The organism is Noviherbaspirillum humi, assembly GCF_900188095.1.
GTDB classification, from domain to species: Bacteria; Pseudomonadota; Gammaproteobacteria; order Burkholderiales; family Burkholderiaceae_D; genus Noviherbaspirillum; species Noviherbaspirillum humi.
This window is the reverse complement of record NZ_FZOT01000011.1, coordinates 57,672-163,617: the sequence shown is the minus strand read 5'-3', so window position 1 is coordinate 163,617 and position 105,946 is coordinate 57,672. Positions and strand designations below refer to the sequence as shown.

The 105,946-nt window shown below is 65.0% G+C and carries 90 protein-coding genes, 1 tRNA gene and 1 pseudogene (1 of these 92 running past the window's edge); 51 read left to right on the top strand and 41 right to left on the bottom strand.

Annotated features, from left to right (window positions below; genetic code table 11):
- The 3 genes and pseudogenes from CHB88_RS24605 to CHB88_RS15990 all read left to right on the top strand — a co-directional run.
- Positions 1 to 138 (top strand): annotated as a pseudogene (locus CHB88_RS24605) (electron transfer flavoprotein subunit alpha/FixB family protein); the annotation flags it as partial.
- A gap of 147 nt (positions 139 to 285) precedes the next feature.
- Complete coding sequence (locus CHB88_RS15995) at positions 286 to 2,076, top strand: acyl-CoA dehydrogenase (protein WP_089400335.1); 1,791 nt, start codon at positions 286 to 288, stop codon at positions 2,074 to 2,076.
- Positions 2,077 to 2,247: 171 nt separating this feature from the next.
- Entirely contained in the window at positions 2,248 to 2,688 is a 441-nt protein-coding gene (locus CHB88_RS15990; RefSeq protein ID WP_089400334.1) for a DUF4864 domain-containing protein, read from the top strand.
- A gap of 363 nt (positions 2,689 to 3,051) precedes the next feature.
- On the opposite strand, the gene CHB88_RS15980 is transcribed toward CHB88_RS15990, so the two are convergent.
- Positions 3,052 to 3,402 (bottom strand): NINE protein, encoded by a 351-nt coding sequence (locus tag CHB88_RS15980; RefSeq protein WP_089400332.1) that lies wholly within the window; start codon positions 3,400 to 3,402, stop codon positions 3,052 to 3,054.
- Positions 3,403 to 3,579: 177 nt separating this feature from the next.
- On the opposite strand from CHB88_RS15980, the gene rpsP reads away from it, so the two are divergent.
- From rpsP to CHB88_RS15945, 7 genes are all read left to right on the top strand, one after another.
- Positions 3,580 to 3,834 carry a 30S ribosomal protein S16 gene (gene rpsP, locus CHB88_RS15975; RefSeq protein ID WP_089400331.1) on the top strand — a complete coding sequence of 85 codons (255 nt, stop codon included), beginning with the start codon at positions 3,580 to 3,582 and terminating at the stop codon, positions 3,832 to 3,834.
- Position 3,835: 1 nt separating this feature from the next.
- The gene (gene rimM, locus CHB88_RS15970; protein WP_089400330.1) at positions 3,836 to 4,384 is read left to right on the top strand and encodes a ribosome maturation factor RimM; all 549 of its coding nucleotides are present in this window, start codon (positions 3,836 to 3,838) and stop codon (positions 4,382 to 4,384) included.
- A 69-nt stretch (positions 4,385 to 4,453) separates the two neighbouring features.
- Entirely contained in the window at positions 4,454 to 5,215 is a 762-nt protein-coding gene (trmD, locus tag CHB88_RS15965) for a tRNA (guanosine(37)-N1)-methyltransferase TrmD (protein ID WP_089400329.1), read from the top strand.
- 96 nt (positions 5,216 to 5,311) lie between these two features.
- Entirely contained in the window at positions 5,312 to 5,695 is a 384-nt protein-coding gene (rplS, locus tag CHB88_RS15960) for a 50S ribosomal protein L19 (protein ID WP_089400328.1), read from the top strand.
- A gap of 165 nt (positions 5,696 to 5,860) precedes the next feature.
- Positions 5,861 to 6,532: a CoA pyrophosphatase gene (locus CHB88_RS15955; protein ID WP_089400327.1), complete on the top strand. Its 672-nt coding sequence runs from the start codon at positions 5,861 to 5,863 to the stop codon at positions 6,530 to 6,532.
- Between the two features lie 76 nt (positions 6,533 to 6,608).
- Complete coding sequence (locus CHB88_RS15950; protein ID WP_089400326.1) at positions 6,609 to 7,565, top strand: CobD/CbiB family protein; 957 nt, start codon at positions 6,609 to 6,611, stop codon at positions 7,563 to 7,565.
- A gap of 269 nt (positions 7,566 to 7,834) precedes the next feature.
- Positions 7,835 to 8,185 carry a DUF3579 domain-containing protein gene (locus CHB88_RS15945; protein ID WP_245845007.1) on the top strand — a complete coding sequence of 117 codons (351 nt, stop codon included), beginning with the start codon at positions 7,835 to 7,837 and terminating at the stop codon, positions 8,183 to 8,185.
- A gap of 18 nt (positions 8,186 to 8,203) precedes the next feature.
- Here the strand turns inward: CHB88_RS15945 and CHB88_RS15940 are convergent, their stop codons facing one another.
- Positions 8,204 to 8,704: a hypothetical protein gene (locus tag CHB88_RS15940; protein WP_089400325.1), complete on the bottom strand. Its 501-nt coding sequence runs from the start codon at positions 8,702 to 8,704 to the stop codon at positions 8,204 to 8,206.
- A 147-nt stretch (positions 8,705 to 8,851) separates the two neighbouring features.
- Here CHB88_RS15940 and fumC point away from each other — a divergent pair, with 147 nt between their 5' ends.
- Positions 8,852 to 10,246: a class II fumarate hydratase gene (gene fumC, locus CHB88_RS15935; RefSeq protein WP_089400324.1), complete on the top strand. Its 1,395-nt coding sequence runs from the start codon at positions 8,852 to 8,854 to the stop codon at positions 10,244 to 10,246.
- Positions 10,247 to 10,413: 167 nt separating this feature from the next.
- Here fumC and CHB88_RS15930 read toward each other — a convergent pair whose 3' ends face one another.
- From CHB88_RS15930 to CHB88_RS15915, 4 genes are all read right to left on the bottom strand, one after another.
- Complete coding sequence (locus CHB88_RS15930) at positions 10,414 to 10,683, bottom strand: GlsB/YeaQ/YmgE family stress response membrane protein (RefSeq protein ID WP_089400323.1); 270 nt, start codon at positions 10,681 to 10,683, stop codon at positions 10,414 to 10,416.
- A gap of 947 nt (positions 10,684 to 11,630) precedes the next feature.
- Positions 11,631 to 12,644, bottom strand: coding sequence for a cytochrome d ubiquinol oxidase subunit II (gene cydB / locus CHB88_RS15925; protein ID WP_089400322.1), 1,014 nt, complete (start codon positions 12,642 to 12,644; stop codon positions 11,631 to 11,633).
- Positions 12,641 to 14,035 carry a cytochrome ubiquinol oxidase subunit I gene (locus CHB88_RS15920; protein WP_089400321.1) on the bottom strand — a complete coding sequence of 465 codons (1,395 nt, stop codon included), beginning with the start codon at positions 14,033 to 14,035 and terminating at the stop codon, positions 12,641 to 12,643. Before CHB88_RS15920 ends, cydB begins: the two co-directional genes overlap by 4 nt.
- Before the next feature lie 196 nt (positions 14,036 to 14,231).
- On the bottom strand, positions 14,232 to 15,158 hold the full coding sequence (locus CHB88_RS15915; RefSeq protein ID WP_245845005.1) for a universal stress protein: 927 nt from the start codon (positions 15,156 to 15,158) through the stop codon (positions 14,232 to 14,234).
- 10 nt (positions 15,159 to 15,168) lie between these two features.
- On the opposite strand from CHB88_RS15915, the gene CHB88_RS15910 reads away from it, so the two are divergent.
- Both CHB88_RS15910 and CHB88_RS15905 read left to right on the top strand, forming a co-directional pair.
- On the top strand, positions 15,169 to 16,002 hold the full coding sequence (locus tag CHB88_RS15910; protein WP_245845003.1) for a Mut7-C RNAse domain-containing protein: 834 nt from the start codon (positions 15,169 to 15,171) through the stop codon (positions 16,000 to 16,002).
- Between the two features lie 13 nt (positions 16,003 to 16,015).
- Positions 16,016 to 16,609, top strand: coding sequence for a DUF938 domain-containing protein (locus CHB88_RS15905; RefSeq protein ID WP_089400347.1), 594 nt, complete (start codon positions 16,016 to 16,018; stop codon positions 16,607 to 16,609).
- An 8-nt stretch (positions 16,610 to 16,617) separates the two neighbouring features.
- Here the strand turns inward: CHB88_RS15905 and CHB88_RS15900 are convergent, their stop codons facing one another.
- Positions 16,618 to 19,737: a bifunctional diguanylate cyclase/phosphodiesterase gene (locus tag CHB88_RS15900; protein ID WP_089400319.1), complete on the bottom strand. Its 3,120-nt coding sequence runs from the start codon at positions 19,735 to 19,737 to the stop codon at positions 16,618 to 16,620.
- Between the two features lie 318 nt (positions 19,738 to 20,055).
- Between CHB88_RS15900 and CHB88_RS15895 the strand changes: the two genes are divergently transcribed.
- The 10 genes from CHB88_RS15895 to CHB88_RS15850 all read left to right on the top strand — a co-directional run bounded on the left by CHB88_RS15895 (position 20,056) and on the right by CHB88_RS15850 (position 29,713).
- Positions 20,056 to 20,574 (top strand): CinA family protein, encoded by a 519-nt coding sequence (locus CHB88_RS15895; protein WP_089400318.1) that lies wholly within the window; start codon positions 20,056 to 20,058, stop codon positions 20,572 to 20,574.
- A 216-nt stretch (positions 20,575 to 20,790) separates the two neighbouring features.
- A complete protein-coding gene (locus tag CHB88_RS15890) occupies positions 20,791 to 23,007 on the top strand; it encodes a TonB-dependent receptor (RefSeq protein WP_089400346.1) in 2,217 nt (738 codons plus the stop codon).
- An 11-nt stretch (positions 23,008 to 23,018) separates the two neighbouring features.
- Positions 23,019 to 23,705, top strand: coding sequence for a Fe2+-dependent dioxygenase (locus tag CHB88_RS15885; protein WP_089400317.1), 687 nt, complete (start codon positions 23,019 to 23,021; stop codon positions 23,703 to 23,705).
- A complete protein-coding gene (locus tag CHB88_RS25895) occupies positions 23,702 to 24,430 on the top strand; it encodes an energy transducer TonB (RefSeq protein WP_089400316.1) in 729 nt (242 codons plus the stop codon). Before CHB88_RS15885 ends, CHB88_RS25895 begins: the two co-directional genes overlap by 4 nt.
- Before the next feature lie 31 nt (positions 24,431 to 24,461).
- Positions 24,462 to 25,184 (top strand): MotA/TolQ/ExbB proton channel family protein, encoded by a 723-nt coding sequence (locus CHB88_RS15875; protein WP_089400315.1) that lies wholly within the window; start codon positions 24,462 to 24,464, stop codon positions 25,182 to 25,184.
- Positions 25,184 to 25,600 (top strand): ExbD/TolR family protein, encoded by a 417-nt coding sequence (locus CHB88_RS15870; protein WP_089400314.1) that lies wholly within the window; start codon positions 25,184 to 25,186, stop codon positions 25,598 to 25,600. The genes CHB88_RS15875 and CHB88_RS15870 overlap by 1 nt, the downstream gene beginning before the upstream one ends.
- Positions 25,601 to 25,636: 36 nt before the next feature.
- The gene (locus CHB88_RS15865; RefSeq protein WP_089400313.1) at positions 25,637 to 25,996 is read left to right on the top strand and encodes a cupredoxin domain-containing protein; all 360 of its coding nucleotides are present in this window, start codon (positions 25,637 to 25,639) and stop codon (positions 25,994 to 25,996) included.
- A 2-nt stretch (positions 25,997 to 25,998) separates the two neighbouring features.
- Positions 25,999 to 26,835 (top strand): FTR1 family iron permease, encoded by an 837-nt coding sequence (locus CHB88_RS15860; protein WP_089400312.1) that lies wholly within the window; start codon positions 25,999 to 26,001, stop codon positions 26,833 to 26,835.
- A 78-nt stretch (positions 26,836 to 26,913) separates the two neighbouring features.
- A complete protein-coding gene (locus tag CHB88_RS15855) occupies positions 26,914 to 28,152 on the top strand; it encodes an MFS transporter (RefSeq protein ID WP_089400311.1) in 1,239 nt (412 codons plus the stop codon).
- A gap of 19 nt (positions 28,153 to 28,171) precedes the next feature.
- Positions 28,172 to 29,713, top strand: coding sequence for an ATP-binding protein (locus CHB88_RS15850; protein ID WP_176442513.1), 1,542 nt, complete (start codon positions 28,172 to 28,174; stop codon positions 29,711 to 29,713).
- Positions 29,714 to 29,899: 186 nt separating this feature from the next.
- Here CHB88_RS15850 and groL read toward each other — a convergent pair whose 3' ends face one another.
- From groL to CHB88_RS15825, 5 genes are all read right to left on the bottom strand, one after another.
- Complete coding sequence (gene groL, locus CHB88_RS15845) at positions 29,900 to 31,555, bottom strand: chaperonin GroEL (RefSeq protein ID WP_089400309.1); 1,656 nt, start codon at positions 31,553 to 31,555, stop codon at positions 29,900 to 29,902.
- A 44-nt stretch (positions 31,556 to 31,599) separates the two neighbouring features.
- On the bottom strand, positions 31,600 to 31,896 hold the full coding sequence (gene groES, locus CHB88_RS15840; protein ID WP_089400308.1) for a co-chaperone GroES: 297 nt from the start codon (positions 31,894 to 31,896) through the stop codon (positions 31,600 to 31,602).
- A 308-nt stretch (positions 31,897 to 32,204) separates the two neighbouring features.
- On the bottom strand, positions 32,205 to 32,627 hold the full coding sequence (locus tag CHB88_RS15835) for a VOC family protein (protein WP_089400307.1): 423 nt from the start codon (positions 32,625 to 32,627) through the stop codon (positions 32,205 to 32,207).
- An 88-nt stretch (positions 32,628 to 32,715) separates the two neighbouring features.
- A complete protein-coding gene (locus tag CHB88_RS15830; protein WP_089400306.1) occupies positions 32,716 to 33,135 on the bottom strand; it encodes an organic hydroperoxide resistance protein in 420 nt (139 codons plus the stop codon).
- A 170-nt stretch (positions 33,136 to 33,305) separates the two neighbouring features.
- Complete coding sequence (locus CHB88_RS15825; RefSeq protein ID WP_089400305.1) at positions 33,306 to 33,776, bottom strand: MarR family winged helix-turn-helix transcriptional regulator; 471 nt, start codon at positions 33,774 to 33,776, stop codon at positions 33,306 to 33,308.
- Positions 33,777 to 33,886: 110 nt separating this feature from the next.
- Between CHB88_RS15825 and dacB the strand changes: the two genes are divergently transcribed.
- Positions 33,887 to 35,302, top strand: coding sequence for a D-alanyl-D-alanine carboxypeptidase/D-alanyl-D-alanine endopeptidase (dacB, locus tag CHB88_RS15820; protein WP_089400304.1), 1,416 nt, complete (start codon positions 33,887 to 33,889; stop codon positions 35,300 to 35,302).
- Between the two features lie 96 nt (positions 35,303 to 35,398).
- Here the strand turns inward: dacB and CHB88_RS15815 are convergent, their stop codons facing one another.
- Genes CHB88_RS15815 through CHB88_RS15800 form a run of 4 tightly spaced genes read right to left on the bottom strand, consistent with a single transcriptional unit; the run spans position 35,399 to position 38,262 of the window.
- Complete coding sequence (locus CHB88_RS15815) at positions 35,399 to 35,893, bottom strand: TPM domain-containing protein (protein ID WP_089400303.1); 495 nt, start codon at positions 35,891 to 35,893, stop codon at positions 35,399 to 35,401.
- A gap of 11 nt (positions 35,894 to 35,904) precedes the next feature.
- A complete protein-coding gene (locus CHB88_RS15810; RefSeq protein WP_089400302.1) occupies positions 35,905 to 36,714 on the bottom strand; it encodes a TPM domain-containing protein in 810 nt (269 codons plus the stop codon).
- A gap of 23 nt (positions 36,715 to 36,737) precedes the next feature.
- Positions 36,738 to 37,331, bottom strand: a complete 594-nt coding sequence (locus tag CHB88_RS15805) for a LemA family protein (protein ID WP_089400301.1) — start codon at positions 37,329 to 37,331, stop codon at positions 36,738 to 36,740.
- 37 nt (positions 37,332 to 37,368) lie between these two features.
- Positions 37,369 to 38,262, bottom strand: coding sequence for a DMT family transporter (locus CHB88_RS15800; protein ID WP_089400300.1), 894 nt, complete (start codon positions 38,260 to 38,262; stop codon positions 37,369 to 37,371).
- 88 nt (positions 38,263 to 38,350) lie between these two features.
- Here CHB88_RS15800 and pyrF point away from each other — a divergent pair, with 88 nt between their 5' ends.
- Entirely contained in the window at positions 38,351 to 39,178 is an 828-nt protein-coding gene (pyrF, locus tag CHB88_RS15795; RefSeq protein ID WP_089400345.1) for an orotidine-5'-phosphate decarboxylase, read from the top strand.
- A gap of 20 nt (positions 39,179 to 39,198) precedes the next feature.
- Here the strand turns inward: pyrF and CHB88_RS15790 are convergent, their stop codons facing one another.
- The 5 genes from CHB88_RS15790 to thiL form a co-directional block, all read right to left on the bottom strand.
- Positions 39,199 to 39,678, bottom strand: a complete 480-nt coding sequence (locus tag CHB88_RS15790; RefSeq protein WP_143131316.1) for a hypothetical protein — start codon at positions 39,676 to 39,678, stop codon at positions 39,199 to 39,201.
- Between the two features lie 246 nt (positions 39,679 to 39,924).
- Positions 39,925 to 40,812 carry an alpha/beta fold hydrolase gene (locus CHB88_RS15785; protein ID WP_089400344.1) on the bottom strand — a complete coding sequence of 296 codons (888 nt, stop codon included), beginning with the start codon at positions 40,810 to 40,812 and terminating at the stop codon, positions 39,925 to 39,927.
- On the bottom strand, positions 40,812 to 41,300 hold the full coding sequence (locus CHB88_RS15780) for a CinA family protein (RefSeq protein WP_089400298.1): 489 nt from the start codon (positions 41,298 to 41,300) through the stop codon (positions 40,812 to 40,814). Before CHB88_RS15780 ends, CHB88_RS15785 begins: the two co-directional genes overlap by 1 nt.
- Positions 41,301 to 41,357: 57 nt before the next feature.
- Complete coding sequence (locus CHB88_RS15775; protein ID WP_089400297.1) at positions 41,358 to 41,882, bottom strand: phosphatidylglycerophosphatase A family protein; 525 nt, start codon at positions 41,880 to 41,882, stop codon at positions 41,358 to 41,360.
- Complete coding sequence (gene thiL / locus CHB88_RS15770) at positions 41,879 to 42,847, bottom strand: thiamine-phosphate kinase (RefSeq protein WP_089400296.1); 969 nt, start codon at positions 42,845 to 42,847, stop codon at positions 41,879 to 41,881. Before thiL ends, CHB88_RS15775 begins: the two co-directional genes overlap by 4 nt.
- A 256-nt stretch (positions 42,848 to 43,103) precedes the next feature.
- Between thiL and CHB88_RS15765 the strand changes: the two genes are divergently transcribed.
- Complete coding sequence (locus tag CHB88_RS15765) at positions 43,104 to 45,419, top strand: NADP-dependent malic enzyme (RefSeq protein WP_089400295.1); 2,316 nt, start codon at positions 43,104 to 43,106, stop codon at positions 45,417 to 45,419.
- A 69-nt stretch (positions 45,420 to 45,488) separates the two neighbouring features.
- Here CHB88_RS15765 and CHB88_RS15760 read toward each other — a convergent pair whose 3' ends face one another.
- A complete protein-coding gene (locus CHB88_RS15760) occupies positions 45,489 to 46,397 on the bottom strand; it encodes a 5'-nucleotidase (protein ID WP_089400294.1) in 909 nt (302 codons plus the stop codon).
- A gap of 398 nt (positions 46,398 to 46,795) precedes the next feature.
- Positions 46,796 to 46,880 (bottom strand) — tRNA-Leu (locus CHB88_RS15755).
- Between the two features lie 197 nt (positions 46,881 to 47,077).
- Here CHB88_RS15755 and CHB88_RS15750 point away from each other — a divergent pair.
- Positions 47,078 to 49,039 carry an APC family permease gene (locus tag CHB88_RS15750; RefSeq protein ID WP_089400293.1) on the top strand — a complete coding sequence of 654 codons (1,962 nt, stop codon included), beginning with the start codon at positions 47,078 to 47,080 and terminating at the stop codon, positions 49,037 to 49,039.
- A 291-nt stretch (positions 49,040 to 49,330) separates the two neighbouring features.
- Here the strand turns inward: CHB88_RS15750 and CHB88_RS15745 are convergent, their stop codons facing one another.
- Both CHB88_RS15745 and CHB88_RS15740 read right to left on the bottom strand, forming a co-directional pair.
- Entirely contained in the window at positions 49,331 to 49,753 is a 423-nt protein-coding gene (locus CHB88_RS15745; RefSeq protein ID WP_089400292.1) for a DUF3597 domain-containing protein, read from the bottom strand.
- Positions 49,754 to 49,859: 106 nt separating this feature from the next.
- On the bottom strand, positions 49,860 to 50,276 hold the full coding sequence (locus CHB88_RS15740; protein ID WP_281255026.1) for a cupin domain-containing protein: 417 nt from the start codon (positions 50,274 to 50,276) through the stop codon (positions 49,860 to 49,862).
- Positions 50,277 to 50,384: 108 nt separating this feature from the next.
- Between CHB88_RS15740 and CHB88_RS15735 the strand changes: the two genes are divergently transcribed.
- On the top strand, positions 50,385 to 51,296 hold the full coding sequence (locus CHB88_RS15735; protein ID WP_089400290.1) for a LysR family transcriptional regulator: 912 nt from the start codon (positions 50,385 to 50,387) through the stop codon (positions 51,294 to 51,296).
- A gap of 32 nt (positions 51,297 to 51,328) precedes the next feature.
- Here the strand turns inward: CHB88_RS15735 and CHB88_RS15730 are convergent, their stop codons facing one another.
- Genes CHB88_RS15730 through CHB88_RS15720 form a run of 3 tightly spaced genes read right to left on the bottom strand, consistent with a single transcriptional unit; the run spans position 51,329 to position 53,989 of the window.
- Positions 51,329 to 52,300, bottom strand: a complete 972-nt coding sequence (locus tag CHB88_RS15730; RefSeq protein WP_089400289.1) for a Bug family tripartite tricarboxylate transporter substrate binding protein — start codon at positions 52,298 to 52,300, stop codon at positions 51,329 to 51,331.
- A 45-nt stretch (positions 52,301 to 52,345) separates the two neighbouring features.
- Positions 52,346 to 52,654 carry an AtuA-related protein gene (locus CHB88_RS15725; RefSeq protein ID WP_089400288.1) on the bottom strand — a complete coding sequence of 103 codons (309 nt, stop codon included), beginning with the start codon at positions 52,652 to 52,654 and terminating at the stop codon, positions 52,346 to 52,348.
- Positions 52,655 to 53,989 (bottom strand): acyclic terpene utilization AtuA family protein, encoded by a 1,335-nt coding sequence (locus CHB88_RS15720; RefSeq protein ID WP_089400287.1) that lies wholly within the window; start codon positions 53,987 to 53,989, stop codon positions 52,655 to 52,657.
- Between the two features lie 121 nt (positions 53,990 to 54,110).
- On the opposite strand from CHB88_RS15720, the gene CHB88_RS15715 reads away from it, so the two are divergent.
- Together CHB88_RS15715 and CHB88_RS15710 are read left to right on the top strand one after the other, a co-directional pair.
- Positions 54,111 to 55,058, top strand: a complete 948-nt coding sequence (locus CHB88_RS15715) for a LysR family transcriptional regulator (RefSeq protein ID WP_089400286.1) — start codon at positions 54,111 to 54,113, stop codon at positions 55,056 to 55,058.
- Positions 55,059 to 55,259: 201 nt separating this feature from the next.
- Positions 55,260 to 57,866 (top strand): sensor domain-containing phosphodiesterase, encoded by a 2,607-nt coding sequence (locus tag CHB88_RS15710; RefSeq protein ID WP_089400285.1) that lies wholly within the window; start codon positions 55,260 to 55,262, stop codon positions 57,864 to 57,866.
- A gap of 165 nt (positions 57,867 to 58,031) precedes the next feature.
- Here the strand turns inward: CHB88_RS15710 and CHB88_RS15705 are convergent, their stop codons facing one another.
- From CHB88_RS15705 to CHB88_RS15680, 6 genes are all read right to left on the bottom strand, one after another.
- Positions 58,032 to 59,777, bottom strand: a complete 1,746-nt coding sequence (locus tag CHB88_RS15705; RefSeq protein WP_176442512.1) for a tannase/feruloyl esterase family alpha/beta hydrolase — start codon at positions 59,775 to 59,777, stop codon at positions 58,032 to 58,034.
- Between the two features lie 560 nt (positions 59,778 to 60,337).
- Positions 60,338 to 61,432 carry an FUSC family protein gene (locus CHB88_RS15700; protein WP_089400283.1) on the bottom strand — a complete coding sequence of 365 codons (1,095 nt, stop codon included), beginning with the start codon at positions 61,430 to 61,432 and terminating at the stop codon, positions 60,338 to 60,340.
- A gap of 208 nt (positions 61,433 to 61,640) precedes the next feature.
- Positions 61,641 to 62,954: a fumarylacetoacetase gene (fahA, locus tag CHB88_RS15695; RefSeq protein WP_089400282.1), complete on the bottom strand. Its 1,314-nt coding sequence runs from the start codon at positions 62,952 to 62,954 to the stop codon at positions 61,641 to 61,643.
- On the bottom strand, positions 62,951 to 63,496 hold the full coding sequence (locus tag CHB88_RS15690; protein ID WP_089400281.1) for a VOC family protein: 546 nt from the start codon (positions 63,494 to 63,496) through the stop codon (positions 62,951 to 62,953). The genes fahA and CHB88_RS15690 overlap by 4 nt, the downstream gene beginning before the upstream one ends.
- Positions 63,497 to 63,528: 32 nt before the next feature.
- On the bottom strand, positions 63,529 to 65,871 hold the full coding sequence (locus CHB88_RS15685) for a cytochrome P450/oxidoreductase (protein ID WP_089400280.1): 2,343 nt from the start codon (positions 65,869 to 65,871) through the stop codon (positions 63,529 to 63,531).
- Between the two features lie 238 nt (positions 65,872 to 66,109).
- A complete protein-coding gene (locus CHB88_RS15680) occupies positions 66,110 to 66,913 on the bottom strand; it encodes an IclR family transcriptional regulator (protein ID WP_089400279.1) in 804 nt (267 codons plus the stop codon).
- 181 nt (positions 66,914 to 67,094) lie between these two features.
- On the opposite strand from CHB88_RS15680, the gene CHB88_RS15675 reads away from it, so the two are divergent.
- From CHB88_RS15675 to CHB88_RS15645, 7 genes are all read left to right on the top strand, one after another.
- The gene (locus CHB88_RS15675) at positions 67,095 to 68,066 is read left to right on the top strand and encodes a Bug family tripartite tricarboxylate transporter substrate binding protein (protein ID WP_089400278.1); all 972 of its coding nucleotides are present in this window, start codon (positions 67,095 to 67,097) and stop codon (positions 68,064 to 68,066) included.
- Positions 68,067 to 68,372: 306 nt separating this feature from the next.
- A complete protein-coding gene (locus tag CHB88_RS15670; RefSeq protein ID WP_245845002.1) occupies positions 68,373 to 70,070 on the top strand; it encodes a ShlB/FhaC/HecB family hemolysin secretion/activation protein in 1,698 nt (565 codons plus the stop codon).
- A gap of 127 nt (positions 70,071 to 70,197) precedes the next feature.
- Positions 70,198 to 76,257 carry a two-partner secretion domain-containing protein gene (locus CHB88_RS15665; protein ID WP_176442511.1) on the top strand — a complete coding sequence of 2,020 codons (6,060 nt, stop codon included), beginning with the start codon at positions 70,198 to 70,200 and terminating at the stop codon, positions 76,255 to 76,257.
- An 11-nt stretch (positions 76,258 to 76,268) separates the two neighbouring features.
- Positions 76,269 to 76,988 (top strand): FecR family protein, encoded by a 720-nt coding sequence (locus CHB88_RS15660; protein ID WP_245845001.1) that lies wholly within the window; start codon positions 76,269 to 76,271, stop codon positions 76,986 to 76,988.
- 82 nt (positions 76,989 to 77,070) lie between these two features.
- A complete protein-coding gene (locus CHB88_RS15655) occupies positions 77,071 to 77,835 on the top strand; it encodes a 3',5'-cyclic-nucleotide phosphodiesterase (RefSeq protein ID WP_176442510.1) in 765 nt (254 codons plus the stop codon).
- Between the two features lie 61 nt (positions 77,836 to 77,896).
- The gene (locus tag CHB88_RS15650) at positions 77,897 to 79,561 is read left to right on the top strand and encodes an HD domain-containing phosphohydrolase (RefSeq protein ID WP_089400274.1); all 1,665 of its coding nucleotides are present in this window, start codon (positions 77,897 to 77,899) and stop codon (positions 79,559 to 79,561) included.
- Positions 79,562 to 79,606: 45 nt separating this feature from the next.
- Positions 79,607 to 81,829, top strand: a complete 2,223-nt coding sequence (locus CHB88_RS15645) for a CHASE2 domain-containing protein (RefSeq protein ID WP_217900183.1) — start codon at positions 79,607 to 79,609, stop codon at positions 81,827 to 81,829.
- Between the two features lie 310 nt (positions 81,830 to 82,139).
- Here CHB88_RS15645 and CHB88_RS15640 read toward each other — a convergent pair whose 3' ends face one another.
- On the bottom strand, positions 82,140 to 83,153 hold the full coding sequence (locus CHB88_RS15640; RefSeq protein ID WP_089400273.1) for an NAD(P)/FAD-dependent oxidoreductase: 1,014 nt from the start codon (positions 83,151 to 83,153) through the stop codon (positions 82,140 to 82,142).
- Positions 83,154 to 83,192: 39 nt separating this feature from the next.
- A complete protein-coding gene (locus tag CHB88_RS15635; RefSeq protein ID WP_089400272.1) occupies positions 83,193 to 84,200 on the bottom strand; it encodes a MerR family transcriptional regulator in 1,008 nt (335 codons plus the stop codon).
- A 475-nt stretch (positions 84,201 to 84,675) separates the two neighbouring features.
- Here CHB88_RS15635 and CHB88_RS15630 point away from each other — a divergent pair, with 475 nt between their 5' ends.
- The 4 genes from CHB88_RS15630 (at position 84,676) to CHB88_RS15615 (ending at position 90,532) form a co-directional block, all read left to right on the top strand.
- Positions 84,676 to 85,197: a hypothetical protein gene (locus CHB88_RS15630; RefSeq protein ID WP_089400271.1), complete on the top strand. Its 522-nt coding sequence runs from the start codon at positions 84,676 to 84,678 to the stop codon at positions 85,195 to 85,197.
- A 49-nt stretch (positions 85,198 to 85,246) separates the two neighbouring features.
- Entirely contained in the window at positions 85,247 to 85,714 is a 468-nt protein-coding gene (locus CHB88_RS15625) for an AAA family ATPase (RefSeq protein WP_089400270.1), read from the top strand.
- A gap of 591 nt (positions 85,715 to 86,305) precedes the next feature.
- On the top strand, positions 86,306 to 89,080 hold the full coding sequence (locus CHB88_RS15620) for a bifunctional diguanylate cyclase/phosphodiesterase (RefSeq protein ID WP_176442509.1): 2,775 nt from the start codon (positions 86,306 to 86,308) through the stop codon (positions 89,078 to 89,080).
- 153 nt (positions 89,081 to 89,233) lie between these two features.
- Positions 89,234 to 90,532, top strand: coding sequence for a sensor domain-containing protein (locus CHB88_RS15615; protein ID WP_089400268.1), 1,299 nt, complete (start codon positions 89,234 to 89,236; stop codon positions 90,530 to 90,532).
- Between the two features lie 181 nt (positions 90,533 to 90,713).
- On the opposite strand, the gene CHB88_RS24600 is transcribed toward CHB88_RS15615, so the two are convergent.
- The 3 genes from CHB88_RS24600 to CHB88_RS15605 are packed head-to-tail and all read right to left on the bottom strand — an operon-like array spanning position 90,714 to position 94,653.
- Complete coding sequence (locus CHB88_RS24600; protein WP_143131315.1) at positions 90,714 to 91,760, bottom strand: UDP-glucuronic acid decarboxylase family protein; 1,047 nt, start codon at positions 91,758 to 91,760, stop codon at positions 90,714 to 90,716.
- Positions 91,757 to 92,908, bottom strand: coding sequence for a glycosyltransferase family 9 protein (locus tag CHB88_RS15610; protein WP_143131314.1), 1,152 nt, complete (start codon positions 92,906 to 92,908; stop codon positions 91,757 to 91,759). Before CHB88_RS15610 ends, CHB88_RS24600 begins: the two co-directional genes overlap by 4 nt.
- A complete protein-coding gene (locus CHB88_RS15605) occupies positions 92,908 to 94,653 on the bottom strand; it encodes a carbamoyltransferase family protein (RefSeq protein ID WP_089400341.1) in 1,746 nt (581 codons plus the stop codon). Before CHB88_RS15605 ends, CHB88_RS15610 begins: the two co-directional genes overlap by 1 nt.
- A gap of 258 nt (positions 94,654 to 94,911) precedes the next feature.
- On the opposite strand from CHB88_RS15605, the gene CHB88_RS15600 reads away from it, so the two are divergent.
- The 8 genes from CHB88_RS15600 (at position 94,912) to CHB88_RS15565 (ending at position 103,694) form a co-directional block, all read left to right on the top strand.
- The gene (locus CHB88_RS15600; RefSeq protein ID WP_089400267.1) at positions 94,912 to 96,699 is read left to right on the top strand and encodes an ABCB family ABC transporter ATP-binding protein/permease; all 1,788 of its coding nucleotides are present in this window, start codon (positions 94,912 to 94,914) and stop codon (positions 96,697 to 96,699) included.
- Positions 96,700 to 96,781: 82 nt separating this feature from the next.
- Positions 96,782 to 97,909 (top strand): glycosyltransferase family 2 protein, encoded by a 1,128-nt coding sequence (locus CHB88_RS15595; RefSeq protein WP_245845000.1) that lies wholly within the window; start codon positions 96,782 to 96,784, stop codon positions 97,907 to 97,909.
- A gap of 63 nt (positions 97,910 to 97,972) precedes the next feature.
- The gene (locus CHB88_RS15590; protein ID WP_089400266.1) at positions 97,973 to 99,007 is read left to right on the top strand and encodes a glycosyltransferase family 4 protein; all 1,035 of its coding nucleotides are present in this window, start codon (positions 97,973 to 97,975) and stop codon (positions 99,005 to 99,007) included.
- A 40-nt stretch (positions 99,008 to 99,047) separates the two neighbouring features.
- Entirely contained in the window at positions 99,048 to 99,545 is a 498-nt protein-coding gene (locus CHB88_RS15585; protein WP_089400265.1) for a hypothetical protein, read from the top strand.
- Between the two features lie 195 nt (positions 99,546 to 99,740).
- Positions 99,741 to 101,108 (top strand): glycosyltransferase family 4 protein, encoded by a 1,368-nt coding sequence (locus CHB88_RS15580; RefSeq protein ID WP_089400264.1) that lies wholly within the window; start codon positions 99,741 to 99,743, stop codon positions 101,106 to 101,108.
- Between the two features lie 2 nt (positions 101,109 to 101,110).
- Positions 101,111 to 101,842 (top strand): SDR family oxidoreductase, encoded by a 732-nt coding sequence (locus CHB88_RS15575; RefSeq protein WP_089400263.1) that lies wholly within the window; start codon positions 101,111 to 101,113, stop codon positions 101,840 to 101,842.
- A gap of 86 nt (positions 101,843 to 101,928) precedes the next feature.
- Entirely contained in the window at positions 101,929 to 102,510 is a 582-nt protein-coding gene (locus CHB88_RS15570; protein ID WP_089400262.1) for a D-glycero-alpha-D-manno-heptose-1,7-bisphosphate 7-phosphatase, read from the top strand.
- The gene (locus CHB88_RS15565; protein WP_089400261.1) at positions 102,507 to 103,694 is read left to right on the top strand and encodes a glycosyltransferase family 9 protein; all 1,188 of its coding nucleotides are present in this window, start codon (positions 102,507 to 102,509) and stop codon (positions 103,692 to 103,694) included. The genes CHB88_RS15570 and CHB88_RS15565 overlap by 4 nt, the downstream gene beginning before the upstream one ends.
- Positions 103,695 to 103,712: 18 nt before the next feature.
- On the opposite strand, the gene CHB88_RS15560 is transcribed toward CHB88_RS15565, so the two are convergent.
- Positions 103,713 to 104,213, bottom strand: coding sequence for a phosphate-starvation-inducible PsiE family protein (locus CHB88_RS15560; protein ID WP_089400260.1), 501 nt, complete (start codon positions 104,211 to 104,213; stop codon positions 103,713 to 103,715).
- Positions 104,214 to 104,397: 184 nt separating this feature from the next.
- Complete coding sequence (locus tag CHB88_RS15555) at positions 104,398 to 105,303, bottom strand: LysR family transcriptional regulator (RefSeq protein WP_176442508.1); 906 nt, start codon at positions 105,301 to 105,303, stop codon at positions 104,398 to 104,400.
- Positions 105,304 to 105,430: 127 nt separating this feature from the next.
- On the opposite strand from CHB88_RS15555, the gene CHB88_RS15550 reads away from it, so the two are divergent.
- Both CHB88_RS15550 and CHB88_RS15545 read left to right on the top strand, forming a co-directional pair.
- Positions 105,431 to 105,787 (top strand): DUF2917 domain-containing protein, encoded by a 357-nt coding sequence (locus CHB88_RS15550; RefSeq protein WP_176442507.1) that lies wholly within the window; start codon positions 105,431 to 105,433, stop codon positions 105,785 to 105,787.
- Between the two features lie 13 nt (positions 105,788 to 105,800).
- Positions 105,801 to 105,946 carry the 5' portion of a GNAT family N-acetyltransferase gene (locus tag CHB88_RS15545; RefSeq protein ID WP_176442506.1) on the top strand. 493 nt of this gene lie beyond the right edge of the window, so 146 of the gene's 639 nt are visible here — the first part of the coding sequence; its start codon is at positions 105,801 to 105,803; its stop codon lies off the right edge, out of view.

The following is a 105,946-nucleotide window of genomic DNA, read 5'->3' as shown; positions in this document are numbered from 1 at the left end:
CTGGCCGGCATGAAGGATTCCAAGACGATTGTCGCCATCAACAAGGATCCGGAAGCGCCGATCTTCTCGGTGGCCGACTACGGCATCGTCGGCGATTTGTTCCAGATCGTGCCGGAGCTGGTAAAGGAACTCGGCTGAACGCCAATCGCAGTCGAGCAGTAGCGCAGCACGCATAAAAACCAGGCAGGACGTGCCGGTTTGTCGCGGGACTGACAGGTTTGCGAAAGCCTGTCCGCGATAATCCAGCCGGCCTGCCTAATTTTTTGAGATCGCAGGAGACCCCAAATGACCTATGTCGCCCCGCTGAAGGACATGCTGTTCGTCATGAACGAGCTGGCCGGACTGAAGCAGATCAACGCCCTGCCGGGATGCGAGGATGCCACGCCGGAGACGGTGGAAGCCATCCTCGAAGAGAATGCGAAGTTCTGCGGCGAGGTGATCGCGCCGCTCAACTTCCCGGGCGACAGGGAGCCGAGCTTCTGGCATGACGGCCAAGTCACCACGGCCAAGGGCTTCAGGGAAGCATTCAAGGCCTTCGGCGAGGCCGGCTGGCAGGGCGTGCAGCATCCGGTCGAATTCGGCGGCCAGGGCCTGCCCAAGCTGGTGGCCACGCCCTGCATCGAGATGCTGAATGCCGCCAACCTCTCCTTCGCGCTGTGTCCGCTGCTGACCGACGGCGCCATCGAGGCGCTGATGACCGCCGGCAGTGGCGAGCAGAAGCAGACCTATCTCGAAAATCTCATCTCCGGCAAATGGACCGGCACCATGAACCTGACTGAGCCGCAGGCCGGGTCCGATCTCTCGCTGGTGCGCACCCGCGCGGTGCCGCAGGGCGACGGCACCTTCAAGCTGTTCGGCACCAAGATCTACATCACCTACGGCGAGCACGACATGGCGGAAAACATCGTGCACCTGGTGCTGGCGCGCACGCCGAATGCGCCGGAAGGCGTGAAGGGCATCTCGCTGTTCATCGTGCCGAAGTTCCTGATCAATGGCGACGGCTCGCTCGGCGAGCGCAACGACGTGCACTGCGTCTCGATCGAGCACAAGCTCGGCATCAAGGCCAGCCCGACGGCCGTGCTGCAGTTCGGCGACCATGGCGGCGCCATCGGCACGCTGGTCGGCGAGGAGAACCGCGGGCTGGAGTACATGTTCATCATGATGAACGCCGCCCGCTTCGCCGTCGGCATGCAGGGCATCGCGGTGGCCGAGCGCGCCTACCAGAAGGCGGTGCAATATGCGAAGGAACGGGTGCAGTCGCGCGACCTGTCTGGATCTCCCGGCCCGGTAGCCATCATCCACCAGCCGGACGTGCGGCGCATGCTGATGGCGATGCGCGCCCAGACCGAGGCGGCAAGGGCGCTGTCCTACGTGACCGCCGCCGCTTCCGATGCCGCCCACCACCATCCGGACGAGGCGGCGCGCAAGGCCAACCAGGCGTTCTACGAGTACATGGTGCCGATCGTGAAGGGCTGGTCGACCGAGATGTCGATCGATGTCGCTTCGACCGGCGTGCAGGTGCATGGCGGCATGGGCTTCATCGAGGAGACCGGCGCCGCCCAGTACTACCGCGACGCGCGCATCCTGACCATCTATGAAGGCACCACCGCCATCCAGGCCAACGACCTGGTCGGCCGCAAGACGGCGCGCGACGGCGGCGCGGTGGCGAAGGGCATCATCGCCCAGATCCGCCGCACCGAGGAGGAACTGGCCGCCTATTCTTCCGGCGACCTGGCTGCGATCCGCCAGCATCTGTCGGCGGCGTCGAAGGCGCTGGAGCAGGTAGTGGATTTCGTCGTGGCCAACGTCAAGTCCGATGTGAAATCGGTGTTCGCCGGCAGCGTGCCTTATCTGAAGCTGGCCGGCGTGGTATTGGGCGGCTGGCAAATGGCGCGGGCGGCGCTCGTCGCCCGCCAGAAGCTGGACCAGGGCGAAGGCGATGCCGCCTTTTACACCGCGAAGCTGGCGACGGCGCGTTTCTTCGCCGATCATTTCCTATCCACGGCCCCCGGTTGCCGTGCGCTCATCACCGAAGGAAGCGCCGGCGTGCTGGCCTTGTCCGAGGAGCAGTTCTGATAGCAGCTTCGGGCAGGTGCGGAGAAAAAGGCAGCTCAGGCTGCCTTTTGTTTTTGCGCGGCACGATGTTCAGGTTTTGCCCGGAATGAATTTCCGCGACCGAGGAACCCGCATGAAATTTGCTTAGTCGTAGCGAGGGAGCAGGGGGTAATTCTCGATTCGGAGGTACTCATGAAGCGCCTACTAGCGCTGCTGGCCTTGTCCGTCAGTTGTGCCATGCCGTGGCAAGCCAGCGCGGCGGAGCCGGTGGAAAGCCTGACCGATGAAGACCAGGTTGCCATCCAGGCGGTCGTGCAAACCCAGCTGGACGCACTGGCAGACGATGACGCAGCGATCGCCTTCGAGCAGACCACGGACCAGAGCAAGCTGCAGATCGGCAGTCCGGACAATTTCATGCGCATGATCAAGGAGCAGTACAACCCGGTCTATCAGCACCAGCTGGCGCTCTTCTCCGATCCGCGCGTTGTCCATGGCATGGTGCTGCAGGTCGTGAGGCTGACCAGCCGCGACAGCCATGTGTGGCTGGCGCTGTTCCGCATGGAAAGGGATGAAGGCCAGGCGTGGAAGATCGACGGCTGCCAGCTGCTTGAAACCACCAGCCTGTCGATCTAGCGGCGTGCGGTGCGGGTGGCTGACGCAGCTAACGCAGCTGCTGTCGATGCCTTCTTTCGGCCAGAGGCTCCGGCCGGGCTTGTCGGTCTTGGCGCGCTCCATGGTGGCCTGTTCGCCGCGTTGCATGAACAGGCCGTAGCGGTCGAATCAGATTTCCTGTGCGTCAGGGACGCTGGTGCGCGGCCATTGTCTCGCCGCAGTCTCGCCTGCGGCTGCATCGGCAGCGGGAAGGCTTGGCTATCGGGGCCTCGCGCTTCTGCGCTGAGGCGGGCGCCGATCGCGAAATCGATGAAAGCCGAGATGACGGCGGCATAGTCGGCCATCACACCACGCCGGCGGCCTGCGCGCGCCGGCGAACCGGGTTCAGCCGTAAGCGCCGCCGGTATAGAGCAGGTCGAAGATCCGGGCCAAAGTTGCAATCAGGGCAGTCGCGCCGACGCCCAATGTCAACACCAGCAGCACGGCAAGCGGCCAGCCGGAATGCGATTGGCGGCCGGAGTTCGCATTGTGCCGGGCATCCCAGGGTTCGTCCTGGGTGAGGCCGATCACCAGCGCTTCAATGAAGCCGGCGAAAATGGAAAGCGGAAACAGCAGCACATGCAGCCAAGCCCACCTGTCCCGCCGTCCATACAGGTAGAAGCGATGAGCACCGATGCCGCCCAGGATGAAGGCGAGCAGGGTGGCAAATGTCTTGTTCTTGTGGGTGGCTGTCATGACGGGCGGATAACACGGCGAAAGGCGGACGCCAGTGTGCACCAGCCTTGCTTCGCGTGCAACACTAACCGCCCGAAGACCTCTCTTTCACAGAAGGATCGTCAAGTTTGCCAGTATGGGATACGCACGCTATAATTGCAGGCTTTTCCCACGTTCGGTCAATTTTCTGGAAACATTATGGTCGTTATTCGTCTAGCCCGTGCCGGCGCCAAGAAGCGCCCCTTCTACAACATCGTCGCCACCGATTCCCGCAATCGTCGTGACGGCCGCTTCATCGAGCGTATCGGCTTCTACAACCCGGTTTCCGCCGGCAAGGATGAAGGCTTCCGCATCACCCAGGATCGCCTGGCTTACTGGCAAGGCGTCGGCGCCCAGCTGTCCCCGACCGTAGCCCGCCTGGTGAAAGAATCGGCAAAGAAGGCTGCAGTCTGATTTGACCCGCAATACCGCATCGGCAGACGCGCCGGAGGACCTGGTCCTCGTCGGCTACATCTCTGGCGCCTACGGCATCCATGGCTGGGTAAGGATCAGACCCTACTCGGACGACGGCGATGCCCTGCTGCACGCCAAGACATGGTGGCTGGACAAACCCGTGCTGCGCGATGTGGACGTCATGCAGGCCAAGCGTCATGGCGAGGACGTGGTTGCCCAGTTGATGGGCGTTGCCGACCGCAATGCCGCAGAAGCGCTCAAGGGCGCTACCGTGCAAGTCCGGCGCAGCCATTTTCCGGTGCTGGACAAGGACGAGTTTTACTGGATCGATCTGATCGGCCTGGCGGTCGACAACCTGAAGGGCGAACCGCTCGGCACGGTGGCCGACCTGATGGACAACGGCGCTCATCCCATCCTGCGCGTCGCCGCGCCGCTGGAGCCGGGTGCCGACAAGCCGAAGGAGTGGCTGATCCCGTTCGTGGACCAGTTCGTCAAAACCGTCGATCAGGCCTCACGCAAGATCACGGTCGATTGGGAACGGGATTATTGAGCCGCATAGTGCCATAGTGCTTGAAACGCGCGGGTCGCGCGATGGCGGAAAGCGGGAAAGGCGAGCAGCATGCAATTCGATGTCGTAACGCTTTTCCCGGAGATGTTCGCTGCCCTCACGCAGTCGGGCATCACGCGTCGCGCCTTCGAGCAGAAGCGTTGCGAGCTCCAGCTGTGGAACCCCCGCGATTTCACGCAGGACAATTACCGGACGATCGATGATCGCCCTTACGGCGGCGGACCTGGCATGGTGATGCTGGCCAAGCCGCTGGAAGCCGCCATCACCGCCGCCAAGGCACGCCAGGCCGAAGCCGGATTGGCAGCGCCGAAGGTGATTTACTTTTCGCCGCAGGGCAGGGCGCTGACGCATGAACGCGTCATGCGGCTGACGCAGGAACCGGGCGTGGTATTGCTGTGCGGCCGCTACGAAGCCGTCGATCAGCGCCTTCTGGACCGTTGCGTCGACGAGGAGATCAGCCTGGGCGACTTCGTGCTGTCGGGCGGAGAACTGCCGGCGATGGCCTTGATGGATGCGGTGATCCGGCAATTGCCGGGCGTGCTCAACCATGACGCCTCGGCGGTCGAGGACAGCTTCGTCAACGGCCTGCTGGACTGCCCGCACTACACGCGGCCGGAAGTGTACGAAGGCATGGCGGTCCCGGACGTGCTGATGGGCGGCCACCATGCGGAAATCATGAAGTGGCGGCGCGAGAAGGCACTGGAAGCGACGGCGCGAAAGCGTCCTGACCTGATCCAGGCGGCAAGGCAGTCTGGCCGGCTGACGAAGGCCGATGAAGCCTTCCTCAGGAATTTGAATCTGCAACAGCAGTAAACAGCAGTAAAGCGCGGCGGGCTTCGGCCTGTCGATATATGTAACCCCATCCTCTACCGGGCCAAGGCGCCGGCATGATGGTCAATGGAGCTAAAAATGGATCTGATCCAGCAACTCGAACAGGAAGAAATTGCTCGTCTGGGCAAGAACATCCCTGAATTCGCCCCCGGCGACACCGTGGTCGTCAACGTCAACGTCGTCGAAGGCAACCGCAAGCGCGCCCAGGCTTACGAAGGCGTCGTCATCGCCCGCCGCAATCGTGGCCTGAACTCGAACTTCATCGTCCGCAAGATTTCCTCGGGCGAAGGCGTCGAGCGTACCTTCCAGCTGTACTCCCCGCTGATCGCTTCGATCGAAGTCAAGCGTCGCGGCGACGTGCGCCGTTCCAAGCTGTATTACCTGCGTGAGCGTTCGGGCAAGTCCGCGCGCATCAAGGAAAAGCTGCCGAGCCGCCGCACCGTCGAGCAAGCTGCGGAGTAATCTCGCAGTCAGGCATGAAAAGGGCACCGCGGGTGCCCTTTTTACATTCTGCCTCCCTATTGCCCAGAACCAAGTTCCTGGGATGGTATTCCCGCAATACCGGTGTCATCATTTCACCCGTACCCTGGCATTCAGCAGCATTGCATCCACTGACGGAAAGAACCCTTGGCAAAACTGAATTTCGATCCCGAGCATGCACCCTTGCATTCCGTGGCTGGCGAATCCGCCCTGGCCGGCGAACGGCTCACGGCGGACTGGCTGCGCGCCCGCTTCACCGAGCCGCCGGCATGGAATCCGGAGACGACCGACGAGCAGCGCCTGCGCAAGAACATCACCACGCTGATCCCGGCGGCGGTGCTGCTGCCCATCGTCCTGCGCGAGGGCGGCATGACGCTCCTGCTGACCCAGCGCACCGCCCACCTACATGATCATGCCGGCCAAGTCAGCCTGCCGGGAGGACGGGTCGACGACGTCGATGATTCGCCGATCGATACCGCGCTGCGCGAGACCGAGGAAGAAATCGGTCTGGACCGCCGTCATATCGAAGTCCTCGGCCAGCTGCCCGAGTACCGTACCGGTACCGGCTTCCAGATCACGCCGGTGGTCTCTCTGGTACAGCCGCCCTTCGACCTGAAGGCCGACCCGTTCGAAGTGGCGGAAATCTTCGAGGTGCCGCTGTCCTTCCTGATGAATGGCGACAACCACCAGCGGCGGACGGTGGAATTGCCGGACGGCTCCGGCCGCCGCACCTTCTACGCGATGCCTTACGGCCGCTTCTTCATCTGGGGCGCCACTGCCGGCATGCTGCGCAATCTCTTCCACCTGCTACGCGCCTGATCAGGCCGAATCGCCGGTTTGATTCCCCGATTGCAGTGGGGTATCGTAACGCCTGTCGGCAACCCGAAGACTTTCGATGACTTTTCTCTCCATCCTCATTGCCCTGCTGATCGAGCAGGTCAGGCCGCTGCGGGCCGATAATCCGGTCTACAACGCCGTGCATGCGCTGGCCATGCGCATGGAGGGGTGGTTCAACGCCGGACAGGCCAGCCATGGCCGCCTCGCCTGGCTGGCGACGATGCTGCTGCTGGTCGTGCCCACCATGCTGATCTACTGGCTGTGCGTGCGGCTCAGCCCGTTCGCCGCGTTGGCCTGGAACATTCTGATCGTCTACCTCACGCTGGGCTTTCGCCACTACAGCCACTACTTCACCTCCATTCAACTGGCGCTCAACAATGGCGACGAAGCCGGCGCCCGCAGCCTCCTGGCGCAGTGGACCGGCATGGATACCGTCGATCTGGATGTCAGCAACATCTCGCGCATCGCGGTGGAGAATGCGCTCATCACCACCCACCGGAATGTGTTCGGTGTTTTCTTCTGGTTCCTGATGCCGCTCGGTCCGGCCGGCGCCATCCTGTATCGGGTGTCGGAACACCTTGCCAAGGCATGGAATGAACCGGAGCATCTGCGCAATGAGGATTTCGGCCGTTTTGCCGCGCGCGCCTTCCATGCCATCGATTGGCTGCCGGCGCGGCTGACGGCGATCGCCTTCGCCGTGGTCGGCAATTTCGAGGACGCCATCTATGCCTGGCGCAATTTCGCCAGCCGCTGGCAGGATGAAGCCGTCGGAATCATTCTGTCAGCTGGCGGCGGAGCCATGGGATTGCGCCTCGGTACATCCGTCCAGAAGGCGGCCGATGTGGTGCTGGTGGATGCCTATACCATCGAGGCCGCCGGCCTGGAAACCGAGGCGCCGCCGGGGGAGGAAGCCAACACCCGCGCCTTGCAAAGCACTGTCGGCCTGGTCTGGCGTTCACTGCTGCTCTGGATGCTGCTGTTGCTGCTTCTTTCCATTGCCGTCTGGATAGGCTGATTCTTCAGGAACGACAGAGACAGCGCCTTCGACATTTCACAAGGCCGATCCGGTCAAATGGATCGCTTCTTGCATTCTGGCGAAACGTACCTAACTGACTTTTCGGAAGGCGTCTCTAGTGCCTCGTTTCCCGCATATCGGATATTGGATTTCATAATGTGCAACGTTGTTTCACATTAAGTCTTATATAAGATATCATATGCAAGATATTTGAAAGCCTGATGCCACATAATGGCCGCTTGGCAAATCCCAGTGGCACCGCTACAGAAATGAGCCGCAAAATGGCTGACGAAGCTGACAAAAAATCCCCCGCACGCGAGTTTTTCATCCAAGGTCTGACCAGCAAGGGCCGGCAGTTCCGCCCCAGCGATTGGGCGGAAAGGCTTTGCGGCGTCATGTCCTGTTTCCGACCGGAAGGCAGCGGCGGTCCGAACGCGCACCTCCAGTACTCCCCCTATGTGCGCCCGACGGTGCTGGGCGGCGTGAAGTCGGTGGTGGTGAGCGAGGCGCTGCGGGAAGTCGAACCGCTGGCCTATCACTTCGTGATGAATTTCGCCAAGGACAACGATCTGCAAATCGTCGACGCCTGCCCTCTGCCGGAAGAACGCCTCAAATCCTGAACTCAGGCCTTCCTGCCTTCATTTCCTGCCCTCCGCATCGCTTCGCTTGCCGCATAGCCGCGCCGCCGTCACGCCGAAGGCGAGATGCGCCAGCACCGTGATCCAGTCCCGGTTCACTTCGAACCAGGGAAAGATCAGGGTGAAGCCGTGCATGTTGATTGCGTACAGCGCCAGCCCAAATAGCGGACCGATGACGAGCCACCGCCGGTGCGAGCCCGCATGCACGCCGGTGTCCGCTTGCATCAGCCAGTCCACCGTCCAGCCATAAGCTGCCGATAGCAGCAGGTGAACCGCGCTGGCCGCCAGCATCACGTTCACGCTCGCCGCAATCGGCGGCGGCAGCACTGCCGGCCCCAGCAATATGGCAGCGGCCAATTGCGCGTCCCGCAGGAAGATGTCCGGCAGCGGCGCGCCGGTTGCGAACCACAGCAGCAGCTGCAGCACGGTCGCGACGGCCCCTGCGAGCAGGCCGGCCCAGGCACCGCGCAGGATTCGGCGCCGGTACCAGGTGCCAATCATGCCTTTTCCTTTCCTGCCAGGGTCGGCCCCATGGCCAAGGCAGAGCCCCGGGTTGAGCGACCGACGCCGCATAAGGGTTGAGCCGATAATGGAACGATCATCGCCTTCGATGTCGAAGCATCATCCATCAGGGAAACAGGAGCTTCCATGAGCCAGACCAGAACCGAGCGCGATACCTTCGGACCGATAGAAGTGCCGGCCGACAAATTGTGGGGCGCCCAGACGCAGCGATCGCTGCATCACTTCCACATCTCCACCGAGCGCATGCCGGATACCCTGATCCATGCACTCGCCATGGTCAAGCGTGCCTGCGCGGTGGCCAACCGCGACCTCGGCCTGCTCGACCGCGCCAAGGCCGATGCCATCATCCGCGCCGCCGACGAAGTGCTGGCCTCGGCGCATGCGGATGAGTTTCCGCTGTCGGTCTGGCAGACCGGCTCCGGCACCCAAAGCAACATGAACATGAACGAAGTGCTGGCCAATCGCGCTTCCGAACTGCTCGGCGGCCCGCGCGGCGCGGGGCGCCTGGTGCATCCCAACGACGACGTCAACATGGGGCAATCCTCCAACGACATTTTCCCCACCGCCATGCATGTGGCGGTGAGCGTCGACATCGCGCGCCATCTGCTGCCTTCGCTGCAGCGCCTGCGCGCCACGCTGGAGCAGAAGTCGAGCGACTTCGCCGACATCGTGAAGATTGGCCGCACCCATCTGCAGGATGCCACGCCATTGACGCTGGGCCAGGAATTCTCCGGCTATGTCGCTCAGCTGGCGCATGCGCAAACCGTCATCGAGGCGACGCGGCCGGCGGTTGCCGAGCTGGCGGCAGGAGGAACTGCGGTAGGCACCGGGCTGAACACCCACGCGGAATTTGGACAGCGGGTCGCCGCCGAACTGGAACGCATGAGCGGCCTGCCTTTCCGCAGCGCGCCCAACAAGTTCGCCGCGCTGGCCTCGCATGATGCGCTCGTCGCCGCGCATGGCGCGCTGAAGACGCTTGCGGCGGCGCTGATGAAGATCGCCAATGACGTGCGCTGGCTGGCATCGGGACCGCGCTCCGGCCTTGGCGAAATCACCATTCCGGAGAATGAGCCGGGCAGCTCCATCATGCCGGGCAAGGTCAATCCCACCCAATGCGAAGCCATGACCATGCTCTGCTGCCAGGTGTTTGGCAACGATGTCGCCGTCAACATGGGCGGCGCCATGGGCAATTTCGAACTGAATGTCTTCAAGCCGCTGCTGGTGCATAACACGCTGCAGAGCGTGCGCCTGCTGGCCGACGGCATGAACAGCTTCGACGAGCATTGCGCGCGGGGGATCGAAGCGAATCGCGAGCGCATCGGTGAACTGATGGCACGCTCGCTCATGCTGGTTACGGCGCTGGCCCCGCATATCGGCTACGACAAGGCGGCCCAGATTGCCAAGCATGCGCACAAGCAGGGCCAGACGCTGAAGGAAGCGGCGCTCGAGCTCGGCCATGTGACGGCTGAGGATTTCGATCGCTGGGTCCGGCCGGAAGACATGATCCGGCCGCAGCAGTAGCAAACAGGCCGCTGCATGTTTTTTCGGGAAGTCCGAAAGCGCTGAACGGCGCGGGAAGAGGGAAAACAGGAAGCGGAAATGAAACTGCGCGGAAGCCCTGGAGGCGTTCCGCGCAGCTTGTTGCGACAGCAGGCTAATACCTGGATGAAGCTAGATGATTCTCAATATTAGCGCGGCGTGCCACGACGCAGCAGGTTGACGATGGCAAGCAGCACCACCGCACCCAGGAAGGAAACCAGCAGCGAGGAAATGCTGAAGTCATTCTGATTGATGGTGCCGGTGCCGAACAGCGGAGCCAACAGCCAGCCGCCAAGCAGCGCGCCGATGATGCCGACGATCACGTTCAGGAAGATGCCTTGCTGAGCATCGGTCCTCATGACGAGGCTTGCGAGCCAACCCAGAATACCGCCAACTACGATCCAGATAATGAAATTCATGTTAAACCTCCAGATTCATGTTAATAAACTGACTACGTTGATAGACTGGCCACACTAAAAATGGTTCATGCCGCTGATTCCTGATCCAAGCGGAAGGCATTCGACGCGTTTCCTGCCTCATGCCTGCCTCCCGTATCCTCCTGCCGTCCTGCATGGCAAGCGAATCAGGGAAATGCGCCTTTTACTGCAACCTGCCTCATCGATCGTCCTAGCGCCGCAATCCGGCGTCATGCATTCTGCTATCTGTCATCCGCTGCCGACTGGACTCCCTTGGTCAACTCAGCGCAGCAGCGAGGCAGTGATGGGTGCTTCCTTCTTCATGATGCATTTTTTTGCATAGGCATCTCCCTCCTTGAAAGTTGGCAACGTCGCCGCAAGACTCCTGTCGCTGAATCTGCGGCTCCCCGCGTGGCTGCATTCGATAGGTTACGAATGCCTGGCCCGTCGCTATATCCAAATACCGTGCCACCCCGAGTGCTTGCACGCGTCCCTCTCAGTCTGCACACCCCTTCCTCCTTTCACTTGAGTCGGCTCAAGTGAAACGGGAGAACCAACTCATTCTTTGCGTAAAAAGGGTGTCGTGAATGCGGTATTCAAGCGGAGGCACACGGCTTTTCGTTGCCGCTGGTCATGGAATGAAGGTGCGCGGGTTTGTTTCTTGTAAATGTTCCAACCTGCGTTTGAAATCACTACAAGATGAACGGTCCGGGATGCCATGCGAAAACAAGCCGCTCGCCGAAACGATCGGTACGCGCCCGGATTTCATTTGAGAACGCAAGCCGGCGTCGACGTGTAAAACCGCCATGCGACATGGCGAATTTACTTGCGCTGTGAACTGGAAAGATAAAGCGCCGCTTTTGCGGCGCTGATCAATGGCTTAATGGATAAAGCACCGCTGGAAGCGGCCAAGGAGACGAGCGGAATAACGCCGGCAAATAGGGCACGCGCTAGTGATAGCCTTCGCCGGCTTGCAGCTTGCCGCGGAACAGCCAGAACACCACGATGGTGTAGGCGATGATCATCGGGATCAGGATGGATGCGCCCACCAGGAAGAAGACTTGAGAGGGCGGGGAGGCGGCGCCCTCCCAGATGGTGAGCGTGGGCGGGACGATGTAGGGAATGTTGGAGATCGCCAGCCCGACGAAGGCGAGCAGGAAAAGGCCGACGGCCGAAGCGAAGGGCTGGATCGTGCGCCCCTTGCGTATGCTGCGCCAGCACACCCACGCCAGGAGCAGCGTTGCCAGCGGCACCTGCGAGAGGAAATAGAAATTGGGCGTGCTGAACCAGCGCTCGGCGATGCGCGGTATCTGCAGCGGCGTCCAGATGCTGACCACGGCGACGAAGAACAGCAGTGCAAACAACAGCGGTACGCCCAGCTTGCGCGCCTTCTGTTCAACGGTGCCGGTCGCCTTCAGCATCAGCCAGCAGGCGCCGAGCAAGCCATAGCCGACGACCAGGCCGAGCCCGCACATGACATTGAACAAGTTGGCCCAGTCGAGCGGGCCGCCGGCATACTGGCCGTTTCGAATCGGGATCTCCTGCAGCAGGGTGCCGAGGATCAGGCCCTGGGCAAAGGCTGCAAGGATGGAGCCGCCGGCGAAGGCAATATCCCATTTGCGCTCATGCGGCTTGGCCACCCAGCGGAATTCGAAGGCGACGCCGCGGAAGATCAGCGCCAGCAGCATGATTAGCACCGGCAGATAGACCGCCGGCATGATCATCGCAAAGGCGATCGGAAAGCCGACCCAGAGCGCGATGCCGCCCATCACCAGCCAGGTCTCGTTCCCATCCCAGAACGGCGCTACCGAGTTCATCACCATGTCGCGCTCCGCCTCCTCCTTGTAGAAGGGGAAAAGGATGCCGATGCCGAGGTCGAAGCCGTCCAGCACCACGTAAAGCACCACAGCCGTCACCAGCACCAGGAGCAGCAGGACGGGCAGGATGAAGGCAACGTCTTTCATGTCGGGTCTCCCGTGGTTTCCTGGGCGGCCGACAGCGGCCGGTTGGCCAGCGCCTCCTTGTCCTTCTCCGGCTGCTTCGGTCCCTTGCGCAGCATGCGGTACACATAGTAGATGCCGATGCCGAACACGACGAAATAGACGAGCACGAACAGCGCCAGCGAAGTCGCCACCTCAGCTGCGGTAACCGGCGACACCGCATCGGCGGTGCGCAGGATGCCGTAGGCGATCCAGGGCTGGCGTCCGACTTCGGTAGTGATCCAGCCGGCGATGATGGCGATGAAGCCGAGCGGCCACAGATGACCGACCGGCTTGAGGAACCAGGTCGTGGTGAACAGCCGCTTGCGCCACCAGAGGAAGCCGCCGACCACGCCGACGGTCAGCAGCAGCATGCCGATGCCGACCATCACGCGGAAGGCGAAGAACACCGGCTTCACCGGCGGCCGATCCTGCGGCTTGAATTGCTTCAGGCCCGGGAACAGGCCGCCCCGTTCATGCTTGAGGATAACGCTGCCGAGGCCGGGGATGGCGACCTCGGCGAGATTGCGTTCGTTCTTTTCGTCCGGCCAGGCGAACAGCACCAGGTCGGCAGGCTTGGAGCCATCCCAGTGCGCTTCCATGGCGGCGATCTTGGCAGGCTGGTGCTCCAGCGTGTTCAGGCCATGCATGTCGCCGACGAAGATCTGGATCGGCGCCAGCAGCATCACCATGCCCAGGCCCATGCGCATCATGGTGCGCGCCTCGCGCTCGAAGCGCCCGGCCAGCACGTAGCGCGCGCCGGTGGCCAGCACCACCAGCGAGGTGGTGAGGTAGGTGGCGATCATCATGTGGGTGAAGCGGTAAGGGAAGCTGGGATTGAAGATGATGTCGAACCACGACACGGGATAGGTGATGCCGTCCCGCACCTCGACGCCGGCCGGCGTATGCATCCAGCTGTTGGCCGACAGGATCCAGAAGCCGGAGATGGCGGTGCCGAGCGCCACCATGATGGAAGCGAAGGTATGCACCCAGGGCGGCACCCGGTTCCAGCCGAACAGCATCAGGCCGAGGAAGCTTGCCTCGAGGAAGAAGGCGGTCAGCACCTCGTAGCCGAACAGCGGGCCGATGGAATTGCCGACCACCTGCGCGAAGCGCGACCAGCTGGTGCCGAGCTGGTACTCCATGACGATGCCGGACACCACGCCCATGGCGAACGAGACGGCGAAGATCTTGGTCCAGAAGCGGGCCAGGGTGTGGAAATGGGAATCGCCGCTGAGCAGCCAGCGGACTTCGAGCGTCGCGATGAAGGCGCCGAGACCGATAGAAAATGCCGGGAAGATGATGTGGAAGCTGACCGTGAAGGCGAACTGGATCCGAGCGAAGAGCAGGGTGTCTATCCCGGCGATGGTTTCCATGGAATCCTCTGTGCGATGGTGCCGGGCGCTGCCTGGTCGCGCCGGCCTTTTTGGCTGCGGGCATGTTCTGCGCTGTTCGACCTGAACCCGATGCAAGTTGTTCAATGCGCGCGCAGGATTTCCTTTTGCCGGTGCGCGCAAATCGCGACAGGAGTGGGGCGGCCGGCGGTGCGCGAGCGGCAGCCGCGCCGGGCGGTCAGTTCGACATCAGCACCGGCAGCCGCATGGCCTCCAGCACGGTGGCGCTGACGCTGCCCAGCATGATTTCCCGGAAGCGGGTATGGCCATAGAAGCCCATCACCATCAGGTCGCAATTGCCGCTGGTCGCCATGTCGAGCAGCGCATGGCCGACGTCGCCTTCCGCATGCCGCTTTTGCAGGCCGACCTTGATGCCATGCCGCTGCAGGTAACGCGAGATGTCGGCCCCGGCATCCGGGCTTTCCGGCATGGCGCCGTTGCCAGTGGGCGACGGCAGATCGAAGATCGCCACATCCACCTGCTGCGCCCGCCGCAGCAGCGGCAGGGCGCCGCTGATGGCGCGCGCCGCCGCCATGCTGGCATCCCATGCCACCACGACGTGATTGCCGATGGAAGAGAAGGAGCAGGCATGCGGCGTGAGCAGCACCGGCCGGCCGGCGTTCAACACCACGTACTGCGGAAAGTCCGGCATCACGACCGGCGACGGTTCCTTGGGGTCGTTCTGGCCGATCACCACCAGGTCGCAATACCGCGCCTGCAGGCAGATGCCGCCGCCGGCTTCGTCGTCCACCAGGTTGCCTTCGAAGGACGGCAGGCCGAGCGCCTGGGCTATGCCATCGAATTCCTCCAGGCCGCGCCGTGCCCGCTGGCGCAGGAAGTCCAGATGGGTCTGGAAATGCGGATCGAGCTCCGCCAGCATGCGGTTGCGCTGGATGTAGCGCGAGGCGCCGGTGGTGGCGGTGCCGATCAGGTGCGCCTTCTCCGTCATCGCCACCGCCGCCGCCAGGCGTATGCGCTCGCCGGCATGGCGCGATTCATCCACATGAACCAGGATGGTCTTGTAGGACACGTCCTTCTCCTCGGTTTTGCTGTCCGGACCCATGCCCGAAGCAGTTTTCGCACCACCCGAAGGGGGTTCTTTCATGGCGGCATGCATGGATACATTGCCGGCGATTGCTGTCTACTCGTTATCTTCGGGAAAAGGATCGAACGTGGCGGACGCGGCCTTCAGGTTTCACGCGGAATTGAACAATTTCCTGGCGCCGCGCCATCGCGCGCGGCGCTTTTCGCACCCCGTCTCCCAGGACGCCACCCTCAAGCATATGATCGAGGCGCTCGGCGTGCCGCATACCGAGGTGGGCAGCGTGCTGCTCGACAGCGTCGAGGCGCCGCTTTCCCGGCGCCTGCAGGGCGGCGAAAGCATCGACGTCCATCCGCATGCCGACTTGCCGCCGGAAAAATTTTGCGCCGGCGATGAAGCGCCCGTCCCGCGCTTCATCGCTGACGCTCACCTCGGCCAGCTGGCCAAGCAGATGCGCATGCTCGGCTTCGACGTCCTGTACCGGAATGATTTCAGCGATGCCGAAGTGGCCAGCCTGGCCGAGCAGGAGGAGCGGGTCGTGCTGACGCGCGACCGCGATCTGCTGATACGCAAGCAGATCGAACGCGGCTGCTACCTGCATCCGGTAGCAGGCAACGAGCAGCTGCTCCAGGTGATCCGCCGCTTCGGCCTGCCGCACGGCTCGCGCGCGCTGACGCGCTGCCTCAACTGCAACGGCCTGCTGCGCCGCGTTGCCAAGGAAGCGGTGGCGGACAGGGTGCCTACCTACAGCTGGCGCGCCTACAGCCATTTTTTCGAATGCGATGAATGCGAGCAGGTGTATTGGGAAGGCTCGCACGTCGTGCGCATGCGCCAGCGCATCCTGCATCTGCTGGAAACCATCGGCGGCTGCGTACCATCGGCCTTCAAGTCGGAGCCGGCGGGCTGATATGATCCCGGGCATGGAAAAGCCCTTCTATCCCGCCACCGCCCGCAACCAGCAACCCATTCTGGAACGCCTTGCGCCGCTGCTGGCGGACTGCCGCCGCGTGCTCGAGATCGGCAGCGGCAGCGGCCAGCATGCGGTGTATTTCGGTCGCCACCTGCCGCACCTCACCTGGCAGACCAGTGACCTCCCGCCCCAGCATGACGGCATACGCGCCTGGCTGGACGAAGCTCGGCTGCCGAACGTGCTGCCGCCGCTGGCGCTGGATGCCGGCCAGCCCGGCTGGGATGCCGGCCGTTTCGACGCCGTGTTCACCGCCAACACCTGCCACATCATGGCCTGGGAGGAGGTGGAGCGCATGTTCGATGGCATAGGCCGCGTACTGGAGCCGGGCGGATGGTTGTGCATCTACGGGCCGTTCAAGTACGCAGGCGTCTTCACCACGCCGAGCAATGCCGAATTCGATGCTTCGCTGCGTGCCCGCGCAGCGCACATGGGCTTGCGCGACATGGAAGCCGTCGATGCCTTGGCCCGCCGCCAGGGTTTGGCATTGCATGCCGATTACCCGATGCCAGCCAACAACCAGTTTCTGGCCTGGCGCCGGGCCTAGACGGGACCTCAGTGCAGCATGCCGCGCTGTCGGGCCTCCCGGGCCGGCGCGTTGTGAATGGCGACCAGGGCGCCGAACTCCTCGGCGCTGAGTGGCTTGCTGAAGTAATAGCCCTGGATGCTGTCGCAATCGTGGTCGCGCAGGAAGTCCACCTGCTGCTCCGTCTCGGCGCCCTCGGCGATCACGCTGCATTCCAGGCTATGTGCCAGGCTGATGATGGCGCGGGTGATGGCGGAATCGCCGGGGTTTTGCGGCACGCCCTGCACGAAGGAGCGGTCTATCTTTACCGCCCGTATCGGGAATTGCTTGAGGTAGGCCAGCGACGAGTAGCCGATGCCGAAATCGTCGATCGCCACGCTCACGCCCATGTCGCGCAGCGCCTGCAGCACGATAATGGCCTTCTCCGGATTGGACATCACCGCGCCTTCGGTGATTTCCAGTTCGAGATAGCGCGCCTCCAGTCCGGTTTCCTGCAGGATGGCGCGGATGTCGTCGGTGAGGCGGTCGTTGTTGAGCTGGCGCGGCGACAGATTGACCGCCACCAGCAGGCGGTCCTCCGTCGTTTCCTGCCATAGCTTGTTCTGGCGGCAGGCAGTGCGCAGCGCCCACTGCCCGATGGCTTCGATCTGCCCGGTTTCTTCCGCGAGGTTGATGAACTTCTGCGCCGGGATGTCGCCCAGCTGCGGATGGCGCCAGCGCAGCAGGGCTTCCATGCCGGTGATGCGGCCGGACAGCAGGTCCACCTTGGGCTGGTATTCCAGCCACAGCTGGCCGTTGCGCAGCGCCTGGCCGAGCGCATATTCCAGCGCCAGCCTTTCGGTGGTGTGCAGGTTCATCTCCTCGGAGTAGTAGCGGTAGGCGTTGCGCCCGCTCTCCTTGGCGCGGTACATCGCGATGTCGGCCTTCTTCAGCAAGGTATCGGCATCGGCGCCGTCGTTGGGGAAGATGCTGATGCCGATGCTGGTGCGTATGCTGAGCGGGCCCGACTCCGCGATGAAGGGCGGAATGAAGGCGGCCAGAATCTTGTCCGCGATCACCGCGCCGCGCAGCGGCTCGTCGATGTTCTCCACCAGCACCACGAATTCGTCGCCGCCCAGGCGCGCCACCGTGTCGGATTCGCGCATGATGGCCTGCAGCCGGCTGGCGGTCTCCTTCAGCACCCGGTCCCCGACCGCATGGCCGAGCGTGTCGTTAATATTCTTGAAGCGGTCCAGGTCGAGGAACAGGATTTCCACCGACTTGCCCGGCCGCTGCGACAGGTTGAGCGCATGCTCCAGCCGCTGCCGGAACAGCATGCGGTTCGGCAGGCCGGTGAGCGAATCGAAATGGGCGAGGTAAGCCATCTGCTCCGTAGCCCGCTTGAGTTCGGTGATGTCGCGCAGGATGGTCATCACCGAGCGCCGGCCCTGATGCATGAAGGAGCGGGCATGCACGTCGACGTCCACGGTGGCGCCGTTCAGCCTGCGCGCCTTCTGCTCGATGCGCGGCACCTCGATGCCATGGGCGAGGGTTTGCAGGCGCTGCCGCTCCAGCTCATGGAAGCCGGGATCGATGAAGTCGAACACCGGCTTGCCCACCACCTGTTCCGGCCGCTCGGCGCCGAACAGCGCCAGCGCGGCAGGATTGGCGAAACCGATCACGCCATCCTGGTGCATCACGATGGCGTCGGGTGACAGCTCGACCAGCAGGCGATATTTACCCTCGGCCTCGCGCAGCGAGGTTTCGGCGCGCCTGGCCTCGGTGATGTCCTGGGTGGTGCCGAACAGGCGCACCGCCTTGCCGGCGTCGCCGAGCACGACGAAGCCGCGCGACGCCACCCACTTCACCGCGCCCGAGGGCTGGATGATGCGGTGTTCAAGATGGAAAGGTTCGCCGCTGTCGCGGCTGGTCGCCGATGCTCTGATCAGCTGCGGCAGGTCGTCCGGATGCAGCAAGGCGCGGCAGTTTTCGGTGGTCAGTTCGAACGAGGCCGGGTCTACGCCATAGATGCGGTAGAGCTCGTCCGACCAGCTGATCTCCCCCGTCACCAGGTTCCAGTTCCAGCTGCCGAGCTGGGCCAGATACTGCGCCTCGCGCAGCTGGCCTTCGCTCTGCGCCAGCTTCTGCTCGACCTGCTTGCGCTGGTCGATGTCGCGGGTCAGCTCGGCGGTGCGTTCCGCGACGCGGCCCTCCAGCAGGTCCCGTTCCACGGACAGCCGCTCCAGGTCGCGCCGGTGCCGCGCCACCAGGCTCACCAATGCCAGATTGACGATGCTGATCACGATGCCGTAGCTGACGATCAGCAGCAGGGACACATGTCTGTCGGCATGCACGAAGGGTCCCTCGCCGCGTGCCGTGTGCCAGGCGGCGACGGCGCAAATCCACACGCTGATGGCGGTGACGGTTCCGGCATTGAACCGATAGGCCGCCCAGATGATGAAGGGGCCGGTGAGGAAGGCCAGCGGCAGCTTGCCGAACCGTTCGCCGAAAGCCGCCTCCAGCGTCAGGGCCAGCAGCAGGCAGAGCGACGACAATTCCAGCCCAATGTGGCGCGAGCCGCCGAACCCTGCCGGCGGGCGGCCCCGGCTCAATGCCGGCGCCGCCAGCAGCAGCCCGACCATGTTCCCCAGCCACCAGATCACCCAGCTGAAGACGGCTTCCTCCGGCGGCAGGCGCCCGCTCAGCATCAGGGCGGCGTTGCAGATCGTCGCCGCGACCGTGCCGGCGACGGCGGCGATCGCAAGGTTGGCGAACAGCCGCAGCGATTCGCCGCCCGCGCCCTCCCACATCCGCCGCCGCATCAGCGTCACCGCCAGCCACAGCTCCAGCACGTTGCCGGCGGCCATGACCACTGCCAGCTGCCAACCCAGCTGCAGCGTCAGGTAGAAGCTGAGGGCGCCGAGAAACACCCCTGGCGCCAGATGTCTGCCCCAGCGCAGGCAAGCCCAGGTCGCCAGCACCGCCGGCAGCCACAACGGGCTCGACAGGGTGGGGGAGATGCTGAAATGCAGCGATGCCACCGCCGCCAGGAAATAGATGGCGCCCAGCGCCACGCAATGCAACGCCAGGGCGAGCACAGGCCGCACGCCGGCCCTGCCAGCCGGTGCGCCGATGCGCGCGTGCGGACGATCTCTGCTGATCAGGCTCATTGCGGCCCTTCTTGGGCTTGCCGTACGGCCTCGGCGCCGGGCGGCGCGGCCACTGTTGGAGTCCGCCAGGCGGGAAAAGCTTCAAAAATGCCTGCAATCAGGACCATGCAGGACGCAGGCATTATTTCAGGCCGTTGGTCCGGGGAAGCAGCAATGGCAGGAATTCCTGATGCCGCTCAAACCCGTGCCGCATCTGAGCGGGCGGCAACGGCTTTCTCCGTTTGCCGGAACATTGGACTTGTCACTTGATCTACTCAGGTACTCAAAGCAAGCATTCGCCCGGCCTTGAGAGCGCCGGGCGCGCAGACAAGGACATTCATGGACAAGAACCGGCTTCAGAAAATCTCCCGCTATTTCGAAGAACATCAAATCCGGCTGGCCACGGCCGAATCCTGCACCGCAGGACTGATCGCCGGCACGCTCGGCGACCTGCCCGGCTGCGGCGGATGGCTGGAATGTGGCTTCGTCACCTATTCGCCGGAAGCGAAGAACATGGTGCTCGGCGTGAAATTCGACACCATCGAGCGCTACAACCTCACCAGCGAGCAGGTGGCCCGGGAGATGGTGGAGGGGGCGCTGCATGGCAGCCGTGCCAATATCGCCGTCTCCAACACCGGCGTGGCGGGCCCGTCATCGGGCGATGCCCAGGTGCCGGTCGGCACGATCTGCTTCGCCTGGGGATTCGAGTTCAATGGCGCCGTGGTGATCTACTCCGAAACCAAGAAGTTCGACGGCGATCGCAACCAGATCCGCCAGGCCGGCGCCGACTATGCGATAGAGCGCATTCTCTTCTACCACGAGCATCTGCCCGGCGGCGTCATGCCCAGAGCCAATTAACGGTCCGCTTGCGCTCCGTGTTCGGCTTCATGCCGATCGTCTCCCCTTTGATCGTCCTAAGCCGAAACGCGGCGTTCTTCATTAAACGCCGATGCCAGCGGCGTTTACTTTTCGCAACTCGTCGAAGCATGGAAAACTGAAAAGTCTTGCGACATATTGTAAATAATAATGATTCGCATTATGATTGATGCCAACTCAACTTGGCTTCATTCCACCATGCAAGCGAACGAACAAAAATATCTGAATCAGGCGGGGATTTCTTCAAGGACGGCGCGCGGCATCCGGTTGCCGATCAACGGTCTGGCGGCGGCATCCATTGCGCTGTGCGCCTTGCCGGCTACGGCGCAGACGACTGCCCAAGTCACCGCCGAAGCCACTTTGCCGGTGGTGACGGTGAAGGATGAGCGCGACCGCGAAACCGCCGGCTACCAGGGCGAAAAGACACGCATCGGCAAGACGCCGCAGCTGGCCAAGGACATTCCGCAGTCGGTCACCATCATTTCCGAGCAGCTGATCCGCGAACGCAATGCCGACACCTTCAAGGAAGCGCTGCGCAACGTCGCCGGCCTGACCTTCAATGCCGGCGAGGGCGGCCGCATCGGCGACAACATCACCCTGCGCGGCTATTCCGCCGTCGGCGACCTCTTCCTGGACGGCATCCGCGACATCGCCCAGTACAACCGCGATACCTTCAACTACGAGCAGATCGAAGTCCTGCGCGGCTCCGCCTCCATGCTGTTCGGCCGCGGCTCCACCGGCGGGGTGATCAACCAGGTGAGCAAGAAGGCCAAGCCGGTCGATATCAACGAGGCGGCGCTGACCGTCGGCAGCTTCCAGTACAAGCGCCTGGTGGCGGATCTGAACAAGGTCATCAACGACGACCTGTCCTTCCGCCTGAACTTCATGAACACCGATACCGGCACCTTCCGCAACGACGTCAAGCAGCGCCGCTGGGGTGTGGCGCCGACGCTGACCTGGGGCGCCGGGACATCGGATGAAGTGAACCTGTCGTACTTCTACCTCCAGGAAAACAATATCCCCGACTTTGGCGTGCCCTACTTCCAGGGACGCCCGATCAACGTGCCGATCGAGCGCTACTACGGGCTGGCCAACGCCGACTACGAGCGCAACCAGACCGGCATCGCCACCGCGACCTACACCCACCTGTTCAGCAACGACACCGCGCTGCGCACCACGCTGCGCAAGGCCGATTACGACCGGGATCTGCGCGCCACCGCGCCGCGTCTGGCGAATTCGGTCAACGCCGCCACCGGCGCCTGCAATGCCTTCACCGGCACCTCGTTTACCGACGCCACCTTGCTCTGCCGTCAGCGCCAGGCCCGCGGCAGCGCCGAGCATACCTGGACGCTGCAGTCGGACTACAGCACCAAACTGCAGGCTGCCGGCATGAAGCATGAAGTATTGGCCGGCTTCGAGTACCTCAATGAAGATGCCTCCCGATTCACCAACACCAGCGCGCTGGTCAATCCCAGCACCACGGTCGGCAATGTGAACACCATGCCGGTGCTGCCGGCGAACTTCGACGCTTCCTTCCAGCGTACCGCCTACAATTTCTACAAGGCGCACACCGCCAGCCTCTACGGCCAGGACACCATCGAGTTCCTGCCGACCTGGAAGGCGCTGTTCGGCGCCCGCTTCGACAGCATGAAGGCAGACTACGACCGGCCGGCGCCGGCTGGCCCGCTGTCGCGCAACGACAATGTCTGGAGCTGGCGTACCGGCCTGATGCATCAGCCGTCGAAGACCACCACCTACTACGTCTCCTACGGCACCTCGTTCAATCCGTCGGCCGAGCTTTATCAGCTGGACAACCGCACGGCCAACACGCCGCCGGAGAAGAGCCGCAACATCGAAGTCGGCGCCAAGTGGGAGCTGCTGAACGGCGACATGTCGGTGCGCACCGCGCTGTTCCGTTCCGAGAAGACCAACGAACGCAATACCGACGTGGCCTCGCCCGACATCTATCTGCTGTCCGCCAAGCGCCACACCGATGGCATCGAGCTGGAAGGCGTCGGCCGGATCAATGCCAAGTGGGATGTGTTCAGCAACGTCGCCTTCATGAATGCGAAGGTGGACGAGGGCTCCAGCAGCGCCGGCAGCTTCGGCAAGATCCCCATCAATACGCCGAAATACACCTACAGCCTGTGGACCACCTACAAGCCGGCCCCGGGCTGGAAAGTCGGCGGCGGCCTGGAAGGCGTCGGGGCGCGCTGGGCCAACTCGACCAATACCAATGAAGTCCCGTCGTACCAGCGGGTCGATGCCCTGGTCGAGTACGCCGCCAAGAAGTACTCGCTCAAGCTGAACGTCTTCAACCTGCTGAACAAGACTTATTACGAAGGCGTCTATGCCGGCCACGTGCTGCCCGGCACGCCGCGGGCCCTGCAGCTGACCCTGGGCACCAAGTTCTAAAGGATTCATCCATGTTGCTGCATGTGCCAAACGTGCTCGACCCGGCCTCCCTGGCGCGCTGCCGCGCCATCGTGGAGGCCGCCGACTGGAGCGACGGCGGCATCACCGCCGGCACCCAGTCGGTCCAGGTCAAGAACAACCGGCAACTGCCGGAGGGCTCGGAGGCTTCGTTGGCCGCCCGGGCCATCATCGTTGATGCGCTCGCCAGAAGCGCGCTGTTCTTCAGCGCCGCGCTGCCGAAGAAAACCTTCCCGCCGCTGTTCAACCGCTACGACGGCCAAGCCAATACCTTCGGCAATCACATCGACAACGCGGTGCGCACGTCCCTTACCAACGGCGACTGGGTCCGCACCGACCTGTCGGTGACGCTGTTCCTCAGCGAGCCGCACGAGTACGACGGCGGCGACCTGGTGATCGAAGACACCTTCGGCACCCAGCGCGTCAAGCTGCCGGCGGGCGACCTGGTGCTGTATCCCTCGTCCAGCGTGCACCGGGTGGAACCGGTCACGCGCGGCAGCCGCATCGCCTCCTTCTTCTGGATCGAAAGCATGGTGCGGCGCGACGACCAGCGCCGCCTGCTGTTCGACATGGACATGGCCATCATGGCGATGCGCGAGGGCGGCACCGCCGATCCCGAGCACGTGGTCAAGCTCACCGGCTGCTATCACAACCTGATGCGCATGTGGGCCGAGACATGAACGCCGCCCGACTCGACGAATACGGCAGCGACGGCTGGTCGGCCTCGCGCGGCGGCGTGCTGGCCGGCGTGGTCGTCGCCCATGTGGCGCTGCTGGCCGGACTGCAAGCCCTCAACAGCAAGCCGAACGAGGCACCAGTGGAACCGCCGGTGGTGATGGCGCAGCTGCTGCCGGCCGCGCCGCCGCAACCGCAGGTCGTGCCGCAACCCAAGCCGGAACCGAAGCCGCAGCCCAAGCCGGTGGTGAAGCCGGAGCCGGCCAAGCCGGTGAAGCAGACCCCCGCGCCCAAGCCAACGCCCAAGCCCATCCCGACGCCGAACACCACGCCGAGCGAAAAGGCGATCACCACGCCGGTAGCGCCTCCGGCACCGCCAGCGCCACCGGTCGACGCCGCGCCGCCGGCACCGCCTGCGCCGCCTGCTCCACCCGCGCCGCCGGCACCGGTGATCGCGCCGCGCTTCGACGCCGCCTACCTCAACAATCCGGCGCCGGCCTATCCGCCGCTGGCGCGCCGCCTCGGCGAGGAAGGCAAGGTCATGCTGCGCGTGTTCGTCACGCCCGAGGGCACCGCCGGCGAGGTCAAGGTACAGACCAGCAGCGGCTCCCAGCTGCTCGACGATGCCGCGCTGGCCGCCGTGCGCCAGTGGCGTTTCGTGCCCGCCAAGCAGGCCGGCAATCCGGTCGCGGCCTGGGTCCAGGTGCCGCTCGCATTCAAGCTCAACTGATTTACTGCATACGACTTAAAGGAAAAAATTCATGAACAGTCCCTACGGCCTCGCCAACCTTTGGCAGCAAGGCGATTTCGTCACCCGCAGCGTGGCGCTGATCCTCCTCGGCATGTCCATCCTGTCGTGGTTCGTCATCGCCATCAAGGCGCTGCAGCTGATGCGGCTGCGGCGCCAGGCGCTGGTGGCGGGCGACGAGTTCTGGCACAGCAAGAGCCTGGAGCAGGGCATGGCGCTGCTGGCGCCGGACCGCAAGGAAAATCCCTTCCGCGCCCTGGCCGAAGATGGCGCCAACGCTGCCGCGCACCATGCCCACAGCAAGGAAGACCTGCACGGCGCGCTGAATGTCAGCGAGTGGATCACCAGCTGCCTGCGCCGCTCCATCGAAAACATCAGCGGCCGCATGCAGAGCGGCCTGCCGGTGCTGGCCTCGATCGGCAGCACCGCGCCCTTCGTCGGCCTGTTCGGCACGGTGTGGGGCATCTATCACGCGCTGGTAGGCATCGGCGTAGCCGGCCAGGCCAGCATCGACAAGGTGGCCGGTCCGGTGGGCGAGGCGCTGATCATGACCGCCTTCGGCCTGGTGGTGGCGATTCCGGCGGTGCTCGGCTACAACACCCTGGTCCGCAGCAACAAGGCGGTGCTGTCCAAACTGACCAACTTCGCCCACGACCTGCATGCCTACTTCATCACCGGCGGCCGCGTCGGCCAGCCTTCCAACGTTTCGCCGCTGCGCCGCGCCGGAGGTGAGTGATGAGCTTCCATCCCCAAGGCCAGGACGATGAGGTGATGTCCGAGATCAACATGACGCCGCTGGTCGACGTCATGCTGGTGCTGCTCATCATCTTCATCATCACCGTCCCGGTGATCAACAACGCCGTCAAGATCGACCTGCCGCGTGCCGCCGCCCAGCAGAACGACGTCAAGCCGGCGCATGTGGACCTCGCCATCGACGCCGACGGCAGCATGACCTGGAACGGCGCCGCGCTGACCGAAGACGCGCTGAAGGCGCGCGTCGAGGACGCGGCCGCGCAGCAGCCGCAGCCGGAGCTGCATCTGCGCGCCGACCGCAAGACGCCCTACGAGAAAGTGGCCCAGGTGATGGCCGCCGCCCAGGCCGGCGGCCTCGGCAAGATCGGCTTCATCACCGATCCGGGCATGCTGCGCTGACCGCGCCCGTCACTCGCTCAAAAAACAAGGATAACCATGGCAAGCATCAATAAACTTTCCTCCCTGCTCCTGCCGCTGCTGGCGGCGGGCGCATTCTCGGCCGTTGCCGCAACCTCCACCGCCTTCGCCGCCGATCCGGAAGTGCGCATCAGCATCCAGGAACACAAGTTCAGCCCGGCCGAAGTCAAGGTGCCGGCCAACCAGCGCGTCAAGCTGATCGTGCTGAACAAGGACGACACGCCCGAAGAGTTCGAGAGCAGCGTGCTGAGCGTGGAGAAGATCATCCCCGGCGGCAACCGCGCCACCATCTTCATCGGTCCGCTCAAGCCCGGCCGCTACCCCTTCATGGGCGAATTCCACCAGAGCACCGCGCAAGGCGTGGTCGTGGCGGAGTAAGCATGTTCGGCGCCGCACTCATCATCTTCCGCGAGACGGTCGAAGCCGCCCTGTTCGTCAGCATCATGGCCGCCGCCACGCAAGGCTTGCCGGGACGCGGCCGCTGGCTCGGCATCGGCATCGCCGCCGGGGTCATCGGCTCGCTGGTGGTGGCCGCCCTGATGGAGCCGATCGCCGAAATGGCGGAAGGCATCGGCCAGGAATACCTCAATGCCGGCATCCTTGCCACCGCCTTCGTCATGCTCGGCTGGCACGTGATGACGTCGGCCAGACACGGGATGGAAGCGGCCAGCGCCGCCAGGCAGCTCGGCGCGTCGCTGCGCGAGGGCAGCCGCACGCCCTGGGCGCTGGTCATCGCCGTGGCGCTGGCGGTGCTGCGCGAAGGCGCGGAGACGGTGCTGTTCATCGCCGGCTACGCCACCGGCAATGCCTCCAGCCAGGCCAGCATCCTGATCGGCTGCGCGTTCGGCCTGGTGGCCGGCATCGCCCTTGGCGGCGTGCTGTATGCCGGCCTGAAGGCCATCCCGATCCGCAAGCTGTTCACGGTGACCAATACGCTGATCCTGCTGCTCGCCGCCGCCATGGCCAGCCAGCTGGCGCGCACCCTGATCCAGGCCGGCACGCTGCCCAGCCTCATGGCGCCGATCTGGGATACCTCGGCCTTCATCTCCAGCGAGTCGCTGCCCGGCACGCTGCTCAAGGCGCTGATCGGCTACGACGCCCGGCCGTCGGCGATGCAGGCGATCTTCTATGTCGGCGGCATCGTCCTGCTGCTGATCGGCATGCGCCTGATGCGCCCGGCGCCGCGCCTGGGGCAGGCGCGTCCCGTCCGCGGCTGATTCCCCCGGCCTCCCGAGCCGGGTCAAGGCTGCGATCGGGCGTTCACGGTTACAATCGTGATACCCGATCGGAGCTTCATGACTTCCTCCCAGTCCGCCACCCGGCTCATCGCTATCCTGGCCTTCACCCAGATCGCTTCCTGGGGTTCGGCCTACTACGCCTTCGCCATCCTGGCGCCGGTGATGCAGCCCGACCTGGGCATTTCCACCGAAATCATCTTCGGCGCCTTTTCCTGGAGCCTGTTGGTGGCCGGCCTGTGCGCCACGCCGGCCGGCATGCTGATCGACCGCATCGGCGGCCGCCGCGTGATGCCGGCCGGCTCGCTGTGCGCCGCCGCCGGCTTCCTCCTGCTGGGCCTGGCGCATTCGGCCATGATGTACGTGCTGGCGTGGACGCTGATCGGCATGGCCATGGCCGGCACGCTGTACGAGGCGGCGTTTGCCACCATCAATGGCGTCGTCATGCAGAATCCGCGCCGCTGCATTTCCATCCTGACGTTGTTCGGCGGCCTGGCCAGCACCGTGTTCTGGCCGCTGACCCTGGCGCTGATCGACTGGCTCGGCTGGCGCAACGCCTGCCTGGCTTATGCCGGCATGCATTTCCTGCTGTGTCTGCCGCTGCACTTGATGCTGCCGCGGCCGCTGCGGCGCCTGCCGGCGCTGGACGTTGCCGGCAACGATTACACCCTGAAGCAGGCGATCCGTCATCCCGCCTTCTGGCATCTGGCGTTCGCCTTCGCTGCCAACAGCTTCATCTTCTCCGCCATGTCGGTGCACCTGATTCCGCTGCTGCGCGACTTCGGCCATCCGCTGGCGCTGGTGGTTGGGCTGGCGGCGCTGATCGGACCGATGCAGGTGCTGGCGCGCCTGCTGGAAATGGGCGCCGCCCGCCATACCCGGCCGCAGATGGTGGGCATCGTTACCTTCTCGCTGCTACCGGCGGCATTGTTGATGCTGCTGTCGGCCGGCGGCCTGCGCATCGCCGTGGTGGCCTTCTGCATCCTTTACGGCCTCAGCAACGGCATCCTCACCATCGTGCGCGGCACCGTGCCGCAAGCCCTGTTCGGCCGCGAGAACTACGGCGCGATCTCCGGCGCACTGGCGGCGCCGGCCCTCATCGCCAAGGCGGCCGGTCCGCTGGCGGTGGCTCTGGTCGTCCAGGCCACGCAGGGACCGGCGGCTTTGCTCTGGTCGCTGCTGGCCGTGTCGCTGGCTTCGCTCGGCTTCTTTATCGCCGCGATCCGCCCGGGCGGCGCGGATGCCGATATGCTGGCCTCCGGCGAGTCCGCTCGCGGCCCGGCGCAACCCAGCCCATAAATCGAGAGATCAGGCCATCGTGGAAGCTCCCGCCTACCCTGAGAACGAATTGGATCGACTGGCCAACCTGGCGAGCTTCGAAGTGCTCGACACGCCGTTCGAGCCCGTGTTCGACCAAATCGCGTCGCTGGCGCAGATGATATGCGGCACCCCGATTGCCTTGATGTCCCTGATCGACCTGAACCGCCAATGGTTCAAAGCGGCCCGGGGCTTCGACGCCTTGCGGGAAACGCCGCGCGAGATCAGCTTCTGCGGTCACGCCATCCTGCAGGACGAGCTGTTCCAGGTGACGGATGCGCCGCAGGACGTTCGTTTCCATGACAATCCGCTGGTCACCGGCCCGCTCGGCGTGCGCTTCTACGCAGGCATGCCGATCAAGAGCCCGGAAGGCTTCAACCTCGGCACCTTATGCGTGCTGTCGGACCAGCCTAAGCAGCTAAACGAGGAACAAAAGGAAATGATGCGCCAGCTGGCGCAGGTGGTGTCGGCGCTGCTGAAGGCGCGCCGCAGCGAAGCCCGCTATGCGCTGCTCGGCCAGGTGCTGGACCGGCTCGGCGACGAGATCATGCTGGTCGAGGAAGAGAGCGGCCGCTGCCTCTTCGGCAACCATGCCGCCCGCATCGCCCTGTGCTGCACGGGCGACGCCATCACCGCCAGACATTTGCCCGAGCTGCTATCCGACGTGCCGGCGGAGCGGCTGGAGCAAATCATGCAGCCGCTGCGGCAGGGCGAGACCGACGTGGTGCATGTCGAGCACCGGCGCCCGGGCGGGCCTGACGGCAGCCATCCGGTCGAGACCCGCATGCAGCGCTTGACGATGTCCAGCAAGCCGGTGCTGGTATTGATCACCCACGACATTTCCGAGCGCAAGGCGCTGGAGGCAATGAAGCGGGAATTCATCGCCATCATCGGCCATGAACTGCGCACGCCGCTCACGTCCATCAATGGCGCGCTCGGCATGCTCAAGAGCGGCCTCGGCGGCGAAGTCGACGAATCGGCCCAGACCCTGGTGGACATCGCCCAGCGCAATGCCGAAGGGTTGATCCGGCTGATCAGCGATTTCCTCGACATCGAAAAGGTGGAGTTCGGCGCCATGGCCTTCCATCCCGAGCGGCTTTCCGCCGCCATGGTCATGGAGGACGCGCTGCAGGCGGCATCCGGCTTCGCCTCCGCCATGGGCGTGACGCTGGAGAGAGAACCCTGCGACGACCTCGCCGTGACCGCCGACCGCGGGCGGCTGCAGCAGGTGCTGGGCAACCTGATTTCCAACGCCGTCAAGTTTTCACCCAAAGACAAGCCGGTGACGCTGCGCTGCGAACGCGTCGGCGAGATGGTGCGCTTCTCGGTGATCGACCAAGGCCCTGGCGTACCGGCGCAGTTTCAGGCACGTCTCTTCGAGAAGTTCGCACAGGCTGATACTTCCACCGCAAGGGCGAGAGAGGGAACAGGACTAGGGCTGGCGATCGTGAAGAAATTCACGGAGCGGATGAAGGGGAGAGTGGGCTTTGCGTCAATGCCGGGACGGGACACCCGGTTCTTCGTGGACCTTCCTGCGGCCTGAAGAAAACTTCAGCGCTTCGCCTGTCGCCTTCTTTTTGACAAGACCGCTGCAAAGTAAAACGCCCCGACGAATCGGGGCGTTTTGCTTTGGCGGGACGAACCCGCCAGTCGCATCGGCTGGAGGCCAGCATCAGCGGCGGTCCGGCAACGGTGATGAAACAATTGCCGCCGGACCGGGAGCGGCAAATTACATCATGCCGTCCATGCCGCCCATGCCACCCATACCGCCCATGCCACCCATGCCAGCCGAAGCAGCCGGCTTGTCTTCGACCAGCTCGGCAACGGTGCAGTCGGTGGTCAGCATCAGGCCGGCGATCGACGCGGCGTTCTGCAGCGCGGAGCGGGTGACCTTGGCCGGATCCAGCACGCCCATTTCGACCATGTCGCCATAGGTGCCGTTGGCGGCGTTGTAGCCGAAGTTGCCTGAGCCTTCCATCACCTTGTTGACGACGACGGATGCTTCTTCGCCGGCGTTGGTGACGATCATGCGCAGCGGCTCTTCCATGGCGCGCAGCACGATCTTGATGCCGGCGTCCTGATCGGGGTTGTCGCCCTTCAGTGCCTTGATGTTGGCGCGGGCGCGCAGCAGGGCCACGCCGCCGCCAGGAACGATGCCTTCTTCAACGGCGGCACGGGTAGCGTGCAGCGCGTCTTCGACACGGGCCTTCTTCTCCTTCATCTCGACTTCGGTGGCTGCGCCAACCTTGATCACGGCAACGCCGCCGGCCAGCTTGGCCACGCGCTCCTGCAGCTTCTCGCGGTCGTAGTCGGAGGTCGCTTCCTCGATCTGGACGCGGATCTGCTTGACGCGCGCTTCGATCGCGGCAGCCTGGCCGGCGCCGTCGATGAGGGTGGTGTTTTCCTTGCCGATCTCGACGCGCTTGGCCTGGCCGAGGTCGTTCAGGGTGGCTTTCTCGAGGGTCAGGCCGACTTCTTCAGCGATGACCTGGCCGCCGGTCAGGATGGCGATGTCTTCCAGCATGGCCTTGCGACGGTCGCCGAAGCCCGGCGCCTTGACGGCGCAGGTCTTCAGGATGCCGCGGATGTTGTTGACCACCAGGGTCGCCAGCGCTTCGCCTTCGATGTCTTCGGCGATGATCAGCAGCGGACGGCCGGCCTTGGCCACTTGCTCCAGAACCGGCAGCAGGTCGCGGATGTTGGAGATCTTCTTGTCGAACAGCAGGACGAACGGGTTGTCCAGGATGGCAACCTGCTTGTCCGGGTTGTTGATGAAGTACGGGGACAGGTAGCCGCGGTCGAACTGCATGCCTTCGACGATGTCGAGTTCGTCGTTCAGGGACTTGCCGTCTTCAACGGTGATGACGCCTTCCTTGCCGACCTTTTCCATCGCTTCGGCGATGCGCTCGCCGATGGAGGCGTCGGAGTTGGCGGAGATGGAGCCGACCTGGGCGATTTCCTTGGAGGTGGTGCAGGGCTTGGCGATGGTCTTGAGCTGCTCGACGGTGGCCTGGACAGCCTTGTCGATGCCGCGCTTCAGGTCCATCGGGTTCATGCCGGCGGCAACGTACTTCATGCCTTCGCGAACGATGGCCTGGGCCAGCACGGTCGCGGTGGTGGTGCCGTCACCGGCGTTGTCGGAGGTCTTGGAAGCGACTTCCTTGACCATCTGCGCGCCCATGTTCATGAGCTTGTCTTTGAGTTCGATCTCTTTGGCGACCGAGACACCGTCCTTGGTGACGGTCGGGGCGCCGAAGGAGCGCTCGAGCACGACATTGCGGCCTTTCGGGCCGAGGGTGACTTTAACGGCGTTGGCGAGGATGTTGACGCCTTCGACCATCTTGGCGCGGGCGGCATCGCCGAATACTACGTCTTTAGCTGCCATGTGTTACTCCTTGATTAATCCGGTAGGGGGAAACTTGTATGAGATCAGGCGTTGTTTTCGACGACGGCCATGATGTCTTCTTCACGCATCACGAGCAGTTCTTCGCCGTTGACCTTGACGGTCTGGCCGGAGTACTTGCCGAACAGCACGGTGTCGCCCACTTTCAGTTCGAGCGCGCGCAAGCTGCCGTTTTCGAGAATCTTGCCGTTGCCGACAGCGAGAATCTTGCCCTGGTCAGGTTTCTCGGCCGCCGCATCCGGGAGAACGATGCCGGACGCAGTCTTGGTTTCCTGGTCGAGACGCTTGACGATGACGCGATCGTGCAATGGACGAAGTTTCATACAAACTCCTTAAAATCAATGGGTTATAGTTTTACAGCCGGTCGGCTGCAGAGTCTTCCGCTTCAGCAGCCGGGGCAGAAAAAGAAGGCTGGGAGGGTTTTTGTTAGCACTCTACCCTAGCGAGTGCTAATTATAGGGATGCAGTTTGGGTTTTTCAAGCAAGGGATTTATTGGATGCAAACTCGGGATAGCCACGACAAGCGGCCAGCCGCCATCTTGGCGGCGAACGGGGAGAAGGGTTTGCGGGACATCAAACCCAGGCGCAAACCGCGCCTTTTCGACGCCTTTTTCCCCGGATTGCCTGCGGCTTACTTGGCGAACAGCTGGGACAGGTCTTTGAAAGCCTTGATTTCCAGCGCGTTGCTGCTCGGGTCGAGGAAGAACATGGTGGCCTGCTCGCCCGGCTGGCCGGGGAAGCGGATCTGCGGCTTCATGACGAATTCCACGCCGGCCCGTTCCAGGCGCTGCGCCAGCGCCTGCCATGCCTCCATGGGCAGCACCACGCCGAAATGCGGCACCGGCACTTCCTTGCCATCCACATGGCCCTGGCCGGCGGGCTGCGCCGGCTTCTCCACCAGGTGGGTGACGATCTGGTGGCCGTAGAAGTCGAAGTCGATCCAGTGCGGCGAACTGCGTCCTTCCGGGCAGCCGAGGACCTCGCCGTAGAAATGGCGGGCGGTATCGAGGTCGTGGACGGGAAAGGCGAGGTGGAAGGGCGGGATGGCGGCCATGGCTTGCGTGATGGTTTGTGCAGGGTGGCAGCCAGTATAAAGAAAAAGCCCCGGTGCGGCCGGGGCTTGGCATTCGCTTCGACAAGGATCAGGCGAGGTTAAGCCTGACGTCGACGTTGTTGCGGGTGGCGTTGGAGTAGGGGCAGACCTGGTGCGCCTTGTCGATCAGCGCCTGCGCCGCGTCCTTGTCCATGCCCGGCAGGGACACCTTCAAATCCACGTCCAGGCCGAAGCCGCCCTTGTCGTTGGGGCCGATGCCGACGGTGCCGACCACCGCGGTGTCGGCCGGCAGGGTGGCCTTGGTATGCAGGGCGACGAACTTCAGCGCCGACAGGAAGCAGGCCGCATAGCCGGCCGCGAACAGCTGTTCCGGGTTGGTGCCGTCGCCGCCGGCGCCGCCGAGTTCCTTGGGCGTGTTCAGCTTGACGTCGAGATGGCTGTCGCTGGTGACGGCGCGGCCGTCGCGGCCTCCGGTGGCGGTGGCTTCGGCGCGGTAAAGAATCTGCATGTTTTTCTCCTTGTATGGCAATCAGCGGTTGGAATCAATCGAATCAAGCTCGGGCACGGAGCACCCTTCGCGCCGCGTCGGAATAAATATAGCACACAATTAGATTGTGCACTATTTAAAATCAGAAGCGTTGCGGCCGGCTTGACGGCCGGCAACGATCGAGAACAGGCTTAGAGTGTGCCGCTGGCCAAATTGTTTCGGATTTCGCCGAGCTGCCGCTTCAGGTCCTTCAGCAGCTTGGCCGATTGGCCGCTCGCGCACAGGATTCCATGCGGAATGTCCTGCGCCTTCTTCTTCAGCGCGCGGCCTTCGCGGGTGAGCGTGATGCGCACCTGGCGCTCGTCGGCATCGTCGCGGGTGCGATGGATGAGCCCCGAGGCTTCCAGACGCTTGAGCAGGGGCGTGAGGGTGCCGGAATCGAGATGCAGCTTTTCGCCGATCGCCTTCACCAGCAGGTTGTCGCCTTCCCACAGCACCAGCATCACCAGATATTGCGGATAAGTCAGGCCGAGCCGGTCGAGGAAAGGCTTGTAGGCCTTGGTCAGCGCCAGCGACGCGGAGTACAGCGCGAAGCAGAATTGATTGTCCAGCAGCAGGGCATCGTCGGCGTTGGCGGAAGCGGCGGTGGTCTTGGGTGGCATCGGGATGGGGCTGGCGTGGGATAATGAAGCGGGTTTCAAAACGGCAACCCGTGCGGCGGAAATCGTTCGATCGCCCGCTCGTCGGTTGCACACGCATTATTCAACATTCCATGCGATTACACAAAATAATGGCGGCCCTGCTGTTGCCGCTGGCTTTCCTTGCTTCCGCCGGCGCGCAGGAACTGCCGCCACCCGTCGACGAGGCGCTGCGCCGCGCCGAGATTCCGAACTACGCCGTCGGCGCCTATGTGCAGGAGGTGGGCGGCGGCCAGGTGCTGACCGGCACCAACTGGAACGCGCCCTTCAATCCGGCGTCGGTGATGAAGCTGCTCACCACCAATGCCGCGCTGGACCTGCTCGGTCCGACCTTCACCTGGAAAACCCAGGCCTATGCCGACGGCCCGCTGCGCGGCGACGTGCTGCAGGGCGACCTCGTGATCAAGGGCAGCGGCGATCCGAAGCTGGTGATGGAATCCCTGTGGCTGTTCCTGCGTCAGCTGCGGGCGCGGGGCATACGGGAAATCCGCGGCAGCCTGGTGCTGGACCGCAGCGCCTTCGAGGAAGCGGTCTACGATCCGGCGCAGTTCGACAGCGATCCGATCAAGCCCTACAACGCCGGGCCGGATGCGCTGCTGCTGAACTACAAGTCGATCGGCCTGCGCTTCCTGCCGGACGAGGCGGCGCTCAAGGTCAATGTGCTGGTCGATCCGCCGCTGGCCGGCTACCGCGTCGCGCCGCCGAAGTTCGCCCTCGGCGATTGCACCGACTGGCGCAACCGACTGCGGCTCGGGCTGGACACGCCCGGACAGATCCGCTTCGACGGCGCCTATGCCGGCGCCTGCGGCGACCGCACCTGGTACATCCATCCCTTCCAGATGACGCACGTCCAGTATTTCGATGCGGTGTTCCGCCATGTCTGGGGCAGCCTCGGCGGCACGCTGACGGGACCGACACGCAACGGCGCAGTTCCACCCGCCGCTCGCCTCGTGGCGGAGTGGGAATCGGCGCCGCTGGCCGACATCATTCGCGACATCAACAAGTTCAGCAACAACGTGATGGCGCGCCAGCTTCTGCTGACCCTGGCGAACCAGCAGCTCAAGCTGCCGGCCACGCCGGAGCGGGGCGCGGCGGTGATCGATACCTGGCTGGCGCGCAAGGGCATCCAGGCGCCGGAGCTGGTGGTGCGCAACGGCTCCGGCCTGTCGCGCGAGGAGCGCATTTCGGCGCTCACCCTCGGCCGGCTGCTGGTAGCGGCGTTTCAAGCGCCGACGATGCCGGAGTTCATCTCCTCCATGCCGCTGGCGGGCCTCGATGGCACCATGCGCCAGCGCCTGAACGGCCATTCGGTCGCCGGGCGCGCTCATATCAAGACCGGCACCCTGAACGAGGTGCGCGCCATCGCCGGCTATGTGCTGGCGGCGTCGGGGCGGCGCTATGCGGTGGCATTTCTGGTCAACCATGCCAACGCGCCGCGCGCGCAGGAAGCGCAGGATGCGATGCTGCAGTGGGTGTACGAGCAGGGGTGAAATGCACGGCCGATGTCAAGGCCGACGAACCGGATCCACTAAAGGTTCAAGAAGCGTACTGTCCCTAGGCTGCCCCGGCGATCGACCTGATGAGCGCTACAGCATCATCGGCTGGTCCGGCAGCTGGTTGGCCGCGGAGCCATCGTCCGGATAGAGGCGCTGCAGCAGCTCGTTGAGCATGCCCATGGCGGCAATGACGCTCTCGTGGAAATCGCCGCGGGTAAAGCCTTCGGTCATGCGGCGGCAGATGGCTTGCCACTGCGCCGCGTCCACCTGCCGGCCGACGCCGCGGTCGGCGACGATTTCCACCTGGCGGTCGGCGAGATTGATATAGACCAGCACGCCGCAATTCTCTTCCGTATCCCAGATGCCGTGTTCCGCGAACAGCCGGCGCGCCCGATCGCGCGGCTGCAGCCCGGCGAAAATCTCATGCGGCGCCAGTGCCGCTTCGATGATCAGCCTGACCTCGGCCCGATGCCGGGTTTCGCCTTCGGTAATGGCTGCATGGATGGTCTGCAGGCTCTCGGTTGGAAACGCGCGCCGCGCGCTGCCGCTGCCGGTGAGGAGATGGCGGAAAAAACGCTTGAGCATCGTTGTCGTCCTCACCAGTTTCCGGAAGCGCCGCCGCCGTCGGCCGTTCCGCCGCCGCCGCTGAAGCCTCCACCGCCGCCGCCTCCGCCGAAGCCGCCGCCTCCGCCCCAGTTCCCGCCACCCCAGGAACCGCCGCCCCAGCCGCTGCCGAGCACCACGCCGGAAGAGCGGCCCCAGCGGTAGTCGTCGCGCAGGCGCCGACGCGGCCGGGCGCGGAGCAAGAACAGCAGCATGATGCCCATGAAGATGAAGGGCCACAGGCTGCCTATTTCGAGGCCTTCATCGCCTTGTCCCGGCTTGCGCTGCGGGGAAGGGAAGGCTTCCTTGTCGAGCAGGCTGGTGATGGCCGATACGCCGGCGGCCAGGCCGCCGTAGAAATCGTTCTGGCGGAAATGGGGCGCGATCACATCCTGCAGGATGCGCTTGGACTGGGCGTCGGTGAGCACGCCCTGCACGCCCCGGAAGGCTTCGATGCGCAGGCGACGCAGCGCCGGCGGATTGTCCTTCGCCACCAGCAGCAGCACGCCATCGTCCACGCCCTTGCGGCCGAGCTTCCATTCATCGGCCACGCGGATGCTGTACTGCTCGATGGCTTCCGGCTCGGTCTTGCTGACGATGAGGATGGCGATCTGCGCGCCGGTGCGGTCTTCATACTCCTTGAGGACGTTTTCGAGCGCCGAGCGCTGCTGCGGCGTCAGCATGCCGACCTGGTCGGTGACGCGCGCCTGCAGCGGCGGCACCGGCACGAAGCCCTGGGCCCAGGCCGGCGCGGCGAGCCATGCCGCCAGCAGCCAGCCGAGCAGGAGGCGCAGCATGCTCATGTCAGGTTCCCGGGCGGCAAGCGTTATTTGCCGAAATTCACCGCCGGCGCGGTGGATATGGCGCGCTCGTTCTCGACGGTGAAGGACGGCCTCGGCTCATAGTGGAACACCATGGCGGTCAGGTTGGTGGGGAAACTGCGCGCCAGGATGTTGTAATCCTGTACCGACTGAATGTAGCGCTGGCGGGCGACGGTGATGCGGTTCTCGGTGCCTTCGAGCTGCGATTGCAGGTCGCGGAACAGGCCGTCGGCCTTGAGCTGCGGATAGTTTTCCGACACGGCCATCAGGCGCGACAGAGCGGAGGACAGTTCGCCCTGGGCTTGCTGGAACTTGCGGAAGGCTTCCGGGTTGTTCAGGGTTTCCGGCGTGACCTGGATGCTGGTGGCGGCGGCGCGGGCGCGTGTCACCGACTCCAGCGTGTCCCTCTCATGCGAGGCATAGCCCTTGACGGTGTTCACCAGGTTGGGAATCAGGTCGGCGCGGCGCTGGTACTGGTTCACCACCTCGCCCCAGGCGGCCTTGACCTGCTCGTCCTTGGCCTGAAAGTCGTTGTAGCCGCAGGCGGAGAGCAGGGCGGCCAGCATGCCCATGGTCAGCCAATTCATCCAGTTCTTCATCGACGATCCTTTCTTTTTTTCTCGCAAGGAAGCAACCTTATTGACCTGCCGCCGGCGCGGCAGGTTTCAACAATACGCTGCTCATGGCCAGCATGATCAAAGCCATGGCGGCGTAATCCTGCCAGTGCGGCGTCTCGCCCAGCAGCCAGGCGCCGGAGAACACGCCGAGCACCGGGATCATCATCACCGACAGGCTGGACGCCACCGGCGGCAGCTTCCGGGCCAGGCCGAACCAGACGGTATGGGCGAAGCCGAAGATGATCAGCGCGTTGTAGGCCATCGCCCACCAGACGGTGGCATTGGGCAAGTGCCAGGCCTGACGCTCGAACAGCACGCTGCCGATGGCCAGGGTGAGGGTGGCCAGCAGCAGCATCCAGAAGGTCAGGCTGATGGTCGGGATGCCGACGTCGGAACGCTTCATCAGCACCGTGCCGTAACCCCAGGCGGCGGCCGCGATCAGCACCATCAGGCTGCCGGCGGGCTTGCCGGCGACGTTGGCGAATTCGGTGGACATGAGCAGCAGCGCGCCGCCGAAGGCGCAGGCGATGCCGAACCAGGCCGAGCGCGACAGGCGCTGGCCGAAGAAGAGCAGGCCGAACAGCGCCGCCCAGACCGGCATGGTGTAGCCGAGGATGGCGGCGCGGCCGGAAGACAGCAGGCGGACGCCGAGGATCACGAAGAAATGCCACAGCACCATGTTGGGCAGCGCCAGCTTCGCCACTTCTCCGATCTTGTCGCGCGGCACGGCCAGTGAAACGCCTTGCATGCGCGCCGCCAGCCAGATCGCCGGCAGTCCGCCGATCATGCTCAGCGCACGGAAGGCGAGCGGCGGGTAGTCGGTGACGCCGAGCTTCATGATCGGCCAGTTGAAGCCCCAGGAAACGGTGAGCAGAACCAGCAGGGCCCAGTCTTTTCGCGATAGCAAGGTCATGCCGGAACGATAGCATGGCAAGTTACAATGCGCTTTTGCCTCCGCAAGGCCTTTGACCGGCTTCAGCACCCAATCCATCGGAACCATCGTGACTTTCATCCAGCAACTCGACGCCGCCTGGCGCGCCAACGATTCCCTGCTCTGCGTCGGGCTCGACCCGGACGTCTCGCGCTTTCCACAAGCGCTCCAGAACGGCGACGGCAACATCTTCGAATTCTGCAAGGCCATCGTCGATGCCACCGCCTCCGCCGCCTGCGCCTTCAAGCCGCAGATCGCCTATTTCGCCGCGCTGCGGGCGGAAGACCAGCTGGAAGCGCTGTGCGCCTACCTCCGCCGGAACCATCCGCAGATTCCCATCGTGCTCGATGCCAAGCGCGGCGACATCGGCAGCACCGCCGAGCAGTACGCGCGCGAAGCCTTCGAGCGCTACGGCGCCGATGCCGTCACCGTCAATCCCTACATGGGCTTCGATTCGGTGGCGCCCTACCTGGAGTGGCAGGACAAGGGCGTGATCGTCCTCTGCCGCACCTCGAATCCGGGCGGCTCGGATCTGCAGTTCCTGCAGGTGGATGGCGTGCCGCTGTACCAGCACGTGGCGAAGCTGGTGGCCGAGAAGTGGAACCGCAACGGGCAATGCGGCCTGGTGGTCGGCGCGACTTTCCCGGAAGAGCTGGCGCAGGTGCGCAGGCTGGTGGGCGACATGCCGCTGCTGGTGCCGGGCATCGGCGCCCAGGGCGGCGACGTGCAGGCGACGGTGAATGCCGGCAAGACCGCCGCCGGCCTCGGCATGATGGTCAACTCGTCGCGCGCCATCCTGTATGCGAAGCCGGATGCGGCGCAGGGCGAGGACTTCGCCGCCGCCGCCCGCCGCGTCGCGCTGCAGACCCGTGACGAGATCAACCGCTACCGCGGCTGAAGACGCCTTTCAGCGCGGCGTCAATCCCGCCAGATGCGCAGCCGCAGCACGAACGGCTCCCTGTTCCTCGGCCTGGACCAGTTGGCGAAGAACTCGCTCTCGCCATACTTCTCGTCGGTGAGCGGCGCGAGCACGGCCCGGCTGGTGATTTCTCCATCATCGTTCAACAGCCAGATGGAGCGGTCGTAGATTTTTCGCCGCTCCACTTCGTCTCCGATTCGGCCCTGGTAGACGATCTCCCGACCGGGCGTCAACTCCTGTTCCGCCCACTTCACCACGGCAGGCAAGCCTTCCTTCCGGTAGAGCTCGTCCAACAGCTGCGTCACCGCTTTCCCCGAACCGAGCTGCAAGGGCGGAAGATCGGATCGTGCGATGGATGCATTTCGGGATGTTGCTTGACCGTTGCCATTCAACGGTTCATCGCCGGTGCGTGTGCATGCAGCGATGCAGGCAAGGCTGACAACGGCTGCAAAAGCGATGGCGCGATCGAATGCGGACATAAATGGGGGTCCCGGTTGCAGGAATTGAAAAAGCCTTCATCGTATTGCGCGGGATCTTGACGTCCCTGATGCGGCCGCCTCGTGTTCGATCGGCGGTTCGAGGCGCAATGCTGCCTGTTAATTTAGCACCGTCACCCGCGGGATCAGCGGCTTCGCCCGAGCAATTGGCATGGTTGCCACAGTCTAAAACGGAAGGGACGAGGGAAGAACCGGCGCGCGGAGATGCGCCGTGTAATGAAGCCGATGTCAATGTCCGGCAGCATCAAAAAACGCCAGCATCTCCGGCAGCAGCAGTTCCGGCACCTGGTCCGGAATGAAGTGCCCGCACGGCAGGGCGCGGCCGGTCACCGGCTGCGCGCACTTCGCCTGCCAGTCGGCGATCGGCTGGAACAGCCTGCCGACCACGCCCTGTTCGCCCCACAGCACCCGCACCGGGCAGGCGATGCGCTTGTCCTCGTCCGCCGCATCATGCGCCAGGTCGATGCCGGCGGCGGCGCGGTAATCCTCGCAGGCGGCATGAATGGCGTCCGGCTGGCAGAAGCAGCGTTCGTACTCGGCCATGGCTTGCGCATCGAAGAAGCTGGCGCCGTCGGAGCCCCAGCCGCCGAGGGTGGTGCGCAGATAGAAGGCGGCGCTGTTGCCGATCAGGGTTTCCGGCAGCGGGTAGGGCTGGATCAGCATGAACCAGTGGTAGTAGTAGCTGGCGAATGCCTTGTCGGTGGCGTCGTACATGGTGCGGGTGGGCGAGATGTCGAGCAGCATCAGGCGCTGCACCGCCTGCGGATGATCGAGCGCGAGGCGATGCGCCACCCGGCCGCCGCGGTCATGGCCGCAGACCTGGAATCGCGTGTGGCCGAGCGCCGCCATCAGGGCCGCCATGTCCTGCGCCATCACCCGCTTCGAATAGTTGGCGTGGTCGGGTTCGCCTTTCGGCTTGGAAGAATCGCCGTAGCCGCGCAGGTCGGGCATGACGAGGGTGAAGCGTTCGGCCAGCTGGTCGGCCACCGTGTGCCAGATGACATGGGTCTGCGGGTAGCCGTGCAGCAGCAAGAGCGGCGGGCCATCGCCACCCTGGCGAAAATGAAGGGTGACGCCATTGACGTCGATGCGGCGTGAAGGAAAGCGGTCCAGCATCATGCCTCCCGTTTCAGCAGGCGCAGCAAGCCCACGAGCGCATGGGCGACGGTCTGCTGGCGCACCGCCTGGCGGTCGCCGGGGAAGACGAGTCTCTCGGTATGCGTGTATCCCTTCATCGCCCAACCGAAGCAGACGGTGCCGACCGGCTTGCCCGGCACCGCGCCGCCCGGGCCGGCGATGCCGGTGGTGGAGACGGCAATGCTGGCATGGCTGTGGGCCAGCGCGCCTTCGGCCATCGCCGCCGCCACCTCTTCGCTGACCGCGCCGTGGCGTTCGATCAACGCGGACGGAATGCCGAGCAGGGCCGACTTGGCGCTATTGGAGTAGGTGATGAAGCCGCAGTCGAACCAGGCGGAGGAACCGGCGATTTCGGTGATGGCTTGGCCGACGCCGCCGCCGGTGCAGGATTCGGCGGTGGCCAGCATCAGCCCGTGTTCCTGCAGCGCGCGGCCGACCTGGGCCGACAGCGCCATGATGTCATCCATGTCTCATCCTCCTTGAGTGTCGTGTTTGCATTTCGCCGGGCGAGCATTGCCCCGGCATCAAAGCGCCCGCCACACGGCGAACACCAGCAGCGTGAAGAAGGCGGCGACGAGGTCGTCCAGCATGACGCCGAAGCCGCCCTTGAAGCGGCGGTCCGCCTGGCGGATGGGCGGCGGCTTCACCATGTCGAAGAAGCGGAACCAGAGAAAGGCCCAGACCTGGGTGGCCGGCGGCGCCGGCATCAGCACCAGCAGCACCAGCCAGAAGGCGATGATTTCGTCCCACACCATGCTGCCATGGTCGGCGATGCCCAGGTCCCTGCCGGTCTGGTGGCAGGCCCAGATGCCGACCAGGAAGCCGGCGGCGATGATGATGCCCCACGCGCCGGCGGTGAAGACATGCGGCCAGCGCTGCGTCAGCACGTCGAAGCACAGCCAGGCGAACAGGGTGCCGACGGTGCCCGGCATGACGGGCGAGAGGCCGCTGCCGAAGCCCTGCGCCAGGATGTGCGCCGGATGGGAGAGCATGAAGGCGGCGCCCGGCTTGCGGATGGCGGCCGGCGGACGGGTGTCGGATGCGTTCATGGGGAAGCGAAATGGTCGAAGGAAGCGAGTTGCAGGGAGAGCGGCGCGCCGTTGCGGTCAACCAGGCGCAGCCCGGGCGCGGCGTCGATGCGGCCGACGCGGGTGACCGGCGTGCCGCATTCGGCAGCGGCGGCCAGCACCGATTCGCGGGCGGAAGCCGGCGCGGTGAAGCACAGCTCGTAATCGTCGCCGCCGGCCAGGGCGAAGGGGCGCCGCAGTTCGGACGGATGCGCCGCCAGTTCCGGCCCGGCGGGCAGGGCATCGGCATCGATGCAGGCGCCGACGCCGGAGCGTTCCAGTATGTGGCCGAGGTCGCCCACCAGGCCGTCGGAAATGTCGATCGCCGCATGGGCGATGCCGCGCAGCGCCTGGCCGAGCGCCACCCGCGGCATCGGCACATGCATGCGCCGGCCGGCGCGCTGCAGGCTGGCGGCGTCGAGTTCGATCTCGCGCCGGTAGCCGGCCAGCGCCAGGCGGGCATCGCCGAGGGTGCCGGAAATCCAGATGTCATCGCCGCTGCGCGCCGCGTCGCGCCGCAGCGCCTGGCCAGTCGGCACTTCGCCGAAGATGGTGATGCAGATATTGAGCGGGCCCCTGGTGGTGTCGCCGCCGATGAGGTCGCAGTCGTGGGCATCGGCCAGCGCCAGCATGCCGCCGGCGAAGGCGCGCAGCCAATCGTCGTCGGCTGCCGGCAGCGCGAGCGCCAGGGTGAAGCCGAGCGGCCTGGCGCCCATGGCGGCGAGGTCGGAAAGGTTCACCGCCAGGCATTTGTGGCCGAGCAGGGCCGGATCGGCCTGCGCAAAGAAGTGCCGGCCTTCCACCAGCATGTCCGAGGAGATCGCCAGCTGCATGCCGGCGGCGGGCGCGACCAGCGCGCAGTCGTCGCCGACGCCGAGCGGAACGCGCGCCGCATCGCGCGGCGGACGGGTGAAATGGCGGGCGATGAGGTCGAATTCGGAAGGCATGGCGGGATTGTACAGAATGCCATTCGGGTGCGAGGCCGATGTCCGGTCCCGCTGGAAGCAGGCAGCCCGCGCGGCTCCGGCTGCCCGTTTTTATTTGCAAAATCGATTGTGACGGCCGCATCGATAGTGTTTAATTTCACCGATTCCAGCTTTTCCCAAGGTCTGGATAAAAGCGCAAATTGCCTGCGGACCCGCGGCGGCGCTCTGTTAAAATCGTAAGTTTCCCGTAAGCCCAAGAAGAGGAAGGCCGCACAGCATGGTTTCTCCCGTAGATCGCAAAGAAGAACTTCGTCAGCAACTGCGCCAGGCGGCGCTCGAATATCACGAATTCCCGACCCCGGGCAAGATCAGCGTCACGCCGACCAAGCAGCTGACCAACCAGCGCGATCTGGCGCTGGCCTATTCGCCCGGCGTGGCGTCGGCCTGCGAGGAAATCGTCGCCGATCCGGCCAATGCCTTCCGCTATACCGCGCGCGGCAACCTGGTCGCGGTGGTCACCAACGGCACCGCGGTGCTCGGCCTGGGCAACATCGGTCCGCTGGCGTCCAAGCCGGTGATGGAAGGCAAGGGCGTGCTGTTCAAGAAGTTCGCCGGCATCGACGTGTTCGACATCGAGATCAACGAAACCGACCCCGACAAGCTGTGCGACATCATCGCCGCGCTGGAACCCACCTTCGGCGGCATCAACCTGGAAGACATCAAGGCGCCGGAGTGCTTCTACATCGAGCGCAAGCTGCGCGAGCGGATGAAGATCCCCGTCTTCCATGACGACCAGCACGGCACCGCCATCATCGTCGGCGCCGCCATCCTCAACGGCCTGAAGGTGGTCGGCAAGCAGATCAAGGATTGCAAGCTGGTGGTATCCGGCGCCGGCGCCGCCGCGCTGGCCTGCCTCGACACCATCCTGCATCTCGGCTTCCCGCTCGAGAACATCTTCGTCACCGACCTCGCCGGCGTGGTCTACAAGGGCCGCAAGGAACTGATGGACCCGGACAAGGAGCGCTTCGCGCAGGACACCAGCGCCCGCACCCTGGCCGAGGTGATCGGCGGCGCCGACATCTTCCTCGGCCTGTCCGCCGGCGGCGTGCTCAAGGCCGACATGGTGAAGCAGATGGCGCCCAAGCCGCTGATCCTGGCCCTGGCCAACCCGACCCCGGAAATCCTGCCGGAGGAAGTCAAGTCGGTGCGGGACGACGCCGTCATCGCCACCGGCCGTTCGGATTATCCGAACCAGGTCAACAACGTGCTCTGCTTCCCCTACATCTTCCGCGGCGCGCTCGATTCCGGCGCCACCACCATCACCCGCGAGATGGAGATCGCGGCGGTGCATGCGATCGCCGAGCTGGCCCAGGCCGAGCAGTCGGACGTGGTGGCCACCGCCTACGGCATCAGCAACCTGTCCTTCGGTCCGGAATACGTGATTCCGAAGCCCTTCGATCCGCGCCTGATGATGAAGATCGCGCCGGCGGTGGCCAAGGCAGCCCAGGATTCGGGCGTGGCCTCGCGCCCGATCGCCGACCTGCAGGCCTATGCCGCGCAGCTGGAGCAGTTCGTCTACCGCAGCGGCACCTTCATGAAGCCGATCTTCCAGATGGCGCGCAAGGCGCCGGACGAGAAGAAGCGCATCGTCTTCGCCGAGGGCGAGGAAGAGCGCATCCTGCGCGCGGTGCAGGTGGTGGTGGACGAGAAGCTGGCCAAGCCCATCCTGGTCGGCCGTCCCAAGGTGCTGGAGCAGCGCATCGCCCGCTTCGGCCTGCGCCTGCGCCCCGGCATCGACTTCCAGGTGATCAATCCGGAGTTCGATGAGCGCTACCGCGACTACTGGCAGACTTACCTGCAGATGACCCGCCGCAAGGGCATCACCGAGCAATACGCCAAGCTGGAGATGCGCCGCCGCCACACGCTCATCAGCACCATGATGATCCACAAGGGCGATGCCGACGGCATGATCTGCGGCACCTACGGCACCACCGACATCCACCTGCGCTACATCGACCAGATCCTCGGCAAGCGCGAGGGCGCCACGGTGTACGCGGCGATGAACGCGCTGATCCTGCCGAACCGGCAGCTGGTGATCGTCGACACGCACGTGAACGAGAACCCGACCGCCGAGCAGATCGCCGAGATCACCATGATGGCGGCGGAAGAGATGCGCCGCTTCGGCGTGCTGCCGCGCGCGGCGCTGCTGTCGCACTCCAACTTCGGCAGCAGCAACAGCGAGTCGGCGCAGAAGATGCGGGCCGCGCTGGCGATCCTGCGCGAGAAGGCGCCGGAGCTGGAAGTGGATGGCGAGATGCACGGCGACACCGCGCTCGACCACAAGCTGCTGCATTCAACGATGCCGGATGCGACGCTGACGCGCGAGGCGAACCTGCTGGTGCTGCCGAACATCGACGCCGCCAACATCTCCTACAACCTGCTGAAGACGGCGGCCGGCAACGGCATCGCGATCGGCCCCATCCTCCTCGGCTGCAAGCGGCCGGTGCACATCCTGACGCCATCGGCCACGGTGCGCCGCATCGTCAACATGACGGCACTGTGCGTGATGGATGCGGTGGAACAGCGCGGTTGATCCAGCCAGCTCGTCCGCAAATGAAAAGCCGCCTTCGGGCGGCTTTTTTTCTTTGGCGCGGCCTGCGTTTCAGGCCCGGTTCGGCGACGGCACCCGCCCGGTCTGCACCAGCGGCGCGGCGCGCTCGCAATGCCCATGCTGGTCATCGAAGAAGATATGCGGCTTGAAGGCGGCCAGCACGTCCGACTTGTGCACGCCGCCCATGAAGAAGGTTTCATCGATCACCATGTCCCAGGCGCGCAGGGTGCGTATCACCCGCTCGTGCGCCGGCGAGGAGCGCGCTGTGACGAGGGCGGTGCGCATCGGCGCCGAGCGGCCGTCGGCGGTGCGGAAATTGTTCTGGATGAAGGAGAGCGCCTTCAACAGCCGCGCGAACGGGCCTTCCGGCAGCGGTTTCATCGCGTTCTCGCGCTCATGGTTCTCGAAGGCTTCGATGCCTTGCGCCTGAAAGATGCGCTCCGATTCGTCGGAGAAGATCACCGCGTCGCCGTCGAAGGCAATGCGGATCTGGTCGAGTTCCTCGAAGGCGTTATCCGGTTTCTGGTAGAGCAGGGCGGCGGCCACCCCGGAATCGATGGCGGCCTGCACGTCGTCTTCGTGCAGCGACAGGAACAGGCTGACATTGAAGGCCCGCAGATAGGGCGTCAGCAGCGCGCCGCCGGAAAGCACTGCGCGGGTGATGTCGAGGCCGTAATGCCTGATCGAGTTGAAGATGCGCATCGAGGTTTCGGACGAATTGCGCGACATGATCACCACCTCGACGAAGCGCTGGTTGTGCGTCAGCTCGTTCAGCTTGAGCAGCGCCCTCACCAGCGCGAAGCCGGCGCCCGGCTTCAGGATCTCGTTCTCATTCTCCAGCTGATGGCGCCGGTAGGCATCCAGCCCTTCGGCGCGGAACAGGGTTTCCTCCGCTTCGAGGTCGAACAGGGCGCGGGACGAGATGCCGATGACCAGCAGGTTGTCGAGGGAAACGGGCATGGTGATATGAGAGGCAAGAGTGAGCCGTAAGCAAGTCGGTGAATACTATCAAAGCCGGCCGATCTTGGATTGCAAGATTGCAGCTGCATGGTTTCCGGCAGGCTTCTTGCATGATGAGGACGCAGGCTGCATCGGGGAATGATGTTGACAGGAATCGACGGCAGGAACGTTGTCTGGAGCGCATTGTCCCAACGAACGACGCGCAATGCATCCGGCTATCGACGTCGATCTGCCGTAGTTGCTGAAGGGGAGCAGGAGTCGGTAGGGCGTTGCCTTGCATTTCGGCTTGAAAGGCTCAAGGCAAATGCCGGCGTGGATGACGGGATGAAGCTGTGGGCTGGGGGACGGATATGGACGCCGTTGATGCGGCAATCGGAAGGGTTGCGCAGGCTTGCGTATGGTGCCTCGGGTCGGAATCGAACCGACACTCCTTTCGGAACCGGATTTTGAGTCCGGCGCGTCTACCAATTTCACCACCGAGGCTTGTTATTCGTTCGAAACACACCGGAAGTGCGTCTCTTGCGACAACCCGTTCCACCGTCGCCGGCGGAACGAACGACATTATGGCCGATTTGCCCGTCTCCGGCAAGAAAGCCGCCGTTGGAGTCATTGCACATGGTTAATCAACGGGCGTATCATCGCCCTCTTTCGTTATTCCTGAAGCAATTCAGGGCTATGCAATGAAGTCAGTCAAAATCCGCGAGATTGTTCTCGGCAAGGCGCTCGATCCGCTCAAGAGCGAAACACGACATTCGCTCGCCCTGGTTGCCTTCTTCGCCTGGGTCGGCCTCGGCGCCGACGGCCTCTCTTCCTCCGCCTACGGTCCGGAAGAGACTTTCCGCGCGCTGCAGGGCCATACCCAGCTCGGCCTCTACATGGCCATTGCCACGGCCGTCACCGTGTTCATCATCGCGCTCGCCTACAACCAGGTGATCGAGCTGTTTCCCACCGGCGGCGGCGGTTACCGCGTCGCCACCAAGCTGGTCGGCCCCTACCTCGGCCTGATCGCCGGCTGCGCGCTGGTGCTGGACTACGTGCTCACCATCTCGATCTCCATCGCCGCCGGCGTGGACGCGGTGGCGTCGCTGCTGCCGCTCGGCTTCCACGAATACAAGCTGTGGGCCGAAGCGGCGGTGATCGGCATCCTGATTGTGCTCAACCTGCGCGGCCTGAAGGAAGCCATCCGCGTGCTGCTGCCGATCTTCCTCGGCTTCGTGGCGACCCATTTCCTGCTCATCGTCTACGGCATCCTGGCCCATGCCAGCTACCTGCCCGACCTGGTGCCCAGCACCACCGCCGAAACCGTGAAACTGGCCGACAGCATGGGCTGGGTCAGCGTGGTCGGCATGCTGCTGCTGGCCTACTCCCAGGGCGGCGGTACGTATACCGGTCTGGAAGCGGTCTCCAACAACGTGAACATCCTTGCCGAGCCACGCGTGCATACCGGCAAGATGACCATGATCTACATGGCTCTTTCGCTCGCCTTCACCGCCAGCGGCATCATCCTGCTCTACCTCCTCTGGAACGCGGTGCCGGTGGAAGGCGAGACGCTCAACGCCACCACCTTCAAGGCGGTGATCGCCAGCATGGGCCTGGGCAGCGAATTCACCAACAAGATGGTGCTGACCATGGTGCTGGTGTTCGAGGCCGGCCTGTTGTTCGTCGCCGCCAATACCGGCTTCCTCGGCGGCCCGGCGGTGCTGTCGAACATGGCGGCCGATTCCTGGGTGCCGCACAAGTTCCGCTACCTCTCCACCCGGCTCGTCACGCAGAACGGCATCCTGGTGCTGGGCGCGGCGGCGCTGGCCATCTTGTTCTGGACCCGCGGCAGCGTCAACCTGCTGGTGGTGCTGTACTCGGTCTCGGTGTTCCTCACCTTCGCGATCTCGCTGTTCGGCCTCTGCCTGTACTGGTGGCGGCATCGCAAGGACATGGACCGCTGGCTGCGGCGCTTCGCGCTGTCGCTGATCGGCTTCATCATCTGCGCCGGCATCCTGCTGGTGCTGCTGGTGGAAAAGTTCAAGGACGGCGGCTGGGCGGCGGCGGTGATCATCGCCGCCATCGCCGGCCTGTGCATCTATATTCGCAATCATTACGGACAGACCAAGGAAGCCATCCATTCGGTGGACCAAGTGTTCGCCAACCAGCCCTTCGGCCCCAACACCGAGCCGGTGCTGCCCAATCCGGATGACCAGACGGCGGTGTTCATCGTCGGCTCCTCGCGCGGCGGCGGCCTGCACGCGCTGCTCTGGGTCCAGCGCATGTTCCCCGGCCACTTCAATAACTTCCTGTTCGTGAACGCCCGCACGGTGGATTCCCATGCCTACGGCGGCGAAGGCGCAGTGGAGCAGATGCGGGCCGAGGCCAATGCCACGCTCAAGTTCTTCGTCGACTTCTGCCACAGCCACGGCATGGCCTCGGAAGCCTATCTCGGCTTCGGCACCGACGTGGTGGATGAAGTGACGAAGCTGTGCGAGACCATTTCACAGGAGTTTCCGAATTCGATCTTCTTCACCAGCAAGCTGATCTTCGAGGACGACAACTGGTTCACCCGCCTGCTGCACAACCAGGCGGCGCTGGCGATACAGCGGCGCTTGCATTTCGAGGGATTGCAGATGGTGATTTTGCCGATGAAGGTATGAGCTCGATAGTGCAATACATTTTCGAGCTGCAAAAATGGCGCCGAGTTGGCGCCATTTGGTGCTAAATAAAAGCCCTAATCAGGCGAGCGAGAAAAATAGCTGCATGAATTGCTTGTGGCTGAGGAATACTCTCAATTTCCTAAGGATAAGGCGCGCAGCGCTCAATTGACAGCCGAATCCACCTTCCGTCCAAAAGATGACTTCAATACAGCGCTAAGGTAAGTTGGTATCCATTAAACTCCCAAAGAAAAAAGGCGCCACAAGGCGCCATTTTTCTTCCCAGCGACAACCTCAATCCCGCAGATCCGCCGGCACCTTGCCGCCATTCGCAGCCAGCTTGTTCATCACCTGCTTGTGCAGCCAGATGTTCATCGCCGCCGAATCGTTCATGTCGCCGGTGTAGTTCAGCTCCTGCGCCAGTTCCTTGCGCGCGGCGAGGCTGCTGTCGAGGTCGAGCAGCTTCATCAGGTCGACGATGGAGGTGCGCCAGTTGAGCTTCTGCGGATTGTTCTGCGCCTTCTGGTTCAGGATGGCTTCGACGTCCACTTCCGCCATCGGTGCCTGCTGGGCGGGTACAGAGCCCTGGGGTGCGGCCTGTGATTGAGTCCCGGCATCCGCTTGGGCGGTCTGGCCCGCCGGACTTGCTTGATCGCCTTGCGCCGCGCCGGCATGCGACGGGAAGATCTTGCTGAAGATGTTGCTGAGTATGCCCATGTCGGTTCCTTTCGTCGGACGAGATTGTCATGAAACCAATGTTGGAACCGGACAAGGGCATGGAGTTCCTTTCGGTTCATTGATGACGGCCGCATGGCGCGGCGTTTCATGTGCGCCACGGCAGGTCGAGCGCGGCGCCGTCGGGCAGGAACACCTGCACCGGCGACATGGAAAAGACGGCGACGATCTGCAGCGGTTCATTGCCCACGTTCACGATCTGATGCTCGGCATTGGCCGGGATGACCACCGTCATGTTGCTTCCGAAGCGCTCCGCCTCGCCGCCGATGCGCAGTTCGCCCTCGCCGCTGCCGCACATCACGACCTCCTCGCAGTCGTGGCGATGCGGCGGGGTGGCGCCGCCCGGCGCGATCGATTGCTGCCACACGGATAATTTGCTCAGGCCGTCATCATGGCCGGCGAGGGTGGCATGGGCGAGCCCGGGAATGACGCTCGGTGACGGCTGCTGGTTGGAAAGTACATGCATGGCTGGTCTCCTCTTGATGGCTTGATGGTGCCTCCCCACGGTGGCGTGAGAACAGTATCGTCAAACCGGACGGCGATGGAATGGGCTGCAATGGACTAACATTGAGGAAAAATTTTCCTTAATCGAGTGAGCCGTCCGGAGGGTGCGATGAGCGGGTTCAGCCGTTTCCTTGCCTTTGCCTGCGCTGCGCGCCACCGCAGCTTTGCCCGTGCCGGGCGTGAACTGGCGGTGACGCCTTCCACCGTGGCCAAGCGCATCGGCGGACTGGAACAGGAACTCGGCGTGAAGCTGTTCCACCGCACCACGCGCCAGGTCACGCTCACCGTCGACGGGGAGGTCCTTTACGCGCGCTGCGAAAAGATTCTGGCCGACATCGGCGAATTGGAGAACCTGGCCGCCGGCGCCAATGCCATGCCGCGCGGCGAGCTGCGATTGAACCTGCCGATCACTTACGGCAAGCGGGTGGTGATGCCGGTATTGACGCGCCTGCTGCGCACGCATCCCGAGCTGCGCGCCGACGTGCGGCTGTCGGACCAGCAGTGCGACCTGATCAAGGAAGGGATGGATGCGGCGGTGCGCATCATGCCGCTGGTTGATTCCCGCCTCGCCTCGCGTCAGGTGGACGAGCAGGCCCTGATCCTGTGCGCCAGCCCTGCCTATCTCCAGGAGCATGGCCGGCCATCGCACCCGGCGCAGCTGCATGGCCACGGCTTCATCGTCTTCCGCAATCCCACCTCTGGCCGGGAACGGCCGGTACAGCTGCAGGCGGCGGGCGAGGTGCTGGACCTGCACCCGGCTTACCGCATGATCGTCGACGATGGGGAGGGCATGGTGCAGGCGGCGCGGCATGGCGCCGGACTGACCCAGGTGCCCGACTACATGGCGGCGGAGGAAATGGCGCGCGGCCGGCTGGTGGAAGTGCTGGCGGATTTCCGGCCGCCGGCCATGCCGGTGTGCGTGGTCTGGCCCGGCAACCGGCTGATGCCAGCCAGAGTGCGGGCCTTCATCGATGCGCTTGCCGCGCATTGCGGCCAAACGCGCGAGGGAAGGCGAACTTGACCGGAGAAGGCCGTCCGCCGATGCGCGGTTGACTACTCCTTCTCGATGCCCGCCTTGCCGATGATCTCGCCCCACTTGCGGGTTTCCGCCTGCTGGAAGCGTGCCATTTCTTCCGGCGTGGTGACGAACACCTCGGTGCCGCTGGCGGCATAGAAGGCGCTGTTGGCAGCCGGGCTCTTCGCCGCCTTGCCAAGCAATTCATTCAGCCTGGCCACCACCGGCTGCGGTGTCTTCGCCGGCGCGTAGGCGGCGAACCAGTAGCCGATGTCGTAGCCCGGCACGCCGGCTTCTGCGATGGTGGGCACTTCCGGCAGCAGCGGCGAGCGCTTCTGCGCCGAATAGCCCAGGGCGCGCAGCTTGCCGCTCTTGATGTGCGGCAGGCCGGTGGCGCTGTCGGTGATCATCATCTGGATCTGGCCGCCGAGCAGATCGGTGACGGCAAAGGTATTGCTCTTGTACGGCACGTGCAGCAGCTGCACGCCGGTCATCTGCTGGAACAGCTCGCCGGCGATGCGGCTGGAAGAGCTGCCGCTGCCGAAGCTGATCTTGCCCGGCTCCTTCTTCGCCGCGGCGATGAAGTCCTTCACGCTGTTGATGTTCGACTGCGCATTGACCACCATGAACTGGCCGCCCTTGCCGAGGCCGGTGATGGGCGCGAAGTCCTTCACCGGATCGTAAGGCAGCTTCTTGTAGAGATGCTCGGCGGCCGCATGGGTGGTGTTGGTGGTGATGAAGACGGTATAGCCGTCCGGCGCGGCGCGCGCCGCTTCGGTGGCGCCGATGAAGCCGTTGGCGCCAGGCTTGTTGTCGACGATGACCTGCTGCTTGGTCTCCACCGACACCGCCTGGCCGAGGGCGCGGGCGAGCTGGTCGGTGGCGGTGCCGGCGGCGAAGGGCACGACGAAGCGGATCGGCTTGTCCGGGAAATCCGCGGCGTGGACGGCGGTTGCGGCGGCGAAGCAGGCGGCGGCAACGGCCAGCCGGGACAGGGTCGCGAGGGTCATGTTTGTCTCCTTGATTGGGATGTGCTTGGGGTGGGGATTTCGGTGTCAGGCGTCCGGTATTTCCAGGCTGAGGAGGGCCGAGCTCAGCGTCTTGCCGTGCGCATCCAGCGCCAGCGAGCGCGTCACGCCGCCGGCCAGCGCATCGTGCAGCACGAAGTTGAGCGCGCCGAGGCCGGGAAGGGCATGGCGTACTACCTCGCCCTGCACGATGCCGGCGAAGTGCTGCTTCACGCGCTCCGCCGTTACATGCCTCTCCAGCAGCGGATAATGGCGGGGGTCGAAGGCGATCACCGACAGGTTGGAAATATTGCCCTTGTCGCCTGCCCGGGCATGGGCGATCTCGCGCAGCAGCATTCAGCTCTCCTCGATGTGGGTGGATGGCGTGACCAGTTCCCGCCCCAGCAGGGTGGAACGCACCGCGACGATGTCTCGCGCCGACTTGGTGGCGCCGCCGCCGCCGGCCGGCCCGCAGGTGTACAGGCTTTCCACCTCGTTGCCGATGCGGACGGCTTCGCGCAGGCTGTCGGTGCGGCCAGCGACGCGGATGCGCACTTCGTAGGGTTCGGGCGCGCCTGCCGACAGCCGGTCACCATGCATGGCATTGACGCCGAGGAGGTCGCAGCGCAGTTCGCTGGTCTTCACCCCCGTGATCTTGAGGCGCTCGGCCACGATGTCCAGCGCCAGCCGGGCCCGCGCCAGCGCGCCCGGGCCGGCATACGACATCTGGCCTTCGCCGATGTAGCTGTCGACATAACCGATCGATACCTTCAGCGTGTCCGGGCGCGGATGCCCGGTGGCGCCGACGATGCGCACCCTGTCCGGGCCGAGCTCTTCGATGGCGACGCCGGAGAAGTCGGCCACCACGTCGGGCGTGAGATAGGCGCGCGGATCGTGGATCTCGTACAGCAGCTGCTCCTTGCAGGTGGCGGCCGTCACCCTGCCGCCGCTGCCGGCGACCTTGCTGATGACCAGCGAGCCATCCTCGGCGACCTCGCCGATCGGAAAGCCGAGCCGCGCGAGGTCGGGCACGTCCTTCACGCCCGGGTCGGCGAAATAGCCGCCGGTGATCTGGCCGGCGCATTCCAGCAGGTGGCCGGCGAGGGTGCCGCAGCCGAGTAGGTGCCAGTCATCCGGGGCCCAGCCGAATTCATGGATCAGCGGCGCCAGCACGAGCGCCGGATCGGCGGCGCGGCCCGTGATGACCACGTCGGCGCCTTGCCGGAGGGCATTGACGAGGGGTTCTGCGCCTAGGTAGGCATTGGCCGACAGCAGCCGCGCGCCGAGGTCGCGCACCGGCTGGCCGACATCGTCGCGATGGTCGCCGTCGCGCAGCAGGGCCAGCACGTCGTCGCCGGTGACCGCCGCCACCTTGATGCGCAGGCCGAGGGAGCGGGCAATGTCCCGCACCTTCGCGGCGGCGGCCAGGGGATTGGCTGCGCCCATGTTGGTGAGGATGCGTATGCCCTTGCCGGCGCAGGTTTTCAGCACCGCGTGCATGCGGTCTTCCAGCAGCGGGTCGTAGCCGGCGTCCGGGTCCCGCATGCGGGCGCGCTGGGCGAGGGCGATGGTGCGCTCGGCCAGGCATTCGAAGATGAGGTAATCGATGTCGCCCTTTTCGGCGAGTTCCACCGCCGGCTCGATGCGGTCGCCGGAGTAGCCGGCGCCGGAACCTATCCTGATGCGTCTCATGGTTGTCCGATGATTGGCGTGCCCGCCAGGGCGGCGGTCATCGCACGGCCCATTCTGGCGGCGCCTCACCCTTTAGTAAAATGGATTTTTCCGATCAATTCATCGGTTCAGCCGATTAATCATGAGCGCCAACATTTCTACCCGCCTGCTGTATGCCTTCGTCGCGCTGGCCGAACTGCGGCACTTCACCCGTGCCGCCGAGCGCTGCCATGCCTCGCAATCCGCCTTCAGCGTGATGATCCAGAAACTGGAGGCGACGGTCGGCGCGCGATTGTTCGAGCGGGATACCCGCAACGTCACGCTGACGCCGGAAGGGGAACTGTTCGCCGAGGTGGCGCGCTCGCTGATCGGCGAGATCGAATCCGCCTTCGACGACATGGCGGATTACGTCGCGCGCCGCCGTGGCCGGGTGGCGATCGCGGCATTGCCGTCGCTGTCCGCCAGCGGCTTGCCGGCGGTGATCGCCGAATACCGGCGCCTCCATCCCGGCGTCGCCGTGGCCCTGCATGATGCGCTGTCCGATCAGTGCCTGGCCCTGCTGCGGCAGGGAAAGGTGGACCTGGTGTTGTGCGCGCCCGGCGCGGATGCCGCCGAGTTCGACGCCCGCGTGCTGTGCAGCGATCCGTTCTACGTGGTGTGCCGGTGCGACCATGCGCTGGCCGGCAAGCGCAGCCTGCGTCTGGCGGACCTGGCGCGCCAGGAAATCATTCACTTCGCCAAAACTTCCAGCGTGCGCCAGCATGTCGACCAGTTGCTGCGCCAGGTGCAGACGGTCCATTCGGGATTCGAGGTGGAGCATCTTGCCACCGTCGCCGGCCTGGTGCAGCAGGGCCTCGGCATCAGCATCGTGCCGGAGCTGACCCTGTTCCAGTTCCGCCAGCTCGACCTGGTCGCCGTGCCGTTGCGGGCGCAGGATCATGTGCGCCCGATCCTGGTGGTGCGGCGCAGGGACAGGCCGCTGTCGCTCGCCGCGCAGAGCATGCTGGCGCTTATCGACAGGCGCATCGGCACGCGACCGGGAAGGGCCCGGAACCCCGGCAAGGCGAAACCGGGCGCCGAATCGGACTAGTCATGATCGAACGGCCGGCACCCAATGGTCGAGATCGCATGCCGCATTCGCGCATCCTGCGGTGGACGGCTGCCACGCTGCCGTCCCGTAAACCGGCACGACGGCGCGGCATGAAGGGGCGGCGAAATCAATAAGCTGCATTTTGACAGGAACTTTTCGGTCATCAGGTTGCCAATTGGCCAAGTGGGTTGAGGCCATCCTATGCAAGTCAATAATTATCCGGTCCACCAGGACCGCGTCCGGCTGGCAGCCCTGGGATCCTACGCCATACTGGATACGCCGCCGGAGCAGCAGTTCGACCGCCTGGTTCGGCTCGCCGCCAAGGCTTGCGAGATGCCGATGGCGGCGCTGAGCTTCGTCGACGAACACCGGCAGTGGTTCAAGGCCACCTTTGGACTGGCGGTGCGCGAAACCGATATCGCCGCCTCTTTCTGCAAGTATGCGATCTGCGACAAATCCACCTTCGTGGTGGAAGACGCGAGCACGCATCCCCTGTTCATCGACAATCCGCTGGTGACGGGCGACCTGCATCTGCGCTTTTATGCCGGATGTCCCCTGGTGTCTCCCGAGGGGCATGCGCTCGGCGCCCTGATCGTGCTGGACAAGGAGTCGCGCACGCTTTCCAGCGAGCAGCGGCTGGACCTGGAGGTGCTGGCCGAGCAGACCATGATGGCCCTGGAATTGCGGCGGCAGCGGCTGAACCTGGATCATCTGCTCGCGCACCGGAAGCAGGCGCATCTCGACCTGGACAATCTGACCAGCGCCTCGCCGGCGGCCAACTGGGAAATGAGTCCGGACCGCGCGGTTTTCCAATGGACGAGCGAGGCGACCGCCATGCTGGGCATGCCGGCCGCCGCGCTGTCGAACATCGATGACATCGGCAAATTCATCCATCCGGCGCAGCAGGAGGCGTGGAAGAGCGCTTTCCATGCGTCGGCCGCCCGCGGTACGCCGGTGGATGTCGAGTGCCTCCTGCTGTGTTCCGACGGCGGATGGCGAAACATCCGCTGGGTCGCCGTGGCGGAATGGAGCCCTCCCGGCGTCGTCAGCCGCGTGTTCGGGGCGATACAGGAAGTGCCGCTGCCGGAAGACATGGAAAGCGTATCGCCAGGCGTCAGCGATAGCGGAATCCGCAGAGCGCCTGCCGCTCCCGCGGCGAGGAGAGTGGTGCCGCCTTTCAAGAAACTGCCCACCTCGGTCGTGGTGACCGACCTCGATGGCAGGGTGGTCTACTGGAATGAAGGGGCCGAGCGCCTTTACGGCTGGTCGGTGGAGGAAGCGCAGGGCCGGGTCGCCTTCGCCGATCTGGTGGAGCCGCCGGACAGCTTCGAGGCGATTCGCCGCGACTTGCTGAACGCCGGCGAATTGAATCGGCGGATCCACCAGAAGGGCAAGAACGGCGGCGACCTGACGGTGGATTGCCATCTGACGCTGATCCGGGACCACAACCGGCTGCCGCAACTCATCTTCATCATCGGCAGCGACCAGATCGAGCCGTCCATCGCCGACGACAAGATCTATGCGCTGGCCTTTTATGACCAGCTGACGCAGCTGCCCAACCGGGCGTCGCTGATGGACCGGCTGCGGCATGCGCTGCTGGTCGCCGAGCGCAAGCACGCCTACGGCGCGCTGATGCTGCTGGACCTCGACAATTTCAAAAGCCTCAACGACACGCTCGGCCATGCCAAGGGCGATCTGCTGCTGCAGCAGGTCGCCGCACGCCTGCTCAAGTGCGTCCGGCAGACGGATACGGTGGCAAGGCTGGGCGGCGACGAGTTCGTGGTGCTGCTGGAAGAGCTGGGCCACGAGACGCAGGAGGCGGTCAACCAGTCGGAAACGGTGGCGATGAAGATCCTCGATGCACTGGTCGGGCCGTTCCAGCTCGGCGGCAACCAGCGCAATTGCACCACCAGCATCGGCGTGACCCTGTTCCGGGAAAAGGCGGCGGACATCGAGGATCTGCTGAAGCAGGCCGATCTCGCCATGTATCAGGCGAAGCAATCGGGCCGCAGCACCCTGCGCTTCTTCGACCCGGACATGCAGCGGCTGGCGCTGGAGCGGGCGGTGCTGGAAATCGACCTGCGCAAGGCGAGATTCGATGACGAGTTCGAGCTGTATTACCAGCCTCAGCGCGGCAGGGATGGCAGCCTGATCGGCGCGGAAGCGCTGCTGCGCTGGAACCATCCGACGCGGGGCTTGCTCAATCCGAACGAATTCATTCCCCTGGCGGAAGAAATCGGCGTGATCGTTCCCCTGGGGGCCTGGGTGATGGAGCGCGCCTGCGCCCAGGCCGCCGCATGGCAGCAAGCGGGCAACCGGCCGCTGCAGTCGATGGCGGTCAACGTGAGCGCACGCCAGTTCCTGCAAGCCAATTTCGCCGACATGGTGCAAGGCGTGCTGCAGCGCACCGGGCTCGATCCGAATCTGCTCAAGCTGGAACTCACGGAAACGCTGCTGGTGAAAGACATCGAAGGCACCGCGATCAAGATGGCGGCGCTGAAGCGGCTCGGCGTGCGTTTCGCCCTCGACGACTTCGGCACCGGGTATTCGTCCCTCTCCCTGCTGCGCAAGCTCCCGCTCGACCAGCTCAAGATCGATCAATCGTTCATCCAGCGCATCGAGCATGACGACGGGGACGACAAGCTGGTTCACTCCATCATCGCCCTCGGCAAGACGCTGAAGATGAACGTCCTGGCGGAAGGCGTGGAAAAGCCGGCGCAGGAGCGCATCCTGAGCCGGCACGGCTGCGATGAGTTCCAGGGTTTCCTGTACGGGCGGCCGGAACCGGCGAGCCAGTTCCGTCACTGAAATTCGATTTCATCGGGCGTGGGGAGGCTTTCGGCCGCTTGTCGCGGCTGCGCAGCCTCTGTTTGCGTTTACAACACGCTCCAGTGGCGCACGGCCGGCGACGCTTCGCCATGCAAGATGAAAAAGCCCCGGCAAGGCCGGGGCTCGATCATGCCGCGCAATCCGTCATGCCGGTGCCTGGCAGACGTAGTTGGCCGCCTTGCTGGTGTCGGCATCAACCGCGCCGGTGAACTTCGGCCATTTCGGGAACACGCACATCGGCCGGCTGCCCTTGTTCGCCGGCGTGCCGCTGGTGCCGGTGTTCTTGTCCGACGCCACCGTGTCTCCGGGAGCCTGGCCGCGTTCCACCCAGTTCTCCAGCAGGCCGATGCTGTCGTAGCCGGCATTGAAGTTGCCGAAGCCATGGCTCAGGCCCGGGATGACGTAGAAGCGAAGGAAGCTGTCGAGCTGCGACTGCGTGTACTGCTGCTGCTGGCGCTGGTAGTAGGCGATCGAGTTGTACGGCGTGATGAAGTCGTCGGCGGTGCCGTGGGTCATGATCACCTTGCCGCCCTTCTCGCGGAAGCTGTTCAGGCTCTGGTTGGTCACATCCATGATGGAGGCCACGCGCTTGATGTCGCTCTCCCAGGCCGTCGGATCGAAGGTCAGCGGATCGAGGTTGGGATTGCGGGTGATGGCATAGCGGGTGGTCGCCGCGCCGGCGGAATAGAGCAGGGCGTCGCCGGTGCCGTTGGCCGACGGCGCATTGGCGGCGCCGAAGGTGGAGCCGCCGACGAAGGTGGAGCCCTCCAGCAGCGCCCAGCGCGGGAAGGTATCCATGCCGGCCACCGACACGCCGGGTGTGTACGGCGAGGTGATCTGCTCCACCGCCGCGATCTGCGCATCGGACAGGCAGGTATCGCCTTCGTCGCCGCCGCTCGGGCAGCGCAGGCCGCCGGCGTCGACGTTCCGCTTCACGGTGTCGATATTGAACGCGGCGTTGCAGCCGGCGACGTTGCTGATGATGCCGTCGCGCGCGCCGTCGAGGGCGACGGTGTCGCAGGCCTCGTACACCTTGTCGACGATCAGCTTGGTCTTCACCGGATTGAGCCAGCCGGCGCCGCCGTTGCCGTACACCGCCTTGCCGACGTTCAGCGATCCGAGATGGAGCATGGTCACGTTGTACGCCGGATAGTTCGCGACGACCCCGTCATAGTCGGTCGGGTAACGGGCAGCGGCATCCAGCGCCTCATGTCCGCCCTGGGAGGCGCCGACGAAGTAGAAGCGCTGCGGCGCGGCGCTGTAGCGCTTCTTGATCAGCGCCATGGCGACGTCGTGCGTCTTCTTCACCGACTGATGGCCGTAGTTGAGCAGCATCTCGTCGTTGACCATGAAGCGTCCGTCGAAGCCGCCCGCGCCCTTGTGCCCGCCGTCGCTGCCGAGCGTGACGTAGCCGCGCGACAGCGGCGTGGCGTAGTTCGCCGGCGCCAGCGGGACCGCGCCGAGGCCGGTGACGAGGCTGCCGTTCAAGCCGCCGCCGCCGAGCTGCATCGCCTTGTTGTTCCAGTTGGTCGGCAGGTTGACTTCGAACTCCATGTTCTCGGTTGGCACGCCGTTGGACGTCGTCGTCACCGGTTTGATGATGCCCTTCACTTGGCAGAATTCGCCGTTGGTGTTGCCGGCGGCGCTGGCCGCCACCAGGGTGGCCGATTGCACTTCGGCACCATTGGTAGGCAGGCCGATCTCGGCCTTGTCGATCTTGGTGCCGGCGAGATTGGCGCAGCTGGTCGCCGCCTGGGTGGCGGCATTGGTGTTCTGATTCGTGGTGGATGCGCTGGGCGCGGGATCGTCGTTGCCGCCGCACGCGGCAAGGATGAGGCCCGTCACCGCCGCCACGCCCGTGCCGAGCAGGGCCTTGGAATGTCGCTTCATGGATGTCTCCGGTTGTCGTTGATGGAACGGTTTCGCCGAAACCGTCTTGCTGCGAGCTGCATCGGAAAATAGTGGACTTGCGGCGGTTTGCCGGGTCGGCGGCTGCCATGGCCGCATCGGACGGCTTTGCCGTTCAGATACGTTAAGTACGCTGAAGGTTTTGTGGATTGAGCGAGGTCAAAAGGGATGGTTGGGGAATGGCGGGTGGCGCAAGGGTTGGAGGCGTAGTGCGGCAATTCGTGGAGCATGCGCTGCGTTTGTGAAGCTGTGCAATAAAGTCGGCTCCTCCCTTTTCGAAATGGAGGTTAAGGCGTAGCAGGGAATTCGGACAGCAGGCTGTCCGCCTGCGAAGCCGTCGGCGCCTGCAAGCGCTGTTGGCTGCGCAGGCGCGGAGCAGTGCTCCGCGAAACCCCTGCTACGCCCCTAACCCTCCTCTTGAAAGGGAGGGGACTTTCTTTATGGTTGAACCTCACCCACGGTCGGGCCTGCATGCCCGACCGGCTGCGCGAGCGCAGAGCAGTGCTCTGCGAAACCCTCGCTACGCCCCTGCTACGCCGCAGCTACGCTCCGGGAATCAACCGCCGCAACGGCTTCCCGACCATTTCCCGGAAACGCCCGCTGTGCAAGCACATCCCGCCAACCAGGCCAATGAAACACCCGAGCAGCGTATCCACGAAGCGTGCCTGGATCAGCACCGCCGGCACGCCCTGGCCGAAAGTCGCCGCTTCGGCGATCAGCAGGGTGAGCGGCGTGATGAACACCGTTGCCAGCGCGTAATGGCGGACCACGATGGATTCGATGATGAAGCTCAGCGCCATCATGATCAGCGCCAGGGTCCATTCGTTCAGGGGCAGAAGCAGCAGCCCCCATGCCAGCAGCAGGCCGAGGCTGGTGCCGAGCACCCGGTGCAGCTGCCGCGTCCACACCGCGCGCAGCGAGGCGCCCTGGATCACCGCCAGGCAGCTCACCGGCACCCAGTAGGCCCGTTCCAGTTGCAGCGCCTGGGCCAGGGCGAGCGCGATGCCGACGAACACGCCGATCACCACCGAATCGAACACGACGAAGTCGAAGCTCGGCGCAGGCAGGGGCGGCACCGGCTTGGGTGTCTGCCGCCGCACGATGTAGACGCTGTAGAAGAAGGCGATCAGGCAGGCCTGCAGGGAGCCCATGGTGATCAGCCCCACCATCAGCGGCAGCTGGCCGGCATCGGTGGGCGAATAGGCGCCGAGCGAAGCAGCCATGATGAAGAACAGGCTGCCCGGCGGGCCGAGGCCGTAGAAGCGGCACACCATGGTGACCAGGATGGTGGTGAAGATCAGCGCCGGCACCATCAGCGGCGGGAAGAAATGGCTCATCACGCCCAGGGTGAAGCTGGCGGCCATGCCGAAGGCGCAGGCCATGACCAGGATCATGCGGTGGTACAGCGGCGTGCCCGGCAGGTAGAGGAACACCATGCCGCCGAGCGATGAGATCAGGCCGTAATCCAGGCGGCCGAAATAGGCGCCCACCAGCAGCGGAAAGCCGGAGGCGAGGGCGGCGGCGAACGGCATCTGCCAGACCCGGTCGCTCGACTGGACCAGGGTGAGCTGGCGCAGTTCCTCGCGCAGCATGGCCTGCAGCCGCTGCAGCAGTCCTGCGTGCTGGTCGGGTTTCATCGTGCGCCTCCCGGGGAAGGCCATGGAAAATTGAAAGCGGCGGGACGGCGTGGCAGGGGCATGGAAAACGGGCTTGCCGGCGTGAGGATTTTCGGCAGAGGCCGCCAAGGGCAACAGCCTCCGATGTTATCGCATCGCCGCCGCCCCGGCGTGGCGGCAGCGCAGATCCGGGGCGGGAAGGCCCGCGCCCGGAAAGGCAAAGGAATGATCAGGCGGTGGCCGCCGGCAGCAGCGTGCCGACGCAGTCGCCGAAGCCGATGTGGGCGGCGCCCGGCTTCTCGCACCAGCCGCGCAGCACCACCGTGTCGCCATCTTCGAGGAAGGTGCGTTGCTCGCCATTGGCCAGTGTGATCGGCTGCTTGCCGCCCTGAGTGAGCTCGATCAGCGCGCCGGCCTGGTCCAGGGTCGGGCCGGACAGGGTGCCGCTGCCGAACAGGTCGCCCGGCTGCAGGTTGCAGCCGTTGATGGTGTGGTGAGTCACCATCTGGGCCACGGTCCAGTAGGCATGGCGGTAGCTGGTTTCGATCAGCTTCTGCGGCGCCTGGCCGGCGTCGCGCATGCGCTGGCTCTGCAGCAGCACCTGCAGGCGGATGTCGAGCGCGCCGCGCTCGCGGTTGGCGGGGGAGTCGAGATAGGGCAGCGGCTGCGGATCGCCGTCGGGCCGGCTGAAGGCGACGCGGTAGGGCGCCAGCGCTTCCATTGTGACTACCCAGGGCGAAAGCGTGGTGGCGAAGCTCTTCGACAGGAAGGGTCCGAGCGGCTGGTACTCCCAGGCCTGGATGTCGCGCGCGCTCCAGTCGTTGAGCAGGCAGATGCCGAACACATGCGTTTCCGCTTCCGCCATGGTGATCGGTTCGCCCTGGGCGTTGCCGGTGCCGATGAAGATGCCCAGTTCCAGTTCGATGTCCATGCGCTTGCTCGGCGCCAGCACGGGCCCTTCGGCATCCGGCGCCTTCAGCTGGCCGAGCGGCCGGCGGAAGCGCTGGCCGGAGATGCCGATGCTGGAACTGCGGCCGTGATAGCCGATCGGCACCCACTTGTAGTTGGGCAGCAGCGGATTGTCGGGCCGGAACAGCTTGCCGATGTTGGTGGCGTGGTGCACCGAGGTATAGAAGTCGGTGTAGTCGCCTATCTGCGCCGGCAGGCCGTACTCGACGTCGGCCTGCGGCACCAGGCAGGCTTGCAAACGGGATTGCTCGGCGGCGCCGTCGCGCAGGGCGCGCGACAGCGCCAGACGCAGCGCCGACCAGGCCGGCGCGCCGAGCGCCATCAGCGGGTTCAGCGTCGACCCGGCCCCCGCCTTGGCGGCGGTGGCTGCCATGCCCTGCAGCAGGCCGGCGGCGGACAGGGCGGCAAGGTCGACGATCTGGTCGCCGATGGCCACGCCGCCGCGCAGCGAATCGGTGGTGCCGCGCCGGCGGAAGGTGGCGAAGGGCAGGTTCTGGATGGTGAAGTCCGCGCCTTCGGCATTGGCGGAGGCTACCCAGCTGCGCAGCGCGGGATCGTGGGTTTCGTTGATCATGCCTTGTCTCCTCCGGTATCGGTCGCATGCATCCAGGCCGCATGCTTGGGTGCGCGCTTGGTGCGGCTCCATTCCTCCAGCATGTCCCACTTCACCGCCGCCGCCTTGGCATTCAGCTCCGGCGTGCTGGTATCCACCGCCAGCTCCAGGCGATGGCCGTTGGGATCGAAGAAGTAGATCGACTTGAACAGGGTGTGGTCGGTGACGCCCACCACCGGGATGCCGTCGGCCTGCAGCTTTTCCTTGATCTGCTCCAGCTCCTGCAGCGTGTCGACCTCGAAGGCGATGTGCTGCACCCAGTCCGGGGTGTTGGCATCGCGGCCCATCTCCGGCGCGTTCGGCAGCTCGAAGAAGGCGAGCACATTGCCATTGCCGGCGTCGAGGAAGATGTGCATGTAGGGATCGGGCGCCTTGGTGGACGGCACGTAGTCTTCGGCGAAGGCGAGCTGGAAATCCATGCCGAGATACCTGGTGTACCACTCGACGGTCTGCTTCGCATCCTTGCAGCGGTAAGCCACGTGATGGATCTTCTTGATTTGCATGATCGGCTCCTGGGAACGGGGATGGTTGAGTATTACAGCTCGAGCACGAGCTTGCCGCAGGCGGCGCGCGAGCAGCACGCCATCATCTTGCTGTTGGCATCGCGTTCGGCGCGCGTCAGCACCACGTCGCGATGGTCGACCTGGCCGGACAGCACCCGCACTTCGCAGGAGCCGCACAGGCCTTCGCCGCAATCGCTCTGGACGTCGATGTTGGCGCCGCGCAGCGCCGCCAGCAGGGTCTGGTCGGCCGGCACCTGCAGCGTGATGCCGGAATCCTTCAGCTCCACCTCGAAAGGCTGCTCCTTCGACGGGTCGAGCGTGCCGCGGGTGGAATGGAAATGCTCGACGCGCAGCGCGTCCTCCGGCCAGCCGGCGCAGCACTGCTCCAGCGCTTCCAGCATGCGCACCGGGCCGCAGGCATAGATCTGGACGCCGGCCTGCGGGCGGCCGAGAAGGGCGGCGAAATCGCAGCGCCCGCCTTCGTCGCTGGCATGCACCTGCAGGCGTTCGCCATGCAGCTGCCGCAGTTCGTCAAGGTAAGCCATGCAAGCGCGGGAGCGGCCGCTGTAGTGCAGTTCGTAGTCGATGCCGAGCTGGCGGGCGCGCCGCGCCATGGCGCCGATCGGCGTGATGCCGATGCCGCCGGCGATCAGGATGACCTTCTGCGCGCCCTCGTCGAAGCGGAAGTGGTTGCGCGGTCCGCGCACCTTGACCTTGTCGCCGGCCTTGAGGTTTTCATGCAGCCAGCGCGAGCCGCCACGGCTGTCCGGGTCGCGCAGCACCGCGATTTCCAGCGTGCGGGCATCGTCGGGGTCGCCGCACAGCGAGTACTGGCGCGAGAGGCCGCTGTCGCCGCATTCGATGTCGATATGGGCGCCCGGCGTCCAGCGCGGCACCGGCCTTCCGTCGGGCGACTTCAGGCGCAGGCGCAGGACGTCGCCGGGCAGGCGGGTGGCGCTCTCCACGATCATGGTGCGGCTGATGGCATGGCGCGACGGTTCGCCGATGCGCACCGGATGCACGGTGTCCAGCAGGCGCGGATCGCGGCGCTCTGGGTTCTGCGCCGGGTCCCATTCCACCCACAGGTGCTCCGGGCCGCGGAAGGAGGTGTTCGGCACATAGGTGAACTTCTGCTCGCACAGCCGCATGTGCGGCAGGCGCTTCGTGAGCTCTTCGAGGAAGATCTGCAGCTCCATGCGCGCCAGGTTCTTGCCCATGCACTGGTGGGCGCCGTAGCCGAAGGTGAGGTGGTCGCTGGAATTGTCGCGGCGGATGTCGAACAGGTCCGGGTCCTCGAAATGCCGCTCGTCATGATTGGCGGAAGACATCACGATCAGCAGCTTGGCGCCGGCCGGAATGTCTATGCCGCCCACCTTCACGTCCTTGGTTGCCAGCCGCCGCCACGCCGCCACCGAACCGTTGTGGCGCAGGCATTCCTCCACCGCGTTCGGAATCAGGCTAGGGTCGTCGCAGATCTCGCGCCAGGCGCTCGGATGCTGCAGCAGCAGCTTGAGCGCGTTCGCGGTGGCGTTGGCGGTGGTCTCGTGCGCCGCCACGATGCCGGCCATCATCATCGAATGCAGGTAGGAATCGGTGACCACGTCAGGATGCTCTGCCTGCTTGCGGATGCCGTATTTCATCCAGCCGGGACCGGACGGATCGCGGCGCATCTTCTCCAGGATCTTGCCGGCCAGCTGCCAGAAGTTGCCGACCGCATGCGCCACCGCCACCTGCTCCTCCGGCTTCGGCCGGCCCCAGGTGTTGACGGTGTGGGCGATGGAATACTGGCGCAGGGTATCCATGTCCTCTTCCGGCACGCCGAGGAAGTGCAGGGCGATGGTGAGCGGCACTTCCCACAGCATCTGGTCCACCAGGTCGGCGCGGCCATCGTCGATGAAGCGGTCGACGTAGGCCCGCGCGGCTTCGCGCACCATCGGCTCATGCTCCTTCAGCGCTTCCGGCGTGAACGGCGCCATCAGCACCCGACGGCGCGCCATGTGGGCCGGCTCGTCCTCGTTCACCAGGGTGCGGTTCATCGCGTAGTTGTAGGAGGCGAGCACCTGGTTTGCTTCCTCGCCGGTGGGCGTGATCTTTTCCAGCGCGATCGAGGGGCTGAAGGTCAGGTTGTCGCGGAAGATGGCCTTGATGTCGTCATAGCGGGTGACCACCCAGTAGCGGAGCTTGGGGCTGTAGAACACCGGCTCCTGCTCGCGCGACCAGCGCACGTACTCCGGCGGGTCCTGCTGGTAGGCGTCCTCGAAGGGATCGAACTCGGCCGCCTTGCGGCTGACCGGGCAGCCGGTCGGCGTCTTCAGTCCGGCGAGGGCGCCGTGGTCGATGGGACAGGCGGAGGGCTTGGCGGTGAGGGAAGTCATGGCGCGGTTTCCGTGGAATGTCTCTGTTCGTCGTCGCTGCAGCGGTCGTAAGCCGGTGTTTCACTTTTGCGTAATTATACTGCGTTATGCGTAATCTGATGCTCGAGCGATGAACGATGCAAAGCGGAAAAAAACGGCCGCGCGAAAGTGGCGGCCGTGCTGTGGAACGGAAAGGGAAGCGCCGCATGACGCGCGGCATCGAGGGCAGGCGGGGCGGCCTGCGGAGGGATGCGAGCCGCTAGCGGCCGTGCCCGAGCGCGGCGCTGATCTCGCCGGCCTGGCGCTTCACGTAGCCGGCGACCTTGCCTTCCGCGCTGGCATCGAAGCTGCCGCTGGCGCCCAGCACGGTGAGGGCGGCGATGAGGCGGCCGGTATGGTCGAAGATCGGCGCCGACACCGCGCTGATGCCGCGCAGCATGGTGTCGTTCACCACCGCGCAGCCCTGCGCCCGCACCCGCTTGCGCAGGGCTTCGACCGGATTGCGGCCGGAGACGGCGGCGCGCTGGTCGCGGCTGCCGGCGGCGAGTTCTTCCTGGGCCTGCTTCATCACATCGTCGTCGTCGAGGTAGCTCAGGAATACCTGGCCGGTGGCCGACCACAGCAGCGGCAGCACCGAGCCGGCGCGCACGTTCACCGTCACCGGCAGGGCGGGTTCCTCCAGGCGCAGCACCGTCGGCCCCTTGTTGCCCATGGTGGCGATGAAGCCGGTGATCTTCAGTTCCTCCCGCAGGCGCAGCAGGGCCGGTTCGCCGAGGCGGATCGGGTCGGACTGCCGCAGCGCCGCCAGGCCGATCTGTATCGCTTCCTGCCCGAGGTAGTAGTGCTGGGTGGCGGGATTCTGCGCCACCAGCCCTTCCTGGATCAGGCTGGCCATGTAACGGTGCACCTTGGCGGTGTTCTCGCCCACGTCGGCAGCGACGGCGGTGAGGCTGGCGGCGCCGCCGAGGCGGGCCAGCGCCTTCAGGATGCGCAATCCCATTTCTGCCGATTGCACGCGCTGGCGGCGTTCGAGGGTACGGGTCTGCGGGGGTGCCTTGGTCATTGTTGATTGCGGTGATGTGTCTTTGATCGGAAGCCGGATTATCGCGAAACCGCGAGCACATCTCCAGCGCGCGTTGCGCATGCCGGCGATGATGGCGAATTGCTCATTTTACGCCATGCGTAGTAACATTACGCCATTGCTCTGGAGACGAGCATCCCGATAACCAAGGAGGAGCACCCCGATGAAGAAACTGATTTCCGCCTGCCTGCTCGGCTTGCCGATGCTGCTGACCGCCGCATCCGCCGGCGCCCAGGCCTTCCCGAGCAAGCCGATACGCTGGATCGTGCCTTATCCGGCCGGCGGCGGCTCCGACTTCCTGGCGCGCACCATCGGCCAGCAGGTGTCGGCCCAGGTAGGCCAGCCGGTCATCGTCGACAACAAGCCGGGCGGCAATACCGCCATCGCCGCCGCCGAGACGGCGCGCGCCGCGCCCGACGGCTACACCGTGCTGTCGGCCGACAACGGCACCATGGTGTTCAATACCGCCCTCTATTCCAAGCTCATCTACAACCCGCAGAAGGACCTGGTGCCGGTAACCCTGATGGGCCGCTTCCCGATGATCCTCGTCGTGGGCCCGGGCTCCGACGCCAAGGATGCCAAGGACTTCATCGCCAAGGCGAAGGCCAAGCCGGGCAGCATCAGCTACGGCTCCGCCGGCGCCGGCAGCCCGCATCACCTCGCCATGGAACTGCTGAAGGTGAACGCCGGCCTGCACATGGTGCACATTCCCTACCGCGGCGCGGCGCCTTCCCTGTCCGACGTGGCCGGCGGCCAGATTCCGGCGATGATGGTGGACATGGCCGCCGGCGCCGGCTTCATCAAGGGCGGCAAGATCCGCGCCCTGGCGGTGGCCAATCCCACCCGCCTGCCGCAGCTGCCCGACGTGCCCACCTTCGCCGAACTCGGCTACAAGAACGTGGAAGCGGCCGCCCTGGTCGGCATGGTGGCGCCCGCAGCCACCCCGGCCGACGTCGTCAACACACTGCAAAAGCAGGTGGCGGCGGCGATCAACCAGCCGGCGGTGAAGCAGCGCCTGATCGACTTTGGCGTCGAGCCGGTCGGCAGCACGCCGCAGCAGTTCGCCGACCTGCTGCAAAGCGAGATCGTCCGCTGGCACAAGGTCATCAAGGACCAGAAGATTTCCCTCGACTGAGCCGCGTTTCCCACCGTCGCCGGCGTTCTGCCGGCGACGTCCCGCCTGCCTTCCTTTTCCCCCATTGCCATAGCCGACCAACGCCGCTCCCTTGCGCGATGTTGCGTTTTCCACATCAAAAAATGGCATGAGTGGCAACTTTTGGTCACTCGGACGGGTTTTTTCGCCTGTCTTCTTTTGACAACTATCAAATTGCCGTTAGAATTTTCCCTAATGCAACATAAGGCCATGTCGGGCTTCATTCTCCCTACACGATTCATCCCGGCCGATACCAATAAATAGATACAGGCGCAGGCGTCACCTCCCATGCCATTTTCAAGACCATCCCGGTCCCGGTTCGCCGGCGACCGATCGCATGCCTTCGTACGCACGGCGCTCGCCGGCGTGGCTGCCGCCATGCTGCTCGCCGCCGCGCCCGCCGGCGCCCAGGAAGAACGCTTCGACATCCGGCGCTTCACCGTCAAGGGCAATAGCCTGCTGCCCGACGGAGAGGTGGACCAGCTGCTCGCGCCGCTCGCCGGCCCGGGCCGCGTCTACGGCGACATCCAGCGGGCGCTGGAGCGGCTGGAATCCGCCTACCGCCGCGCCGGCTACAGCACGGTGCAGGTCTATGTGCCGGAACAGGAACTGACCGGCGGCGAGGTGCTGATCCAGGTCACCGAGAACGTGATCGGCCAGGTCGTCGTCAGCGGCAATGCCCATTTCGGCAACGAGAACATCCTGGCCTCGCTGCCGCTGCTGCGGCAGGGCAGGGCGCCGAATCTCGACCGGCTCTCGGAAGCCATCCAGCTCGCCAACGACAATCCGGCCAAGCAGGTCGACGTCACGCTCGGCACCGGCGCCGCCGAGGGCTCGGTGGATGCCAAGGTGGTGGTATCCGACCACAATCCGCAGCGACTGTTCTTCACCCTCGACAACACCGGTTCCGCCGCCACCGGCCGCTACCGCATCGGCGCTTCCTACCAGCATGCCAACCTGTTCGGGCGCGACCATGTCGCCACCCTGTCCTATGCCACCTCGCCGGACAGCCCGAGCAATGTCAACGTCGCGCTGTACAGCCTCGGCTACCGCATTCCGCTGTACGCGCTGGGCGACAGCGTGGACGTGGTCTATGGCCGCTCCAGCGTCAACACGCCCGGCGTCGCGCCCACCCTCACCGGGCTGCTCGGCATCGTCGGCAAGGGCGAGGTGTTCGGCCTGCGCTACAACCACTATTTTCCGCGCCGCGGCCAGTACACCGACCGCCTGGTGGCTGCCTTCGACTACAAGTACACCGATGCCCGCTGCGACACCGGCGGCGTGCCGGTCAGCATCGCCCCGCCGACGCCGCCCATCGCCAGCTGCGTGCCCTACACCACCCAGCCGCTCAGCCTGACCTACAGCGGCCAGCGCCAGCAGCCGGGCGAGATCTGGGACTACAGCCTCGGCCTGGCCTACAACCTCGCCACCGGCACCCGCTACACCAACCTGGACGGCACGGTGGACCGGTATTCCTACCTGACCCCCGGCAACCGCTCCACCCGCGACAACTTCACCGTGCTGCGCGGCGGCGGCGCATTGCAGAAAGGCTTCAAGAACGACTGGCAGGTGCGCGTGGCAGCCACCGTGCAGATCAGCCCGGACCCTCTCGTTGCCGGCGAGCAGATCGGCCTGGCCGGCAGCGGCGCGGTGCGCGGCTTCAATGAGCGCGCCGTCGCCAGCGACAGCGGCGTGGTGCTCAATGCCGAGCTCTACGGACCGGAGCTGGCCAAGCGCCTCGCCATCGGCGGCAACCTGCGGGCGCTGGCGTTTGCCGACTACGGTTACGGCCGCAACCAGCGTGCCGCCGGCACGGCGGTGTTTTCCAGCGGCAGCGTGTCGAGCATGGGCGCCGGCCTGCGCTACAGCTTCAGCCGCGACGCCAGCGCGCGTTTCGACCTGGCCCGGGTGGTGAACGCCGGCCCGGCCCTGAGCGAACGCTCGGGCGACTGGCGCGCGCACATGAGCGTCATGTTCGGATTCTAGGCCGCGCAGAACCAAGCACGAGAACAGCACAGCAGAACAGCGCCCGGAGAAGGGCGGAGAAAGGGAGCAGATGGATTCCAGGCAGCCGCGGCAGATCAGCATGATGGTACGCGTCGGCAGGCGACGCATGACCCTTACCTGGCGTGCGCGCCGCCGCATGCCGGCGCTGCTGCAGCGCCTGCTGCTGCGTTCCCGGCGCATGCCGTTGCGCCGCATGCGGCCGCTGCTGCCGTTCAGTCTCGCCGCGCTGGCGCCGGGCATCGCCCTGGCAACCGCGCTGGCGCCGGGAGCATTGCCGACCGGGGCGCAGGTCGTGGCCGGCCAGGCCGCCATCACCCAGGCCGCCAACCGGATGAACATCGCGCAGGGCACCGACCGCGCCATCATCAACTGGAACAGCTTCAACATCGGCAGCCAGGCGGCGGTCAACATCCAGATGCCGTCGGCTACGTCCGCCTCGCTGAACCGGGTGCTGTCCACCGACCCGTCGACGCTGCTGGGCACGCTCACTTCCAACGGCCGGGTATGGCTGGTGAACCCGGCCGGCATCCTGGTGGGCGCCGGCGCCCGCATCGATGTCGGCGGCTTCATCGCCTCCGCCCTCAACATCCGCGACGAGGATTTCCTCGCCAACCGCTTCGCCTTCACCCAGGGCGGGCTCGGCGGCAAGGTGGAAAACCAGGGCAGCATCACCACGCCCAGCGGCGGCATGGTCTATCTGGTCGGCCCGGCGGTGGAGAACAGCGGCATCATCAATGCGCCCAATGGCGAAGTGCTGCTGGCGGCCGGCCAGAGCGTGCAGCTGGCCGACACCAATACCCCGGGCGTGAAGATCGAAGTCACCGGCAGCGACGGCAGCGCCACCAACCTCGGCCAGATCCTGGCCGATGCCGGGCGCATCGGCCTCGGCGGCGCGCTGGTGAAGAACGGCGGCCAGATCAGCGCGTCGAGCGTGGAGCGCGACGGCGGCCGCGTATTCCTGCGCGCCACCAAGTCGGTCGCCACGGAAGCTTCCTCCACGCTGAGCGCCGACGGCAAGCGCGGCGGCCAGGTCGTGGTCTATGCGGAGGATGCCGCCGACATCGGCGGCCATATCTCGGCGCGCGGCAGCGCGGGCAAGGGCGGCTTCGTCGAAACCTCGGGCAGGGGCTCGCTGAACGTGGCCAACCTGCCGGACATCGGCGCGGGCGGGGAGTGGCTGATCGATCCGACCAACATCTCCATCGTGTCCAACGGCGTCGGCGCCAATATCGGCATTTCCACGCCGGATGCGGCCAACCAGATCATCACCTCGACAGGCGCCAGCGCCATCGTGCTGACCAGCACCATCGAAACGGCATTGAACGCCGGCACCAACGTCAGGATCGCCACCGGCGCGGCGGGCGGCGAGGCAGGCGACATCACCATCAGCGGAACGATCAGCAAGTCGTCCTCGCCCATCATCACGCTGCCGGCATTGCCGGAGCCCGTGCCGACGCTGACGCTGGAAGCGCATCACGACATCATCTTCTCCGGCGGAAGCATCACCTCGACATCCAACAAGCTGAACCTGGTGCTCAGCCCGAACCAGGCCAACGCCGCCCGCAGCGATGCAGGCAGCGTCAAGCTGAACAATAGCCGGATTGCACTCAATGGCGGCCAGCTCACGCTCAACGGCGACATGAGCATGGATTCCAGCTCCCTGGCCTCCCTGTCCATGTCGACCACCGGAACGCTCAGCCTGGTGGGCGGAACGAACGTGATCGACGCCAATCTCACGCTGCCCGGCATGGCGCTGTCCTTTGGCACATTGCGCGGCACCGGCAAGCTGACGGTGACGGATTTCGCCTGGAGCGGCGGCGTGATCAAGGGCACCGCCGGCGATTCGGCCTACGACATCACCAACCTGAGCTTGTCCGGCATTACTACCCTCGACGGCAGAGTGGTGAATCTGGTCCAGAACGGCCACTCCACCACCGCGGCAGGCGATTACACCTCGCTCACGCTCACCAACGGCGCCGTGCTGAACAATGCCGGCACCCTGGCGCTGAACGGCTACGGCGACGCGATCGGCGACTTCGATTATTACTATTACACCGGCCGCAGCCAGATCAACAATCTGGCCACCGGCAGAATCGTCAGCAACGGCGCGGCCGGCACGATCAACCGGATCGGCACAGCCACCTACGACGGCGAGGTCGCCAGCGGCGTGGACTTCAACAATGCCGGCGCGGTGGAGGTCAACGGCGGCGCCCTGAGGATACGGGGCGGCGGCAGCCATACGGGCAGCTTCGCCGTCAACGCGGGCACCCTCAACGAGACCACCGAGCTTTCCTTCGGCGCGGCTCAGGGCAGCCCGGTCGACATCGCATCGGCCTTCGCGCAGAACGCCAGCAACGGCGGCAAGGCGGTGATCACCTTCAACGACGGCGGCGACGACCGCAGCGGCAGCGTGGTCAACATCAATGCCGGCACCACCCTCGTGCAAAACCTTGGGCAAAATTCATCGGCGGTCGTGGCGTTCAACAAGATCGCTCCCTACTACTCGCTCGACGGTTCGTCGCTCAGCGCCAGCGACATCGTCACCAACCTCAATGTCTACCTGAACCTCGCCGAAGCCACGCTCTCCGACGGCTATCTGCTCGGCACCGGCAAGCTGACGGCGACGAACTTCGCCTGGAGCGGCGGCACCATCGGCGGCGATGGCAGCGCCGGATTGCTGAACCCGGCGCATCAATTCACCAACCTGGCGCTCTCCGGCGATGCCTATCTCGACGGCAGGACGATCAATCTCGCCGCGGGCGGCCATTCTTCCACCGAGCTCAACGGCTACACCACCCTGTACATGGACAACGGCGCCGTGCTCAACAACCGCGGCACCCTCACCCTGCAGGGCGCGCAGGATACGCTGGGCCTGGCCAACGCCTATTATTCCAGCGCCGTGGGCGGCACGATCAACAACACCGGCCGCATCATCAGTACCCGCAGCGCCGCCAACAACGATGGATACCAGTACCCCAACCAGATCGGCTCCTATTATTTCGGCGAAGGCGGCGGACTGGCGTCGGTGGCGTTCAACAACCTCGCCGGCGGCAAGGTGGAAGTGCGCAGCGATGGCGTCGACGAGGGCAATCATGCGATCGCCGGCGGCCTGAATATCCGCGGGCCGGGCAGCCATGCCGGCAGCTTCGAGGTCAGCGCCACCAATGGCGCGGTCAGCACGCTCTCCTTTGGCTCCGGCAGCGGCAGCACCATCGACATCGGCGCTTCATTCACCCAGTCCGCCGGCGCCAACAGCAAGACGGTGATCGCCTTCAACGACGGCAGCTATTACGGCTATTACGATTACGGCGGCACCGTCAACATCAATGCCGGCACGACCATGACGGCCACTGCCGGCGCCGGGGGCTCGAACAGCGTCAGTTTCGGCGGCTATCAGGATTACTACGATTACTACGGCTTCCTCGGCAACCAGGTCACCAACCTCAATACCAGCCTGACCCTTGCCGACGCGTCACTGGAGGGCGGCGTGCTGCAGGGTTCCGGCAAGCTGACCGCCACCAACTTCGCCTGGAGCGGCGGCGCGATCAAGGGCACCTCCGGCGTTCCCGCCTACGACATCGCCAACCTCGCACTCTCCGGCTACACCTTCCTCGACGGCCGGACGCTGAACCTGGTGGCCGGCGGCAATTCGTCCACCGCGGCCGGCGGCTACACCGAACTGGCCCTGGCCAACGGCGCCGTGCTCAACAATGCCGGCACGCTTTCCCTCAAGGGCACCAGCAACGTCATCGGCCGCGCCGGCTACCAGTACAGCGACTACCTCAGCGAAGACACGGTGATGGTGTCCGCCGTCGGCAGCAGGATCGTCAATGCCGCAGGCGGCACTATCGTCACCAACGCGCTCGGCAATGGCGGCTACACCCAGATCGGCGACCATGTTTCCGTCGATGGCGGGGTCGATGCGGTCGCCTTCCAGAATCATGGAACGGTGAACATGATGGGCGGCATGCTGCAGATCATGGGCGACAATGCCGACTCGGCGCCGACCGTGGTCAACCAGGGCGCGATCGCCTTCGCCCGTTCCGGCTTCTTCAAGACGGCAGGGGCCTTCGTGAATGCCGGCAGCTTCGGCGGCGCCGGCTATGTCATGGCGGATTCCTTCACCAACAACGGCTTCCTGGCGCCGGGCGCGGCCGCCACGCCCGGCACGCTGAAGATCGTCGGCAGCTTCACCCAGGGCGCCGGCGGCGTGCTCGCCATGCGCCTCGGCGGAACCGGCTCCGGGCAGGCGGACAAGCTGGACGTGGCCGGTCATGCGGTAACGCTCGGCGGCACCCTGAACCTGAGCACCGTCGACGGCTACGTGCCCGCCTCCGGCGACTCGATCCCGCTCATCCTGGGCGACCGGGTTGGCGCCACGACCTTTGCCAGCATCGTCCGTCCGGACGGCATGGTCCTGGGCTATGGCCTGAGCACCGGCGAAGTGGCCCGCATCGGCCATATCGTCGGCGGGAAGTATTTCACCAATGCCAATGCCAACCTGAGCTGGAGCGATGCCGGCAACTGGAGCGGCGGCGTCCTGCCAGGCTATCTCGACGGCGTGGTCATCGACACCGGACCCGGCACCATGGTGACCTACGACGGCAGCGGCATCGCCGGCGGCGCGACATCCATCGCCACGCTGCGGGTGAACGCCGCCAACGGCCTGGACCTCACCGGCGGCTCGCTGACCGTGGCGGGCGCCACCAGCATCGATGGCGTGCTGCGCCTGAACGGCGGCAGTTTCAGCAGTCTCGGCGCGCTGACCAATACCGGCAGCATCGCCGTCAACAGCGGCAGCTTCTCCGCGCTTGGCGGCGGCACGCATGCCGGCGGCTTTACCCTCAACGGCGGCAGCGCCAGCCTTGGCGGCGCTACCAGCTTCAGCAGCCTGTCCGTCACCGGCGGCAGCCTGCAGAGCACGGGCAGCGTCGGCGTCGATGGCGTCTTCGATCAGACCGCGGGCGGAAGCATCAACGTCGGCGCCAACAGCCTGAGCATTCGCCAGGCCGGCGACCTGACGCTCGGCGGCATCACCGCCGGCAGCCTGACGCTGGCCTCGGGCGGCGCCATCGCGCAGCACGCCGGCAGCGCCATCAGCGCCGGCGAGCTGGAAGCGCAGGCGGCAGGCGGCATCGCGCTTGCCGGCAGCGGCAATCAGATCGGCCGCTTCTCCGCCGCCAACACCGGCAGCGGCGACATCACCCTGGCCACCGGCGGAGCGCTCGACCTCGGCTACATCGACAACGGCGCACGCAAGGTCGTTGTGCGCGCAGGCGGCATGCTCACCGAGCAGAACGGCGGCGTCAGCGCCGGCCTGCTGGATGCCCGGGCCAGCGGCGGGATCACGCTCGACGGCGCGAACCGCCTGCATGAGCTGAAGGCGGAAAACCTGGCCGCCGGCGGCGCCAGCGCCGTCTCGGTAGTGAATGTCAGCGGACCGGCCAAGCTCAGGCTTTCCGGCATCGTCAGCCAGGCCGGCGATGTCCTCATCGACGACACCGGCGGCATCGTCAATACCGGGCCTATCACCGCCGCCGGCAGGGTCAGCCTGACGGCGCACAGCCCGATCGATTCCAGCGGCGCCATCCTGGCCGGCGGCGACGTCACGCTGGCGGCCATGTCGAGCGCCGCCGGCAATGATTCGATCACCATCAGCGGCAGCATCAGTTCCCTGACAGGCGGCATCGCACTCTCGGCCGGCACCAACGTGACGCTGGATCCCGCCGCCAGCCTCAGCGTGGCATCGGGCAACCAGGTGCTGCTGCGCGCCCTGACCGGCGCCGTCACCTACAACCCTGCGCAGATCAGCGGCGCGCTTGCAACGGTGAGCCAGCCGGGCGCGCCGGTGCCTGGCACGCCGTTGACTGGCGTGCTGCCGTACACGCGCAGCGTCGCCGACTCCACGGTCCTGATGGCCGATCTCCTGGCGCCCACACGCCAGTTCGGCGCAAGCCCGGCCAGCTCCGTCATGCCGGTCGTCGCCGGCAACGGCCATTTCAACACGGCGGCCGACTACGGCAGCACGCATACGGTCGGCGGCACCGCCAACAACTTCGGCAGCGTGGCGGGCGAGGAGCCGGCGCGCAGCAGCGACGATCCGAAGCAGGATGCGCAGTTCGGGCTGCCGCGCGCTGCCAATCGCGGTCTGCCGGTATGCAACTAAGGGCGCAATCCATGACATCCCGACTTCTTGCCTGTTCGCTTCTCTGCGCATCCCTGTTTGCCGCCCCGGTCTGGGCGGCCACGGTGGCGCGCGTCACCCACCTCTCCGGCGTGCTGACCGCCAGGCATGCCGACGGCACCACCAAGGTGCTGGCGGTCAAATCGGAGGTCCAGGAAGGCGACCTGCTGATCACCGCCCAGGAAACCTTCGCCCGCATCAAGTTCATCGACAATGCCGAGGTGGTGCTGCGCCCCGGCACCCGCTTGAGCGTGGAGGACTACATGTTCGAGGAAGAGGCGCCGCAAAAGGACAAGGTGGTGCTGAACGTCCTCAAGGGCGGCCTGCGCGCGGTGTCCGGCGCGCTCGGCAAGCGCAACCGGGAAGCGGTGAGCATCGTCACGCCGACGGCGACCATCGGCATACGCGGCACCCATTTCGGCGTGCTGATGTGTCAAGATGACTGCATCGACGTTCAAACGGCGACCGGGCGTCCCCCGGAGAACGGTCTGCACCTGGATGTCACCGAAGGCGCCATCGCGGCGACCAATCCGAGCGGCAGCCAGGTGATCGGCACGGGGCAGTTCGGCTTCGTGCGCGACCTGAACACGCCGCCGGTGTTGCTGCCGCCGCAGCAGAGCATCCAGGTCACCATGCCGACGTCCATCAGCCGCAACGATGGCAACGGCCGCGGCGTCGGCCGGGCCAACGACAACCAGTGCGCCGCGCAATGAGGCGGTGAACGAAGCAGGGAAGGACAAAGCGCATGACCCAACCCGCATTCCGATGCCGCCGAGCGGCGCAGCGAGGCCGGCGATGAAGCTGCGCGTGCTCGGCTGCGGCGGCGGCATCGGCGGCCGCCAGCCCCTCACCACCAGCCTGCTGGTGGATGACGACATCCTGATCGACGCCGGCTCCGGCGTCGGCACGCTGGACATCGATGCCCTGGCGCGCATCGATCACGTCTTCCTCACCCACGGCCACCTGGACCATGTCGCCTTCCTGGCCCTCCTGGTGGATGCGGTGCGCGGCGTCCGCCGCGGACCGGTGACGGTGCATGCCTCGCAGAAGGTGACGGCGATGCTGAAGCAGTCGCTGTTCAACTGGGCGCTCTGGCCCGACTTCGGCGAGATACCCAACGGCGACGGCCCGACCATGCAATGGGCGCCGTTCACGCCTGGCGACGAGGTCGAGATCGGTGGCCGCTCGATCCGCTCTCATGAAGTCAACCATGCGCCTGGATCGGTGGGCTATCAGGTATGCAGCGGCGATGCCGGCTTCCTGTTCACCGGCGACCTAATGTCCACGCCGTCTCTGTGGGCGGCGGTGGCGGGCGATGCGCGGCTGTCGCGGGTGCTGGTGGAATGCTCGGTGCCGAATGCGGAGGCCGAACTGGCGCTGCTGGCCAGGCATCATTGCCCGGACACGCTGCTGCGCGACATCCGCGCCATGCCGCCGGAGGTGGCGTTTTTCATCACCCATCTCAAGCCGGGCATGGAGGACCAGATCATGGCGGAGTTGAACGGCGCCGGCCAACGGCGCTTCAGCGCGCTGGCATGCGGCGACGAGTTTGAATTCTAGGAAGCTTGAAAGCTTGATGAAGGCCGCCCGCAGGCGTTCGGGCGGTCAGCGAGGGGGAAATATGGAAGCATTGCAGGAACGTGAACATGCGCACGCCGCGGCGTCGAATCAGGAACAGCCGGACATCGCGCGCCGGCTGGAGCAGCTGACCGAGCTCAGCGTGGCGCTCAGCAGCAATCGCGACACGCCCAGCCTGCTGGAGAACATCCTGCGCGTGGCCAAGGACATGACGCATGCCGACGGCGGCACCCTGTACCGGGTGACGGCCGATGGCAGCGCGCTCAACTTCTACATCTCGCTCAACGACACGCTCGGCCTCTACCAGCATCGCGACATTCCGCCGGGCGTCACCATCCCCGACCTGCCGCTGCGCACGCCGCAAGGAGAGAAGAACCTGGCGTCGGTGGCGGCCTACGCCGCCAATACCGGCAAGTCGGTCAACATCGAGGACGTGTATGGCGCGGAAGGATTCAATTTCTCCGGCATGCGCCAGTTCGACCAGACCTTCGGCTACCGCTCCACCTCCTTCCTCACCGTGCCGATGCAGGACCATGAGGGCGAGCTGATCGGCGTGCTGCAGCTGATCAACGCCCGCGGCGCCGACGGCAAGGGCGTGCGCGCCTTCAGCACCACCGACCAGCGCTTCATCGAGGCGCTCGCTTCCCAGGCGGCGATCGCCATCACGAATCAGCACCTCATCGGGCGCCTGGAGACCCTGTTCGAATCCTTCGTCCAGCTGATCAACATCGGCATCGACGAGAAGTCGCCGCACACCGGCCGCCATTGCGAGCAGGTGCCGCATCTCACGATGATGCTGGCGCAGGCGGCGAGCGATACCGATACCGGCGCGCTGGCCGAATTCCGCATGACCGAGCGCGACCGCAAGCAGCTGTGGCTGGCCGGCCTGCTGCACGACTGCGGCAAGATCACGACGCCGGTGCATGTGGTGGAAAAGGCAACCAAGCTGCAAACCATCTATGACCGCATCGGCGTGGTAGACACCCGCTTCGAGGTGCTCAAGCGCGACGCCGAGATCCGCGCGCTCGAGGCGAAACTGAAAGCCGGCGATGCGCTGCGCCATGCCGAGATCGACGCCGCGCTGGCGGCGGACCTGGCACAGCTGGACCAGGAGCGCGACTTCCTGCGCAGGGCGAATGTCGGCGGCGAATTCATGCAGCCCGCGGACCAGAAGCGGGTGGAAGAAATCGCGCTGCGCCGCTGGACGGATGCTGATGGCGCCGAGCGCAATCTGCTCAGCGCGGAAGAGGTCGAGAATCTCACCATCCGCGCCGGCACGCTCAATGCCGAGGAGCGGGAGATCATCAACAACCACATCGTCGTCACGCTGCGCATGCTGGAGTCGCTGCCCTGGCCGAAGCACCTGCAGCAGGTGCCGGAGTTCGCCGGCGGCCACCATGAGCGCATGGACGGCACCGGCTATCCGCGCGGGCTGACCCGCGACCAGATGTCGGTGCCGGCGCGCATCATGGCGATCGCCGACATCTTCGAGGCGCTGACCTCGCGCGACCGGCCCTACAAGAAGCCGAATACCCTGTCGGAGTCGCTGCGCATCCTGGGCGGCTTCAGCCAGCGCAATCACATCGACCCCGATCTGTTCGACGTCTTCGTGCGCGAAAAGGTGTATCTCGGCTATGCGCAGCGCTTCCTCGATCCGTCGCAGATCGACGAGGTGGACGAGACGACGATCCCGGGTTATGTGCCTTGATCAGGGCGCCGGGATGAGCCTGCAGGCAGTCCGGCGGATAAAGCCATGCTGAGGAAGAACCTGCTGCGCCATGCCATCGGCCTGCTGCTGCTGGCGATCATGCTCGGCCATGCGGCGCGGCTGCTGCAGCTGCCCTTCATCGCGCCGCTGGAGCGGCTGATCTACGACACCCGCCTGCGCCTGACCATGCCGCGGACGGTGGACGAGCGCATCGTCATCCTCGACATCGACGAGAAGAGCCTGGCCGAGATCGGCCGCTGGCCCTGGAGCCGCAACCGCATGGCGGCGCTGATGGACCGCCTGTTCGACCGGTATCACATCCGCCTGCTCGGCATCGACATCGTGATGGCGGAGCCGGACGAGAGCTCCGGCCTGAAGGTGCTGGACCGGCTGGAGCGCAGCGAGCTGAAGGGCGTGACGCCGTACCGCTCGGCGCTGGCGCGCATGCGCCAGGGGCTGGACTACGACCGGCTGTTCCAGGCGGCGCTGCGCGACCGTCCGGTGATCCTCGGCTACTACCTCGCCAACGGCGGCATCGACAGCGGCGCGCTGCCGCCGCCCCAGCTCACCGCCGCCGGCCTCGGCGGGCGGCGCATCGACGCCACGTCCTGGTCCAACTTCGGCGGCAATCTGGCGCCGTTCCAGGAAGCGGCGGCCGGCGGCGGCTACTTCAATCCCATCATCGATCCGGACGGCATCCTGCGCCGTGTGCCGCTGCTGGCCGAGTACAAGGGCGCCTACTATCCTTCCTTCTCGCTGGCGATGGTGCAGGCGCTGCTGGGCAACGCCCGGGTGGCGCCATCCTTCGGCGAGTCGGCGGACGGCAGTTATGAAGCGGTGGAGTCGCTCGACCTGGTGCGCGGCCGGCGCACCGTGCGCCGCATTCCGGTGGATGAGAACCTGGCGGCCTGGATTCCGTTTCGCGGGTTCGAGCGCAGCTACCGCTACTTTTCCGTCGCCGACGTGCTGGCCGGCCGCACGCCGCTGGAACGGCTCGAGAACAAGATCGCCATCCTCGGCACCTCCGCGCCCGGCCTGCGCGACCAGCGGGCGACCCCCGTCAGCGAGATATTCCCCGGCATGGAAGTGCATGCCAACCTGGTGAGCGCCATGCTGGACGGCGCCGTCAAGGAACGGCCGGCCTATGCCGATGCGCTGGAAATGCTGATGCTGCTGGTCCCCGGCGCGCTGCTGATCGCGCTGCTGCCGCGCTGCCCGCCGCTGCGGGCGGCCGGGCTGGTGCTGGCGCTGCTGGCCGCGCTGGCGGCGGTGAACGTCTGGGCCTGGCAGTCGGCCAATCTGGTGCTGCCCCTGGCCAGCGCCATGTTGCTGGTGCTGGCGCTGTACGTGTTCGACGTCAGCTACGGCTACTTCGTCGAAACCCGGGCCAAGCACCAGATCACCCGGCGCTTCGGCCAGTACGTGCCGCCGGAGCTGGTGGACGAGATGAGCCGCAATCCCGGGGGCTACACCATGGAAAACCGGAAGGCCAACCTGAGCGTGCTGTTTTCCGACGTGCGCGGCTTCACCACGATTTCCGAAGGCATGGCGCCGGAAGCCCTGGCGCAGCTGATGAACGAATACCTGACCGCGATGACGCTGGTGATCCGCCGCCATCGCGGCACGCTGGACAAGTACATCGGCGACGCCATCGTCGCCTTCTGGGGCGCGCCGATGGACGACAGCAGGCACGCGCTGAACGCGGTGCTGACGGCGCTGGAGATGCAGCAGGCGGTGGCGGCGCTGAACCGTTCCTTCGCCGCGCGCGGCTGGCCGTCGATCGCCATCGGCATCGGCATCAATACCGGCGACATGACGGTGGGGAACATGGGCTCCAGCATCCGCCTCGCCTACACGGTGATGGGCGACGCGGTGAATCTCGGCGCGCGGCTGGAGAGCAAGACCAAGGAGTATGGCGTCGGCATCCTCGTGGGCGAAGCCACGCGCGATGCGGTCGAGGGCATCGTCTTCCGCGAGCTGGACAGGGTGCAGGTCAAGGGCAAGGAACAGCTGGTCGCCATCTTCGAACCGCTCGGGCAGGAAGGCGAGGTCGATGACGCCGCGCTGGCGGAGCTGGCGCAATGGCAGCGCATGCTGGCCTGCTACCGCGGCCGGGACTGGGACGGCGCCGAGCGCCTGCTGCGGGAAATGCAGGCGGCGCATCCGAATTGCCGCCGGCACGCGCTCTACCTGGAACGCATCGCCGCCTTCCGCGCCAGCCCGCCGCCGGCCGACTGGAACGGCGTCACCCGCTTCGACAGCAAATAGCGCCTCGGCCCGTCTGCGCATGGGCGGCATGTAAGGCGATGTAAAAACGCTATGCCGCCGCTGCCGCGCCAATTACATTGAGGAGGTTTTTCTCCTCCCCTTTTTCGCCCTGCCTGGAGCCAGCTCCGGCGGGGCTTTTTTTGCGCCGTTTCCATGCGAACCGAACGGGCAAAAAAAACCCGCCGTTGGGACAACGGCGGGAAATCCAATCAGAGGATTGGAGGAGACATAGGGGATATAGGCGCCGCCAGCCGGATTCCAATACCGTAGAAATACGGTATCGCTTGCACGCCGACTGGCAGGCAGCGCCTCAAGCCGCGCGGGTCACGCCTTGCGACCGCAGCAGCTCGCGCGCCAGCGCCCGGCCGCTGAGCCAGGCGCCTTCCACCTTGCCGGCATGGATCCAGTCGCCGCACAGGCCGATGCCGAGGCCGCCGTCCCAGGCACATTCGCGTTCGAGCGGTGGATCGGTGTCGGCATGCCGCCAGCGGTGCGCGGTCCAGGCTTGCGGCGTTTCCGCAGCCGGGCCGGCCAGCGCGGCGAAGGCCTGCAGCAGGATGGGCGCCACCGCTTCGGGCATGTCCTCGATATGGGCTTCGCTCCACTCGGCATGGGCATGCAGCAGCCAGGTGTCGGGAACATCGATTTCCCGGGAAAGTCGTCCCGGCTTGCTGCTGTCTCGCGCCACCCAGCGCAGCGGGCCGGCGTTGATGAAGGCGGCATCGAAGGCCAGCGGCAGCCGGCTGTCGAAGCGCAGCATCAGCGACCAGCATCCGCGCATGCGGACCCGGGCGGCGAGCACGGCGAGTTCCGGCGCCGACGACTGCAGCAGCGGCACCGCCTGCGGCGCCGGCACCGCCAGCAGCACCGCGTCGAAGCGGCGGGGCAGCCAGCCATGTTCGGCGCTGGCAAGGCGCCAGCCGGCGCCGTCGCGCTCGATCTGGTTCACCGTGGTCCGGGCGGCGAGCGCCAATTCGGCTGCCAGCAGGCGCGCCGGGGCCGTCATGCCGGGCGTGCCGACGAAGCGCTCGGGACTGCCTTCCGATCCGTGGCCGCCGCTGCCGCCGAATACCGCCAGGCGCGGCTGCCAGGGGGCGGCGGCGCCGGCGGCTATCCAGCGGGCGACTTCGGCGCGGAAGGCGGGATCGCGCGCGGTGAAGTACTGGGCGCCATGGTCGCATTGCCAGCCTTCGCCGCGGCGGGTGCTCATGCGTCCGCCAGGGCCGCGGCTCTTCTCGAAAATATCGACGGCGATGCCGGCTTCGCGCAGGCTGGCCGCGCAGGCCAGTCCGGCGATGCCGGCGCCGATGATTGCTGCATGCATTGCGTTTTCTGTGAAGTGGTGGAGAAACGGAGGGCGGTGTCAGGCGGCGTTTCTCGCTTCCGGGATGTCGTCCGGCAGCGGCAGGCCTTCATGCTGGGCCACCCGTTGCAGCGCGTTCTCCAGCAGCGCGCGGGCAAAGCCGGTGCTTTGCTGGAGTTCGAGGTGGAACAGCGCATCCTCCGGGCTGCGGCTGGCGCATTCGCCGCTGTAGCGCTCGAAGCTGCCGAGGCTCATCAGCAGCTCGGCCAGGTGGCGCGGGCATTCGCAGTACACCCGGCCGGCGGCGGCGCCGGCGAAGGCGGCAAGCTGGGCTTCGGTATAGCGCGCCGGCGGCGGCTCGCCATCGCCCGCCGCATCGTCCTGCGCAAAAGGGCGGGGCTTGAGCGCCGCCCGGCAGAGCGCCTCGAGTTCGTCGGCGTCGGACGTCATCCGGGCCACATGATGGCCGGCGGCGCGCAGCTGCCGGATCAGCTTGCTCGGCGCGAAGCGGTACAGCACCAGCACTTCCTCGGCCCCGCAGGCCTGCTTCACCCGCTCGATGGCATCCATCGGCTCGGCGCTGAGGGTGGCCAGCTCGATCATCGCCAGGTCGGCATCCGCATGGCTCAGCTTGCGCTCCACGTCTTCCGGACGGGCGCAGTGGGCGACCACCCGGAACAGGCTGCCGAATCCCGCCGGCTGAAGGCAGCGCGCCGACAGGGCGGGGCCGACCAGCGCCACCTTCACCTCTTTCAGCGGCTCCGCATCCACCACCGGCGACGAGTGGGACCGCTCCGCCGCCAGCATGGCCGTCAGCGCCTCGGTCGAGAGGCGGGCGATGTTGCCGATCGGGTTGCCGAGGTCGACCAGCTGCTTGATCAGGGCGAGCCGCTTGATTTCAGGCGAGGAATACAGCCGCTGCCCGCGCGGGCTCATGTTCGGCCCCACGACACGGTAGCGCCTTTCCCAGACGCGCAGGGTCTGGACCGGCACGCCGGACAGGCGGGCGGCGACGCCGATGCGGTATAGGGGTTCGGAAGCACCTTCGGTAGCTAAATCGGAACTCATGATTGACCCGGTTTGAAATGAAAAAATAGAGAGCTGTCTAAGTAATGCTTGGTATTGTCTAGGACAACGCTGGTGATTTTAGTTCAAAAACGCGACGAAAGCTGGACAATTTGTTTCGCATAAGAAAATGAACGAAGCAGGGAAGACAAAAAGCTCGAACCAATACAAGCAGACCCTCGCGTCTTGCCGTCGCCGAAACTGGGGCCTTGCTCCGTGGCGCCACGCGGGCGCAACCGCCATCAGGGAGGACAGAGGCTGCCCCCTTCGAAAAGCCGGTGCCGCACATCCTGTTGCTCATCGGCTAAGCCTTTGCCCCGGCTTGGGTGAATACCGGCCTCGTCGCGTTGAACCCCGCCACGCCCGTGATATGTTGGAAAGGTGTCCACCCAAGGCGCCTGCTTCAGCCTCGGTCAACCATTCGATCGAAAGGATAAAAACGATGGCTCGTCGAGCAAATGCAGCCATGCGAAGGGCCTTGGCCGAACTGGAAGCCGGGATCGACGGCACGGAAGCGGACATGAACTTCCATAAGAATCAGGGCTTTTACAACTACCATCTCTACGAAGGCGCCGTTGTCCTCTTTCTGCGAGACCATACGGACCTGAACAATCAACTGCGGCGGCTGGACCCAGGCAGGGCGGTAAAGATCAGGCCGGGCCAAACCTTTTCGGATTGGGAAGGCGGATCCGGCTTCATGGAATGGGATCTGAACGAAACATTCATCGCCATCCGCGAATTCAGCAAGCCTCAGCCGCTCCTGTGCCTGTACACCGCATTGAAGATTTTGGAGAAGTGGAAGAAGGACCTCGCCGCTTTCTTTCCGCATTCCCGTTTCCGGTTTCTCGTCAACTACCAGAACGATGAGGGCGCCATCTGCGCCAACATGCGGTTTGAAAAACTTCGGCACGGTGAGCCTGCATGGATCGATCCCGCGGCAATCGGAGAACAGGGAGTGCCGGAAGACGACGAGATCGGCATACTCGTCGACGAGATATAGCCCGGCTCCTTCGGTCCGGTTACCCCGATAGAGCGCGCCAAAAGGAAAAATGGAAGCCATCATCTTCATCGGCATACAGGGTTCGGGCAAGAGCACCTTCTACCAGGAGCGCTTCTTCGATACCCATGTGCGCATCAACCTCGACATGCTGAAGACGCGCCACCGGCAGCATCTGCTGCGCGCCGCCTGCCTCTCCGCCGGCCAGCGCTTCGTGCTCGACAACACCAACGTCAGCCGCGAGGAGCGCGGCGAGACCATACAGCTGGCCCGCGCCGCGCGCTTCGCCGTGCATGGTTATTTCTTCGAACCCGAGCCTGAGCGCAACCTGCGCTGGAATGCGCAGCGCAGCGGCAAGGCGGTGATCCCGGTGAAGGGCGTGCTGGGCACGCTGAAGCGGCTGGAGCGGCCGCGGTGGGAGGAAGGCTATGACCGGCTGTTTCGGGTGACGGTGGATGTGGAGAACCGGTTTGTGGTGGAGGAGTGGGTGCGGCCGGGAGCGGCAAAACAGTCCGGGTGATGTGGGATTGAAGCCGTTTTAACCTCCGCGTTTCGCCTTTGTGGGAGGTCGCCTGTGAACGTCATAGGACAGGCTTCGGCTACTTTCAGCTAAAGGACGACGAAAAGAGTCGGTTCTTACGAAACCCAAGTTTTCCAAGTTCAACGCTCCCGCAACATCACACTTTAGCGATTTGGCCGGCGATCGCTCGTCAGCGTCGGTTGTGGACATGAAGTCGGCAATGACTAGGCTTTCATTATTTTCTTTGGTCCGCAATTCGACGACATTTCGTATGAATGGTGGCTTCGCTCATGTCGTCAATTCTGGCAACGCAAGCCCATCTTCGATGGAAGCCTCCTAATACGAGAGGGACTGACCTTCTTTTGCAAGAAATAGTGTTGCGCTGAATCAATAAAAGGGCTACTTTACAGCATCGACTTCGTTAAATCAGTGCTGGTGCAAGCGGTATCTCGATGCGCAAACAAAGAGCCAGTTGAGTTGTCTCTTTTGAAACGGTGTGGGCTTACCCCTTCTTGTGCCGGCATCGCGGTGGATGGAAGAAGGCGCGGTTGTTACCTTGGTCAACGGGCGTATGCCCCCGGGAGGATGCGCGTGCCTTACCAATATCGGATGTACAAGCGGCGCGTGTTCTATGCCTGCGGCTTCGTCATCGCCATCTCGCTGAGTCTCGTCGCCTGGAAGATTTTTTCTTCCTATATCGACCGGGAAAACATCGCGAGAGAGCAAAGCCGAACCTTCGTGCACGCCATCGAGGCACATGTTTTCCACTCTTTGCAGCTGATCGATCTGTCGTTGCTCGGCTTTTCCAACGCCCTGGGACTGCTGCCGCCGGCGGAGCAGGTCAGCGTCGACGCGATCAAGCGGCTGCTATCGTCGAACGGCAGCTTGGCGCGCAGCGACTATTGGGTCCTGTTCATCGATGCCAATGGACGAGGCGTTGCCGCTTCGAACGACCTCAGCGTCGCTGGAACCGATTATTCGGACCGTGATTATTTTCGCGTCCACAAAGCGAACGGGGCAGCCAAGGCGGCCTATGTGGGTGAACCCGACTTCGGACGGGTATCCAGAAAGCGCGTCTTCTTCCTGAGCAGGCGCGTCGAAGACGCCGCCGGCAGGTTCCTTGGCGTCATTGCCGCGCCGATCGAGGCATCACGCATCGCGAGCATGTTCAGGCATGCGCGGTTTCGGGACGATGTGGTCATCAAGCTGGTCCATGAAAATGGAAAGACCATTGCCAGCGCGCCTTCGTTTGAAGAAAACTTCACGAAGGACGCCCGCCATGCGAGCCATCGAGGCCCGGAAAAACCGACGATGTCCACCATCTACAGCGCCCTGGTCAGCCATGGAGCGGGCAAGCCGGCGAGCGCCTCGAGACCGATTGACGGTTTGCCGCTCATCGTAACGGTTGAAGTTTTTCCGGAGGGGAATTATCAAGCACTGATCACGGACATCAAGGCCGGCGGGCTCATCATCCTTGTGGTTATCGCACTGGCGGTTACCACGGCGCATTTTGCCATCACCTCTGTCGATGCGGTCACCCGAAGCCGGGCTGCGATTCTCAAGGCCGAGCGGGATGTCGAAATCCGTGTCACGCAGCGCACGGCCAATCTTCATGACGCGAACAGGCGACTCCAGGACGAAGTCGAGGAAAGAAAGGAAGCGGCGGAACGGCTTACCTTGTTCGAGAAATGCCTGGCACAGCTGTCAGACATGGTGATGATCACCGAATCCTATCCGCTCACCTCCGGCGGACCGCGCATCATTTTCGTCAACAATGCGTTTGAAAGGCAAACCGGATATGACAGCGATGACGTCCTGGGCAGGACGCCGCGCATCCTACAGGGGCCGCGAACGGACCGGGCAGAGCTGAGCCGCATCCGCGATTGCGTTGCGCGGCATGAGGCGCTCAAGGCGGAACTCATCAATTATCGAAAGGACGGCAGCGAATACTGGGTAGAGATGGAAATCGTCCCGGTAAGGGACAAGAATGGTGAATGCACGCAATTCGTCTCGATCCAGCGCGACATCACCGACCGTAAGAGCGCTCTTGATCTGATCTGGAAGCAGGCAAACATCGATAGCCTGACCGGTCTGCCGAACCGGCAGATGTTTACGGCGCACTTTGGCCACCAGATCAAGAGCGTTGCCCGAAGTGGGGGCAGGTTGGCGCTCATGTTCCTGGATTTGGACAGCTTCAAGGAAATCAATGACGTCTATGGGCATGACACCGGCGATCTCCTGCTCCAGGAGGCCGGCAACCGATTGAAAGCGTGCATACGTGATTGCGATTTTGTCGGCCGCATTGGTGGCGATGAATTCACCATCCTGCTCACGGACCTCGCATCGAACTCGGGGATAGAACGCGTTGCGCAAGAAATTCTTGCCGTCATGTCCAGGCCCTTTCAACTGCATCAGCATACGGTTTTCATTTCAGCGAGCATTGGCGTTACCTTGTGTCCGGACGATTCGTCGGTGCCGGGAGACTTGTTCAAGAATGCCGACCAGGCGATGTATGTCGCGAAAAGCCGTGGCCGCAACCAATACGTCTATTTCGATCAGCAGATGCAGGAGCAGGCTCAGACCAAGATGCGTACGGCAAGTGATTTGCGCACTGCCTTGTCGCGCGGCGAATTCGAACTTTACTATCAGCCGATCGTCAATCTGGCGAACGGACACGTCGAGAAGGCGGAAGCGCTCATCCGCTGGAAGCATCCGGAAAAGGGGATGATCAGCCCGGCGACATTCATTCCTCTTGCGGAAGATACCGGGACGATCGTCAGCATCGGGGACTGGGTGTTCGGCGAGGCGGCACGAACGGTCGCGGCCTGGCGCTCCCGGTACCGGCCGGACTTCCAGGTCAGCATCAACGTGTCCCCAGTCCAGTTCAAGAACAGCGGCATTCCCCATAAAAAATGGGTCGCCACGCTTGAATCGCTGGGAACCACGGGCGACGGCATCGTGGTGGAGATTACCGAACGATTGCTGCTCGACGTCGAGGATTCGGTCAGGCGCCAGCTTTTGATGCTGCGAGAGGCCGGCATGAAGATGTCGCTCGACGACTTTGGAACGGGCTACTCGTCATTGTCTTACCTGAAAAAACTGAACATCGACTTCATCAAGATCGATCAGTCGTTCGTGTCCGCGCTCGCGATGGATTCGGAGGACATGATTCTGTGTGAAGCAATGATCGCGATGGCGCACAAGCTCGGCCTCAAGGTGGTCGCCGAAGGGATAGAGACCGCGGCGCAGTGCTCCCTGCTGCGGACGATTGGCTGCGATTTCGGGCAGGGGTACCATTTTTCCAAGCCGGTTCGGGCATCGCTATTTGAAGAGCTTCTTCAGAGCCATTCAGCGCTGATGGCTTGATCAACGACTCCCGTAGCAGGGGCTGTTGGCATCCCTCCGGCAAGCGTAGACATCCACGAATTTCCTGAGTCCCGAAAGGAAATCTCTCAATCAAACACGTGACCGGCCAGGGGTTGGAGAAGCCGTCGCAATGTGCCCTCGATAGAAAGCCCTATGACAACGGACCTGCATTCGAACATAGCCGATCTCATTTTGGATACGATATTCATCGTCGATGTCCACGGAAATATCCGGTACATCAGCCCATCCTGCGAGAACCTGCTTGGCTACAGCCAGCAAGCGCTGCTTGGCACGCCAATGATCGACCTGGTGCTCCCCGAGGACCGTGCAACGACCTGGAACGAAGCCATGCGCATCATGTCGGGACAGCCCCGCGTCGGCTTCGAGAACAGGTATGTCCACAAGGATGGCTCGATCGTCGATGTCATGTGGTCAGCCAGATGGTCGCCCGAGCATCAGGTGCGTATCGGCGTGGCACGGAATGTGACGGAATCCCGGCGACAGCTGCGGACACAGCAAGCCATGTTTGCCATCTCCAATGCTGCTCACCAGATTACCGACCTGTCGAAGCTTTATCAGGAAGTCCAGCGGATCTCGGCCTCCATGATCCCGGCCTCTGCGTTTGCGATCGCCTTTGCCGACGACTCGGGAAGGTTCACTTTCCAGTATCAGCTCGACTTCGGCGGCGACTCTTCCTGCCTGGGCGATGACGAGGCGAGGGAAGTTTGCACCCAGGTCGTGGAGGAACGCCGGACCGTTTATCGCGTCCCGGCGCCGGCAGACTATAGCTGGCTTGCCGCTCCGCTTTCGCGCGCAGGCAAGATCATCGGCGTGATTGTCGTGCGCAGCCACCCTGGCATCCTGTTGGGCCCGCAGGAGTCGGACTTCATGACCTACGTTGCGGCACAGTTATCCGATGCGGTGGACCGGATCCGGTTGCATGCGGAACTGCTCGCTGCGGCAACGACCGACGAACTGACGGGGTTGCCGAACCGCCGTCTGTTTCTGGACAGAGCCGAAACCGCCTGCCGTGCCGCGAGACGGCACCAGCATCGGTTCGCCTTGCTTTATCTGGATATCGACGATTTCAAGAGCATCAATGACACTTTCGGGCACGCGGCAGGCGATGCAATGCTCAAGGAGATCGGAGACCGGCTGGTGATGTGCGTGCGCGAGGAGGATACCGTTGCCCGGTTGGGTGGAGACGAATTCGTCGTGCTGCTGCCCCTGCTTCAATCGAAGGATGCGCCAGCCGCGGTCGGGGAAAAAATCAGAAACGCGATTGCCATGCCGTTCAAGCTTCCGAACGGTACGTCAATAATCCGGCAAACCGGTATTGGAGCCGCTGTCTTCCCGGATGACGGCATGGACATCACATCCCTGAAGAACGCCGCCGACAAGCGATTGTATGACGTCAAGAGACGCAGGCTCGTCGGACATGATTCAACATAGATGAGCTCGAACGACGAAACGTGCGAGGAACCGCTTACCTTGCGGACGCGGAAGAAGTAGAGTGCGGCCAGGTGCATCAGGCTGCTATCCTGCCGCAAACGTTTTGACGTTCACTACACAGGAATGAATCCCGGGTCCCGCTCCAGAATGTCCGCTGCAGGAGGACCGCCTGCTTGACTCCCTAGTGCAGGTTGATCCTGCTTCCTTCGGCGCCATCCCCCGGCACCATCGGCGCAATCGACACCGGCGCCGCTTCCACCTCCTTCGCATCCCCCATCGCAAAGCTCAATTGCTTGAAGTAGGCAATGGTCTTCTCTAGTCCCTCGTCAAGCGAAACCTTAGGCTCCCACCCTAAATAGTTGCGCGCGAGGCTGATGTCCGGGCGGCGCCGGGTGGGGTCGTCGGCGGGCAGGGGCTTGAAGATGATCTCCGAATGCGAGCCGGTGATGGCGATCACCTTGCGCGCCAGTTCCAGCATCGAAAACTCGCCCGGGTTGCCGAGGTTGACCGGGCCGCAGAATTCGTTGGGCGTCTGCATTAGGCGGTGAAAGGCCTCGATCAGGTCGTCGACGTAGCAGAAGGACCGGGTCTGGTTGCCATCGCCATAGATGGTGATGGGCGCGTCGGCCAGCGCCTGCATGATGAAGTTGGATACCACCCTGCCATCGTTGGGATGCATGCGCGGGCCGTAGGTATTGAAGATGCGGGCGATCTTCACCGGCAGGCCGTGCTGGCGGCGGTAGTCCATGAACAGGGTCTCGGCGCAGCGCTTGCCCTCGTCGTAGCAGGAGCGGATGCCGAGCGGATTCACATGGCCCCAGTAATCCTCCGTCTGCGGATGCACTTCCGGGTCGCCATAGACTTCGCTGGTGGAAGCCTGCAGGATGCGCGCCTTCACCCGCTTGGCCAGGCCGAGCATGTTGATGGCGCCGTGCACGCTGGTCTTGGTAGTCTGCACCGGATCGAACTGGTAGTGCACCGGAGACGCCGGGCAGGCGAGGTTGTAGATCTCGTCCACTTCCACGTAGAGCGGAAAGGTGACGTCGTGCCGCATCAGCTCGAAGTTGGGATGGTTGAGCAGGTGGACGATGTTGAGCTTGGTGCCGGTGTAGAAATTGTCCACGCAGAGCACGTCATGGCCCTGATTGAGCAGGTATTCGCATAGATGCGAGCCGAGGAAGCCGGCGCCGCCGGTGACCAGGATGCGCTTGTAGTGCAGCTCTTTCATGATTCGAGTCTCCTGATGTCTTGTATGAAGCGCAGCGGCATAGGGGCGGCTTGCAGATCCGCGTTCACCGCGCGTACCGGCCGCGGCAAGTCGGCGGCGCACAGGTCGAGCGCCTCGGCGATGACGCGCTCGGCGGAAACGTCGGTGGCGCAGGGATGGCCCGCCACCGGGCAGACCACATGGGCGCAGGGGCGGCAAGGCGCGTGGGCGAACAGCAGGCGGTGCCGGTTCGCATCCAGCGGCGCCCAGCGGCGCGCATCGGCGCCGGAGGAAATCACCACGCTCGGCGTGGCCACGCCGGCGGCGACATGGGAGATGCCGGTATCGTTGCACACCACCAGCCGCGCCTGCGCCACCAGCGCGGCGAGCGCGCCGAGATCGGTGCGGCCGCACAAGTCGAGCGCCGGCGCATGCATCGCGGCGCGCACCGCCGCGATGATGTCGCGCTCACCGTCGGATCCGGTGAGCACGATCTGCAGGCCCTCCGCCGCCAGCGCGTCGGCCACCTGGGCGAAGCGCTCCGGCGGCCAGCGGCGCGAAGGCAGGCGCGAACCGGGATGGATGCAGGCATAGCCGCCCGGCGCCGGCAGATCGATGTCTGCCATGGCCGCGCCGTGGCGCAGCGACTGGAAATCGCGGCCGGTGAGCGGAAACTCGAGCGCTTCGCCGCGGGTCTCGATTCCGAGGAAGCGCATCAGCCGCAGGTAGCGCAGCACCTCGTGCTCGCTGTCCTGCCAGTCGGCGAAAAGCTCGGGGTCGGGGCAGTAGTGGCCGGGCACGAAGAAGCCGGCGTTGCGGCGCGCGCCCATGGCGACGGCGAGCGGATTCGTTTGCAGGCCGCTGCCATGCAACTGTATCGCGAGGTCGAACTGGTACGACTGCGCCTGGGCGAAGAAGCGGGGAATGGCGGCCATGTCGGGGGCGCTTTCCGGCAGGCCGGGAAACCCGGGAAACACCAGGTGTTCGTCCACGTACTTCTCGAAGCGCTCGGCGAAGCTCGCCGCCCAGGGCAGGCCGACGAGGACGATCTGCGCCTGCGGCGCGGCGGCGCGCAGGGCTCGCAGCGCCGGCACCGTCACCAGCAGGTCACCCAGTTGCAGCGCGCGGAACACCGCGATGCGGCGCAGGGAGTCGAAATCGATGGCCATTATGATTGCTGCCCGCCGATGATCAGCTTCGGTTTCTCCAGCAGGAAGGAGCCTATGGCGAGCACATCCAGCGGCGTGGTGCAGAAGGACTCCACCGCGTCGCGCGGCGTGCAGACGATAGGCTCGCCCCGGGTGTTGAAAGACGTATTCACCAGCACCGGCACGCCGGTGCGCTTCGCGAACGACTGCAGCAGATCGTAGTAGGCCGGGTTCTGGGCACGGTTAATGGTCTGCACCCGCGCGGTGCCGTCGACATGGCGCACCGCCGGTATCTTGTCTACCCTGTCCTCGCGCACGTCGAAGACGAAGGTCATGAAGGGCGACTGGTGGCCGTTGACGAACCACTTGTCGGCTTCCTCTTCAAGCACCACCGGAGCCACCGGCCGGAAATCCTCGCGGTCCTTGATCAGGTTCAGGTGAGCCTGCATGCCGGGATCGATCGGCGAGGCAAGGATGGAGCGCGCGCCGAGGGAGCGCGGGCCGAACTCCATGCGGCCCTGGAACCAGCCGATCACCTTGTTCTGGGCCAGCAGCTCGGCGGTGGCTTCGGCGATGTCGTCCACCTTGCGATAGGGCAGGCGCGCCTGCTTCAGGAATTCCTCGATCTCCTCATCGTCGTACTCCGGGCCGTAGAACACATGGTCCATCACCCAGTGGCGGCGTGTGTCGCCGCGCTGCTGCGCATCTATCCACATCGCCGCGCCGAGCGAAGTGCCGGAGTCGCCGGCGGCCGGCTGGATCCAGACCTTCTCGAAAGGGCCGTTGTCGCGAATGCGTGCGTTCATCACGCAGTTGAGCGCCACGCCGCCGGCCATGCACAAATTCTTCGCGCCGGTTTCCCGGTGCAGCCAGTCCACCATCTGGGCCACGGTTTCCTCCAGCACCACCTGCAGTGAATGGGCAATGTCCATGTGCACCTGCTCGAAGGCGGAGCCGCGCAGCCGCGCCGGGCCGATAACGTCCTTCCAGTCGACCTTTGCAACGGTGTAGTCGCCCTCGCCGCGGTAGCGCACCACTTCCTTGAATTCGGAAACGAAGTTCGGCTTGCCGTAGGAGGCCAGCGCCATCACCTTGTATTCATCGGAGGAGCGCAGGAAGCCGAGATGATCGGTCACCTCTTCATACAGCAGGCCGAGGGAATGCGGCAGGTTGACCTGCTTGATGCGCTGATATCGTCCGTCGCGGTAGAGGCCGTAGCTGGTGGTGGGGCGCTCGCCGCGGCCGTCCATCGCCAGCACGGCGCATTCCTCGAACGGCGCGGCGAGGAAGGCGCTTGCTTCGTGGGCGAGGTGGTGCTCGACGAAATGCCACTTGAACGGACCGTCGTGGCGCACGTCGCGGAAGCGCGCCTTCAGGTGATGCGGCGCGCCGCTGGCGAGCTGGCGCGGCGCGTTGACGATATAGGACAGCGACAGCGGATCCCACGGCGACAGCCATTCGCTTGTGGGGTTCTTCGACGGCTCCAGCGGCAGGGAAAGGGTGGCCTGTTCTGCCCGCTCGCCGAGTTGCATGTAGGGATCGTAGGAGTAGGCGACATGGTCGACATCGCGCAGCGCAATGCCGGCTTCCTTCAGGCAGTAGTCGATGGCGTGGAAGGGCAGTTGCCACACGGTGAAGGGCACAGGACGCTTGCCATGCTTCACCTTGGTGAAGCGTTCCTCTTCGGCCGCAGCGAGGACGACGCCATCCTTTACGAGCGTGGCGGAGCAATCATGAAAGGCTGCATTGATCCCTAGGGTATACACGCTCACTCCTTCTTCCTGGCAATCGATGGAAAGGCGCGCTGGCGGCGCTGCCTCGTGGGGGTTTGCAAGTGATTCCCGCGTCAAATGTTGGTTTCTGAAAAGCGGCGTGCGATTGTTAAATCTCAAGCATGAAAGTCTGACAAGGAACAAACCTGTGCCATGCGGTTCTCATGTGAATCGGTTTTCGCGGGGGTGCTTTTTCTTGGCGAAAAGGCAGGTCGGGCGCGAGAAAACAATGAGACTGGAAAGCAATCGGAGATGCAACAGCGAAGCGGATTCCCGGAGGACAAGGCTACCGTCATGGCAGGGCTGTGGCAGGTGGTGGCGCCATACCGCTGGCGCGTCGCCGGCGCGCTCGGTTTCCTCATCATGGCGAAGATCACGACCGTCGCCGTGCCGCTGCTGCTCAAGCACATCATCGACGTATTGTCGCGCCCGGAAACGGTGACGCTGCTGCCGGTGACCTTGCTTGCCGGCTACGCCTTCCTGCGCTTCTCCAGCACCCTGTTCAACGAATTGCGCGACCTGGTGTTCTCGCGGGTAACGCAGCGCACCGTGGCCACCTACGCGCATCGGGTATTCAACCATCTTCACCACCTGAGCGCGCGCTTCCACGCGCAGCGCCATATCGGCGGCCTGCTGCCAGACATCGACCGCGGCACCAACGGCATCGCCTTCCTGCTCGGCGTCGGCCTGTTCACCATCGTGCCGACGCTGATGGAGATCGGCTTCGTGCTGGCCATCCTGATGGGCCGGTACAATTTCTGGTACTCCGGCATCATCGTCATCACCTTCCTGGTGTACTCCAGCTTCACCCTGTTCTTCACCGCCCGCCGCACCATCTACCAGCGCCGCGTCAACAAGCTCGACACCACCGCCAAGAGCAAGCTCACCGACAGCCTGATCAACTACGACACGGTGAAATACTTCACCAACGAGAAAGTGGAGGGCGATCGCTTCGCCGGCATCATGGGGCAGTGGACCGAGGCCGCGGTATCGAACCAGAAGGCGTTGTTCGCCCTGCACGTGGGGCAGAGCGGCATCATCGCGCTCGGTGTCGCCGGCATCATGCTGCTGGCCGGGCAGGACGTGCTGGCGCGGAACATGACGGTGGGCGACCTGGTCCTGATCAACGCCTACGTGCTGCAGGTGTGCCTTCCGCTCAATGCCCTCGGCTTCGTCTACCGCGAAGCCAAGGATGCGTGGGTCAATGCCGAGCGCCTGTTCCAGCTGCTGCGCCAGAGGCCGGAGAAGGAAGAGACCGCCGCCACGCCGGAGCTGAAGGCCGAGCGCGGCGAGGTGGTGTTCGACGACGTCAGCTTCCACTACGATCCGGAGCGGCCCATCCTGCATGGCGTGAGCTTTCGCATTCCGGCCGGACGCACCGTGGCGGTGGTGGGCGGCAGCGGCTCCGGCAAGTCGACGCTGGCGCGGTTGCTGCTGCGCTTCTACGAGCCGACAGGCGGCCGCATCCTGGTCGACGGCCAGGATATCGGCAGCGTCACCGCGAGCAGCGTGCGCCGCGTGATCGGCGTGGTGCCGCAAGACACGGTGCTGTTCAACGACACCATCGGCTACAACATCGCCTACGGCCGCATCGGCGCCAGCCGCGAGGACACCATCAACGCCGCCAAGGCGGCTCACATCCACGAGCTGATCGATTCCCTGCCGCAGAAGTACGACACGCCGGTGGGCGAGCGCGGTGTGAAGATTTCCGGCGGCGAGAAGCAGCGCATCGCGGTGGCGCGCGCCATCCTGAAGAATCCGCCGATTCTTATTTTCGACGAAGCCACCTCGGCCCTCGACTCGCAATCCGAGCATGCGATCCAGCAGGAGCTGGACCGGCTGTCGGTGGACAGAAGCACGCTCATCATCGCCCACCGCCTGTCCACCATCGTGCGCGCCGACGAAATCATCGTGCTCGAGCGCGGCCGGGTGATGGAGCGCGGCACCCATGACGATCTGCTGCGGCAAAACGGGATGTATGCGCGGCTGTGGCAGCTGCAGCAGAACGAGGACCGCCAGCAGATGATGCTGGCGTCATGAAAGGAGGCCGCTCAGTACCGATCGCGGCCACCGTGGCGGCCGCAGCAATTTGAGACGAGAACCCAGTTCGAGGAAACCGCTTATGGAAAGAACGCTTCCGATGCCCGATGGCCATGACCGCAACGCCGGGATGCAGGCAGGCGCCGCCTTTCATCCGGTTCGCGACGGTCGAGGAGAGCAGGCCATTGCCGCTCCCCATGGTGGCGCCAGGGTGGATGGCGCGAAAGCGGAGGACCGTTTCCTCGTTTCCATCGTGGTGCCCACCTGCGGACGGGCCGACCTGCTGAACCGCTGCCTGGCCGGGCTGACGGCGCAGAATTTCGCCGCCGGCGACTATGAGGTCATCATCGTCGACGATGCGCCGAGCGACGCCACCCGCAAGGTGGTCGGCGCCTGGACCGAGCGCATGGCTGACCGCGGCCTGGAAGTGCGCTACCTCCCCAACCGTGGACCGCACGGCCCGGCCGCGGCCCGCAACCGCGGTTGGCAGGCGGCCCGGTCGCCCATCATCGCCTTCACCGACGACGATACGGTGCCGACCGCCGACTGGCTGCGCCACGGCCTCGCCGCTTTCGAGAAAGGCGCCGGCGTGGTGCGCGGGCGCATCGAGATGCCGCTCTCCAGCACGCCGAGCGACTACGAGCGCGACGCCAAGCACCTGGAGACGGCGGAGTTCGTCACCGCCAACTGCCTGGCGCGGCGCGCGGTGCTGGAGCAGCTCGGCGGCTTCGACGAGCGTTTCCGGCTCGCATGGCGCGAGGACAGCGACCTGCATTTCCGCCTGCTCGACCATGGCATCGCCATCGCCGACGCGCCGCAGGCGGTGGTGATCCATCCAGTGCGGCCGGCATCCTGGGGCGTCAGCATGTCGCAGCAAAAGAAGGTGGTGTTCGATGCGCTGCTGTACAAGAAGCATCCGCGGCGCTACCGGGAACGGATTCGCGCCACGCCGCGCTGGGACTATTACCTGATCGTGCTGTGCCTGCTCGGCGCGCCGCTGGCCCTGCTGCTCGGCAAGCCGGCGCTGGCCGCCGGCGCCGCCATCGCATGGCTGCTGATGACCGGCCGCTTCTGCCTGGCGCGCTTGCGCGGCACCCGAAAGACCGCCTCCCACGTGGCCGAAATGGTGCTGACCTCGGCCGCGATCCCGCCGCTGGCGGTGTACTGGCGCATGGTGGGGGCGCTGCGCTTCCGGGTGGCCTTCCTATGACAAAGCCGTCCTTGCGCGCGCTCCAGCCAACCTGAATCCCAACGAACGAGGAAACGCCCACCCATGCGACCCCTGCGCATCCTGACCTGGCATACCCACGGCAGCTACCTGTACTACCTGACCCAGGTGCCGCACCAGTTCTACGTGCTGTCCAAGCCGGATCGGCCTGCCGGCTACGGCGGTCGCTGCGGCCATATCCCGTGGGGCGACAACGTGATCGACATGCCGGTCTCGGAAGCGGCGAAGCATGAGTTCGACTGCATCCTGTTCCAGGACGACGACCAGTACCTGAAGGATCAATACGAATTCCTGACGCCGGCGCAGCGGGCCTTGCCGCGCATCTACCTCGAGCACGACACGCCGCGCGAGCATCCAACCGACATGCCGCACCCGGTGAACGATCCCGATGTGTTGCTGGTGCACGTGACGCATTTCAACCGCCTGATGTGGAACAGCGGCGCGACACCGACCCGGGTGATCGAGCATGGCGTGCTGGTGCCGCCGGGCGTCTCCTATCGCGGCGGCCATGAGCGCGGGCTGGTGGTGGTCAATCATCTGGCCCGGCGCGGCCGCCGCCTCGGCGGCGACGTCTTCCTGCAGGCGCGCGCGCAGGTGCCGCTGGATCTCGTCGGCATGGGCGCGGAAGAAATGGACGGCATCGGCGAGGTGCTGCATGCCCAGTTGCCGAACTTCGCGGCCGACTACCGCTTCCTGTTCAACCCGATCCGCTATACCAGCCTCGGCCTCGCGGTGATCGAGGCGATGATGGTCGGCGTGCCGGTGATCGGCCTTGCCACCACCGAGATGGCGACCGTGATCGAGAACGGCAAGTCGGGCTATGTGGACACCAACGTCGATGCGCTCATCGGCCACATGCAGGCGCTGCTGCGCAATCCCGAGGAAGCGAAGCGGCTGGGCGAGGGCGCAAGGCGGCGCGCTCAGGAACGCTTTTCCATAGCCCGCTTCATCGCCGACTGGGACCGTACGCTGCGCGATGTGACCGGCCACCGGATTGCGCGCCATCACGGCGGCATGAATGAGGCCGAGGCAAATCAGGACACCTCCGCCGGCGCCATGCCACGGCTGCGCTCCGCATGAAAATTCGATCGATCCAACCCGTTCAAGCGAAAGAAACCGCATGCCATCCTTCGACAGCTACTTCCTCACTCCCGCCACCGCCGCGAAAGCGGTGGAACTCGCCCTGCCGATGATCAACGCCGCCATGGACAGCCAGGTCGCCGGCGAGAGCGGCTTCCTCTACATCGTGATCATGAAGCCTGGCTTTACGCCGGCCAATTCCTCCTTCGAAGACGCGATCCTGTATGAGCACGCCGTCGGCGACCGCGAGAAGTGGGATGCGGATTACGGCGCCTTCGCCCGCGCGAAGGCCCGGGTGGCATGGAAGACCGGCCTCGACGGCCATGTGGTGCAGGAACTCAAGCCGCACCTGCTGCAGGAGGGCGATACCACGCTCTGGGGCAGCATCGTGCTGGACGACATCGTGGTCGGCGTTTCCGGCGCCCATCCCTGGTATGACGAAGCCTTTGCCGGCTCGGTGGCGATGTGCCTGCGCGCGCTCGCCAAGGCCGGCATTGCGAAGGAAAGGACGAAAACGCTTTTTCTCGGCACCCGATGAATCACGCGCAAGCGTTTTTTCCGACATGCAAGGGGCATGCGGCGGCGCTTGCAAAAACCGGATCAGGCACTGCCTGTTGTATGCGTTTCCTCAGTGGCAGAAAGGCCTCGCTCCAGCACACTGGCGCAGGCAGGGAAGGCTGCAGGCTGAAGAAAAAATCATCAACTCGAACCGGCCATCCTTGGCATAGACATCATGCGAAAAATTGCCCTCATCAGTGAACATGCATCGCCCCTGGCGCCTCCCGGCAGCATCGACAGCGGCGGACAGAACGTCTACGTGGCGCACGTGGCACGCCAGCTGGCGCAGGCCGGGCATCTGGTCGACGTGTTCACCCGATGCGACGGCGCCGCCCGGCCGCGCATCGTCAACTGGCAGCCGAACGTGCGCGTGATCCATGTGCCGGCCGGGCCTGCGCACTACATTCCGAAGGAAGCGATGCTGCCCCACATGGAGCAGTTCGGACGCTTCGTCATCAGCTTCGCCCGGCGGCAGAAGATTGCCTACGACCTGGCGCATGCCAACTTCTTCATGTCCGGCATGGTGGCGCAGCAGCTGAAGCAGGCGCTCGGCATTCCCTTCGTCATCACCTTCCATGCGCTCGGCCGGGTAAGGCGCCAGTGCCAGGGACAGGCCGACGGATTTCCGGAGGAGCGCTTCGATATCGAGGAAAGCCTGATGCAGGAAGCGGACCGCATCATCGCCGAATGTCCGCAGGACAAGCAGGACATGGAGCAGCTGTACGGCGCGCCTTGCGACCGCATCGACATCGTGCCCTGCGGCTTCGATCCGGAAGAGCTTTGGCCGGTGCCGATGATCGCGCGGGAGCATCTCGGCCTCGATCCGAACGAATTCATCGTGCTGCAGCTCGGCCGCATGGTGCCGCGCAAGGGCGTGGACAATGTCATCCGCAGCCTGGCCCTGCTGCGCGAGCGCCACGGCATCCGCGCCCGCCTGCTGGTAGTCGGCGGCAATGCCGAGAAGATCGACACCGTCAACACGCCGGAGCTGGGCCGCCTGACCGAGATGGCGCAGTCGCTCGGCCTGAAGGACAGCATCACCTTCACCGGCCAGCGCCCGCGCGAGGAGCTGCGCTATTACTACAGCGCCGCCAATGCCTTCGTCACCACGCCCTGGTACGAACCCTTCGGCATCACGCCGGTGGAAGCCATGGCCTGCGGCACGCCGGTGATCGGGGCGGCGGTGGGCGGCATCAAGAGCACCGTCATCGACGGCGAAACCGGTTATCTGGTGCCGCCGAACGACCCCGAGGCCGTCGCCGAGCGCCTGGCGCGGCTGTACCGGCAGCCGCAGCTGGTGCGGCAGCTCGGCAACGAGGGCATACGCCGCGCCTACCAGGGCTACACCTGGCGCAGCATCACCCAGCAGATCGCCGCCTGCTATGAGGCGATGCTGGAGCGCCGCCAGGCCGAGGCCGATGCCGCGGAGGCCGCCGAAGCCGCCGCAACCCTTACCCCATCCTATGTGCGCAATGGCACAACCAACCTAACGGAGATTGAATGGACAGCCAGAAGTTATCAGTCGAATCTGCAGGCACTGTGAACATGGCCCGCGACAGCAGCCTCGCCGGCAAGACGGTGCTGGTCACCGGCGGCGCCAGCGGCCTCGGCGCGGCGCTGTGCCAGGTGCTGTCGGCATCCGGCGCCCGCGTCGTGGTGGCCGACCTGAAGCTGGAGAAGGCGGCGGCGGTGGCCGATTCGCTGCGCGGCGATGCGCAGGCGGAGGCGATCGCGCTCGACGTCGGCGACCCGCAGGCGGCGGAGCAGGCCGTCAATGACATCGTCGGCCGCTTCGGCCGGCTCGACGTGCTGGTCAACAATGCCGGCACCGACGTCACGCTGTCGATGGAAGAGCTGTCGGTGGCGGACTGGAACCGCGTCATCAACACCAACTTGAACGGCCCCTTCCTGCTGGCGAAGTATGCATCGGAAAAAATGCGGCGGGCCGGCGGTGGGCATATCATCAACATCGCCTCCACCGCCGCCAAGCGCGCCTGGCCGAATGCCTCCGCCTACCATGCGAGCAAATGGGGCCTGCTCGGCCTGTCCCATGCGATGCATGCGGAACTGCGGCCGCACAACATCAAGGTGACGGCGGTGATCGCCGGCGGCATGCGCACGCCTTTCCTGCTGGACCGCTTCCCCGACATCGACGTCAGCACCCTGCAGGATCCGGCCAACGTCGCCAAGGCGGTGAAGTCGGTGCTGCTGCTGCCGGAGGAAACGGTGATCTCGGAAATCATGGTGCTGCCGATGAAGGAATCGTCCTGGCCCTGATGCGTTTAGGTACTGAGGCGCGCCCAAGATCGCCGCGCGGAGATGGTAGACTGCGCGGCGATTCCGCCCTCCCTTTCTTCTCACCCATGCGAGCAATTTTTCTGGACAAGGACGGCACGCTCATTCCGGACGTGCCCTACAACGTCGATCCCGACCTGATCACGCTGAGCGACAAGGCCGCAGAAGGCCTGCGCCTGATGCGCGAGCTCGGCTACCGGCTGATCGTCATCACCAACCAGTCCGGCATCGCCCGCGGCATGTTCGAGCCCGCGGCGCTGCAAGGCGTGCAGGCGCGCATCGCCGCGCTGCTCGCCGACCATGGCGTGACGATCGACGGCTTCTACTACTGCCCGCATCATCCGCAGGGCAAGGTCGCGCCCTATGCGCGCGACTGCGACTGCCGCAAGCCCATGCCCGGCATGCTGCTGCAGGCGGCGCGCGAGCATGGCATCGACATGGCGCAGTCCTGGATGATCGGCGACATCCTCAACGACGTGGAGGCCGGCAAGCGCGCTGGCTGCCGGTCCATCCTCATCGACAACGGCAACGAGACCGAATGGGTGCCGGGCGGCCTGCGCACGCCGGACTCGGTGGTCGCCAACCTGCTGGAAGCGGCGCAAGCCATCGCCCGCGCCACGCAGTCCGACACGGAGGACATGCGCCAATGAACGAACGCTGGCGCCAGGCAAGGAACATCCTGTGCGTGCGCCTGGACTATCTCGGCGACGTGCTGATGTGCACGCCGGCGCTGCGGGCGCTGCGCGAATCGTTGCCGGGCAGCCGCATCACGCTGCTCACCTCCGGCAGCGGCGCGGCGGCCGCGCCCTACATCCCGGAAGTGGACGACGTCCTGGCCTATGCCGCGCCCTGGATGAAGAACAGCGCCGTGCATGGCGCCGAAGCGGACGTTGCCTTCATCGAAGACCTGCGGGCGCGCCGCTTCGACGCGGCGGTGATCTTCACCACCTACAGCCAGAGCACCCTGCCGGCGGCAATGCTGTGCCATCTGGCCGGCATCCCGCTGCGCTTGGCGCATTGCCGCGAGAATCCCTACCAGATGCTGACCGACTGGGTGCCGGAGACGGAACCGGAGCAGCGGGTGCGGCATGAGGTCAGACGCCAGCTCGACCTGGTGGCCACCATCGGCTGCCGCACGACGGACGAGCGCCTGTCGTTTCGCGTGCCGCCGGAAGACAGGGAGACGGCGCGCACGCTGCTGGCGGCCGGCATCGATTTCGATAAGCCGTGGGTGCTGATGCATCCCGGCGCCACCGCCGCCTCGCGCCGCTATCCGGTGCGGCACTGGCAGGCGGTGCTGCGTCAGCTGGCCGATGACGCGGGCTGGCAGGTGGCGCTGACCGGCGGCGGCAGCGAAGCAGGCCTGATCGAGGAGATCCGCGCCGGCCACCCGCATGCATACTCGCTGGCCGGCAAGCTCAGCCTCGGCCAGCTCGGCGCGGCGATTGCGCTGGCGCCGGTGCTGGTGTCGAACAATACCGGCCCGGCCCACCTGGCGGCGGCGGTCGGCACGCCGGTGGTCGACCTGTATGCGCTGACCAATCCGCAGCACACGCCGTGGCAGGTGGCGAGCCGGGTGCTGTACCAGGATGTTTCCTGCCGCTTCTGCTACAAGAGCGTCTGCCCGCAGGGGCATCACGCCTGTCTGGAGCAGGTGCCGCCGGAAGCGGTAGTGCGGGCGGCGTTGGAACTTGCTGAAGGCAATCGACATGGCGAAACCGATGAAGCGCCTTTGCGGCTGTTCGAGCAGGCGGCCGGCCTGACTACGCGTGAAGCGTTGCTTGTGCCCGAGGCGGCTCCAGCCAGGACAATCGGACTGGTGCGCGTCTCCTGAGTTCGCGCTCTGCGGGTGTCAGCCCGTCCGCGGGCCTTCCCGCCCGGTTTCCGCGGCCGCCCTTTCATGCTCCCGTTTCGCTTCGCAATCATCCCGCTCTCGCATCAGCCAATACACCGCTCCCAAAGCGAGCAGGGCGCCGGCCAGCGCGGCCACCTTTTCCGGGCTGCTATTCGGATCGAGGATCACGAACTTGCGCGCCAGGGCAAGCAGCGCGATCAGGATCACCGTCTTCACCTGAATGATGCTTTCGTGCCGAAACGCGACCTTGATGATGGAATGCTTGAACTCCAGCGCGATCAGCAGCGTCATGATCATGCCGAACACCAGCTGGAAGGTTTCATGTTCCAGTGGATTCAGCGACTGAGTCACCAGCAGCACGAACACCACCCGGATCAGCTGCAGCAGTGCCACCACCACGATCACGGCGATGATGGCGCTGAGCACCAGCGCTACCACATGCTCGAAGCGCTCGTAGACGGTCATCACGTTCCACTGCCGTCTGGCTTCCTCGCGCATCGACGTCCGTGGCCCGCCGGAGTTGCCGTCCTCCAGCCTTGCTCCTATCGATTTCTCCTGCATCGCGTTGCCCCCGGAGTGAAACCGCCAGCGCCGGCGAAAAGAACGTCCCGGCCCAAGGCGAATGGCTGTTTGACACCGTGGCAGGCGAAAATTCCGCCGTTCGGCGGAGGCGTTTTTCGGCTCAGAACTTGTCCCAACTCGGTTCCTCGCCGAAATGCGCCAGCAGGTGGTCGATGAAGGCGCGCACCTTGGGCTGCATGTAGCGGTTGGGGAAGTAGATCGCGTGCATGTCGGTGTCGGCATTGGCGCTGCTGTCGGCAAGGATATGCACCAGGCGTCCGCTCTTCAGGTAAGGCCCGAGCACATAGGTCGGGAAAAGCACGATGCCGGCGCCGGCCAGCGCCAGCTGGATCAGCACTTCCGAGCTGTTCACCCGGCAGCGGCCACGCACCGGCACCGCCACTTCCCGGCCGCCGACGCGATAGCGCCATATGTTGTGCTGGGTGCCCTGGTACATCAGGCACTCATGCTGCAGCAAGTCTTGCGGCGTCTGCGGCGTGCCGTGCTGCGCGAGATAGGAAGGCGCGGCGCAGGTGACCCAGCGCACCGGCGCGATGCGGCGCGCCACCATGCTCGGCGGCGGGTGGTCGGTGATGCGGATGGCAAGGTCGAAGCCTTCCTCCACCATGTCGACCGGGCGGTCGGTGGCATTCAGTTCCACTTCCACTTCCGGATAGCGCCGCATGAAGCCGTCGATCGCCGGCGCCAGGTGCATGGCGGCAAAGATCACCGGAGAGGTGATGCGCAGCACGCCGCGCGGCTTGGCCTGCAGCTTGGTGACGGTTTCGGCGGCGGCATCGAGCTCCTGGGCGATGCGGGCGCAATGCTCGTAGTAGGCGGCACCCACTTCGGTCAGGCTCATGCGGCGCGTGGTGCGGTTCAGCAGGCGCACGCCGAGCGCGGCCTCCAGCGCGCTGACCTGCTTGCTCACCAGCGACTTCGAGGAGGACAGCGCCACCGCCGCCGCCGAAAAGCTCTTCGTCTCCACCACCTTGGCGAACGCCATCATCTCGGCCAGATGTTCCATGCCGTCTCCTTCATTGTCTTTTGGTGGAAACAATCTTATTCCGTTTTGCGGGATTGTGGTTATGGATGCACAAACGATAATGAACTCACGCCGTTCCCTTATCGTTTCGCCTCGCCAGGAGCCCGCCATGTCCGCCTATGCTCATCCCTGCAAACGAACGCCCGCTGTCGAAGACGCCGCGCGCCCGGCGAGCGACGCTGCCGGCCGGCAGGTCGAGCTGGCGGCCGATGCTTCCCTTTGCCTGCGCCAGCCCCTCGGCTTGACGCTGCAGGTGCTGGAAGGCGTGCTCTGGGTGAGCCAGGACGGCGACATCCGCGACCTGGTGCTGGCTGCCGGCGACAGCCTGCGGGTGGAGCGGAATGCGCCGCTCATCGTATCGCCGCTCGGCAAGGCGACGGCGCGGCTGGTGCTGCGCCAGGCCGGATCGCAGGCGCACGCCGCGCAATCAGCGCAGGCTGCCCAGGCCTCCGCCGCCACTGCCTGAGCGGGAGGACGCCATGGACCTGCTTCCCGGCTTCACCCTGGCCCTTCAGCGGCTGTCCCGCCTCGGCACGCCCGATGCGGTGTCTGGCGACAGAATCCGCCTGAACGATGGCGCGAGCGTCGCGCTGCGCGGCGCCCTGCCCGATGACGCGGAAGCGAT

Coding starts and splice junctions, on each gene's coding strand:
- CHB88_RS15995 (WP_089400335.1), top strand. CDS start 286: ATGACCTATGTCGCCCCGCTGAAGGACATGCTGTTCGTCATGAACGAG.
- CHB88_RS15990 (WP_089400334.1), top strand. CDS start 2,248: ATGAAGCGCCTACTAGCGCTGCTGGCCTTGTCCGTCAGTTGTGCCATG.
- CHB88_RS15980 (WP_089400332.1), bottom strand. CDS start 3,402: ATGACAGCCACCCACAAGAACAAGACATTTGCCACCCTGCTCGCCTTC.
- rpsP (WP_089400331.1), top strand. CDS start 3,580: ATGGTCGTTATTCGTCTAGCCCGTGCCGGCGCCAAGAAGCGCCCCTTC.
- trmD (WP_089400329.1), top strand. CDS start 4,454: ATGCAATTCGATGTCGTAACGCTTTTCCCGGAGATGTTCGCTGCCCTC.
- rplS (WP_089400328.1), top strand. CDS start 5,312: ATGGATCTGATCCAGCAACTCGAACAGGAAGAAATTGCTCGTCTGGGC.
- CHB88_RS15950 (WP_089400326.1), top strand. CDS start 6,609: ATGACTTTTCTCTCCATCCTCATTGCCCTGCTGATCGAGCAGGTCAGG.
- CHB88_RS15945 (WP_245845007.1), top strand. CDS start 7,835: ATGAGCCGCAAAATGGCTGACGAAGCTGACAAAAAATCCCCCGCACGC.
- CHB88_RS15940 (WP_089400325.1), bottom strand. CDS start 8,704: ATGATTGGCACCTGGTACCGGCGCCGAATCCTGCGCGGTGCCTGGGCC.
- fumC (WP_089400324.1), top strand. CDS start 8,852: ATGAGCCAGACCAGAACCGAGCGCGATACCTTCGGACCGATAGAAGTG.
- CHB88_RS15930 (WP_089400323.1), bottom strand. CDS start 10,683: ATGAATTTCATTATCTGGATCGTAGTTGGCGGTATTCTGGGTTGGCTC.
- cydB (WP_089400322.1), bottom strand. CDS start 12,644: ATGAAAGACGTTGCCTTCATCCTGCCCGTCCTGCTGCTCCTGGTGCTG.
- CHB88_RS15920 (WP_089400321.1), bottom strand. CDS start 14,035: ATGGAAACCATCGCCGGGATAGACACCCTGCTCTTCGCTCGGATCCAG.
- CHB88_RS15915 (WP_245845005.1), bottom strand. CDS start 15,158: ATGAAAGAACCCCCTTCGGGTGGTGCGAAAACTGCTTCGGGCATGGGT.
- CHB88_RS15910 (WP_245845003.1), top strand. CDS start 15,169: ATGGATACATTGCCGGCGATTGCTGTCTACTCGTTATCTTCGGGAAAA.
- CHB88_RS15905 (WP_089400347.1), top strand. CDS start 16,016: ATGGAAAAGCCCTTCTATCCCGCCACCGCCCGCAACCAGCAACCCATT.
- CHB88_RS15900 (WP_089400319.1), bottom strand. CDS start 19,737: ATGAGCCTGATCAGCAGAGATCGTCCGCACGCGCGCATCGGCGCACCG.
- CHB88_RS15895 (WP_089400318.1), top strand. CDS start 20,056: ATGGACAAGAACCGGCTTCAGAAAATCTCCCGCTATTTCGAAGAACAT.
- CHB88_RS15890 (WP_089400346.1), top strand. CDS start 20,791: ATGCAAGCGAACGAACAAAAATATCTGAATCAGGCGGGGATTTCTTCA.
- CHB88_RS15885 (WP_089400317.1), top strand. CDS start 23,019: ATGTTGCTGCATGTGCCAAACGTGCTCGACCCGGCCTCCCTGGCGCGC.
- CHB88_RS25895 (WP_089400316.1), top strand. CDS start 23,702: ATGAACGCCGCCCGACTCGACGAATACGGCAGCGACGGCTGGTCGGCC.
- CHB88_RS15875 (WP_089400315.1), top strand. CDS start 24,462: ATGAACAGTCCCTACGGCCTCGCCAACCTTTGGCAGCAAGGCGATTTC.
- CHB88_RS15870 (WP_089400314.1), top strand. CDS start 25,184: ATGAGCTTCCATCCCCAAGGCCAGGACGATGAGGTGATGTCCGAGATC.
- CHB88_RS15865 (WP_089400313.1), top strand. CDS start 25,637: ATGGCAAGCATCAATAAACTTTCCTCCCTGCTCCTGCCGCTGCTGGCG.
- CHB88_RS15860 (WP_089400312.1), top strand. CDS start 25,999: ATGTTCGGCGCCGCACTCATCATCTTCCGCGAGACGGTCGAAGCCGCC.
- CHB88_RS15855 (WP_089400311.1), top strand. CDS start 26,914: ATGACTTCCTCCCAGTCCGCCACCCGGCTCATCGCTATCCTGGCCTTC.
- groL (WP_089400309.1), bottom strand. CDS start 31,555: ATGGCAGCTAAAGACGTAGTATTCGGCGATGCCGCCCGCGCCAAGATG.
- groES (WP_089400308.1), bottom strand. CDS start 31,896: ATGAAACTTCGTCCATTGCACGATCGCGTCATCGTCAAGCGTCTCGAC.
- CHB88_RS15835 (WP_089400307.1), bottom strand. CDS start 32,627: ATGGCCGCCATCCCGCCCTTCCACCTCGCCTTTCCCGTCCACGACCTC.
- CHB88_RS15830 (WP_089400306.1), bottom strand. CDS start 33,135: ATGCAGATTCTTTACCGCGCCGAAGCCACCGCCACCGGAGGCCGCGAC.
- CHB88_RS15825 (WP_089400305.1), bottom strand. CDS start 33,776: ATGCCACCCAAGACCACCGCCGCTTCCGCCAACGCCGACGATGCCCTG.
- dacB (WP_089400304.1), top strand. CDS start 33,887: ATGCGATTACACAAAATAATGGCGGCCCTGCTGTTGCCGCTGGCTTTC.
- CHB88_RS15815 (WP_089400303.1), bottom strand. CDS start 35,893: ATGCTCAAGCGTTTTTTCCGCCATCTCCTCACCGGCAGCGGCAGCGCG.
- CHB88_RS15810 (WP_089400302.1), bottom strand. CDS start 36,714: ATGAGCATGCTGCGCCTCCTGCTCGGCTGGCTGCTGGCGGCATGGCTC.
- CHB88_RS15805 (WP_089400301.1), bottom strand. CDS start 37,331: ATGAAGAACTGGATGAATTGGCTGACCATGGGCATGCTGGCCGCCCTG.
- CHB88_RS15800 (WP_089400300.1), bottom strand. CDS start 38,262: ATGACCTTGCTATCGCGAAAAGACTGGGCCCTGCTGGTTCTGCTCACC.
- CHB88_RS15790 (WP_143131316.1), bottom strand. CDS start 39,678: ATGTCCGCATTCGATCGCGCCATCGCTTTTGCAGCCGTTGTCAGCCTT.
- CHB88_RS15785 (WP_089400344.1), bottom strand. CDS start 40,812: ATGCTGGACCGCTTTCCTTCACGCCGCATCGACGTCAATGGCGTCACC.
- CHB88_RS15780 (WP_089400298.1), bottom strand. CDS start 41,300: ATGGATGACATCATGGCGCTGTCGGCCCAGGTCGGCCGCGCGCTGCAG.
- CHB88_RS15775 (WP_089400297.1), bottom strand. CDS start 41,882: ATGAACGCATCCGACACCCGTCCGCCGGCCGCCATCCGCAAGCCGGGC.
- thiL (WP_089400296.1), bottom strand. CDS start 42,847: ATGCCTTCCGAATTCGACCTCATCGCCCGCCATTTCACCCGTCCGCCG.
- CHB88_RS15765 (WP_089400295.1), top strand. CDS start 43,104: ATGGTTTCTCCCGTAGATCGCAAAGAAGAACTTCGTCAGCAACTGCGC.
- CHB88_RS15760 (WP_089400294.1), bottom strand. CDS start 46,397: ATGCCCGTTTCCCTCGACAACCTGCTGGTCATCGGCATCTCGTCCCGC.
- CHB88_RS15750 (WP_089400293.1), top strand. CDS start 47,078: ATGAAGTCAGTCAAAATCCGCGAGATTGTTCTCGGCAAGGCGCTCGAT.
- CHB88_RS15745 (WP_089400292.1), bottom strand. CDS start 49,753: ATGGGCATACTCAGCAACATCTTCAGCAAGATCTTCCCGTCGCATGCC.
- CHB88_RS15735 (WP_089400290.1), top strand. CDS start 50,385: ATGAGCGGGTTCAGCCGTTTCCTTGCCTTTGCCTGCGCTGCGCGCCAC.
- CHB88_RS15730 (WP_089400289.1), bottom strand. CDS start 52,300: ATGACCCTCGCGACCCTGTCCCGGCTGGCCGTTGCCGCCGCCTGCTTC.
- CHB88_RS15725 (WP_089400288.1), bottom strand. CDS start 52,654: ATGCTGCTGCGCGAGATCGCCCATGCCCGGGCAGGCGACAAGGGCAAT.
- CHB88_RS15720 (WP_089400287.1), bottom strand. CDS start 53,989: ATGAGACGCATCAGGATAGGTTCCGGCGCCGGCTACTCCGGCGACCGC.
- CHB88_RS15715 (WP_089400286.1), top strand. CDS start 54,111: ATGAGCGCCAACATTTCTACCCGCCTGCTGTATGCCTTCGTCGCGCTG.
- CHB88_RS15710 (WP_089400285.1), top strand. CDS start 55,260: ATGCAAGTCAATAATTATCCGGTCCACCAGGACCGCGTCCGGCTGGCA.
- CHB88_RS15705 (WP_176442512.1), bottom strand. CDS start 59,777: ATGAAGCGACATTCCAAGGCCCTGCTCGGCACGGGCGTGGCGGCGGTG.
- CHB88_RS15700 (WP_089400283.1), bottom strand. CDS start 61,432: ATGAAACCCGACCAGCACGCAGGACTGCTGCAGCGGCTGCAGGCCATG.
- fahA (WP_089400282.1), bottom strand. CDS start 62,954: ATGATCAACGAAACCCACGATCCCGCGCTGCGCAGCTGGGTAGCCTCC.
- CHB88_RS15690 (WP_089400281.1), bottom strand. CDS start 63,496: ATGCAAATCAAGAAGATCCATCACGTGGCTTACCGCTGCAAGGATGCG.
- CHB88_RS15685 (WP_089400280.1), bottom strand. CDS start 65,871: ATGACTTCCCTCACCGCCAAGCCCTCCGCCTGTCCCATCGACCACGGC.
- CHB88_RS15680 (WP_089400279.1), bottom strand. CDS start 66,913: ATGACCAAGGCACCCCCGCAGACCCGTACCCTCGAACGCCGCCAGCGC.
- CHB88_RS15675 (WP_089400278.1), top strand. CDS start 67,095: ATGAAGAAACTGATTTCCGCCTGCCTGCTCGGCTTGCCGATGCTGCTG.
- CHB88_RS15670 (WP_245845002.1), top strand. CDS start 68,373: ATGCCATTTTCAAGACCATCCCGGTCCCGGTTCGCCGGCGACCGATCG.
- CHB88_RS15665 (WP_176442511.1), top strand. CDS start 70,198: ATGACCCTTACCTGGCGTGCGCGCCGCCGCATGCCGGCGCTGCTGCAG.
- CHB88_RS15660 (WP_245845001.1), top strand. CDS start 76,269: ATGACATCCCGACTTCTTGCCTGTTCGCTTCTCTGCGCATCCCTGTTT.
- CHB88_RS15655 (WP_176442510.1), top strand. CDS start 77,071: ATGAAGCTGCGCGTGCTCGGCTGCGGCGGCGGCATCGGCGGCCGCCAG.
- CHB88_RS15650 (WP_089400274.1), top strand. CDS start 77,897: ATGGAAGCATTGCAGGAACGTGAACATGCGCACGCCGCGGCGTCGAAT.
- CHB88_RS15645 (WP_217900183.1), top strand. CDS start 79,607: ATGCTGAGGAAGAACCTGCTGCGCCATGCCATCGGCCTGCTGCTGCTG.
- CHB88_RS15640 (WP_089400273.1), bottom strand. CDS start 83,153: ATGCATGCAGCAATCATCGGCGCCGGCATCGCCGGACTGGCCTGCGCG.
- CHB88_RS15635 (WP_089400272.1), bottom strand. CDS start 84,200: ATGAGTTCCGATTTAGCTACCGAAGGTGCTTCCGAACCCCTATACCGC.
- CHB88_RS15625 (WP_089400270.1), top strand. CDS start 85,247: ATGGAAGCCATCATCTTCATCGGCATACAGGGTTCGGGCAAGAGCACC.
- CHB88_RS15615 (WP_089400268.1), top strand. CDS start 89,234: ATGACAACGGACCTGCATTCGAACATAGCCGATCTCATTTTGGATACG.
- CHB88_RS24600 (WP_143131315.1), bottom strand. CDS start 91,760: ATGAAAGAGCTGCACTACAAGCGCATCCTGGTCACCGGCGGCGCCGGC.
- CHB88_RS15610 (WP_143131314.1), bottom strand. CDS start 92,908: ATGGCCATCGATTTCGACTCCCTGCGCCGCATCGCGGTGTTCCGCGCG.
- CHB88_RS15600 (WP_089400267.1), top strand. CDS start 94,912: ATGCAACAGCGAAGCGGATTCCCGGAGGACAAGGCTACCGTCATGGCA.
- CHB88_RS15595 (WP_245845000.1), top strand. CDS start 96,782: ATGGAAAGAACGCTTCCGATGCCCGATGGCCATGACCGCAACGCCGGG.
- CHB88_RS15590 (WP_089400266.1), top strand. CDS start 97,973: ATGCGACCCCTGCGCATCCTGACCTGGCATACCCACGGCAGCTACCTG.
- CHB88_RS15585 (WP_089400265.1), top strand. CDS start 99,048: ATGCCATCCTTCGACAGCTACTTCCTCACTCCCGCCACCGCCGCGAAA.
- CHB88_RS15580 (WP_089400264.1), top strand. CDS start 99,741: ATGCGAAAAATTGCCCTCATCAGTGAACATGCATCGCCCCTGGCGCCT.
- CHB88_RS15575 (WP_089400263.1), top strand. CDS start 101,111: ATGGCCCGCGACAGCAGCCTCGCCGGCAAGACGGTGCTGGTCACCGGC.
- CHB88_RS15570 (WP_089400262.1), top strand. CDS start 101,929: ATGCGAGCAATTTTTCTGGACAAGGACGGCACGCTCATTCCGGACGTG.
- CHB88_RS15565 (WP_089400261.1), top strand. CDS start 102,507: ATGAACGAACGCTGGCGCCAGGCAAGGAACATCCTGTGCGTGCGCCTG.
- CHB88_RS15560 (WP_089400260.1), bottom strand. CDS start 104,213: ATGCGCGAGGAAGCCAGACGGCAGTGGAACGTGATGACCGTCTACGAG.
- CHB88_RS15555 (WP_176442508.1), bottom strand. CDS start 105,303: ATGGAACATCTGGCCGAGATGATGGCGTTCGCCAAGGTGGTGGAGACG.
- CHB88_RS15550 (WP_176442507.1), top strand. CDS start 105,431: ATGTCCGCCTATGCTCATCCCTGCAAACGAACGCCCGCTGTCGAAGAC.